Origin of the sequence: Limnohabitans sp. Jir72 (assembly GCF_003063575.1) — a bacterium.
Taxonomy (GTDB): Bacteria; Pseudomonadota; Gammaproteobacteria; order Burkholderiales; family Burkholderiaceae_C; genus Limnohabitans_A.
In genome coordinates, this window is sequence record NZ_NESC01000002.1 from 1 (window position 1) to 111873 (window position 111873).

Here is a 111873-nt window from a genome sequence, read left to right on the forward strand (position 1 = left end):
TCATCCCTTTGCAGCGCCTTGACTTGGTAGTAAAACGTGCTGCGAGGCAGCTCGGCCACCTGGAGCAAAGTGGCCAAGGGGTGATGCTGCCTTAGTTCGATCAGGGCTTTCGCTTTGTCTGCGCAGCCTGCTGCTTGGCTCGAACTAAGGCATCCAACTTTTTTAGATAAGCCACCTCCGCTCGCAAGTACTCATTTTCGCGTTGCAGCTCTTGCAACGTTTTGTCCTGCACGGGCTGCTCGCTAGAGGGCGTAGTGGGTTCGGGAGGTTTCATCGGTTTTGGGCGCCCTCGGGGCTTGGGAGCTAATGCTGTGATACCGCCCTCATGGTACTTGCGCTCCCAATCCGAGACAACTCCAGTGCCCCCGCGCAGATCAAACAAGTGAATGGTCTGGTTAAACGAAAGCTCTTCGCGCCACATGTGCTCTAGGACACGCAGCTTAAATTCAGCGCTGTAATGACTGGACTTCTTGGTTAGCCCACTATCGCCGTTTTGAAGAAAGGCGCCCACCCAATGCCGTATCTGTCCATCATTGACTCCGTACTTGGCAGAAAGCTTTGTGTAGCCACCCCCACCGGCTAAGTAATCTTGAACAACAGATTTTTTAAATTTCTCGTCGTACTTCGTCATGAAAAACACCCCAAAGGTTGGATTGGTGTCCAACTTTTGGGGTGCAGTTCAAAGTTGAGCGGCTTTTTGCATGGGGCACTGAAGGATCAGTCGGCGTACACACCAGCAGCCTTGATGACAGGGCTCCACTTGGCGATTTCTGCGGCCACAAATTTCTTGTGCTCGGCAGGCTCCATGCGCTTGTCGGTCACCACCACAGCGCCCAAGCCTTCTTGCTTCTTGATGAACTCGGGGTCTTTCAAGGCCGCCTTCAAGGCTGCATTGACCTTGGCTTGCACATCGGCAGGCGTGCCTTTGGGGGCATACAGGCCGTGCCAGATGGTGACTTCAAAACCTTTCAAGCCCGACTCTTGCAAAGTCGGCAGGTCTTTCAAGGCAGCTGTCGACAAGCGCTTGGACGTGGTCACGGCAAAAGCTTTGACCTTCTTGCCTTCGATCTGGCTGGTGGTGTTGGTGGTTTGATCACACATCAGGTCGATCTGGCCGCCGATCAAGTCGGTGATGGCGGGTGCTGTGCCTTTGTAGGGCACCGTGGTCATGTCCACTTGCACGGCGTTCTGGAACAACAAACCGCACAGGTGCGACGCAGAGCCCACACCGGCATTGCCCAGGTTGATGTTGCCCTTGTTGGCGTTGATCCAGCCAGCCAACTCTTTGTAGTTGTTGGCGGGCAATGCAGGCTTGCCGATCAGCGTCATGGGCACGTCGTTGATCATGCCCAGGTATTCGAAATCGGTTTCAACTTTGAAGGGGATGTTGCGCACCAAGGTAGGCATGGTGGCCATGGCGATGTGGTGCAACAGCAGGGTGTGGCCATCGGCAGGGGCCTTGGCAACTTTGCTGGCACCGATGGAGCCACCGGCACCGGCGGCGTTGTCCACCAAAATCACAGCGCCGCCAAGAGGCTTGCGCAAGGCCTCGGCCAAGTCACGCGCCACACGGTCTGTGGGGCCGCCGGCCGCGAAAGGCACCACGATGGTGATGGGCTTGCTGCCCGGGTAAGTCTGGGCTTGGGCACCCACTGCGGCAACCGCCAATGCGGCCAATGCAAACAATTTTTTCATGGAGTCACTCCTCATAAGTACCCCCGAGTGTAGGGCGCACGGATGCCCTCGTACATCGCGGGAATTACGTAGCGGTTTGCCCTCGCGGGGCGAGGCAACAGGTCAAACCCTTGCAGGCCTCACTGATAGCTGCGGGCGTCTTCGATCACTTTGCCGTCATTCGCCAAGCTGCCTGCCGCCACCAGCTGGACGTCACCGCGCAGCTTGGTCACATCGCGCACGGCATCGGCAAGACGGGCCTTGAGGGCTTCATCGGCGGTATTGCCCGTTTCAACACGCAAAGCCATCTGGTCGTTGGCCATCTCGCCAGTCACCACCAACCGCGCCTTGGTCACTTCGGGGAAACGCTTGACGATTTCGGCCACCTGACCGGGGTGCACGAACATGCCACGCACCTTGGTGGTCTGGTCGGCGCGGCCCATCCAGCCCTTGATGCGTTGGCCGGTGCGGCCCGTGGGGCACTGGCCCGGCAAGATGGCCGACAGGTCACCGGTGCCAAAGCGGATCAGCGGGTAATCGGGGTTCAGGCTGGTCACGACCAGCTCGCCCACTTCGCCTTCGGGCACCGGGTCGCCGGTGCCGGGGCGCACGATCTCGACGATCACACCTTCGTCCAGCACCAAGCCTTCGCGGGCCGAGGTTTCATAAGCGATCAGGCCCAAGTCGGCGGTGGCGTAGCACTGGTAAGCGGCCACGCCGCGCTCGGCCATCCAGTCGCGCAGGCTGGGTGGGAAAGCTTCGCCCGACACCAAGGCCTTGGTCACGCTGGGCAAGGCCACGCCTTGCTCGGCAGCTTTCTCGATGATGATTTTCAAAAAGCTGGGGGTGCCGATGTAGCCTGCAGGCTGCAATTCGGCCATGGCACCCACTTGCTGCTCGGTCTGGCCGGTGCCGCCGGGGAACACGGTGCAGCCCAATGCGTGCGCGCCGGTTTCCATCATCGAGCCCGCAGGCGTGAAGTGGTAGCTGAAGCTGTTGTGGATCAATTCGCCGGGGCGAAAACCTGCTGCATACATGGCACGCGCCATGCGCCAGTAATCGCCTCGGGTGCCTTCGGGTTCGTAAATCGTGCCGGGGCTGGCGAACACGCGGGTCATGCCCTTGCCAAAACCCAGGGCGCTGAAACCACCAAACACATTGCCACCTGCCGCGCGTGACGCTTTTTGGCGCTCCAGCAATTCGTATTTGCGGATCACGGGCAATTGGGCCAGTGCGGTGCGGCTGTTGACGCTGGCGGCATCCACATCCTTGAGCAACTCGGCAAAGGCGGGCGCATGGGCTTTGGCGTGGGCGACCTGGGCAGGCAAAGCGGCCATCAGGGCGGCTTCGCGGACTTGCGGGAGGCGCGTTTCCAAGGCATCAAAGTGCTGGGGCATGGGTTTCTTTCGGGGGGTACGGCAATGAGAAAGGAGAGAGGTCAGCGCCTCAAGCCAACCAGCGCTTGCGGCGCTTGTAGCTCTTGACGTCCTTGAAGCTCTTGCGCTCGCCACCGCCCACACCCAGGTAGAACTCTTTCACGTCCTCGTTGGTGCGCAGGTCTTCGGCAGCACCGTCCATCACCACGCGGCCGGACTCCATGATGTAGCCATAGTCGGCGTACTTGAGCGCCATGTTGGTGTTTTGCTCGGCGATCAGGAAGGTGACTTTTTCCTTCTCGTTCAAATCTTTGACGATGTTGAACACTTCTTCGACGATCTGCGGTGCCAGACCCATCGAGGGCTCGTCCAGCAAGACCATGTTGGGGTTGGACATCAGGGCGCGGCCAATCGCGCACATCTGCTGCTCACCGCCGGAGGTGTAGGCCGCTTGCGAGGTGCGGCGGGTTTTGAGGCGCGGGAAATAGTTGTAGACCTTTTCGAGGTTGGCCGCGATCTCGCCCTTGTCGGTGCGGGTGTAGCTGCCTGTCATCAGGTTTTCTTCGATGGTCAGGTGGGCAAAGCAGTGCCGCCCTTCCATGACCTGCACCACACCTCGGTTGACCAGATCGGCGGGCGACAGATTCTCGATGCGCTCGCCACGCAGCTCGATGGAGCCCTTGGTGACTTCTCCTCGCTCGCCCTTGAGCAAGTTGGAGATGGCCCGCAGCGTGGTGGTCTTGCCTGCGCCATTGCCGCCGAGCAATGCCACGATGCCGCGCTCGGGCACCTGCAGGGACACGCCCTTGAGCACCAAGATGACGTGGTTGTAAATGACTTCGATGCCATTGACGTTGAGGATGATGTTGGAATCGTTCATGGGTGGCCTGTTTGAATCAACCGAAAGAGCAGCGCTCAAGCTGATCTTTCGGTTGATGGCTCACGCACCAGCGCGAGCCATCAACTTCAGTCACTTAGCCAGGTCGATCAAGACTGGCAATCCGCAGGGGCGCGGCGTGTCATCTTCTTGTCGGCCAGGTACTTGTCAGCGCCTTGTTTGACCATGGGCTTCAAGATCTGCTCGTCGGCCTGAATGAAGTCCGATGTGAAGTTCCACTTGCTGCCGTCCCAGGTCTGCACGCGGGCTGCGGTCGAACCCATGTGGTCAGCGCACGATGTCGACAGGGGCTGCATGATGCCGGTGAAACCCATGGCGTCCAGACGCTTTTGGTCCAGTGCCAGGTTCTCCAGGCCCCAGCGCACTTGCTCGCCGGTCATGACTTTGCCTTTGCCAAAGCGCTCTTGCGCGCGGCGCACAGCTTCGACGCTGAGCATCGAAATGATCACACCACGGGTGTACAGCACTTGGCCGACTTCGTCCTTGGGACCTGTGCCCTGGCTTTTGCCATGCACATGCTTGAGGATTTCCTGAATGACTTTGGGCTGTGTGCCCGAAGTGTTCAGCGCCAATGCGTTGTAGCCCTTGGCACCTTCGCCAACGTCTTTGACATCAGGCTCGGCACCAGCCCACCACACGCCATACATCTTGTCGCGGGGGTAGCCCGTGGCTTGTGCTTCTTTCAAAGCGGTGGAGTTCATCACACCCCAGCCCCACAGCAACACGTAGTCAGGGCGGCTTTGGCGCACTTGCAACCAGGCCGATTTTTGTTCCACGCCGGGCGCGGTCACAGGGATCAGCTGCAGGTCAAAACCGTGCATCTTGGCGCGTTCTTGCAGCAAAGGGATTGGCTCTTTGCCAAACGGGGAGTCGTGGTACACCAGCGCAATTTTCTTGCCCTTGAGTTTGTCCAGACCACCTTCTTTTTTGCCCAGGTGTTGCACCAAGATGTCAGCACCTGTCCAGTAGCTGCCCATCAAGGGGAAGTTCCACTTGAAGGCTTGGCCGTCTTGCGCGATCGACAAGCCGTAGCCCAGGGTGACCAGCGCGACTTTGTCGGCTGGGGCTTTTTCGGTCAGCGCGAAGGTGATGCCTGTGGCTTGCGGATCGAACAGCGTCACACCAGGGCGGCCTTTCAGGCGCTCATAGCACTCCACGCCGCGGTCGGTGGCATAGCCGGTCTCGCACTCTTCAAAAGTGATCTTCACGCCATTGATGCCGCCATCGCGGGCATTGATCAGCTTGAGGTAGTCCTGCTTGCCGTTGGCCCATGGAATGCCGTTGGGGGCATAAGGACCGGTGCGGTAAGACAACAAGGGGAAAAACTGTTCCTTGGCTTGCGCCTGAACGGACGTCGCCAGCAGCGACGATGCAGCGGTTGCCACAGCGGCCACGGCCAAAATCAAATCACGCATTTTCATGCTTGTCTCCTTTGAAAATTAACACTCAACTCACACACAAAAAACCAGAAACGATCCACCACATCAATGGGGGAAAGGCCACAAACGCAGCTTCTGCTTGGCAATCGACCACAGCTTGGCCAGGCCATGCGGCTCCACGATCAGGAACCACACGATCAGGCCACCAAAGATCATCAGCTCGGCATGCGAGACGCCCGCTGTTGAAATTTCAAACCCCACCAAACCCGCCAGCCCAGGCAGGATTTGGCTCAGTGCGATTGGCAACAAGGTGATAAAGGCCGCGCCCAAAAAGCCACCCAAGATGGAGCCCAGGCCGCCGATGATCACCATGAACAAGAGACGGAATGAGATGTCCACGGAGAAAGCCGCTGGCTCCCAGGCACCCAGGTAAACAAAGGCCCACAGACCACCGGCCACGCCCACGATGAAGGAGCTCACCGCAAAGGCGCTCAGCTTGGCGTACATGGGGCGGATACCGATCACGGCAGCGGCCACGTCCATGTCACGAATGGCCATCCACTCGCGGCCTACGGCACTGCGCACCAGGTTCTTGGCCAGCAGGGCAATCACCACCAGCACACCCAGACACAACCAATATTTGCTCAAGGCGCTGTCAATGGGCAGGCCGAAGACTTGCAGTTCAGACACCGACACCGAGCCCGAAGGCGAATCGTTGGTCAGCCACTTGATGCGCAAGAACATCCAGTCGCTGAAGAACTGCGCGGCCAATGTGGCCACCGCCAGATAAAGGCCTTTAACACGCAAACTTGGCAAGCCAAACAAAATGCCAAACGCGGTGGCGCACAAGCCCCCCAGAATCAAAGCCGGAATCAAAGGCAAGCCAGGCAAGCGCACAAAGAAGTTGTAGGCGCCATAAGCCCCTACCGCCATGAAGGCACCTGAGCCCAACGAGATCTGGCCGCAATAGCCGACCAAGATGTTCACGCCCAGCGCAGCCAAAGACATGATGAGGAAGGGGATCAGGATCGCGCGGAAAAAGTAATCCGATGCCAGCATAGGCACCACCGCCACGGCAAACACCAACAGCAGCGCCATGACGATCCGGTCTTGCCGAATCGGCAAGATTTGCTGGTCTGCCCGGTAGGTGGTTTTGAATTGACCGTTTTCTCTGTAAAACATATTTTTCCCTTACACGCGGTCGATGATCTTTTCACCAAACAGACCCTGCGGACGGATCAGCAAGAAGCCCAGCGCCAGCACATAGGCAAACCAGATTTCAATACCCCCCCCCACAAAACCGCCCAAATACACCTCGGACAACTTCTCACCCACACCGATGATCAAGCCACCGATGATGGCACCCGGCACCGAAGTCAAGCCACCCAAAATAACGACCGGCAACGCACGCAAAGCCACTGTGGCCAGCGAGAACTGCACGCCCAACTTGCTCCCCCAGATCATGCCGGCCACCAAGGCCACGATGCCTGCCACACACCAGACAATCATCCAGATGCGGTTGAGCGGTATGCCAATCGATTGCGCTGCCTGGTGGTCATCCGCCACAGCACGCAAAGCACGACCGGTGGCGGTCTTCTGAAAGAAGATGCTTAGCATAGTGACCAAGGCCGCTGCAATCAATGCCGCGTAGAAGTCTTCTTTGTTCACAAGCACACCACCTTCGAAGAAGTTGTCCAAAATGAACACCGGGTCCTTGGGCATGCCAATGTCGATCTTGTAGATACTGCTTCCAAACAAGGTTTGACCCAAGCCTTCCAGGAAATACGCGATCCCCAAAGTGGCCATCAACAAGGTGGCACCTTCCTGGTTCACCAAATGGCGAAGCACCAGATATTCAACCGCCCAAGCCACCACAAACATCACCACCGCCGCCATGGCGAATGCCAGCACGTTGGCCATCCACAAGTTGTCGACGCCCGTCCACTGCGGGATCCATTCGGAGAACCGTGCCATAGACAAAGCGCCAAACAGCACCATGGCGCCCTGCGCAAAGTTGAACACGCCAGAGGCTTTGAAAATGAGCACAAAGCCCAAAGCCACCAGCGAATACAACATGCCCGCCATCAGGCCACCTAACAAAGTTTCAAGAAAAAATGCCATCTTCAATTCCTTTCGCGCATGCTGTTGGCGGTCAATGCGAAGTGCCCAAATAGGCACGGATCACATCTTCGTTGTTGCGCACTTCTTCGGGTTCGCCGTCGCCGATTTTCTTGCCGTAATCGAGCACGACCACGCGGTCCGAAATGTCCATCACCACGCCCATGTCGTGTTCAATCAGCACAATGGTCGAGCCAAATTCGTCGTTCACATCCAAGATGAAGCGGCACATGTCCTGTTTTTCTTCCAGATTCATACCGGCCATGGGTTCGTCAAGCAGCAGCACTTGCGGCTCCATGGCCAGGGCGCGGCCCAAGTCCACGCGCTTTTGCAAACCGTAAGGCAGCTGGCCCACCGGGGTCTTGCGAAAAGCCTGAATTTCCAGAAAGTCAATGATGTGTTCGACCTTCTCGCGGTGCTCTTCTTCTTCACGCTGAGCGGGCCCCACACGCAAGGCCTGCATCAAGAGGTTGCTCTTGATCTTGAGGTTGCGGCCGGTCATGATGTTGTCGATCACGCTCATGCCTTTGAACAAGGCCAGGTTCTGAAACGTACGGCCAATGCCCATCTCGGCCACTTGGCGGCTGTTCATGTGGTCAAACTTCTGACCACGGAAAGTGATCGAGCCATCCTGCGGTGTGTACACACCGTTGATGCAGTTGAGCATCGAGCTTTTGCCTGCACCGTTGGGGCCAATGATCGAGCGGATCTCGTGCTCTTTGACGTTGAAGGAAATGTCGGTCAGCGCCTTCACGCCGCCGAATCTCAGGCTGATGTTCTGGACGTCGAGGATGACATCGCCAATGACCTTGCTCATGCTGCTGCCTTCACAGGGGTGAATGTTTTTGCATCGGAAATCTTGAGCGTGGCGCTCACGCTGCCGGTGCGGCCGTCTTCAAACTTGACGACGGTTTCAATGAACTGCTCGGTTTTGCCTTCATAAAGGCCATCGACCAGCGGCTTGTACTTGTCGGCAATGAAGCCGCGACGAACCTTGTTGGTGCGGGTCAACTCGCCGTCGTCAGCATCGAGCTCCTTGTGCAACACCAAAAAGCGTGCGACTTGGCTGCCCGCCAGCAAGGCGTCTTCGGCCAGATCGGCGTTGACCTTCTCGACACAATCCTTGATCAGTTCGTACACCTCGGGTTTTTGCGCCAGATCGGTGTAACCGGCATACGGCAGGTTGCGGCGCTCGGCCCAGTTGCCCACAGCGTCGAAGTCGATGTTGACCATGACGCACGCTTTTTCGCGCTGATCGCCATAAGCCACGACTTCCTTGATGAAAGGGAAGAACTTGAGCTTGTTCTCGACATACTTGGGCGCAAACATGGCGCCGTCATTGGCACCACCTTGGAGGCGGCCGACGTCTTTCACTCGGTCGATGATCTTCAAGTGCCCATGGTTGTCGATGAAGCCCGCATCGCTGGTGTGGTACCAGCCGTCAGCGGTCAACACTTCGGCCGTGGCTTCGGGGTTCTTGTAATAGCCTTTGAGCAAGCCAGGCGACTTGACCAAAATTTCGCCGTTGTCGGCGACCTTGATTTCCACACCCTTGCACGGCACACCCACGGTGTCGGCGCGCGCTTCGTTGTCGGGCTGCAGGCACACAAACACAGCGGTCTCGGTCGAGCCGTACAACTGCTTGATGTTCACACCGATCGAGCGGTAGAAGGTGAACAAATCAGGACCGATGGCCTCTCCAGCGGTATAGGCCACGCGCACGCGGCTGAAACCCAGGTTGTTGCGCAAAGGACCGTACACCATGAAGTCGCCCAAAGCGTACTTGATGCGGTCCACCAAACCGACCGCTTGCCCATCCATCAAGGCAGGGCCGACTTTCTTGGCCACCCCCATGAAGGCATGGAACATCTTGCGCTTGAATGCGCCTGCGTCTTCCATGCGGATCATGACGCTGGTGAGCATGCCTTCAAACACGCGGGGTGGCGCGAAGTAATAGGTCGGGCCAATTTCTTTCAAATCGATGGTCACGGTGGCGGCCGACTCGGGGCAATTGACCACGTAACCACACACCAGCCACTGCGCGTAGCTGAAGATGTTCTGACCGATCCAGGCGGGCGGCATATAGGCCAACACGTCTTCGGCATTGGTCAGCTTGTCAAACTCAGCACCCGCATTGGCACGGTCGATCAAAGAGCTGTGGGTGTGCACCACACCCTTGGGGTTGCCCGTGGTGCCCGATGTGAAAAACATCGCGGCCACATCGTCGCTTGCGCCCTTTTCCACTTCGAGGTGGAAAAACTGGGGATGCTGCGCCATAAAGACCTGACCGGCGGCCATCAGTTCATCGAGCGAACCCAAACCGTCTTCCACATAGTTGCGCAGACCGCGGGGGTCGTCATAGACGATGTGCGCCAACTGCGGGCATTGCTCGCGCACTTCCAGCATCTTGTCGACTTGCTCTTGGTCTTCCACCACGCAAAAACGCACTTCGGCGTTGTTGATGGGGAACACGCATTCGGGTGCTGCCGCGTCCTGGTACAGGTTGACCGGGATTGCGCCCAGCGACTGCGCGGCCAGCATGGTGGCGGACAAGCGGGGACGGTTGGAACCCACAATGACCATGTGCTCACCACGCTGCAAGCCAGCTTGGTGCAAGCCGCAGGCGATGGCCTCGACCAGTTTGGCCAGATCCGACCAAGGGGTGGTCTGCCAAATGCCATATTCTTTTTCGCGCAAGGCCGGCGCGCTGGGGCGCTCGGCGGCGTGCTTGAGCATCAATCGGGGAAACGTTGTTTGCATCACGTAGCCTGTCTCCAATAGCGCTGCAGCCAAGGTGGCTGCAGCTGAACTTGAGGGCATGTTAGGCCTGCATTTGACGCCAAGTTGTCGTTTCAACGACAATTCAGGGAAGACCCCTATCACAACTGACCCGAGTCTGACATTCCGCATGGCCCACACACCCAGCGTTCACCAGCGTCGCCGCATGCCCACAGCTGCGGAACTCAACAGCATTCCGTGGCTGAGCTTGCTCACACACGAAGAGCGTCAGCAGATCGAGTCTGAACTGGTCGTCAGCGACCCACAACCGGGTGACTACGTGTGCCGCGTCGGACGTCCTGCCACCTACTGGTTTGGTGTGGTCTCAGGGCTGCTCAAGATGAGCAGCGACAACGAAAGCGGCCAGACCATGACCTTCACCGGTGTGCCGCCCGGCGGATGGTTTGGCGAGGGCACAGCCCTCAAGCGCGAGGTCTACCGCTACAACATCCAGCCGCTGCGCGCCAGCGTGGTGGCGGGCTTGCCGGTGGACACCTTTCACTGGCTGATCGACCACTCGCTGGGCTTTAACCGCTTCATCATGAACCAGCTCAACGAGCGCCTGGGCCAGTTCATCGCCGCCCGCGAACTGGACCGCATGAACAACCCCGAACTGCGCTTGGCCCGAAACCTGGCCACCTTGTTCAACCCTGTGCTGTTTTCGGGCGTGGGCGAGGTGCTGCGCATCACCCAGCAAGAGCTGGCTTATTTGGTGGGCCTGTCACGCCAGCGCGTGAACGAAGCGCTCAAGGTGCTCGAAGCGCGGCAACTGATCCGTGTCGAATACGGTGGTCTGCGCATCCTGGATCTGCAAGGCCTTCGCACCGCCCAATTCATGGATATCAAATGAGATCGGCGATCTGTAAATCTGCCGCGTCCACCTGCATTTTGCGCAAAGCGCGCTGGGCCTTGTGCACGCCAACGTGAACATGCACATGACAAACGAAGCTTGAATGCACCTGTATTCGGGGCTTACAAAGCGCGCTGGATGATGATTTTCTGCACGTCGCTGGTGCCTTCGTAGATCTGGCACACGCGCACATCGCGGTAGATGCGCTCGACCGGGAAGTCGCTCACATAGCCATAACCGCCCAGGGTCTGGATGGCGGCAGAGCAGACTTTTTCGGCCGCTTCGCTGGCGAACAGCTTGGCCATGGCGGCTTCTTTGAGGCAGGGGCGGCCCGCATCGCGCAGGCTGGCTGCGTGCCAGATGAGCTGGCGTGCCGCTTCGAGTTGCGTGGCGCAGTCGGCCAGGCGAAAACCCACCGCCTGGTGGTTGAAGATGGCGGTGCCAAAGCTTTCGCGTTGCTTGGCGTAGTCGATCGCCACATCGAGCGCGCTGCGGGCCATGCCCAGGCTTTGCGCGGCGATGCCGATGCGCCCGCCTTCCAAAGACGACAGGGCGATCTTGTAGCCCTCGCCTTCTTGGCCGATCAGGTTTTCGGCGGGGATGCGGCAGTTGTCGAAGTTGATCTGCGCGGTGTCGCTGCTGTGCTGGCCCAGCTTGTCTTCGAGACGCGCCACGTTGTAGCCTGCAGTGCGGGTGGGCACGATGAAGGCACTCAGGCCTTTCTTGCCCGCGCCCTTGTCGGTCACGGCGATCACGATGGCCACGTCGCCGTTTTGACCGCTGGTGATGAACTGTTTGACGCCGTTGATGACGTAGCCATCGCCCTCTTTCACAGCGGTGGTGCGCAGGGCCGAAGCGTCCGAGCCCACATGCGGCTCGGTCAGGCAAAACGCGCCGAGCATCTGGCCCTGGGCCAGCGGCGTGAGCCACTGCGCTTTTTGCGCGGCGTTGCCGTACATCATCAAAATAGCGTTCACCGGGCAGTTGGTCACGCTGATCACGGTGCTGGTGCCGCCGTCACCGGCCGCGATTTCTTCGAGCACCAGCGCCAGCGTCACATAGTCCAGGCCCGCGCCGCCCAGCTCTTCGGGCACGCAAATGCCATAAGCGCCCAGTTCGGCCAAGCCCTTGTGCACGTCTTTTGGGAAGTGGTGTTTTTTGTCCCACTCAGCGGCATGGGGCCACAGCTCGCGCTGGGCAAAGTCGCGCACGGCGTCGCGGATCATTTCCTGGTCAGAGGTCAACAGCATGTCTGTCTTTCTTTATCGGGTCACCACGGCAGGCTCTGGCCGTCGTGGTTCAAAAATGCGCCTCGGTGTTTCGGGTCGCGTTGAGTACGCACTGCCTCTAGCGTTTGGCGCAGGCTGGCTGCACTGTCTTGTACTTTCACAGGCGCTTGCGGACCGCCCATATCGGTCTGAACCCACCCCGGGTGCAAGGCTACGCAGCAAATTTCGGGAAAATCATGCTGAGCACTTCGAATGTACATGTTCAATGCCGCCTTGCTCATCCGGTAGAGCACCGCCATGCTGGTTTCGGTCAATGTCAAACTGCCGAAGTGACTGCTGATGACCGCAAAAGTACCTGAAGTCTGGGCAAGCATGGGTGCGATCTGCGGCAACACCATCATGGGCCCCATGGCATTGGTGTGCATCAACAGATCGAATTTGTCTCTGGTGGGCGGCGAGACGGCAGTATCCCGATCGCCCACCCCGGCAACATACACAGCCAAGTCCAGTTTTTCACCATCGAATTGCCATGACAGTCCGCTGTTGCTCGCCGGATCGGTCACGTCCACGCGCAAAGTTTCGCAGCCCAGCGCTTTCAAGCGGTCCAAGCCATCCCCATTGCGTGCAGTGGCGATGACGCGCCAGCCAGCCTCACGGTACTGTCGAGCCAGTTCAAGGCCAATTCCCCGTGATGCGCCAATCAACAAAACTGTTGCCATGTCATTCTCCGTAATAGCCGCGATTGGTAGCGATCAATGTCTGAGCTGTAGGTCGGTGGCTTTAGCCCCGACATGAAACCTTTGCAGGCAGATGTCGGAGCTGAAGCTCCGACCTACGAGATCCGAATTCACACCAATTCCAGCGCCACGGCTGTGCCTTCGCCGCCGCCAATGCACAAGGTGGCCAAACCTTTTTTCAGGCCACGGGCCTTGAGCGCGTGGATCAGGGTGACCATGATGCGGGCACCGGACGCGCCGATGGGGTGGCCCAAGGCGCAAGCACCGCCGTTGACGTTGACCTTGTCGTGGGGCACGTTCAGCTCTTTCATGAGGGCCATGGGCACCACGGCAAAGGCTTCGTTGACTTCCCACAGGTCGACGTCCTCGACCTTCCAGCCGGCTTTGGCCAAGGCCTTTTGGGTCGCGCCCACGGGGGCGGTGGCGAACCACTCGGGCTCTTGTGCGTGGGTGGCGTGGCTGACGATGCGGGCCAGCGGTTTGCAACCCAATTTGGCGGCCGTGCTCTCGCGCATCATGACCAAAGCTGCGGCGCCATCGTTGATGGACGAGCTGCTGGCAGCGGTGATGGTGCCGTCTTTTTTGAACGCGGGCTTGAGGCTGGTGATCTTGTCGAGCTTGACTTTGCCGGGGCCTTCGTCGATGGACACCACACGTTCGCCGCTGCGGTCTTTCACCGTCACGGGCGTGATCTCGGTGGCAAAGGCACCCGACTCGGTCGCAGCCTTGGCGCGCTGCACGCTGGTGGTGGCAAAGTGGTCTTGCTCGGCGCGGGTGAAGCTGTATTTGGCGGCGCAGTCTTCACCAAAGGTTCCCATGCTGCGACCCGCTTCATAGGCGTCTTCCAGGCCGTCGAGCATCATGTGGTCGTAAATTTTGTCGTGGCCCATGCGGTAGCCGCCACGGCCTTTGAGCATCAGGTAGGGCGCGTTGGTCATGCTTTCCATGCCACCGGCCACCAGCACGTCGTGTGTGCCTGCGACCAGCATGTCGTGCGCGAACATGGCCGCGCGCATGCCGGAGCCGCACATCTTGGACAGCGTGACCGCGCCCGCGCTCTTGGGCAAGCCGCCCTTGAACGCGGCCTGGCGTGCAGGCGCTTGGCCTTGACCGGCCATCAGGCAGTTGCCAAACAGCACTTCGGTCACCAGCTCTGGGCTGATGCCTGCGCGCTCAACGGCGGCCTTGATGGCGGCGCCACCCAGATCATGGGCGGCCAAGCTGGCGAAGTCGCTTTGAAAGCTGCCCATGGGGGTGCGGGCGGCACTGACGATGACGATGGGGTCTTGCATGGTGTTCTCCTGAAAGTGGTGGCCTTGAACTTTGCTCATTGGCCGCGAGTTTGAAAAATGGGTTGGGGGTTCGCATGGACTGGATGGCCGCGTCGCTGCGCTCCTCGCCATGACGCTGTTTCATCATCGCCAGCTTTTATGGCGGCTGGCGATCCAACATCGAAGCCAGAGCAAGCGCAGACGCCACATCATGTCCCGCGCGGGTAACGTTTGAATGCGTTGCGGAAAACATTGACCACCTCGCTGGCGTTGTTCATGCTCACCCCCAGGTCCTTGACCAGGCCGTTGTCCAAGCCGTAAATCCAGCCGTGCACCGTGACGTTCTGGCCCCTGCTCCAGGCATCTTGCATGACGTTGGACAGGGCGACGTTGCCGACTTGCTCGATCACGTTCATCTCGCACATGACCGACTCCAGCTCTTCTTGCGGCAAGTGGTTCAGGCGCTGGCGGTGGCGCAGGCGCACGTCTTGCACATGGCGCAGCCAGTTGTCGGCCAGGCCCACACGGGTGCCGCGTGTGGCCGCCAGCACACCGCCGCAGCCGTAGTGGCCCACGACCATGATGTGCTCGACCTTGAGGGCATCGACCGCGTACTGGATGACCGACAGGGCGTTCAGGTCGGAGTGCACCACCACGTTGGCCACGTTGCGGTGCACGAAGACCTCGCCCGGGTCCAGCCCGGTGATCTGGTTGGCGGGCACGCGGCTGTCGGAGCAGCCGATCCACAGGTACTTGGGGTTTTGCTGGTTGGCCAGGCGCGAGAAATACGCCGGGTTCTCCTGAACCATGCGATCGGCCCAGGCCCGGTTGTTGTCAAAAAGGTGCTGTAGTGAAGTGCTCATGCGTCAATTGTCGCAGTGCAGCAAAAACCTCAGCAAGTCTCGGCGAACAGTTCGCGGCCGATCAGCATGCGGCGGATTTCGCTTGTGCCTGCGCCGATTTCGTACAGCTTGGCATCGCGCCACAAACGGCCCAACGGGTATTCGTTGATGTAGCCGTTGCCACCAAAAATCTGCACGCCCTCGCCTGCCATCCAGGTGGCTTTTTCGGCGGTCCACAAAATGACGCTGGCACAGTCCTTGCGCACTTGGCGCACATGCTCGGCACCCAGCAGGTCCAGGTTCTTGGCCACGGTGTAAGCAAAGCTGCGGCCAGCTTGCAGCACGGTGTACATGTCGGCCACTTTGCCCTGAATCAGCTGGAACTCGCCGATGCTTTGGCCGAACTGCTTGCGGTCGTGGATGTAGGGGATCACGTTGTCCATCACGGCCTGCATGATGCCCAATGGGCCGCCGGTCAGCACAGCGCGTTCGTAATCCAAACCACTCATCAGCACCTTGGCGCCGTTGTTCAGACCCCCCAAAATGTTTTCGGCAGGCACTTCGACGTTGTTGAACACCAGCTCACCGGTGTGGCTGCCGCGCATGCCCAGCTTGTCGAGCTTTTGCGCGATGGAAAAACCCTTCATGCCTTTTTCGATCAGGAAAGCCGTCACACCGCGCGCGCCGAGTTCTGGCTCGCTCTTGGCGTAAACCACCAGGGTGTCGGCATCGGGGCCGTTGGTGATCCACATCTTGTTGCCGTTGAGCAGGTAATAACCGCCCTTGTCTTCGGCCTTGAGCTTCATGCTCAGCACGTCCGAGCCCGCGCCGGGTTCGGACATGGCCAAGGCACCGATGTGCTCGCCGCTGATCAGCTTGGGCAGGTATTTGGCGCGCTGCTCGGGCGTGCCGTTGCGCTTGATCTGGTTGACACACAAGTTGGAGTGCGCGCCATAAGACAGGCCCACGCTGGCCGAGGCGCGGGAAATTTCTTCCATGGCGATCATGTGCGCCAAGTAGCCCATGTTCGCGCCGCCGTATTCCTCGCCCACGGTGATGCCCAGCACGCCCAAGTCGCCCATCTTGCGCCACAGGTCCATCGGGAACTGGTCATTGCGATCGATCTCGGCCGCACGGGGTGCGATTTCGGCTTGCGCAAAGTCGCGCACCGCATCGCGCAGGGCGTCGATGTCTTCACCGAGTTGGAAATTCAGACCGGGCAAGTTGTTCATGGGAGTCTCCGAATGAGCGGGTTAGAAGGCGCGCTGAGCGCGTCAATAGGTTTGCGGCACGGGGGCCAGTGTTTGTTGCATCACCGCGCAGGGCGAGCTTTTGCCGTCGGCGTCGATGTGCACCACCTCGGCGGTGGTCACCACCACACGGCGACCGGCCTTGAGCACCTTGCCGGTGGCGCGGATCTCGCCACCTTGGTGGCTGCTGAGGAAATTGATCTTGTATTCGACGGTGACGACTTCCATGCCCTCGGGCACCACGGTCAGGGCCGCGTAGCCGCCTGCGATGTCGGCCAAGGCGCCGATGGCACCGCCGTGAAAGCCGCCTTGCTGCTGCGTGGTCTTGTCACTGTAGGGGATGGACAGCTCCACCATGCCTTCACTCACCGAGAGCAAACGCACGCCCAAGTGCTGCATCATGCCCTGGCGGGCCAGGCTGCGGGCAACACGTTCATGGGCTGGGGTGAGGGTGGTCACGGCGGATTTTGGCAAGTAATGAACAGCCTGCACTTTAATTGACGTTTACGTAAACGTCAATCAGGGTTTTACCCCGCTGCTGCGGCTTTGGAGGCCTTGGCCAACAGGGTTTTTGTTTCTTTTTCGTGGGTTTTCACTTCGTCCAGCGTGGCCTCCAGATCGGCCAACTGCGATTCCAATTGCTGGCGATGCTCGGCCAGCACCACCAAAAACTTTTTCAGCTGCGGCACCGTGTCGCGCGGGCTGTCGTACATGTCGATCAGGTCTTTGGCCTCGGTCAGCGACAGGCCCAGACGCTTGGCGCGCAGGGTCAGCTTCAGGCGGGTGCGGTCGCGGGCCGAATACACCCGGTTGCGCCCGCCGGGCCCCAAACGCTCAGGCTCCAGCAAGCCCATGTCTTCGTAAAAACGGATGGCGCGGGTGGTCAGGTCAAATTCCTGTGCGAGGTCGCTGATCGTGTAGGTGTTCGCCATGGGTACTCAGTCCTTGCGCAATGGGGACAGCCCCTTGCGAAGACCGCCACCTAGAATGCTTTTGATGCTTGACGTTACGTAACGTCAATTGAGCGAATGCTAACCCAAACGACTGCCCGCATGTCCAATTCCGTACAAGCCAACCTTCTGGACTACCCCCACGCCGACCAACTTCCTGAAACTGGCCGCGTCTTGGAAGTCGCCCCGGGCGTGCTGTGGCTGCGCATGGGCCTGCCTTTTGCGCTGGACCACATCAACCTGTGGCTGCTGCGCGACCGCCTGCCCCACCCCACCCAGACGGGCACCGTGCAAGAAGGCTGGACCGTGGTGGACTGCGGCATCGACAACGAAGCCACACGCGAAGCCTGGCTGAACATCGAAAAAGAACACCTGCAGGGCCTGCCCGTTGTGCGCGTGCTGGTCACCCACATGCACCCCGACCACATGGGCCTGGCGCACTGGCTGTGCGAGCGCTGGAAAGCCCCCTTGTGGATGAGCACCAGCGAATACCAGTCGGCGCTGATGGCCCAATCGGGCGTGTCCAATTTCGGGGGCGAGCCGACCGTGAAGTTCTATGCCGCGCATGGCTGGAACAAAACCGATGACCTGGCCCAGATCAAGGCCCGCGTGGGCTACTACACCAGCATGGTGCCGCAAGTGCCGCAGGCCTATGTGCGCCTGATGGCCGATGACACGGTGACGATTGGCGGTCAAGACTGGCGCTGCATCAGCGGCTTCGGCCACTCGCCCGAACACATGGCCCTGCATTGCGCCGCGCGGGACATCTTGATCAGCGGCGACATGCTGCTGCCCTCGATCTCGACCAATGTGAGCGTGTATGCGCAGGAACCTCAGGGCAATGCTTTGCAGCTGTTCCTGGACTCGTTGACCAAGATGGAGGACCTGCCAGACAGCACCTTGGTGCTGCCCTCACACGGGCGCCCCTTCAAAGGCGCCGCACGGCGCATTGCGCAGCTGCGTGCACACCACGACGAGCGCCTGAGCGAGCTGCTGCAAGCGTGCAGCGCTCAAGCCCTGTCGGCGCACGACGCGCTGCCCGTGCTGTTCAAGCGCGCCTTGAACGTGCACCAGATGACCTTCGCCATGGGCGAGTCGGTGGCGCACCTGCACATGCTGTGGTTGGGCGGGCAATTGCGCCGCGAGCTGAGTGCCGACGGCATCTACCGCTTCAGCTGCACTCAGTCCTGAGGCAGGCCCATGGGCGCTTGCTTGAGGGCTTTGCGGCGCTGCGCGTAATCGGGCATGACCTCGCCCACCGTCTCCCAAAAGCGGGGGCTGTGGTTCATCTCGCGCAAGTGCGCCAACTCGTGCACCACCACATAGTCGATCTGGCTGACCGGCAAATGGATCAAGCGCCAATTCAGTCGGATGTGCCCATCGACGCGTGCGCTGCCCCAGCGGGTGTTGGCGCTCGACAGGCTGAGCTTGCTCCAGCGCACACCCAGCAAGGGCGCGAAGTGCTGCAGGCGCTGCTCAAACAAGGTACGCGCCTGCTTCTTGAGCCAAGCCTCGGCCACCTCACGCACCTGCGTGGCCGAAGCGCCAGGCGGGACGCTGACGGGCAAGCGCTGCACGTCTGCGGTTGCGGCTTGCGGCGTGCCGCGCTCCAACACGCACAGCTGCACCGTGCCGCCTAAAAAGGGCACCTGCGCACCATGCGTCCACTCGATGGCTTGCTGAAACTGCTCGGTCTGGCGCTGTTTGAACTGCTGCAGCTTGGCGACGATCCAGGCGCCTTTTTCTTGCACAGCGGCATCCACCTCGCGCAGCGTGACCCAGCTGGGCGCGCGCACCACCAGCCCCTCAGCACCCACCAAAAAACCGATGCTGCGGCGACGTGAGCGCTCGAACAAAAAAGACACCGTCATGCCGTGCAAGACAGCATGGCGGTTGGCGGCAGGATGGGTGAAGCCCATGACCTCCAACACAGGCACGGCCTGCGGCGTGGGTGCTTGGGCCTCCTGCTCAGGCTGAGGCGCTGCAGCTGCTTTTGGATGCGTTGCGGGCGGCAAGGTGACCGGCGATGGCACCTTGGCACTGGGCATCACCGGATCTCCTCCAGTGAAGAAATCCAGCACAAACTGCAAAGGCGCGCGCATGCTTCGCCCAGCTCCGGCTCAGGACTTGGCCGGGTAGGCCTCGGGGTCGAGCCGGTGCATTTCGGCTTCGATCCAGTTTTCAACTTCGCCCATCAGCTCATCGGCATCACGGCCGACACTGGAGATGGCTTGGCCGATCGAGATGTCCACCACGCCCGGCTTCTTGATGAAGGCCTTGGTGGGCCAGCAACGCGCCGAGGTCACCGCAATCGGGATCACCGGCACACCAGCGGCGATGGCCAAGCGTGCACCGCCTGTTTTGTACTCGCCTTTTTGACCGCGTGGGATGCGCGTGCCTTCAGGGAACATGATGACCCACACGCCTTCTTGCATGAGGCGGCGGCCTTGCTGCACCACCTTGGCAAAGGCGCGTGAGCGCTGCTTGCGGTCGATGTGGATCATGTCCAGACGGCCCATGGCCCAGCCAAAAAATGGCACGCTCAGCAACTCTTTCTTGAACACATAGGCCAGCGGGTGCGGCATGATCGCGGGCATCACAAAAGTCTCCCAGGTCGACTGGTGCTTGACCAGCAGCACGGCGGGATCTTTGGCGCCTTGAGGCAAATTCTCCATGCCGTGGATACGGTTTTGGATGCCCAATATCCAAGTGCCACTGTTCACCGCCAAACGCAGCCAGGCGGCGCAGACCCAATACAAGCGCGTGCTGCTGATGAAGTAAGAAACCCCCACCACAAACAGCGCCCAAGGAATGACCGTGATGGCCATCCAGAACATGTGCAGAACAGCGCGGATGAAATTCATGGGGCAGACTCAGTTGGAAGAAGTTTCACCCAGCAGGTGATCGACAAAGGCGGCCAGATCGGCGTGCACCAGGGTGCCCGCCGGGAATGTTGCGGGCAAGGCCTGGCCCTGAACATCGGGATGGCGACCGGTCAGCACCAAGTGCGGCACGCAGCCGGCCGCGTGCGCCGCCTGCATGTCGCGCAGGCTGTCGCCCACATAGGGCAGGCCCTTGAGGTCAATGCCATAACGCTCCTGAATCTGGTGCAACAAACCCGGTGCAGGTTTGCGGCAGCTGCAGCCTTCGTCGGGCGCATGCGGGCAATAAAAAATCGCATCGATGCGCCCACCGGCTGCGGCCAGGGTCTTGAGCATGTGGGCATGCACGGCGTTCAGGGCGGCCATGTCAAACAGACCGCGACCCAAACCCGATTGGTTGGTGGCCAACACCACATGAAAGCCCGCATGGTTGAGCCGGCTGATCGCCTCGAGCGAGCCGGGCAGCGGATGCCACTCGTCGGGCGACTTGACGAACTCTTCGCTGGCCCGGTTGATGGTGCCGTCCCGGTCGAGGATGACGAGCTTCATGTGGGTGTTCATGGCGCGTTCAAGCGGCCAGACGCGAGAGGTCGGCCACGCGGTTCATGGCCACATGCAGGCTTTTAAGCAGGCCCTGACGGTTCAGGCGCAGGTCCATTTCTTCGGCGTTGACCATCACGTCGTCAAAGAAGGCGTCCACCGGGGCGCGCAGTGCGGCCAGGGTTTGCAGGCTGGCGGTGTAGTCACCGGCCTTGAACTGCGCTTGTGATTCGGGCAACAGTTTTTGCATCACGTCGAACAAGTTCTTCTCGGCCTCTTCCTTCAGCAGCGCGGGGTTGACATGGGCATCCACCTCACCGGCTTTCTTCAGGATGTTGCCGATGCGCTTGTTGGCTGCCGCCAAAGCGGGGCTTTCGGGCAAGGCGGCAAAGGCGCGCACGGCCGACAAGAACTGACTGACCTGACCCAGACGGGCCGGGCGCAGGGCCATGACGGCATCGACCTCTTGCGCGCTGAAGCCCTGCTCGCGCAGGCTGCCAGACAGGCGGTCGTAGATGAAGTCGATCAAAGCGTCTGCACCGCCCGTGATCTTGTCGCCAAACACCGGCGCAGACAGCGCCAGCAATTCGGGCAAGCCCAGAGCGACGTCTTTTTCGATCAGCATGCGGATCACGCCCAAAGCGTGGCGACGCAAGGCAAAGGGGTCTTTGTCGCCCGTGGGCACATTGCCGATGCCGAACATGCCGACCAGGGTTTCCAATTTGTCGGCCAGCGCCACCACCAAGCCCACGTTGTTGCGGGGCAACTCGTCACCGGCAAAGCGGGGCTTGTAGTGGTCTTCAATCGCCTCGGCCACCTCTGGGCTCAAGCCATCGTGGCGGGCGTAGTAGCCGCCCATGATGCCTTGCAGCTCAGGGAACTCGCCCACCATGTCGGTCAGCAAATCGGTCTTGGCCAAGCGTGCGGCCTGCTCGGCTTGCGCCGCCAGCGAGTCGCCGCCGACTTGCTGGCCAATGGCCTTAGCAATGGCACAAACCCGCGCCATGCGCTCGCCTTGTGTGCCCAGCTTGTTGTGGTAGACCACTTTGGACAGGCCTTCGACACGCGAGTCGAGCGTCTTTTTGCGGTCCTGGTCAAAGAAGAATTTGGCATCGGCCAAGCGCGGGCGCACCACGCGCTCGTTGCCGCCAATCACAAACGAAGCATCGTCGGGCGTGATGTTGCTCACGACCAAGAAGCGGTTCGTCAGCTTGCCCGATGCATCGATCAACGGGAAGTATTTCTGGTTGGCCTTCATGGTGAGGATCAGGCACTCTTGCGGTACGCCCAAGAACTCGGTCTCGAACTGGCAGGTCAGTACGTTCGGGCGCTCGACCAGCGCGGTCACTTCGTCCAGCAGCGCGTCATCCTCAATCGGTTGGCAACCACCACCCACCTGGGCAGCCGCCGCTTGCAGCTGGCGCACGATCTCGGCGCGGCGCTCGGCAAAGCTGGCGATGACGGACCCATCGCGCTTGAGCACATCGTCGTATTGGTCAGCGTGCGGCAAGACCACGGGCGAAACCTTGGCCTCAAAGCGGTGGCCTTGGGTGCTGCTGCCAGCCGTCAGACCCAGCGCTTTGACGGGCACCACGGTGCTTCCGTGCAGCGCGATCAAGCTGTGTGCGGGGCGCACAAAGTTCACGCTGCTCCAGCCGGGCAGCTCGCAATCTGTTTCGAGCTGGTACTGCATGACTTTGGGAATCGGCAGCTTGGCCAGCGCTTCTTCCAAAGCTTTTTGCAGCCCGGCTTGCAGCGATGCGCCTTTCAGCAGGCTGTCATAAAACAAGGCTTCTGCCTTGCCGTCCGGTGCCCGCTTGAGCGCCGCCACGGCAGCCACCGGGTCGCTCACGTCAGCGCCCAAGGCTTGCAGTTTTTTCAGCAAGGCGGGGGTGGCGTTGCCAGCCGCATCCAGGCCTACGGCCACGGGCATCAGCTTTTGCTGCACGGCCTTGTCGGCGGCTTGTGCGGCCACGCCCGTCACATGCGCGGCCAGGCGGCGGGGCGAGGCAAAGGCCGTCACAGCAGCGTCGGCAGCGGCCAGGCCTTGGGCCTTGAGTTGTTCGGCCAGCACGCCCGAAAACGCCGCGCCCAACTTGTTGAGCGCCTTGGGCGGCAGCTCTTCCACAAACAGTTCAACCAGCAGATTTTGTGTTGTCATGTCGTTCTTCCTCACGCGGCTTTCTTGGGCATTTGTGCAACCCATTCACGCGGGGCCATCGGGAAGTCCAGACGTTCGCGGCTTTCGTAATAACTCTGGGCCACACTGCGGGCCAGGTTGCGGATGCGGCCGATGTAGGCGGCGCGCTCGGTCACGCTGATCGCGCCGCGCGCGTCCAGCAGGTTGAAGGTGTGTGCGGCCTTGAGCACTTGCTCGTACGCAGGCAGCGCCAGCTGTGCGCCCATGAGGTGCTGGGCTTGCTTTTCGTGCGCACCAAAGGCGGTGAACAAGAACTCGGCATCGCTGTGCTCGAAGTTGTAGGTCGATTGCTCAACTTCGTTTTGCTTGTACACATCGCCGTAGGTCAAACCATCGGTCCATTGCAAGTTGTAGACGTTGTCCACGCCCTGCAAATACATGGCCAGGCGCTCCAGGCCGTAGGTGATCTCGCCGGTGATCGGCTTGCAGTCAATGCCGCCGACTTGCTGGAAGTAGGTGAACTGCGTGACTTCCATGCCGTTGAGCCAGACTTCCCAGCCCAGGCCCCAAGCGCCGAGCGTGGGGTTTTCCCAGTCGTCTTCCACAAAGCGGATGTCGTTCTTTTTCAGGTCAAAGCCCAGCGCTTCGAGGGAGCCCAAATACAGCTCCAGGATGTTGCTGGGGGCTGGCTTCAAGACCACCTGGAATTGGTAGTAGTGCTGCAGGCGGTTGGGGTTCTCGCCATAGCGGCCGTCTTTGGGGCGGCGGCTGGGCTGCACGTAGGCGGCTTTCCACGGCTCGGGGCCGATGGCGCGCAAGAACGTGGCGGTGTGGCTGGTGCCCGCGCCGACTTCCATGTCGTAGGGCTGGAGCAAGGCGCAGCCCTGGGCGTCCCAGTACTGCTGCAATTTCAAAATGATTTGCTGGAAGGTCAACATGGCCTGAGCGGAGCCAGCAGCGAGCTGGCCAAGGTTGGATGGGCGCAAGCTTTGCGCAAACCCTTGATTTTACGGTCTTTGGGGGTGAAAAAGTCCTGTTTTCAGCCTTTGATGCCCGCCGCGGCAGGTCCTGTCAGCGTGCGCGCCTGCGCCAGGCAATCAGGGCCAGCACCGCCCCACACAGCAGCCAAAGCGGCCCCAGCCCCCAAGCCGCCGCCCAACGGGCATAGGGCGTCAGGCCTGTGCGGCCTTCGTAGGTGCCGACCAGCGTGCCCCGGGTAAAGCGCGGCAGTTGCTGCGTGACGCGCCCTTGGTGGTCGATGATGGCCGTGGCCCCGGTGTTGGTGGCCCGCAGCATGGGGCGGCCCAGCTCCATGGCCCGCATGCGCGAGATGTTCAGGTGCTGGTCCACCGCGATGGTGTTGCCAAACCAGGCGATGTTGCTCACATTGACCAAGGCTGTCGGCGCTTGCGCTGCGTCCTTGAACTGCGCGGCCAGTTCTTCGCCAAACAGGTCCTCGTAGCAAATGTTGGGCGACAGGCGCTGCCCCTGCCAGGCGATGGACGGCTGGTCCAGACGGCCGCGGCTGAAGTCCCCCAGAGGGATCTGCATCTGGCGCACAAACCAAGCAAAACCGGGCGGAATGAATTCACCAAAGGGCACCAAGTGGTGCTTGTCGTAGCGGTAGTCGGCCTGGCCCTGCGGCCCCATGGCCACCACCGCGTTGGCATAGCCCTCAGACAGCGAGCCCAAAGGCACGCCGATCAAGGCCAGCGGGCGACCGGGCTGCGCAAAATGCTGCTGTAAGCCCGACCAATAGCCCTCGGGCAAATGCCGGGGCAACAAAGGGATCGCGGTTTCGGGGGCGACCACCAGCGCTTGTTGGCTGGCGCGCAGGCGTTCGTCATACCACTGCAGGGCATCGCGGATGCCGCTGCGCACATCGAACTTCTCGCTCTGCAAAATGTTCGCTTGCAACAACTCCACCTGCCCGACACCCGCCGAGGTGGTGAACGCCGGTGACCAAGCCTGAACCGCCCAAGACAGCAAGCCCACCAGGGCCAAAGGCTTGATCGCGGCCAGACGCCAGCCGCTCAGCGCGAGACGCATGGCCAAGAACGCCGCCACAAAACCCAAACCGTACACCCCCACCCAGGGGGCCCAGACCGCCAGCACGCCATCGACATGCGCATAGCCACCCGCGCCCCAAGGAAAACCGGTGAACCACTGCCCGCGCATGAGCTCGGCCAAGGTCCACAGCGCAGCAAACAACAAGCTGCCGAGGCCAGGCTGCGAACGCGGCGACACCCGGCGGCTCAAGGCCACCCAACCCACAGACGCCAGGACATAAAACAAAGACACGGCCGATGCCAGCAACAAGACGGCCAGGGCCGCCAGCGGCGCAGGCAAGCCGCCCACGTCGTGCATGGACACGTACAACCACCAAAAGCTGCCCGCCAACCAAGCCGTCGCAAAGACACCCCCAAACCAGGCCGCACGGCGCAGTACGACGGACAACGCGTCTTGGCTTTGGGCGATGCGCACCAGCCCCGCTGCGAACACAGACAAGCTCAGGACTTGCAACCAGCCTTGCGCTTGGCCACTGCCAGGCATGGCGATCGAGGCGGCTTGGGCCAGGCCCGCCAGTGCAGGCCACAGGGTGGGCCGGCCGCGCCAGGGTTTCATGCAGGCGTCACCGGCTCAAGCGCCACCGGCGAAACCTTGAACCAGCGCACCGCGCCCGCACGGGTGTGCAGCACCACAAACTGCAAGCCGGCCAGCACATGCTTTTCGCCACGGCGGGGCACATGGCCCATCTCGTGCGCGATCAAGCCGCCGATGGTGTCGAAGTCCGGGCCCTCGGTGTCTTCGCGGGCTTCCTGCAGGTTCACGCCAAAGGCTTCGCTCACCCGCTCCAGCGAGGTGTCACCGCTCACACGGAAGCTGCGGTCGGGCAGGCCAAAAATATCGCCGTCGTCATCGGCAATATCAAACTCGTCTTCGATTTCACCCACGATCTGTTCGAGCACGTCTTCGATGGTGATGAGCCCGGCCGTGCGACCGAACTCGTCGATCACGATGGCCAGATGGTTGCGGTTGTCACGGAACTGGCGCAGCAAGTCGTTCAGGCCTTTGCTCTCGGGCACAAACACCGCTGGGCGCAACAATGCACGGATGTTCAGTTCAGGGGCACGTTGGAGTTTGAGCAGGTCCTTGGCGAGCAAGATGCCAAGGATGTTTTCCTTCTCTCCTTCAAAGACCGGGAAGCGCGAGTGCGCGGTTTCGATAACCTGGTGCAACAACTGGTCGAAGGGGTCTTCGATGTTCAACAAATCCATGCGGGGGGCGGCCACCATCACATCGCCGGCCGTCATGTCGGCCATGCGGATCACACCTTCGAGCATCAGGCGGCTCTCAGCGTTGATGATGTGGTTGTCCTCGGCCTCGGCCAGGGTCTCGATCAACTCGTCCGCAGAGTCGGGGCCGGGGTGGATGAATTCGGCCAGCTTTTGCAGAAAACTGCGCTTGTCTTCGCGCTCGGCAGGGCGCGCAGGGTGAGGGTCTGACACAGTCAAGGAATGCAGGACATGCTGTTATTGCGAAGCCACTAGGATAGCGGATTCATATGACAGAACCTGAACTCAGGGTTTGTCGTGGGGGTGGCGCGCATCGCGCACGCCCTGGCGGATCTCTTGCAGCGTGCCCAGCCATTGGCGAAATTGGTGGGCCTGCATTTTGAGCTGGTAATCGATCTCGGCCATCTGGTCTTGAAACAGGCCGCTGACCTGGCTGTCCAGTGTGGCGGCGGGCACGGTGAGGTAGGCCTCGCTTTCGCTGCCATCGCGCTCTACGCGGGCACCGGCGTGGCGGGCGATTTTGAGCATGGCCACGTTCTCACTGAGCGCGTGCACAAACAGCATGCTCACACCCTCGTTGCGGGCATGCATCACCGCATGCCGAAACAGCTTGGCGCCCAGGCCCTTGCCGCGCTGGCGGGTGTCCACCGACACGCCGAACTCGGCGCAAGTCGCCCATTGCGGGTCCACCGAATAGGCCAAGTGGGCCATGGCCACCAACTCGAGCCGCCGGTTGAAGACCCCAAAGATTTCGTCGCGCACGAAATTCAGGCCCGACACGTAGCGCTCGATTTGCTCATCGGTGGCGGGATAACCGAAGCGCAAATAGCGGTCTTGCGGTGTCAAACCCTGCAAATGCTTGAGGATGCGGGGTTTGTGCCGCGCCGCCAGCGAACGGATCGGGATCCAGCGTGATCCGGGCTTTTCACCCGGCGCAGGCTGCAGATCAACGGCAGACAGCAGTCGGCGCCACAGCTGACGCCAGAATCCGGGCCGGGGGGGTGAAACAGGTGTCATGGTGTTGCCTAGGGTATTCCCTGATTTTGCGCCCAAATCGATGGCCCTGCCAAAACCGGCTATTTGTCGCGTGAGGGACCTTTTCCACTCTCACCGAGGGCTTGCCCGGTCACACCCGCAGCTGGAGCTGGCGACAATGAGTGCAAAGAGGAGCAATGCACATGGAACGTATTTGGCAAAAGAACTACCCCGCAGGCGTGGCCCATGAAGTGGACCCCGGCCAGTACAACAGCCTGACGGATTTGCTGGAGAGGGCATTTCGCGAGCACGGCGACAGTCCGTTCTCGGTTTGCATGAACCGCTGGATGAGCTACAAGGAGCTCAACCAGCTGTCCACCGCGCTGGGCGCCTGGCTGCAAAGCAAAGGCCTGCCCCCCGGCAGCCGCGTGGCGATCATGCTGCCCAACCTGCCCCAGTTTGCCGTCACGATGGCCGCTGTTTTGCGTGCGGGCTACACCTGTGTGAACGTCAACCCGCTGTACACCGCGCGTGAACTGGAGCACCAGCTCAAGGACTCGGGCGCCACTGCCATTGTGGTGCTGGAAAACTTCGCGGCCACCTTGCAGGAAGTGCTGGACAACACGGCCATCCAGCACGTGGTGGTGGCCTCCATTGGCGATCTGCTGGGCTCCTGGTATGGCCGCTGGATGACGTTTGCCGTGCGCCATCTGGCCAAACTCGTGCCCGAGTACGAGCTGTCCCTGGAAGGCGGGCGCACGGTGACCCCGTTCAAGAAAGCCATCGCGCAAGGCCGAAACATGACCCTGAAGGCCGTGCAACAGTCGCTGGACGACATCGCCTTTTTGCAGTACACCGGCGGCACCACGGGCCTGAGCAAAGGTGCCGTGCTAACCCACCGCAACGTGGTGGCCGCCATGCTGCAGGCCGAAGCCTGGTTCTCACCGGCCCTGGCCGACATCGGCGACCTGCGCAAAGTCAACAGCATTGCCGCGCTGCCGCTGTACCACATCTATGCCTTGACGCTGTGTCTGCTGGCGATTCGCCAGGGCTCCCACATCACCCTGGTGCCTAACCCGCGTGACTTCGGCAAGTTCATCGAGGTGCTCAAGCAGCGCCCCTTCCACATGCTGCCGGGCGTGAACACCTTGTTCAACGCGCTGATGCAGCACCCGATGTTCAAGACCATCAATTTCTCCTCGCTCAAGCTGACGCAAGCGGGCGGCATGGCCGCATCGGCCGGCACAGCCCACCACTGGCAAGCGGCCACGGGCAGCGCCATGATCGAAGGCTGGGGCATGAGCGAGACCTGCGCCATCGGCACCAACAACCCGGTCACGCAAAAAACCTTCAGCGGCAACATTGGCCTGCCTCTGCCCAGCATTGACATCGCCATCAAGGACGACGCGGGCAACAGCCTGCCCGTGGGCAGCTCGGGCGAGATTTGCATCCGCGGCCCCAACGTGATGGTGGGCTACTACAACCAGCCCGAAGAGAACGCCAAGACCTTCACCGCCGATGGCTTCATGCGCACGGGCGACATTGGCGTCATGGACGAAGGCGGCTACACCCGCATCGTGGACCGCAAGAAAGACATGATCATCGTCAGCGGCTTCAACGTCTTCCCCAACGAGCTGGAAAACGTGATCTCCACCTGCCCCGGCGTGGTTGAGTGCGCGGCCGTGGGCATTGCGGACGAAATGCAAGGCGAGGCCATCAAGGTGTTTGTGGTGCGCAACGACCCGCTGCTGACCGAGGAGGCCGTGGCACGTTTCTGTCACGACAACCTGACCGGTTACAAGCGCCCCAAATACATCGAGTTCCGCGACGAACTGCCCAAGACCAACGTGGGCAAGATCTTGCGCCGCGAACTGCGCAGCAACAAGTAAAGTCCGCATGCCGATACGTCCCGCACTGCCCCCTGGCGTCACCGTGCTTGAGCGCGGCTGGCTGTCGGCCAACAACATCTTGTTGTGCGACCAGGACCGTGCCACCTTGGTGGACAGCGGTTATGTCACGCACCAAGCGCAGACCCTGGCCCTGCTGGGCCATGCCCTGCAAGGCCGCACGCTGGACCTGCTGGTCAACACCCACTTGCACAGCGACCATTGCGGCGGCAACCAGGCCCTGCAAGCGCATTACCCGGCGCTGCAAACCTGGATCCCGCCAGGCCTGGCAGCTGCCGTGCAGGGCTGGCAGGAAGACGCCCTGAGCTACAAGCCCACAGGGCAAAACTGCCCGCCCTTTCACTTCAATGGCTTGCTGCAACCGGGCAGCACCCACCGCTGGGGCGACATGGACTGGCAGGTGCACGCAGCACCCGGGCATGACCCGCACTCGGTCATCTTGTTTGCCCCCGAGCACCGCCTGCTGATGTCGGCCGATGCGCTGTGGCAAAACGGTTTTGGCGTGGTGTTTCCCGAGCTGGTGGGCGTGGATGCGTTTGATGAAGTGGCCCAAACCCTGGACCTGATCGAGCGACTGGACCCGGCCACCATCATCCCGGGGCATGGCGCGGTCTTCACCGAAGTCGCGCCCGCCCTGGCCCTGGCACGCAGCAAACTCGAAGGCTTCGCGAAAAACCCCGAAAAACACGCGCGCTACGGCACCAAGGTTTTGCTCAAATTCAAACTCCTGGAATGGGGCCAGATCTCTCGGACTGACTTCGACGCCTGGGCCGAACAAGTGCCCTACCTGAACGATCTGCACGCGCGCTTTGGTCTGGGCCACGATCACAAAACTTGGCTGGACATGATGCTGGCCGAGCTGCAACGCAGCGGGGCCATGCAGGTGAAAGAAGGCGTGTTGATCGACGCTTGAGCCCCGACAAAGCCGGGCCAAAGAAAAAGCCGCTGTTTCTTGCGAAACAGCGGCTTTTTGTTTGGTGGTGGAATCTGGACGTTCAAATGAAACGCTCTCAGAAAACATAACGGCCCCTGTCACTTCGTGACGGGGTTTGTCGGGCCGTGTCGGGCTTCTGAAACCCGCCAACTCCCGCCACCCCAAGGCGCTAAAAATAACGCCACAGTGGCCGTTTTGTGCCCTTTAGGGCCCAGACAGATTGGATTCTATCTGAAATCCTTCAGGCTTGGCGAAACCCATCAGTTTTTTGGCGCTGGCACTGCCGACAAATTGGCCATGTGTGACCAGGTCATCAACTCGGCTGCTCTTGCTTGATCAGCACTGAGCCACTCTTCGAAGAGCTTTGGCCGGATGATCACCGGGGTGCGTTTTTCATCTCCGGGTTTGTGAAACTGCCGCATGATGGGATGCTGATCTGCATTGACTGTGAGCATTGAGAACGAGACCACTCGCTCACCCGTTGCCAGGTCTGTCCAACGATCCCACAAGCTGGCGATAGCAAACGGCTCTCGTGAAGCTAGTTCGATTCTGAACCGCACAGCTTTCCCAGACTCATAGGACGGCTCGAAAAAATTGTCGACCAGCACCAGTCCGAACTGACGCTGCCTCCATGCGCCACGGTAGCTAGGTTTTTCCGCTGCCGTCTCACTTCGGGCGTTGTAGGTGTGGCGGCTGATCTTGTCATCTTTAGCCCATGAAGGGATCAATCCAAACTTGGCCAAGCCGCATGCCACCCGACCTGTCTGATGACTTTTCACGATGATCGGCGCGTCGAACCCTGGGTACGACTCACCTGGGTAACCAGATGGCAAGTCAACGCCCAGCGAAGATTTCACCCACTGGGTGTTCTTTGTTGGCGTGAAGTTGGTACACACACGAGCAGTTTAGCTAACTGAATGTGAACCCTCTTGATTGAGCGAAAAGCACAAACAACTCCAGCCCTGCGTTAGGTGAAATTTGCTCGAAATACCGAACACTTGCACCGTAGTTGCTTGGGACTTCCCAAACTGGATGATCGTATAGATAGCCTGTTCCCCACTTAGAAAGCACTCGCTCCCCCTTCAGAGTAGTGCCAACGTGCCTGAACGAGTCATCTTGAAAATAGATCACAAGGTCACCAGTGAGAAACGTGCCTTTTGGCCGCTCCAGAAGAAGTTCATGGCTCAACAGAAAATTTATGAAATCGGCCCCTGCAAATGTTCGACCCAATCCGAAACCAGCGACAGATAGATACGTTGGATCTTGCACTAATCCGAATGAGTGAACTACACATGTGTAGCTCTCAATCGGATATTGACTTTCAATAATTTTGATTCCATGCCCTGTAATTAAGCTTAACTCCTGAATCAGCAAGGGGTGCTGGGTCACAGGCAATGTGTCTGTAATGCGTTGCAGATCTTGGCGAAGTGTCATACCAGTCTTGTTACCGAATGTTGCGCGTATAGCTGCACTGCCCGGAAGAGTAATTTGTGCAACCTAGGAACGCGCCGTATTTTCCATCGCGTCTAACGAGCATCCCATCCTCACACTCAGGGCATGCCTCGTACTCTTTGTTGCATCTCGGGTTGTCGCAACAAATATGCACCCCATAGCGAACGAGGAAGCCTCTTCCGCAAGCAATGCAGGGGCGGCTGGTTGCCTCGCAGATTGGGTAATTCGAACAACCGAAAAATAGGCCATGCTGGCTATTACGCTCAGCCATCGGCGCCTGACAAGCAGTGCAACGTCGATTGATGGCCCGTCCGAGATAGCTCTTGTCAACATCAGGATCTTTGATGAGCTCATTGAAGAATGTCGACTCAGCGCTGGGATCTCCGACAACATACACAGCGTGCTTGGTTCGCGTTAAAGCCACATAAAGCAATCGACGCTCTTCGGCATGCTCAAAATGCTCTCGAGCTGATAGCACCAGATCCAACAGAGGATCATCGGCGATTTCGCTCGGGAACGAGTACCGTCCGCTCTTAACTCCGACCAGAATGGCATAGTCTGCTTCAGCCCCCTTGGCCGCATGCACACTGCTAAAAGTCAAAGTCAAATCTGGCCGTTGTGCTTTCAGTTCAGCAATACCCAGTTGATCCCTATAGAAGTTATATCGAGCCAATATTAGGACGCTCGTTTTTCCGGAGCTTGCTACAGGAATATGCTGCGCAATTGACTCAAGTAGTGACCCGCTCTCCTTTTGAGGATGCCAGAGGATCACGGATTTCGAGTTGTCACGCACTTTCGCAATGACCTTCTTTTTGATCTGAGCTTCATTCTTCAGGACAAATCGTGAAGCCACAGACTCGACCATCTGATCGAAGCGGAATGTCTCAGGAAGCATTCGGACTTCATGTCTCCCGAAATGATCTTCGAAGGACGTCATGACGCTGATGTCACTTCCTGAAAACCGATAGATCGACTGCCAGTCATCGCCCACGGCGACTAATTTTGCGTGGTCGGTTGATCTGATTAGTGACTTGATGAACTGCGCTCTGCCGATTGAAATATCCTGAAACTCATCAATCAAAACGTACTTAATGTCTTTGAGCTCATGTCCGCCATCTAGCGCTTGCTCCGCAAGACGAATCATGTCGTTGAAATCGATCAGGGAGGAAGAGGCGAGGTGCTCTTGATATCGCTGATACACCTTCCCAAATATTTCAATAAATTTTCTAGCACGAGCCGCATCAGAATCATTCTGAGGGAGTCGATTGGATAGATCACCAAGACTCAGAAGTGAACCTTTGAAGAGATTCAGAAAGGTACCAAGCAAAATCCCAAGCTCAGAGATGTATCCAGAAGAATTGAGCTTATCCAGCAGTTGGTCCTTCGGCAGAGGCGAAAAGATCACACCCTGCTGCTCAAGATTCCTTCGGAGGTTGCCTGTCAGTGTGCCACTTCGTTTCTCACGACTGAATGTCTGAACAAGCTTTGTCTTGTATTGCTGATGGGTAAGAATTTTCCAATCTCGAGACTCTAGGTAATCCTTTTCATTGATGAATGGCGGAGTGTTTCCGTTGATATCAATTGCGAAATGCTCTATGTAGATTCCGTAGTCAGGCAGGTAGAAGTCGGGCTTGTATTGACGCCTTTTAATGCTGGCGACAGGGTGTTCGTAGTCTTGCTCGTAAAGGTAATTCACCCCATTTGCATAAAAGAAGTTGGCCAGCTCAAGCTCTTCAAGACTTTTGACCGTCTCCCCATTCAAAGTAATCAGCCCGACTGAGCGAACGTAGGCGATGTAATCACCCATGCTCTTGAAGTCGAATTGATCGCGATATGGCTTTGCATAACTGACGAAAAATTCAGCCAGCTCAGCGTAGTTGTCTTCGTAGATCTGTTTGATCAACCCGTCGAGATACTCTCCAAGCTTTTCTCGACTCTCCGCTAACTCTGTGAGGCTAGGTTTTTGGCCTTGCGCTTCAGCAAGTATCTTCAAACCAAGAGCATGGAATGTATTTATGTTGATGCCAGGATACGGTGAGGCGAGGGATTTCTCCAGATCTTGTTGTACGTTCTTGTTGAAAGAAATCACTAAGATTTGATGAGGGGAAGCCATCCCCTTGTGAACAAGGTAGGCAACCTTGGACTTGATGGTCGTTGTTTTACCCGAGCCAGCTGCAGCGACAACCAACTCTGCATCTTCATTAACGATGACTGCTTTTCTTTGCTCTAACGTGAGCGGATTTGAGAGCACGCTATCAAAGAAGCTCTGGTAACGCCTTAGCTCTTGCCCCTCGAATTCCAGATTGCATTTAGAACGAAAACCCGTCCGATTTGCCTTCACCTCGTTCATGTACCGAATGTGATTGGCTAGCTCCAACTTAAACATTGGCAAGTCAGATACATCCGTGCTCCAAAGATACGTGAGTCGATCCTCATGCTCTTGCAAGATATCGTCGATCTCACGATATGTCACCCATCGCTCACCTCTCGTAGCACTCAAATACCAATTGGTGCAACCTTCAATCCATTCGGCATTTGTAGCATTGCGATCATCAAAATTCTTGGCCTCGGCACTGCGCGCCTTCAATATCTGCGCAATTTTTTCTTGGGTTCCATTCGTAACCCATCCAAAGACTTCTTGAGAGCCGTTTGCCAGCTTGAAGTTGATTCTTGACCAAATGAATTGACGTTCAACCTCAAGACCGTCTAAGTCCGAATACGAAACTTGCACGCTCCCATCAGCAGACTTGAGAGTTAAAAAATATGGGCTAAATCGCAAGAACCTTTGCCCAGCATCACTGGAGAAAATCCGGTGAAAAAAAGAGGGCCGAAATTCGGTAAGTAAGGTCATTTTGTAATCATCGCCTATTTCGAGCAGACCTCAAACAGGATGGTGGCGGCGAAGCTCGCCAAGCCAAGCCCAGAAGAAGAACGGCCCCGAAGGGCCGAAGTCTGGACAAGAGCTAGCTCACTTTTTCTTATTCACAGCGGCTTTGAACCCAGCACCAGCTGTAAATTTCGGCACAGTTGCTGCCGCGATCTTGAGCTTCTCTCCAGTGCGAGGATTTTGACCAGTACGGGCTGCACGCTTGGATGCCTTGAAAGTACCAAAGCCGATCAACTGGACGTCTTCCTTCTTTGCCACAGTCTTAACAATCGTGGACAGGACGGCTTCCAGAGCGCGGCCAGCTGCAGCTTTTGATAGATCGGTATTCTTCGCGATCGCTTCGATCAATTCACTCTTATTCACTCAAATCTCCTTAATTTTGGGGAAACAGATTTTGGCAGAATCGAAATAACTTTTGAAGAGAGTCAGTAGTCGTCTTTAATCTCTGCAACATCGACGATGACCACTCCTTCAGATTCTTCACCCACTGGAACTTCGTCGAGTAAGTCCCAATCGTCTCGATCATATTCCCCCTCCTCTACACAATAGATCGCATCATCAGCCGTGTCAGCACGGACACGCAACCATTCATGTATGCGGACAACCCGAGTTCTTTGAATGACGTAGGTGTTTGCCATTTTTTCTCCAGTTACGCAACAATCTCGAATGGCCAGCCATAGTAGCTGTAGAGAAATTCGCCGTCTCCCAATCGGTCTGTAAGCTTTGCTTTTATTCGAAATCTCGTACCAACGGGGTAATCTGTCACCAACTTCTTTGAGCATTCAACATGAAGAGTTGAGTGAAATTTCTCTCCAGGAATGGGTCTGACATGAATATCGCCGTGTAACCCAGATCCAGATCTTCGATAGCTTTCGACAACAACCCAAAAATATGCCCCATCAACTTTTGCCATTGCTTCCTCCAACATAAATCTTGCTGCCGCGAGATCTATTACTTCTTCAACTCCGCAAATTTTTCAGCCATCGTTGGATTGCCTTTTGTCAGCTTCTTGATAGTCACATCTTGAGCCTTGTCGTTAGCTAGCCTCAGGTTCCGATCTGTGCTCAGCAACGCTTCTTTAGTTTTCTGCAAATGATCAATCGATTTGTCGATCTCTTCAACCGCCATTTGGAAGCGCCTTGAGGCCAAGTCGTAATTCTTGGCAAATGCATTCTTAAAAGTGTCCAGCTCGTTTTCAAAATTTGTGATGTCAATGCTTTGCGCCTTGACGAGTGCTAACTCACTCTTGTATTTGAGTGAATTCATTGCTGCATTTCTCAACAGGGTGATGATCGGAATGAAGAATTGCGGTCTTACAACGTACATCTTGGGAAAACGATGGAACACATCAACTATCCCTGTGTTGTAGAGCTCACTATCAGGCTCTAGCAGCGAAACCAGGACGGCATACTCACACCCTTTTTCATTCCTGTCCTTGTCAAGCTCTGCAAGGAAATCTTCATTTTTCTTCTTGGTGGCTGTCCCATCATTCTCATTTTTCATCTCAAACATGATCGAGACAATTTCCGTCTCTGACTCGTCTGAGTCACGAAAGATGTAGTCGCCCTTACTGCCACTTCGGGCATCGTTGTCTTTTTCAAAGTAGGCCCTTGGAAATGCAGTCGAACGAATTCGATTGAATTCGGTTTCGCAATGTTGCTCAAGGGTTTCGCCCACCATCTTCGTGGATAACTTAGCTTTCATATCTCTCAACCGCTCAATCGCATCATCACGATCTTTGATCTGCGTTTCATACTTATCTGCGAGCGATCTTTCTGAGATCGCCTTCTCAAGCTCTGCGCGGGCAAGATTGTTTTTGAGTTCGTCACGCTCTTTTTGGACACTGCTGACAGCTTCCGTGATTGCAAGCTTATTCGCAATCTCATTGGCCTCGACTTTGGCCTTTAGTGCATCTCTCTCTTTTTCAACTGAGCTGAGTGCTTCAGTCACAGCAAGCCGAAGAGCAGACTCGCTGCTCTCGAGCTTCGACTTGAGGCTCTGAATCTCAGCATCTTTGCCCGCCACATCTTTTTGGAATTCACTTGATGCCTTAGCCTGAGCAAGCTCAAGGGCGATCTTCTTTTCCTTCTCCGCCAGCTCAAGACGTTCGTTCAACTGCTTTTCGAACTCTCGATCGTGGACTTGTTTCAGAATGTCGGCATAGCCTGATTCGTCAATCTTGAAAGCCTTTGAACAGTGCGGGCAAATGATTTCGTTCATCGCTGTTTTCCTAATTTAGATGCTCAGCGCCACTCAGGGACTGCAGGCCACTCAATCTCATGCCCCAGATCCTCAAGGGCTTCGATCGTTAGGTTTTCATCTCCCATATCGACCTGAATTGACTCCCATCTCCCACCCGCCCCAGTATGGGTTGGGTCAACGAGTTCACTACCGAACATGCGTTGCCCTTCGTATAAAAGCTCATCCCCCAAATACACCTTGAAAGTCTGAGTCACGACAGGACACTCTTCATACTCAGGCGAAACACTTTCCTCCCATTCGAGTTCGTCAGTTACCTCTACTCTGATCGGCCTGCCTGAGGCTGTGAATATGTCTTTGCATGCCTGAATTTCGGCGTCATCCATGCTGTCGTGAGCCGCTACTAGTCGCTCAAATACCTCTAGGAAATTGATCTTGGTCATTCTTCACCTCTGAAATTGTTCACAGCGAACCGCCGTGTACGCTTGACGTGTAATTGGGATTTCGTTTTGCCCAGGATCGTTGATATCGAAACGTGAGAACAATATCTGACCGTTCTCAAATACACGCTTCAGATAGACCCACTCACCATCGGACGACCACTTGCAATACTCCTCGCTAGGGAAGTCGTACATATTGTCATGATCTATCGTCTGCACTTTGGAGACGTTGTTCTTTGATGACTTTCTCATCTGGCCACTCCATCTTTGGTCCGTCCATGCCCATTTGCCGAAACTCGTCTCCACATCCATGGAGGAGTTGGGTGGTCCTCTGCCCAAAGTCCTTCATGAGCTGATCGCGCAGCTTGCTCGGCTTGCGAATATTTGAGGCGATCTTCAACCATTTGCTCACTGGCGTACTGCTTGTAATGCCAAGCCATCCCTCTAACAATTTGCTCAAGACAGGCATCGGTACTGTCACTCAGAAGCACTTTGCCGACGACACGGTCATACCGATCCCGCTTGTTCCACTGGACTTCAACGCGGCGTTGAAATACGAGCTCAGAGAGTGACTGCTTCGCTCGCTGACCAAATGGTTGCGCTTTTTCAGGCGCATCAATGCCCATCAGCCGAATAACGAACAATTTCTTGGAGTCATCTAGCACCTTGATCGTATCTCCGTCACTCACAGCGACCACCTGACCCACAATTGTTTCCGCGTGCAGCAGAGATGCACATAAACAAATGATGGTGATGGCTATTTTTAAGTACCGCATCAATATCAATTCAGCAGTGAGGGTGAAGAGGTTTCGATCTTCATTGGCTGACCTCTCAATTCCATCAGACCTTGAACTAGCATGACCATAGCCAATGTGTCGAGCTCACAGTACCGAAGTAGAGCCTCTTCAATTTTGAGTCGCTCCTCAGGGGAAATTGAGCTGAATTGGGTGTAGTTGTACGCGGTCATCGCCAGGCCCCCTTGCGCGATCACCCCCTCTTCCTCGTCGTCTCCCGCCAGACGCATCAGCATCTCATTTAGATCTGGGTTCTCTTTCCCAAAAATGCCTGGCAGCGTTTTGTATGGATCACCACCTTTGGTCTTTTGAAGCCAAACATGGCCGCCCGCGTCCTTGAAATTCAGGCTATGGATACCAAGACCTGAGCCATACAGCCCAGGTCTTTCATAGAGCTGCGCTACCTCTTTGGCATCATGAAGTATGGCGGGAAGCACATATTTGAGGGAAATGCTTCCACCTGATTTGCTTGAGAAGTAGCCCTCTTGCACTAAGCGGTGCAGGTCAATCATGGATTTCGGACCAACATACTCTCCAGATTGCCTTGCCTCTTCGGAGGTAGATTTTGTGACCAGATCAATGAATGCCAGCAAGTCTTCTGCATCTGGAGCGTCAGTCCTTGAAGACTTCATGATCTCACCCCGAAGGCTTCGCAAAACCGTGTTTTCATGGTTGTGATATCGAAACACTGTCCCATTTAACTGCCCGTTGGGCATTAGTGCCTTTCTGAGTTGGCGGACAAAATCAATGCTTGGAAATTGGCCCGATGCTGTAGATATCCATTGGCTCGCGTGACGGATTCGAACCGTCCCACTTTCCATACGTTCCATCACATGGTGACTGAACTGGAAAGCCAAGGTCTGATACGGGTGCATTCCTTTGAAGAAAGGCAACGCAGGTGCTGACGTTTCAAAGTCAATCATGTGCAATGGCCAATTCCACGCATCCATCTCAGCCAGTCGAGACTCACTCAAGACAGATTTTGGCCCGGCACCTGATGCAGCATTCACCTGAGCCATTCGCCTTTCCAGCGAAGTCATACCAATTCCACCGGATGAATTTTTGGGTCGAATGTCATCTTCTTGAATATCAGACAAGAAGCCACGACCACACTTGAGGACGGTATCAGCCATGCTTTTGCTACCTGACCCTCCGCCCCAGATGTCTATTGATAAGGGGTTCGATCGGTCATCCGCCTTCTGGGCTCCATGAATAATCCCTTGGCTCAATGCCATTTGCCAACATTCATGAACACCACTTCGCAGCGGGTCTCCTTCTGAAGCCCTGTACTGGCAAGCCTTGCAATTTTTGGACAGGCCGTGAAAAACACGTTGGCGTTCGATTTGAATTTTTCCCGCCCACTGCATAAATGTGAGCATTGATTCCCCGGCAAATTGGGGAACATGAGCAGAGTTATCAATTGGTCTCTGTCTCAAATCGCTCACCACATTTGCAACATTGACCTCTCGCAGAAACTTAAGGCTTCTGAGACTAGAAGGTATGACACCATCGGGAGTTTTGACTCTTGCACGGGCTCTACCGCTCTCTGGATCTTTCTCGGTGATGATGGGGAACATTTGGTGTAGCCCAGTAACATCGCATGCGACAGAGGAGTCCACCAGAAGCAGCTTGGGAATTACCTTGTAGCCCGGAAATGCCAAGCGGACGACCTCAGCTTGAAAGGCTACGTCGTACAGGTAGGGCAACCATTTAGACTCGTATTTCCCTGACGAATTTCTAAATTCAGCACCAACAGTTTCATCTGATACGCTCTTGGATTTAACTTCAATGATCTCAATAGACTTGGACTTTTCATCTCGAATCAAGATGTCAACTCTGATGAAAAACGGATGAACAAGCAAGGCTGCTTCTGCGACAACTGATCGTGATTCGGCTTCTAGCTTCTCTCGCGTTATGCGGATCGCCTCGTCGTAATCCAGCGTTTCGACAGTGATCCCTTTTCCGATGGGGTCAGGGTGGTACTTGTACTTGGCAAGTTCACCGATCTGGTGCCCCCCGTCTGCCAAGGATTGAAGGAAGTCGTTGTCGCTGTTTTTGTCGAAGTACAGCCCTCGCTGGTCTGCATAGTAAAGCTTAGTCGGACACTCAAGCGCTAGCTTGAATTTGGACTTCGTCAAGTAACGAGGGCGCGCAGATTGACTCAAGTGATGCACCTCAATCCTTCGTATGTGACGTTCAATCCGTTGCCTCTATATATTGCTGGCATCTCATCCGAATCGATGTTGTCCATGCTGAACATTTCCGTCATATCTGCAATCCCAACAGCAGCATAATTCCCTTTGGTAGATACTTTGCGAAGTTGGGCCTTAATTTCTTCAATATTCTCAGGCAAACCTTCATCCTCATCTGGGAATCGATAGGTACGAACGATTACCCACTCTGGACCGTCATCCCCGACGAACCAAATCGATGGCAAGACTTCTGGATTTCCATTCCATGACATGAGCTTGCGCCCAGACTTCTTCAGTTCATCTCGGACCACTTGGACCGCAAAATCTTGCAACTCCCAGTCAGTCATCTCGATCTTTTCGTCTGATACAAACGAAATCGGATCCATTGTTTTTCTGCTTTGCGCATCGATTAGTCCCCAGCCTGGAGCAGTCGGCTGCCAATGACCCGCTTGTTTCTTCATTGGCATCAAACATGCGTGGCCATTGCAGCCGTTTGCAATCGCCATAAGCCCATCTGGACTGCCTGGCACCTCGAGGATGCCGTCTTCATCTTCGATCTGAATGAAGAACAATTGATTTCCCAGCCTAAAGGAAAGATGCTCTAGGAAGGGCGGGGCAAGAGTTGCCTTAAGCCAGCTCATGAGATCGCCCCCCGCCATTCGCTGAATGTGCGATCCTGCTGCGTTCCAACAGTGTGAGAATTCTTCGGAGAATTCGGCCATTTGAATGTTGTGCATTGGCTATTCCTCTTCAGAAGCGATCTTCTTCGTCTTTATTGAATACTGCCCCCAACCCGGTTGTTGTGCTGCCCATTCTGGTACTGCCGTCCGAGCTGAAACTGCCCATCTGAGTGAAGACGGCGCCATCACTGCCCACTGTCATGTTGCCCATTCGGTTGTAAACCGTCCCTTCGGATGAAATTGACGTCGTGTCAGACACCTTCTGAATGGACTCGCCCGAGTCGGAATACGCCCACTTTCCTAGGATTTGCCAAAAAGACATATCAGCTCCTTGCTTCAGATGATGATCATCATTAGAACCAAGCGCAGGCTCACCGCATGAGCTCACCAACCTCTAATCTACAACCACTCCCTGAGTCAAAACTCGGTATTTGATGCAGTTGCCAAAGGAGTCTTTACGCCTCAACCTGGGGCGTTTTTTTTGCTCAACCCAAGCAACTCACTTATGATCCCGACGTCAATTCAACTCATAAACGTAAGTAATGACTAACATTGCTGTCCAGCTCAAGGCAGAAATCAGTCGGATCGCCAAGAAGGAAGTCCGCTCGGAGACCAAACAACTTAAGAAGGCATCTGTGAGCTATCGATCGGAGATTGCAGCATTAAAGCGGCGGCTGAGCGAGCTTGAGAAGGCTCTTAGCAAGGCCAAGAGGGTGAGCGCAAAACCCACGAATTCCGTTGATGCAGAACCCAAAGAAAACCTCCGCTTTCGCACATCTGGATTTGCGACGTTGAGGAAAAAACTGGGGCTGTCAGCTGAGCAAATGGGAAAGCTCATCGGAGTCTCAGCTCAGTCGGTTTACCACTGGGAGGCAGGTAAGTCCAAACCCCGTGCGAGTCAGATGCCTTCGATTGCGCAAGCCCGCAAGCTTGGGAAGCGAGGGGCTGCAGCACGCCTTGCTGAACTAGGGTCCGAATGATCGAGGCTTGCTGTTTGTGTGACCAGGATTTTCAAACTATGCACGGGTCACTTGTCTAAAGTTGCACGACCTTCTCGGACCATGAGTTTCAGCTCTTTGTGAGAAGGGAGACTTTGACGAAGCAGCCGCTCGGCATCGAATCCCAACTCATTGAGAATGAATGCCTTGACGAGTATGCCTTCCCAAAACATTCCTGAAGACGGTCCAAACTCACCTCGAGTAACGCTTACGCTGCCATCAAGGAATGCCAAGCTAGTTGTCTGCCTGCTTGTCAGCATGTTGCCATTTAATGATTCGCTCTGACGACTGGCGGCCCTTTGTGCAATTGCCCAGACCGAAGACTGAAATTGCTTGCGAATCCTGCCTCCAACCGTGACATCCCGGAGTCTAACGACTGAATCATTGCCATCAGTCGTGGATTTGGAAGAGAGTGCGCTAGGCTTATCGGACATTTCAGAGTCAAACTTAGCCAGTCCTGCAACACAGCAAGCCTTAATTTCTTTTGCAATCCTGTCAAACTCCAATTTTGCCCCCCAGCCATCAGGGTTCAGGTATAGATCTCGATTTACTTCCACCATCACTGCCATGACCCTGGGATCACGCTGATACCTGCTGGCCGGGACTAATGCTCCGGCAAAGGGCTCATTCACCGTTACTCTCCATCCGTTGCGACCGAAGACTTCTACGAAAATCTGCTCGAGGACCTTTGGGGTATGAAACGGATCTGACCCAATACAGATATCAGGCCGAGCAATAGCAGGACTCGCATTCTCATATGGCAGCGCAGTACCGGGGAAGCTGTGCCCATCAATCACCAAGCAGCGCCCATAGCGGTCGAGCGTATCGGAAACTACTGCCTCGAGACGCTGATGGTGAGGGTGATACCAGGTCTGCATGAGCATTTCCCGCTCGTTTGGGGATAGTCTCCGCCTGAGAGGTCTAAGGTGTGATGTGACCTCATAAATGGCTCCCATCCCCCGGGCTGCCATCGGCTCTTGCTCATCCTCTGCGAAACGCTCCACATCGACCACAAGACGACTGACTGGTGCGCGGACAACCATCGCATCACCGATTGGCTCGGCAAAAATCGTATGTGTGAAGTGATCGGTCATGCACTGGAGTTCTTGCTTAAGTTCAGCATCCGACAACAAGAATTGCGACCGCACATCGGCAGGAATAACGCATGAATCATGCGGGATGTGCAAGATCACCCAAGGGGGATACTTCAAAAAGCTCATTGCTGTTAATCCCTGCCTTCTATTACCTCGGTGACAGCAGCCCGAACTTTGGGGTGCAGGTTATCGAGATAGTTAGGATCCATTTCTGCATCTTCTCGAACGTCCTCCCGCCAGTCACCGGCAATCAATTCACCTAGCGCTTCAAAAACACCGTCAGGCAGATCCTCTGGTGGCGAACCTCCATCCTGCCATTCCAGCCAGTTGTATTCGGGACCCAGTCCATAGGTAAAAACCTCGCGCTTCACCAAAGTAGAAACAGCCACAACGATTGATTCAGCCCGCGTAATCACAGATTTTTCATAGCGGCCATCGAACCGCAAGGGTACAGCCCAAGTTAACCAGTCGATGCGAACGATCTCATCAGGTGCAAACGAGCAAGGTGGTTCAAGAAACTCCGGATAAAGAGATCTGACCGAATCACCCGACACCCAACGTACATCGAGAATCGCGTGATCGAGGAGAGCCTCTTCAGTCTGGTCGTAGCCACATTGCGCCGCTGCATCGCTAGCGGCTTCAAGAATTTGCTCGGAAACTGGGGCAGGCCGATAAACCAGTTCATCCATGACTGCCATCAGGACTCCTTGTTGAAACCGGGGATCTCAACCAGGTGTGAAAGAGCAGACATGTAGGCCCCGCAATCGGGGCATACAAGCTCCGTAATCTCATCATCTACCTCACCTATATCTACTTGTCCACCATCTCCAGACCAGGCGCACTGACGGCATTTGAAATTCAGTCTCTTCCAGGTAAACAAGTTGAGGTAGGGCCATCTAGGGTTTCCGTATTGATCGTATAGACGCTCGAGCTCGGCATCTGGAATCTTTTGGAGGGCTTCAATAGATTTTTTGGAATTCACCTCAATCACCCCATCAATTTTTTCAAATCAGGTTCATATTCCACCACCTGTTTCAGGATACTCTTGTCAAGTTTCACCTTACGTCCAGGAGACATGGAACCTTGTGCTTCCAGGGCCACAGTTGCATATCCGTCCTTGTCAGGAGGGTACATATACGCAGCACCGCAATTAGTCACGACCTTGTAAACATCGTGGTAGATCTTGATCCATATTCCGCGCCGTGTAACACCAACAATCTTCAAAATGCGCAATACTGGTATCGAGGGCCACGTTCCCATCACCCATCCATCTAGACACTTGACGCAATGAGATGCCCCTACGTCTAGTGCGATTTCTTTCAGGCGCTTGGCATACGAGCCAAGAGACTTTTGCGATTCGTCCACATCGACAGCGTCAGGGCTATCGCCATTACGTTCGCTTGACTCTTCGCTCTCTTCGTCGCGTTCGATTACCCACTGGACCAACTGACGCGTGCTCATATCTTCCTTACTCTCGGAGAGCTCTTCCATTCCAGAAAAGTCTGTGCTCTGAGTAATGAGCTGCCAGCGACCGTTGCCTCGGTAGCGGAGATAGTGGTCCCACGATTCGTTGCGGCCTGGGGCGTCTGTAATTTCGCCGTGGAAAAAATGATGGCGTCTTGGCGTGACATTGCGACCAGCAAGAGAAACTTGAGCATCAACTTTTGTCAACGCCTTTTCTGTTGCTTCAACATCCCTCAAAAACGGAGCCCTATATATCCTCCCGTTACTTGAAGCCAGGTTGTCCGCCCAATCCCATTCAATAGCAACCGATGCATCGTCAACCGATAGGAAGTAGCCCGTAGTGTCAAACTCAGGAGCCCAGTAGAAGTACACCCCACCAAGTCCACGGATATCTATGTGATAGCTGCCATACGAGCCATGGGCCGTGTACCGCTTGTAGAGACGACCGACGTTGTGCAGAAGATCGATCAAAAACGTGTCGACATCAACATCGGGCAACTGGGGTTCCTCACCCTTTGCCAATGACTTCAAGATCGTAGGTGCGTCGTCTTTGAATGTTCCAACGATTTCGTCGCGAACGTAAGCATCGTCGATTAAGTACCGCCGGATCTCTTCAAAGATGAGGTGCTTCTTCATGCGATCACCCCTTACGATTTTTGAATCGCACCGGGATGACTGCATTTGCGGCTGCCTTGTTTGCAGCATCGACATCACATGTCAACTCTGCTGCGTAGTAAGTGCTTCCCGGATGCTCTCCTTCGACGATGGTCACGCCAAGCGTATCGAGCGCATCGCTACCCAAGTTCTGGAAAAACTCGAGCGCAGCACCTTGGGCGGTTCCGTCTCTGGGCAGATGGTCATCCTCCCAGTTCCAGTTGGGCGGGCTAGAGAACCATTCCTCGACCTCTGGAACAATGCGATCCTCGAACTCATTTGTGGTGAGCGATAGAAGCCAATCCTCGACACCATCCTCTGGCTCCTCAGGCATTGCCTTGAGCCTGGCCTTCAAGGCAGCCGTCCTCTTTTTAAACGCGCCCGAAGTCTCTCTGATCTCATCCAGCGCAGCCTGAATCTCATCTCGAACTTCGGTGTAAATGGAGTGAACAGCCCAGGCTAGTGGCTCGCACTCATCCATCGCATCTGCGAGATGCGCAGGGGACTCAGCCCACGATTCATACACAGACTCATAAAACTCTGAACGAATCTTCGGCTCCCAATAGTCCGCCATGGTCAGAGTTCCCGAGCTATCCACCTCAAACTCTGCAATTCGCTCCTCCTCACTTTTTTTCGACATTCGTTGCTCCTCTTTTGAATCGTAGGTGCTGCGGACTTTCTGGATTGGTGTGGCAGCTGTCATGGTTTCCCTAGATTAAGCGGAAAGAAGCTCATCCAATGAATCAGAGCTCTGCAGGAATTCCCCGATGACACTTTGTATCTCAACCAAACGAGTGCGTTCGATGCACGTGCGCGACTTGATCCGCTTCTCTTCAGGGTTCTTGGCATTCAGCAATTGCGTCTTAATGACAAGCTCGACCAGCCAGGGTTGAGCCTCAATTGTCTTAATGTTGAGAGTCTCGATGTACGAATCAGACGCTGACAGGACGCACTCGCCGACAGTGCTCATTGGCCGAATTGTTTCTTGGACGTTGGACATTAATTTCTCCTATTTAGCCGCTTTGACGAGGTGTCGGGGGCGGCAATCTGGATCAAATCCCCCCGGACTGCATGTTTGATGAGGCAGCCCAACTCATATCTTTATCTCAGCAGGATCAACTGAGGCGTCCCATCAGAACCACTCCAGACGATCGCGTTTTGCTCAAGACGAGCGCCCAAGGTTTTCGCAGCCTCCAGCGTCAGGCCAAACACCAAATAACTTGGCTCACCCGGCCATTGGTTCGAAGGGTGTTGGCCAATGCCAGCCACAAACTCTAGGCTGCGTGATGCAAGCTCTTTTGCCAGTGCTATTTGTCTTTCTCCATTGGCTTCATCAGTCAGCTCTTGGCTGAAAGGATTGCAAGCCGTTAGGAAGGCGCTGCACTCAACCCGATGCCTCTTATGCGCTACAAGCAAGTCACTACTGACTTTGCCAACCTGAAGCGTGAAAGGGATTCCCTCCAGTACACGGAACTCGGTCTCCGTGTAGGCCTGGATGAGGTCGGGATGAATATCAGACGCAGAAAACAAAAAACCCTCCGTTCTAGGAGGGTCGACGCTGTTGCCCGGTTGGTTGCTTCCTAAGAAGCCACATCCGCTTTCGCGATCCACCTTGCCCGGGTAGGCAGGTTGGCGTGGGCGTCGACCCATCTCTAAATGTTGCCACTATTGTAGCAACGTATTTTTACCTTGAAAAGCCCCCAAGGCCACTCATTGTGTGGCCACCAGTTTTGAGCCGGTATACAAATCCTCACCCGACGTTCAGCCCCACATCAACAGCAAGCGCCGACTCGAAAAGCTGCCGCATCTCCTCATTCACCACGCAAATCCGAACAAGCTCAATGTCATGTTCACCCTTCGCGAACTCTTGCAAACATTTGGCCGTTATCCGTGCAGCTAAGACCGCCGGGAACTTGAACATGCCTGTTCCGATGGCTGGCATTGCCAAGGTTTTGATCTTGTTTTCTCTTGCCACATTCAACATGGAAAAAATGGCAAACGCCATGTACCGCTCCGGCTCAGTGTTGTTGATGTAGTGAGCAGAGCGAACATGAATGACCCATTTATTGGGCAAATCAAACCCTGGGGTGATTAGCGCGGCCCCAAGTTCCAAGGGTGCAAATGGCTGGCAGTAATCTTCTAGCTTGTCACCGGCTGCCATGTGGATTGCGCCAGCAACTCCAGAGCCCAATCGAAGATTTGCATTCGCCGAATTCACGATGGCCTCTACGTCCGGCTGCTTGACGATATTGCCAATGACAACTTCAATTTTCATTGGGTTACTCCAGGAAATATTGTTGGCGCAGATCTCTCTGCAAGACTTTGGTGAACTGATCCCATTCCAAATCATCTTCTCTGCCGCATACAGATCGCCCTCTATTCGCCTCAAAAATTCGTGTGACTTTGACCGTCTTGGCAGAAGTTTGATAGCTGACGTGGTAACTCAGCGTCTGGGATTTGAAGCTGACGTCTGTCGGAACACGCGTGATGCGAGACTCATCTGGAAGATTCATTTCGATCATCTCTTTGTGCGATGAGGATCCACAAATATGAGGAAACTTACTATTGGTTTGGGCTTTAACACTTGCCAAAGTTTGGAACCGTCCTTGTGCCAGACCAATCGGTAATGTCAACGCAACAACGCCGGGAAGGTTTGCTACGGGGTCTAATGAGTACTCTGAATTCACGACCCATGCTGCATCCAAGTCCAGCGGGTCGGCGTGCTGAATTCGACCAGTCCCTGATTCATTGAATCTGGCCAGCATGTTTCCAACCACTTCCTCCTGCGGTTTGTTCTGATTTCTGTATATCTTGGCTCGAGACAGGAGCTGGAAGTAGCCAAACTGTTCAACTCGAGAGGTTCCTGTGACTCGCCCATCTGGATGTAGGGTCATCTTTGTCGACGTGATGGTCTTATCTTTCTCCACATCATCAAGTGGCGTTGTGAGCACTTGGCCTGTTGCGGTGATCAGCCCAGGTTTGCCAACATCTCCTTCTGGCAGCAGCCCCATTGGCGTGAACCGCGAGGTTGAATCCAAGAACAAGTCGAGCGACGGAACATACGTGATGACATGATCGAATACCGCAGTACTCGGGACCTCCGGAAGTTTGTAGGATTTGTCTGAATTGATCAGAACCTGCGAGCTTTCAATGCCAACGGCTCGCAGAAGCGCTTCAAGCAAAGTCGCATGGTCTTTGCAGTCACCGTACCGTGCACGAAGAATACTTCGCGCCGAATGTGGAACATAGCCACCGGATCCCGCAAATACTCCGAGGTAGCGAATATTTCTCGAAACCCATTCATAGAGACGTTTAACCTTCTCTCGCTCAGTACCTGCATCTCCAACTACTTTACGTGCATGAGCTACTAATTCAGGGGTAGTCGACGCCTTGGGGCGAGCGCGATCATGGTACGCTTTTGCCACATCAGCGTAGTTCTTGAAGCTACTGGCAGAAAATTGAGGTGCGTAATCAATGTAGCTCACCATGTTCGGCTCTGCTGGGTCTGCACTCGATTGGTCATACCGAAATACATAGCGTGTCACACCGCTTTTAGTATTTACAGGATCATCGACTCGACCTCCAATCATTCCACGGCCATTGACTTTGATATCCAGCGAAGACGCGTGTGAAAACCTAACTTCGGCTTGTCCGTACTTCCTATGCGGGGAAAAATACTCTGACCATGTGAAGTTTTTGGGGAAATCTGGGGTGTGCTCAAACGATTCAACAAGGTAGTAGGTTTTGCTCCCGACTCTGACGTTGGGAAAGATCATGACCTTCACCTTGGACTCGCTGTAGACGCCATTTGAGGTGTCGTCCTGATCGTCTTGCGTGCGGATGCGATCTGGCGTGACGACGTCTTTTGTTCCGTCAGGATGAATTGTGTAAGCCTTGATCACTCGTACACGCTCGTGTGCACTGTTGTAGGTGATCTTCTGCTCTCCAAGTAACGCGATTCCTTGCTCTGTCTCGACTTTATTGACTACTTCCATCCGCTGGCGCACGGTCCAGTCTTTGTTGACATGAATTTCTACCAGAGACTTTTCAGTCGAAATTGGAGCCACGTATTCGGCCATAGAGCTTGCAACGAATGTGCAAGACACAAAGAACGTTAAAAACTTCAGCATTTCAATCCCATTGAGTCAGAAACTCGCCCACGATCTTTCGGCTGCGAACTATGGCGTAGCCGTGAACAATGTTTCGTGGGGATTCATATTGGGGGCCTTTGTAACCCTCACCGTTATTTGACTGGTAGCCGGAGGTCTTGAAGCTCCACATCACGTCCCCAGGCATCATCTTTCTACGCAGCTCTTTCCATCCACGATTCAGATGTCCGAAAGGCAAATCTGGAGCCCTTCTCTTGGGATCAACTACTTTTGCTGCCGCTTCGACTTCGTGTGGGTTGACGATCTCAATCAAGTCCTTCTTCTCACTCGTGAACTTTGGCTCATCGTCTTTGACGTATGTCGAAGCAGGCTTCCCCCTCAATTCGTTGACGAGTACTGCAAATGCAACTGGCCACGCCACAAATACCAAGGAGCCTGTGGTGATGCTCTTGAAAAATTCACGACGCTTCTCCTGAGGTGACTTGTCTTCTTCAAGTGCGGCTAATGCACTTTTCACAAAATCGCTGCGCTTGTCCTTATAGAAGAGCTTTACAAGCACTCGGCCAAAAAGAACTAGAACAACGCCGATGGCGAAGTAACAGCCCAACCAAAACCACAAGTCATAGTTCATTTCTTGGCTCCGCGAATATCAATGATGAGCCTGGCGATGATCAAAAAAATCATTTGCTCACCGCCGCCCAAAGGTCGTCATCGCATTGATTCGATACCCCTGAGGTGCATCTGGCTCTGCATGGCCGTTGTTCACGATCCGATCTGAGACCAAGATGCCCTTATCAATTTTTAAGAACAAGTCCATCTCGTATCGACTTGCGTAGCCACCATGTACATATTCAAGTAGTCCACCCATGGGGCAGCGCAGCTCACCTGTGTACCAATGTGCAAACACGCCATCCGGGTATTCCGGGAAGATATCCCCAAGCTCGATTTCAGTTGTTCCAGATGCTGTTTCCTTAAAACCTTTGAGCTTCACCAGATACAAGCGCCCATCCTCAATAGTCCAGGTACCTACATAACCTCGCCAGAGGGCAGTCGAAGGAGCTTGAAGCTTCAATTCTTTGCCAATTGTCTGTAAGTAGTAATGCAGCGGGTCATCACACAAGGACAGTTCCTCTCCCTTGTAGATCAATTTTTCTGAAATTTGTGCTGTCATTTCTGCCTCTGCCGATTGGGTTGATGTGTCCAGTGTTCCAGAAGCGGGGCTCAATACGTGAGCCTGTCAAAGGGCGATTTGAGCCATCCACTGTATAAAAACCCTCCCCCACAGGCTCACGCGATTAGCCTCGGGCTCACCACACTTTGAGCCTGACCTATTTCCTAAGTGAGCCTGTATGACCAAGTACACCACCCGAGAATCTTGGCTGCTTGCAGCCGTTGACTTACTTCGTCCAATATTTTTGGACAAGAACCATGTCATTCCGCCTGACGTAATGGTTTCTTGTGGTTTTGCTAGTACGGGCACACGCAGCCACCATGTTGGCCAATGCTGGTCAAAGCGAAGTAGTACCAACGACCAGAATCAAATATTCATCTCCCCCGCCTTGCATGAGCCTGTTGAAGTCCTCGACACGCTTGTGCATGAGCTAGTACATGCAGTTGACGATTGCCAACACAAGCACGGGAAGGAATTCAAGAAGATTGCCTTGAGCCTCGGAATGAAAGGACCAATGCGCAGTGCGGATGCAGGGCCTGAACTCAAAGAGAGACTCACGCAACTGGCTCAAAAGCTGGGGGCCTATCCCCATGGGAAGCTGCAAGTAACGCATCACAAGGCTGTTTCCCGTGCCAGGGCTCGGGCTAAATGTCCCGAATGTGGCTTCCAGGTCCCCATGTACCGGAAGTTCTTGGCCTACGGCCCACCACTTTGCCCCAAAGACAAGATTGAGATGACGCCAGTAGGTGACTGGGAGGAATCATGATCCTAGCCCTTGGTTACGTCTTGGCCATGCTATTGACCCAATTTGGGGCGATTTCCTCTGAGGTCGGCCACTCGCATTTAAGCCTCAAAGCCAAGCAATCGGAAGTCATCAGAACAGCCCCCGAGACCAACTTCATACTTTATGACTACGGAATTTGGCTTGAACCTAAAAAATTGAGTCGTCGCGAACGTTTAGCGCTTGCACTTACCAACCTGGCTGATCCTGGCCAATAATTGTCAAAATTGGACGCATATGAGTGAAATTGACCGGCTCTACAGCTACAGAACCCTCCTGACAGGGCGACGGGCCGTTCCACGCCATGAAATCCTATCGAAACTTGAAATCTCATTGGCTACGTTCAAGCGGGACTTGGCCAAGCTCCGTGACAGACTCAATATCCCAATCGTTTTCGATCGGGATCTGGGGGGCTACAAACTGGAGGTAGCCGACTCCCGCGAAGAACTACCTGGCCTTTGGTTTAGTCAGGAGGAAATCCTCGCTCTACTGACGATTCAAAACATGATCGGACAGCTCGAGCCGGGAATCTTGGGGCCGAAACTAAAGCCACTACAAAAGCGACTGGACGAGATGCTGACCAGTCAAGGATTGAGCTCACAAACATTGGCCCAACGAGTGAGATTGGTTCATGCTGGCAAACGACGACTTCAACTCAAATGCTTCGAAATTGTGGCGAAAGCCACGATCGAACGGCTCCAACTAAAGATCACACATTTCAATCGCCAAAGTGGTGAAACGCTACAACGCGTCATCTCCCCACAGCAACTCATTCATTATCGAGATAACTGGTACGTAGACGCCTGGTGTCATCTTCGTAAAGGACTCAGAAGTTTTGCAGTGGATGCAATTGCTGAGTGCGAACTACTTGAAGACGAGGCAAAGGAATTCGATCCTGAGATGGTTCGCGAGAACATGCAAGAGGGATACGGGATTTTTGGTGGTAAGGTGAAAGATTGGGCAAAACTGAAATTCTCTCCGGAGAGATCAAGGTGGGTTCAGTTCGAAGAATGGCATCCAGATCAACGCAAGGCAATCAACAGTGATGGTTCCGTTGTGATGGAAATTCCATACTCCGACGAGAGAGAAATACTTGGGGACATTTTGAGATATGGCTCAGATGTAGAGGTTCTCTCTCCCCCGCATCTCCGAACCAGCGTGTTAATGGCTGTCGAAAAAATGAAGACTCGATATGAGTCATACAAATAAGAAAACGGACTCGCGATGATTGAACAATTGATCCCGTACCTCCAAAGCTGGGGACACCATGCTCTTACATTGGCGCTGGTATCCATACTTGTCTACTTCGCCTACACATTCGCACGAGATTTTTATAAACCCGGCAAAAAAGTCGCTGCAGATTTGGCACTGGCACTAGCCAAACTTCGTGAAATCAAATCTCAAGGCGATTACACAGATCTTGATGGCATTCGTGAGAATGCAATGGTCAGTGCAACGCTGAAGTCCTGCTGGGATGAATTTAGCGACACCTTGCATGGTCAAAAAAAGGCCGATTCCCAAGGTGTCATGCAGGTCAATCGCTATCGAGCAACAGCTCTAGCCAATAGCTTCTTCACCGAACAGATCGTTATATCAACTCCACTTAAAGCAGAGTTCTTTAAACATCTGCCGGGCATTCTCACTGGCATCGGCATCATCGGAACATTCCTAGGATTGATTCTTGGACTGTTCACATTTGATGTCTCAAAGGATGCCGATCAGGTGCGAAATAGCCTACGCAATCTTCTTTCAAGTGTCGGCAATGCATTCATCGTGTCGCTGACAGCTATCGGAATGGCCATGTGGATCACGTGGCTTGAAAAAAGAGCAATCAACGGACTCTACACAGAATTAGATGAGCTTTGCGGGTTGATAGACAGCCTCTTTGAGGCTGGCGCAGGCGAAGAATATCTTCAGCGCCTTGTGGATGCTTCTGAAACATCTGCCACCCAAGCGATGCAGATGAAAGAGTCGATAGTTACCGATTTGAAGCAGGTTCTAACTGAGCTTACAAATCAGCAGATTGCGACGATGACTGCAACTAGTCAACAACTGTCGCAATCAATCGGCGACAGCATCACTCAAGGGTTGGTGGATCCTTTAACAAGAATTTCTGAGGCAGTTCAGACGGTTGGGAATAGTCAGGGTGAAGGTGTTACCAAGCTTCTGACCGATGTCATGAGCCGTTTCGTGACGGAAATGGACGGAATGTTTGGCTCCCAGATGCGGGGAATGAATGAAATGCTGGTGCAGACAGCCAGCACTATTCAAGATGCTTCACAGCGCTTTGAACAACTTGCCAACCAAATTCAGCAAGCAGGTAGTGGAGCAGCAGATGCAATGTCCAAGAGAGTGGAAGAGGCGTTGCTCAACATGCAAAATGCTCAAGCGAGTTCTAACGAGCAAATGCGAATGTTTGTGGAGCAACTCAAGCAAAACATTACTCAAGGCCAATCAGAGTCCTCTGAGCTCACCAAAAATCTTGTGAAGGAATTGAGCGAGTCCACGACAGCGTTGGTTCGCAGCCTCCAAGATCAATCCAACAGTGCCCAAAGCGCTCACGATGACAGACAAAAAGAGCGCGATGAGCAGATGAATCGCCTGCTTGAGCACTTGAAAGAAAACATTTCGAACACACAAGCAGAGTCCGCAAACGCAACAACACAACTGCTTGGTAAGTTGGGTGAATCAACTGAGAAATTGGTCAAGCAACTAGAAGATCAGACCGAGAAGGCTCGACAAGAACAAGTTCAACGGAGTGCTCAACAAGACGCAAGCACCGCCGAATTGCTCGACAACCTTAAGAAGCACTTCCAAAGCGCGCAAAGCGAGACAGCGTCCTCAACTTCCGCGCTGCTTACTCAACTGGGTGAGGCCACTCAAAATCTGGTCAAGAGCCTACAAGATCAAGGCAACCAGGCTCAACTTGATCACACACAGCGCATGGCCGACCTGGTGGAAAAGATCACTACCGTCCTTGGCCAAAATCACGCGCAAGTATCACGACTCACAGAGGTCGTTACCGAGTCCAGCAACGCCATGCGTGACTCCATCGGTCGCCTGCAAACGAGCACCAATTCGAACATCGAGAAGATGGGCACAGGAGCCGAGATGCTTCATGGTGCATCGGTCAGACTCACCGAGAACTTGTCGGCCGTCAAGGCATCCACCGAAGGTTTGGGCGCAAACGCAAAACAATTGGTTGACGCCTCGAGCAACTTGTCTAACGCCCTATCTGCAATGCAGCACGCTCTTGGCGATCAAAAGTCTGTACGCGATGCCATTGGAATGATGGTGGCGGACTTGAAAAATACGGTCGAGAACGCGAAGAAAGACGCAAAGCTCACTACCGAACTGGTCGCCAACCTTGAACGTGCCAGTGGACAACTTCAAAAAGCCCAGACAGATGCAGGCAAGTATCTGAGTGGAATCTCTGAAGTCTTGGCAAAAGTTCATTCGGAATTTGCCACTCAGCTCAAAGCGACTTTGAACGAAGGCAATAAAGCCTTCCAGTCTGAGCTGGCGCAAGCTACAAGTCACCTGAAGGGCGCAATTCAAGATCTGGGCGATGTCCTGGATTCTTTGCCCTCAAGCTCAAAGTAAGCGCTAGAGCATGTTCGGAATTACCAAGAATGCTAACGCGCAAAAGAAGCGCGAAGACGGAGAGAAACCTTTTTGGATTTCTTTCTCCGATCTAATGTCTTCGCTCATGGTCTTGTTTTTGATTTCTATGACCGTTGCTTTACTTGCTGTGACGAATGAACCAGACATTGCAGCAAAAGAGGAAGCGGAACGATCGCAAGCAATCAAGGACTTCATGGTCGAGATTGAGCAGATTTTGACTGCGCAAGAATTCAGCGGAGTACGAGTGGATGGGACCACCATTGACTTCGGCGTCCGTGGAACCTTCGAGAAAGAGGGGCAAAACACCCTCTCGCAGCAACAAAGTCAAATGCTCAGAAGCTTTACCCCCAAATTACTGGAGAAGCTGCGCACAACTGATGCTGGGAAAATTTGGTTTAAACGCGCAGTTGTTGAGGGCTACGCCAGTAAAACAGGCACGTACCTCTTTAACTTGAACCTGAGCCTTGAGCGCAGCCAGCGCGTTTTATGTGAGCTCCTGCGCGAGCCATCAAACCCAACCGAGAAACCTTTCACTTCCGAAGACAGAAAACTCATTGCAACGAAGTTCTTTGTTGGTGGAGCATCTTTTAACTCCCTTAGATCCGGAGGAGGCGCTCAAAGCCGAAGAATTGAGTTCAAACTGGAATTCAGAACGCGACAGGAAAAACTTGCCGAAGAAAGCACACCTGCCCCCAAGTTAGACGATGCAGAATTGACCAATGCATTGAATCCGAAAGAGAAATGTCCGATTTTCGATCGCTCAATGAGCTCGAACATCTCTTAAAAGAGCAGTTCGATCCTCGATTGATTCTCCATGGGGTGACCTTTGGGGACCCTCGAGTCATGTCCAAAGTTCTCAAAGAGATCAAGCGTGACCTGGGCGGTAGCGAGGGTCGCCCTTCAGAAGACGTTCTCATCAAGGCCATTCGGAAATTTGAGACTCAAGGTGACACAGACACATTCACTGAACTGAAATATGTCTGCTATGGCGCAGAGACCCCAGTTGGCCCCAAAAAATACAGACTCATTGAAGACAAAGAAACCTTCGAGCTCTTACTGAAAGCTGTAGAGAAACGAAATAGCAAGCAACTTCGCCGTTGCTTTCAAGGACTGCTGTCAAGCTACTTTCGATTTGATCCTAAAGAGCCTACCAATCAACAAGGATCTGAAAATTGGGCTCAACTTAAAGGCTTTTTGAAGAAGAAGCTTTCCCCGATTTATCAGTCCTCAAAGGAACGAGGCGTAATCCCTGATTGGCTATCCACTCTGTATGAGCACAAGAATCTCCTGGAAGAGAATCCATGCAAGCGATATGCCGACTCATTGACAAGGGGCAGCACACAGGAGCTCAAAGAGGTCTGCGAAGGGCTGGGAATTGAATCTTCTTCATGGGTTTGGAATGAAGCCTTCCTAGCCTATGTACAGACTGTTTGTGCCATGCGTGACGAGCCTTTCGTTGGCCACCTCAATGGTGTGCTCGAGCTTGTTAATGGGAAGGGACAAATCCATCTCCCTGAGGCGATGGCAATTGAAGCCACAGCTCATTGCGTGATCCGTTACTCAAAATCTGCCAGCACCATAGAGCATCCGTATCTACGAGATACCTGCGTCCGAAGAATTGGCAATCCAATGCTGGAGCAGACCAAATGGGATGCATTTGTCGATCATGAGCCTGCCCGGCAAATGGTCACCAGTTGGCTCAAGCAACAACTGATCAAAGACTTCTTTGAGCTATTGGCACAAGATGGAGCTGCGGATATTCGCAGGCTGAACTATTGGCTGAAATGGGAAAAGCACATCACAGAGATGTGGTTCTACTTGGGAGAGATGGCCTTTAGGGACCAAAGGACTGCATTTAAAGACGTCCGAGAGCGGATGGGTGGATCTATTCGCCAACTTGAAGAACCGAGCAGGCCTGAGAACAACGCATTTGTCATGCGCATTGGCGAGTATTTGGTCATCGAGTTTTCTACCAAGAACAATGCAATGTTCATCTATCAGGCAGATCAAGCGTCACCTGATATGAAGTACACCTATCGCACGACCCCTCGACTTAAAAATCTGAAGGGGTCACTTGGAAAGCACTCTCACATGGGTAGTTGGGAGAGCTCGTTTGATCATGTCCTCAGACGCAGGCTTAGCCAATCGGTACCTGCGGCGACCAGCCAAACCCCTATCTACCGCTCCACCTCATCGCAGCCAACACCGCCCCCAACCCCAGCGTCTGGGGTATTGCCGCTCAACATGAGCGAGCTCAGAACTGTGGTTGATGTTTCCAAGGCAAGAATTGAAGACTACAGAGCCAAGCAAGGCAATCTTTGGGTGACATTGACGGACAGGTCACAAGACCCAGGCCTAGCAACTTACTTGGAGCGTCGTGGCTTCAAGTACGTGGCTGGTAGAGGCTACTGGATCAAATAAACAATGAGCCTCTTTGATAAGCTTTTCAGCTCAAAATCCCTCAAGGGAGCGACTCCTGTTGAGTCGAATGCAGTTCGGCTGCATTTCGGCCATGAGGGGATTAAGTACGAATTCACCGCAAATCCTGTGGCGATTTCAAACGGCTTTGAATCCGCTAATGAGACGGTTACCGATCAAGCTCGACGACTTTCCCAGTTGGCAACAGAAGGGCTTGCCAGCCAACGTGAAAATGAATTCTCGATCTGCTGGGACTCTGTGTATCAACTGCTTGCTGATGAAGACTTTGCAAGTTATGTCGCCCCTCTGGGGATACCGGGCTATACGTCTGCTGTCCCGAAGTTGAAAAATTCAGGGGCACTCCTCGACCCCTCTTTTTCAATTCTTCTGGAGGAATGGGTGGACTCGGATGGTCTTCCACTCACATCGCAACCGAAATTGGAAGGCAAAGTGCTTCGCTCTCGTGATGGGGCGTATCTTCTCAAACCTCTAGTCGCAGAACTCTTAGATGAGTTGCAAGCGTTTCATGCCGTCCCAGCTGAGAAACGCGATCAAAAATTCAAAGAAATCCAGTACGGGAAAATCAGACGACTCGCTTTTGACACTTGCGCTCCGGTTTCTGACTACGTCTCCAAGACGATCGTTCTTACCCCAGAGAAACTGAAACTGGAGATCGAAAAGCGTGGTGAAGCAAATGATCGTGTGATTGAAATTTGCCCTACGTTTGAAGATGCGCCGCCTGACTGGATCTCCATTTTTGACAGATTCCCTCTAAGCGACACCTACGAGGTCCCAGACGGCTTGTCTGTCACACGAATTGTGCTCACGCCAGAGGTAAAGACTGTCTTAGATGAAGTCAAGAAAATGCCCGCCCGAAGGGTTTCTGGTGCTCGTGCTGAGGCTTTCGTGCGCAACCCATTTTCTTTGCTTGGAGAAGAAGCTGGAAAAGTATTGAGCCCTGAGGACGTTGAGTCACAGCTAACAAAGGCGGGGATCAGCTTTGCGCAGTTCACCCCGCATGCTGAGTTCGGCGAGTTCGGTGAAATTACACGCGTAGGCATCCTCATCAATGATCTTTCCAGACCTGATGCATCCGCTGCTATTTATTGGTTTGACTCTCCAAGTGAGTTGAATCGCTTCATCCACAAGGCCACCACAAGTCATCAATCAAATGCCCATTCGTTTGCCTGGATGAGGTACGACTTGGAGGTCATTGGGGACACGCTGGACCACATAGATCAGTTGAGCACATGGCTTGATGCATGGAGCTCTCCAGAACTGTGGACTGCATCGGAAGTCCTTGATCTTAGTCATTACTCCGATCGAATCGAGTCTATTGGCTTCGAGAAGCCATTCATCGTTCCCGTCATCTCAAAGAAGAATAATGAAAACGGCTGGTTCGATGAGAACATCACAACTGGACTGGCTTCTGTTGATGAAAAAACGGGACAGGTCACGATAGTTTCCTTCCCATTCAAAAACATTCTTCCACTGCATCAAGCCGTTGAAGAAGCAATCCGAAGCAACAAAACACACGTACAGGTTGTTGGATTCAAGGATCCCGTCCCGCTTTACGACGCACAGATGGCGTTGAAAGATCTCAAGGCAGCTCGCGAGGACTTGAAGGAAAAGAAGTTCAAACCTCCATCCAAGAACATTAAGAAGCCAAGCTCTCCCAAGAAACGCTTGGTCATCAAGCGCAACCTTGAGGACATTGATTACACAGAGAACAGAGCTGACGCCCTGACCATGGCTGAAGGTACGAAACCAGTGCTCCCTTCCGCTTTGCTGCCTACGGTTGAACTCAAGGAACACCAGCATTCCGGGGTAGCTTGGCTTCAACATCTGTGGAAGCTATCCCCTCAGCAGTGTCGGGGGACTGTTCTTGCTGATGATATGGGCCTCGGCAAGACCTTGCAGTTGCTTACGTTCATTGTTTCAGCGTTTGAGGCAGACCCAGATTTACCCCCCGCGCTTGTTGTTGCTCCTGTCGCGCTACTTGAAAACTGGCAAAACGAGCTAGAACGCTTCTTCCAGCCGGGCACACTTCCAACTCTTCTGTTGTACGGGTCCACCTTGAAGCAACTGCGTGTTGCCAAAAATGAGATCGATGCAACGTTAAAGGCTGAGGGCGTTACACGGCTCCTGAAAAAAGGGTGGATTGGCAACAACAAGCTGGTGCTGACCACATATGAGACGATGCGCGACCTTGAGTTCGCTCTTGCCAGTCAACCCTGGTCGGTCATGGTCTGTGATGAGGCGCAGAAGATCAAAACGCCTGCAGCTTTAGTTACCCGCTCCGCCAAAAAACAGAAGGTCCGATTCCGCATCGCTTGCACCGGGACGCCTGTTGAGAACACATTGGCTGATCTCTGGTGTCTATTTGACTTTGTTCAGCCAGGGATGCTCGGCGCACTCAATTTCTTCTCTCGAACATACAGGCAGCCCATCGAAGCGAAGACACATGAGCAACAACTTAAGGTGGAAGAGCTTCGCGAGTTGATTCGTCCGCAGATACTTCATCGGAAGAAAACTGACGTTGCCAAGGATCTCCCCGCACCAAACGAAGATCAAGCCTGCAAACTCTTGGCAATGTCAGAGTATCAGCATCGACTCTATGAGCGCGCATTGGCAAATCTTCACGAGCAGCGACAGGTCAATCCGTCTGCCCAGCTCCAGGCTTTACAAGCGATTCGGAAAATATGCTCCGATCCGCATGGACACGCCGAATCCAACACAAGTAGTGTGTCAATCGATCGCTTACTTAGTGAATCTCCCAAGATGGGTTGGCTAATCAGTCTGCTCAAGGAGCTTGGTGCCGATCAGAGCGGCAATCACAAAGCAATCATCTTTTGTGAATTCCGTGAGCTCCAGCTAATGCTTCAACGAGTGATCGCGGCCATATTCGGTTTTGCTCCGTCAATCGTGAACGGCGACACTTCTGCCGATCCACGAGCAAATGAAAATCGCCAGCAATTGATCGATGCGTTCCAAAGAAAATCAGGATTCAATGTCATCATCCTCTCTCCCTTGGCTGTGGGTTTTGGAGTGAACATTCAGGCGGCAAATCACGTCATTCATTTCACTAGGACCTGGAATCCAGCCAAAGAAGATCAGGCGACGGCCAGAGCCTATCGGATTGGACAAACTCGAACCGTCCAGGTCTACTACCCCGGAGTGGTCAGTCCAAAATTCCCTAGCTTCGATGTCCGACTTGATGCGCTTCTGAGCAAAAAGCGTGAGCTTGCGTCTGACATGCTGAACGGTTGCAGTGACTTAAAGATTGATGACTTCTCTGAGTTGCTGTAGTTACTCATACCCCAATTGCACCTTTTGATCGCTCCAGATCACAGGAATTTCGGATTCACGGCCTCTGATCTGGTGCAGATTCAATGTGACTGGCTGCGATCCATCAAGAATCGACTCAACGATCTCGGGTGCCAGTCGTGTCATGCGTAGCACTTCGGCCACCCATCCTGGCTCCAGCTTCAGCTTCTTCGCTAGCGCATTTCCGCTTTCGTATTCGCCCTCATCAATGAGCCTTTTCCAATAGAAAGCCTTCCCAAGTGTTTTCAGCATTGAGTAGTCGATTGAGGTCTTTGACCCCTCTCGTTTTACCCCCACTGGCGGTACCAGAACCTTGCTTGTGTGCCGTCTCTTTATCGTCAACGGAATGAAGGTGACCACTCTTCCCGCGTTAATGTATTCACGCCTTTGACCGGCCCCTTTGATTTCTGTTCGGCTGGTGTAGTTTTTGTTCTTCATGCCGCCTCCATCACCGAGCTGACCATGTTTTTCTCACATTTATGCTCAAGATCTTCTTGCACAAATGGATGGTCTTCGTATTGCTTCTTAAATGCAGAGATGACATCTTCATTCCATGTCACCTCTAGCCCATGACCCACGACCTGCACTCGATGCAGCAGCTTGCGTACGATTAGATTTCGTTCGGCCGGGAAAAGCCTTTCCCAAACCACATGCAAGTCACGCATGGCCAGAATAAACGAAGCCTCATCCAAAACCAACCCATCGTTCATCCCTCGAACTGCATTGAATGCCCCAATGACTATTCGTGGATCACTTAGCACTTCAAAGATCATTTCAAGAACTCGGTTCTCGATATCGGCTGCTGGCATATGACCTATCGGCTCGACTCCGGCAACTTGCGTCACACCAGCGCGTTGCCGCTTTTCAAGGTATGGGACGTAATAACGGTACATACGACCCGACCGCTTCCGACTATGTGTAGGCAGCATTCTCTGACCGTCAGGGGCATACAGGATCCCAGCTAGTAAGGCTTGGTTTTCGGTATACCTTTCGTAGCTGCCTCGTTTTCTTTTTGCGACGATTGCTGCCACCTCGTCCCAAAGTTCTGCAGCAATGATGGGTTGGTGTTGACCGGGGAATCCAACCCCCTTGTGAACAATTTCACCGATGTACACGCGATTGCGAAGCAAGGTGAAAAGGTATTGCTGATCAATGATTCGGCCTTCTCGGTAATTCCCGCTCTTTGTTACCCAGTCCTTGGTGGTTCGACCTTCAATTTGTAACTGCCGAACGATCGTCGCTGCAGATCCGTGTTGCGCGTACTGTCTGAATATCTCACGCACAAGCTCCGCCTCATTCGTATTCACAATGAGTTTTCGTTCGAGCACGTCATAGCCAAGAGGTGGAACACCTCCCATCCACATCCCCTTGGCCTTGCTGGCTGCAATCTTGTCCCGGATGCGTTCGCCTGTGACTTCACGTTCAAATTGCGCAAACGAGAGCAGGATGTTGAGCGTCAATCGCCCCATTGATGTGGTGGTGTTGAATTGTTGGGTGACGCTTACAAATGTCACTCCAGACTTTTCAAACAAGGCAACTATCTGTGCGAAATCAGCCAAGGACCTCGACAAGCGGTCAATTTTGTAGACGACCACGACATCGATTTTTCCTTGCTCAACATCCTCTAGAAGCCTCTTGAGTGCAGGACGATTTGTGTTGCCACCTGAGAACCCTCCATCGTTGTACTCATCATCAAGACCAATCCATCCCTCATGCTTCTGGCTCTTGATAAATGCAATCGCTGCGTCACGCTGAGCCTCAAGGCTGTTGTATTCCTGATCAAGTCCTTCCTCTGTTGACTTCCTTGTGTAGATGGCACAGCGCATTTTTTTCACTATGGGTTGACTTGTATTGCTCATGCGTGTGCCCTCCCTTTTGCTGCTTTCTGTTTCTTCAACCCAAAAAAAGCTGGGCCAGACCAATTGGTCCCTGTGATTGCACGAGCAATCGACGACAGACTTTTGAATGGCTTGTTCAAGTAGAGGTAGCAACCATCCTCTAGTACCTCAACTCTGTGTTCATGACCTTCATGGACTCGAAGCAATGTTGTGCCAGGCAGTAGGTCATGCTCAGACCTGCGTTTGTGGTTGGGGATGTCTCCCGTTTCACCAATCTTCTCTAATCGCTTTTTGATGGATGCCGACAGCGCTCCATACGCAACCTCCTGGATGCGATAGGCCAGTCGCCCCTCAAGATACGACCGGTGATGATTCCCGGGTCGGAAATCAAAGTGGGTATCCCACACTACCCATAGTTCCTTCATAGTGAGCAGGGCGAGATTTTTTATCTCTGCTCGAATATTTTTTTCGTCACTCATAACCGACCGATTCATACGCAAACTCCTTCTATCTGAGACGGGTCTGTATGAACGCTCTGTTCGGCCAATACTCCTAGTTGAAGATCGACTGTTCCGGGGATCTGTGAGGTTTCAGCGACACCATCACCTGATTTCATGCCTCTTAGGACAGCCTGCGCGAGTAACGCCTCAATTACCAAGTGTCCCGGCTTTGCCTTTGCCGTGATTTCGCCATTTGCACATCGGCTTTGTTTTCCATTTGCCATCTAACCACTCCAGTTAAAAACTGGCTCTATTGCAAAGGCGAAGGCTTCAATTTCTAAGCGTGGAATTGGCTCAGAACTGCTTGTGTTTGGGCTGCTTTGGGGACTCTGACCCCATATGGCGGTCGATGGCGATGCCGCCAATTTGTTAATACCTAAGAAATTAATTTCGATTGATTTCGATCGGGTGATGGGTGGGCTTGCGTGGTGAACGATCGTTCACTACAATCATTACCGTGAAAAAGTTAAACAACGATCCCCACTACCTTGCGACCTTGCAGCGCTACTACGCAGAGCATCGAGTTCTGCCCTCGTATGCACGCATGTTGCCGCTGCTTGGGTTCGCGTCAAAGGCCGCCGTCAAGAAGGTTCTTGAACGTCTTGAAGACGTCGGCATGCTTGAACGAACCCCAGATGGTGACTGGGCTCCAAGTGAACGATTCTTCGAGCGTGCGTTTGCAACCCAACCTGTTCCGGCTGGGTCGCCGATTGCTGCCGAGGCAGATGTTCATGAGCACATCACGATCGACAGGTTCTTGATTCGCGATCCAGAAAACACAGTTCTGATCCGCGTCAAGGGCGATTCAATGGTTGAAGCAGGAATTCATGAGGGCGACCTTGCTGTGGTGAAAAAGACCACACAGGTGAGCATTGGTGAAATTGTCGTGGCGATTGTTGATGACGAATACACACTCAAGACCTTGGCCCGAGACAAAGGCGGCTACCACCTACTTCCAGCGAATAAGAGCTATGCACCTATTCGCCCCGAGGGGAAGCTCGAAATTTACGGTGTCATGGTCGGACTAGTCCGAAGATACCAATGAGGGCCATCTCATTTGCAAAGAAGAAGAACAACACCTTCACAAAGAAACACTACCTACCTTAGCGAATGCTTCTCGTCTGACATCCAAGTCTCACGGCGGCTTCTGCTTTCTGGAGACAAAAATGATCGACGCTGAAAACCTTACCCGGCTCTTGGGCCACCTCCCTCCAAAGACGTTCCACGAACTTGTGGTGGAGTCATTTCGAACGCCTTTGACCGCGCTTGATGAGAAACAAAACAAGACCGAGCAGCGCGCAGCCATGTCAGAGCAGCTGCTGGCGCTGCCGATCGGTAAGCGCAAAGGCATGGAGGATGAGGCAGAAAAAATCATGCTTCTCTCGGATGGCCCTGGTCAAGATGTCATCGAAGGATTCCGCGAACTGATCCCAGGACTCAACAACAGAACTGCTTTTGCCGCGCTGAAGACTCAGCACGAACGGGCCTACTGGCTTTACTCCAACAATCGAAAACTTTTCACAGAAGCGCTTGATGCTAGGCAGGCCGACATCTTTCGTCAGAGCTCAATCTGCTACTCAGGCTTCACGGCTCCACCACAGCTAAATTTCCATGTCGACGAAGTATCCGTGGCGAAGTTTCGTTCGCAAATGGCAGAGAAATTGACTTGCAATGTGGATGATGTCGCCGTTCAAATCTTCAAACGAATGAGGCCCGATGCAGAGCAAGGCGAAGATGTTGACCTGTACCAGGTCAGCATTCACTACAACCGCCCTCCTGAAGTCGTCGAAAAGGTTGAGAACAGTACGCTCAAGAATCAAGAAATCATCCGAGCCGTTTCCAGCTATGCCACGTATGAGCCTGTGAACGGGCATCTAGAGGTTTTATCCCGAGACAACGTTGGACGAGAAGGCTTAGCGCGCCTGGTCGCGGATGTGCTGTTGGAGTCACCAATTACAGGTGAGCGCATACCGCTCAAATCGTATGACTACCAATGTCTGGCCGGAGACTTCTCATTTGACCTGTCGACCGAGCCAACGGTTGCCTCGGCAAAAGTCATCGAACTCGGGTATTCGAATGGCGAAAACCGATCGGTGGTCATGAAAATTTGGGCCAAAGACGTTGATGACATTCACACTGTTGCCAAAAAATTGATTGGACCGACATTCACATTCTCAAGCCATCGTCTCAATTACGCTCGAATTTCAGTCCGCACGCACAAGGCCGCAGGAGAGCGAGCAAGAAACATCAGCATCGTGATGCGCGACGAGAACAAGTGCAACATCAAAACGAAGAGGGATAAAGACCGTGCACTGTGCGACCGCCTTCTTGCCCGTTGGGGATTGGTAAAAGAAATCGGCAATGAACAAGCTGACGACACCATCACTGATTGAATTGACCGAAGTCTTTGAAAGGTCCAGCTCGTCGTTGACGGATCTTGAAGGGCTTCGAGTTCAAGGTGTGCCTGGTTGGGATTTGTCAAAGTACACGCACATCACTCCTGCCGTGACCAAACACTGGCTGAACAAGGTGGGATACGCGGGAACTATGCCCGCTTACCGTGGAGAAGAAAAGGTTCCGGTCGAGATTACGGAAGTCGATGGCACAGGCCCGTCAAATTTCCAATACCGATGTCCAGAAACATTTCGCATGCGCCGTGTTTCAGCCAATGCAATTGCCGTCTACACCGTAAAGCCAGAGGTTTATCTTGATTACGTTGCGGAACTATTCGGAATTCACAATGCTGCTCGCTCGGGGATCAAGCAAGCCTCCATTTCAGGTTGCTTTTGGAAACTAGGCGGTGCTCGCATAGGGCCATCTCAAGTCCCGATCTGGTTCGTTCGAGATCTTGGAGTGAAACTTGATCAAGTTCTAACGCACCTGAATGATTCTTCTGTGTCTCCTGGTGGCTTAATCGTTTCATCTGGACTAGACCTGCCAAAACACATTCAGTTGCCAAAGAGTTTCCGGGTTGTGAACTTACAAAAGGCACTCGTCGAATTCACAAGATTCTCACAACTTGATCTCACCTACCTTGAGCGACTCATGAGTCAACCTGTAGGAGAGCGGGCCATCAAAACAAACAAGGTGTATTTCAACGACAGTACATCCACGCTTTCAATCGGCTCGATAAAAGAATCATGGAAGATTGGTGGCGTTAAGCAAGCTAAGGCTGTTCACTGCATGTACCAGGCTGCCTGCTCAGACGTATGGGAGTTAACACACGCAGAGGTACTTGATGCTGCGTACAAAGGTGCTCCAGAGAGCGAACGCAAGGGGAAAACGATCCAGCATTTGTTCAAAGGGAATGCCAAATGGGAGATCTATTTGCGCATCACACGCAGAGGACATATTGCATTCAATTTAGCCTCTGACTGACCACTGCAAAGCTTTCAGAAAACCGCCTTCGTGGCGGTTTTTTTTTGACTTTGGCGACCTGAAGACACTTGAAACAGCCAAAAAGCTCAGCCCCCATATTCGCCCCCATATTTTGGGGGTGGCCGCCCCCATAAGCCCAAGAGGACAGTCCAACTCACGAACTCGCAATTACCTGAAAGGAGCGAAAAGTGAGCGTAAAACACCTCAATCAACGCCAATTGGCAGAACGTTGGGACATCAGCTTGAGGACCTTGGAGCGCTGGCGCTGTGAGGGTATTGGTCCCCTTTATCTCAAGCTTCAAGGCCGAGTTTTGTATCGAGTCGAAGACGTCGACAAGTACGAAACCCGATGCCTGCATGCCAGCACTTCGGCACGCGCAGCAGTTGGAGGTGTGGCATGACTGCACCTCTTACACACGCCGAAATCAGCGGCACGCCAATCTCCACCTTGGCAAATCTTTCAGCCCAAAAGCTGTTGGTACTCAAGGCATCACTGTCTCGTGACTATGTCACCGCCAAGTCTGCACTTGAACACCTGGATCGGGCGCTGAATCAAAAGTACAGCGAACGCGCCAAAAGCCTTCGCATGCAAGAAGGCAAAGACACAGGGGTTGTCCATTTCACCGATGGCGATGTCCGTGTGAGCTTTGACCTTCCTAAACGCGTCGATTGGGATCAGGAGATTTTGTCAACCCTGTACACGACGTTCGTGTCGACGGGACAAGACCCTGCCAAGTACATCGACTGCGCATATCGCGTGAGCGAAACCAAATTCAAAGAGTGGGACACGGAAATCCGCCAGCTCTTTGAGCCCGCTCGAACCGTCAAAGGTGGCAAGCCATCTCTATCCCTTGAACAAATCACGGAGTAAAGCCATGTTCAAAAACCTTCTCCCCTCCTTGCGCAAGAAGTCCTTCGTTATGGAGGATTTGCCTGAAACCATCTCTGTTCCTGGCTACGGCAATAAGCCAGAAGTCCCAGCGCTGAGCATTGAAATCGCGACAGTGGATGACATTGCATTCGCCATTCGCGAACTGGATCAAAAGTCCACTGCCATCTATACGCAGATCAGCTCCTTGCGTCGCTTGCATGATCTTGCGCGCCGTCGCGGTGCCGTTGGTACGGACAAAGTCGCCGACATCTTTGAAGGCGAGGTCTGACATGAAGTTGCAGTTCATCACAGCTGAGCAGCGCATGGCAGAAAAACGCGGCTCCAAAGGCGTCATCTTGGGTCCATCTGGCGTAGGGAAAACCTCGCTGCTGCACACCACAGATCCAGAGAAAACCTTATTCATTGACTTGGAGGCAGGTGATCTGTCTGTCATGGGATGGAGTGGCGCAAGCGTCCGCCCCAGAACTTGGCAAGAGTGCCGCGACCTCGCTTGTTTTATTGGAGGCCCAAATCCCGCTTTGCGAGATGACCAGCCCTATAGCCAGGCTCATTACGACAGCGTATGTGCAGCGCTTGGTGATCCAGCAGTCCTGGACAAGTACTCGCTGATCTTTGTCGACAGCATCACGGTAGCCGGACGTCTGTGCCTCCAGTGGGCCAAGGGTCAACCGCAGTCCTACTCGGAGAAAACAGGCAAAGCAGACACACGAGCTGCGTATGGGCTCCACGGAAGCGAGCTGATTGGATGGCTCACACAGCTGCAGCACGTGCGCAACAAAGACATCTGGATGGTTGGGATCTTGGATGAAAAGCTTGATGACTTCAATCGCAAGGTGTTCTCACCGCAAATTGAAGGCTCCAAGGCTTCCCTTGAGCTGCCCGGAATCGTTGACCAAGTTGTCTCAATGGTTGTCCTCAAAAACGAAGAAGGCAATCCGTACCGCGCATTTGTGTGCCAGCACATCAACCCATGGGGCTACCCATCAAAAGACCGCTCTGGGCGACTTGACGTCATCGAAGAGCCAAACCTCGGGCGCTTGATCTCAAAGATCACCAGCCCCCGTCAACAACAAATCGATAAAGGGAATTCCAAATGAACAGCTACTCACCTAATGCCGCTTGGTCGGATTTCAACGACGCAGAAGATCAACGTGAATTCGCACTGATTCCACACAAATCAATCGTCAAAGTTATCGCCAGCATTCGTCCCGGTGGTTATGACGATGCCAACCACGGTTGGGTTGGTGGATATGCAACGCGCTCGGACAAGACTGGTGCCATCTACCTCAACGTCAAATACACAATCATCGAAGGTCAGTACGCCAAGCGAGTGATTTTTGGACTGATTGGATTGCACAGTTCAAAGGGACCCGAATGGGCAAACATTGGTCGTAGCTTCCTACGGGCAATGCTCAATTCCGCTCGCGGCATACACCCGGCAGACAACTCACAGCAGGCACAAAACGCACGGCGTATTCGTGGATTCGGCGATCTGGATGGCTTGACATTCGCCGCCAAGGTGGAGATCGAAAAGGACCAAAACAACGAAGAGCGCAACGTGATCAAGGCGGTGATCCAACCCGATCACAAAGAGTACGCAAGTGTGATGGGTGGCACTCCAACCGCTCAAGCGCCTGTCCCTCAATCTTCTCCGACTCAAGCTGTTCAGCCTAGCTCGAATGGCTTTTCGATGCCCGCCTGGGCCAAGTAAGGGGGCATCATGATTCTTCGCCCCCGTCAGAGAGACTTTGTCTCTCGGTGTGTCAGTGCCCTCAAGGCACACGGGAACACGCTTGGCGTCGCCCCCACGGGGGCGGGAAAAACAATCTGCCTCTCAGGAACAGCAGGTGAGCTGCTGTCTATGCCTGATGCAAAGGCATGCGTCATAGCTCATCGTGACGTTCTGACCAGCCAGAACCGTGACAAGTTCTCCAAAGTGAATCCGCGAATCAAGACCTCGGTCTTTGACTCACGGGAGAAGTCTTGGGATGGCCAGGTCACGTTTGGCATGGTTCAGACGTTGGCTCGAAATGTCTCTCACATCCCACGACTTGATTTGCTGGTATTTGATGAGGCGCATCACTGTGCGGCACCGACATACCGCGCGGTCATTGATCAGGTGCGGGATAAAAACCCGAACGCATTGATCTTTGGCGTTACGGCTACTCCGAACCGGGGTGATGGCAAAGGCCTTCGAGAAGTTTTCACAAACGTGGCTGATCAGATCAGACTTGGGGAACTAATTCGTTCAGGTCATCTGGTCACTCCCCGTACCTTTGTGATCGATGTCGGCACGCAATCTGCGCTAGACGGAGTCAGGAAACTTGCTTCGGACTACGACATGGAGCAAGTCGCCTCCATCATGAACACGTCCCCAGTGAACGAGTCTGTCGTAAAGCACTGGAAAGAGAAAGCAGCAGGAAGAAAAACCATCGCATTCGCTGCAACCGTTGAACATGCGCGTGCAGTTTGCACTGCCTTTTTGAAAGGCGGGGTGAATGCAGACGTGATTTACGGCGAAATGAGCGCAACAGAACGCTCTGTCGTACTTGATCGTTTCGAGCATGGTCAAACCGAAGTACTGGTGAATGTGGCGATCCTGACTGAAGGGTACGACTTCACCCCAACAGCCTGTGTCGTGTTGCTGAGACCAAGCTCATACAAGTCAACTCTGATCCAAATGATTGGGCGTGGACTTCGTGTTGTTGATCCGAATGAGCATCCTGGCCTCGTCAAATCCGACTGCATCGTTCTTGACTTTGGCACTGCGTCTCTCAAACACGGAAGTCTTGAGCAAGAAATAGATCTAAATGGATATGACGCCCAGGGAGATGCGCCACAGAAGACTTGCCCTGAGTGTGATGCCGAGATTCCACTTGGTTGTCACGAGTGTCCGATCTGCGGGCATGAATTCTCGAGTACCGAAAAAGACAACGGATCGGGACTCAGTGACTTCGTGATGACTGAGATTGATCTTCTCAAGAGATCGAATTTCTCGTGGTGCGATCTCTTCGGCGATGACTGCGCCTTGCTTGCGACAGGCTTTATTGCTTGGGCAGGAGTCTTCTTCCTAAGCGGGCGCTGGTACGCAGTGGGCGGGGTTGAAAAAGGCGGCTCACGCTTGCTGGGTGTTGGTGAGCGAAGTATTTGTCTGGCTCAGGCAAATGACTGGCTCAACAACAACGAAAGCGATGACGCCGCCCACAAGACCAAACGCTGGCTCAACGAACCGCCAACAACCGGGCAACTCAAGTACCTCCCAGTGGAGTTCCGAGCTGATTACGGTTTGACTCGATATCAAGCCTCTGCCTTGCTGACTTTCATGTTCAACAAGTCTGCCATTCGTCGTCTAGTCAATGCAGCCAATGACTCTCAAATGAACCCACAACTGGAGGCTGCGTGAAATGTCATATCTGCTCCAGACAAGCAAAAGGTTACGGCTACTTCAATCCGAGGCTCAAACGATCCGACCCGATGCGGTACAGCCATCGTTGGGTGTTTTGCAGTCGTCGGTGCCAAGAGGCCTTTTCAAAAGCCATGAAAAAACTCACCGACTGCACGGAGGCCGTTGTGATTGATCCATCTGAAATGGAAACCGAGTCCATGCACTCAGCGCTCCTCCCATTGGGGGAATTCGTGAGTTCCATTGGGATGGAGCGACCTTTCTCTCAATACAGCAAAGCTGAAGTTCTTCGCCTGATTGAGGTTGTCATCGATGCCTATCAAGCCTCGATGCTCGCCAAACACGAGGAACAAGCTGAACGCGAACGCATTTATTTCGAGCGTCTTGCCGAGCGCCAATCTCGTCAATGACACCTACAAGTCACAGGAACAAGAACAAATGATTGACCTAAACCACCAACCAAAATTTCATGAACGAGTTAGCGCACTACTTGATGCGTCAATTCAGCGTGAGCGAGGCAAACAGCCCAAGCGCTCCTATCTCGGCGCATCTCGTCTTGGGGTTTCCTGCGAGAGAGCACTTCAATTCGAGTTCACCAACACGCCGAAGGATGAGGATGGAGATTTTCCTGGCCGGATCTTGCGCGTCTTTGATGTTGGGCACGCCCTTGAGGACCTTGTCATTAATTGGCTGAGAGCAGCTGGATTTGATCTGTACACCCAAAAACAAGACGGGCATCAATTTGGTTTTTCTGTCGCTGGCGGAAAGATCAAAGGTCACGTCGACGGGATTCTTGCCGGAGCCCCCACAGAGCTTGATCTGACATTCCCCATGCTTTGGGAGTGCAAGACGATGAACGACAAGAACTGGAAGGAAACCGCCAAAAAAGGTGTCGAGGCATCTAAACCAATTTATGCAGCGCAAATGGCCATCTATCAAGCCTACATGGAGCCAAGCGTGCCCGGAATTTCCTCCAATCCGGCCTTGTTCACTGCCGTTAACAAAGACACCCAAGAGGTTTGGTGTGAGCTTGTTCCCTTCAATGCCGCCTTGGCTCAGCGTATGTCAGACCGGGCTGTAAAAGTGCTTCAGGCAACCACTGTGGGCGAACTACTTCCACGCATCGCAAGCCAACAAACCTTTTATGAGTGCAGGTCTTGCTCGTGGAGCAACCGCTGCTGGAGCGGTCCACAGGAAATTTCGATGGGAGTGCCTCAATGACAGGCAGTGCAAATAAAGCATCCACTCCCAAGAAGGCTTGCACTCTCGCTCGCGCCAAGCCACTGATCTCTGCCTCACTGGTCGAAAGACTGCTGATGCGTCACGTTGAATTTGTTTCGCCCGAGACGCGATTGATCGTTGCCGTGATTAAGCAAGGCTTCATTGATCTGAACGCGCCGTCTGAACATTTGCGGCGAGAAGCATGCAAGTTTTTCAAAGATGACCGACTAAGCCTCTGGTCTGAGCGCGTCGGTATTTCTGCGGATTTCGTGCGTGAAATTGCCATCAAAGGAGGTTTTTTGCCCGTCGACTTCAGAGGGTTGGGAGGTGCACATGCTTGATTTCAATGACGATGAAGCTCGCGCATCCTCAATTCCTCATGACTCAGATCGGGACACCATTCGCCATGAGCTAGTTACACGCATCGAGTCTGTTCTGTTCTCGATCATGCCTGCTGGCAAAGTAGTCCATGGGAAGTTCGTGGTTGGGGATATCTTGGGGAGTCCTGGTCGAAGTCTGGAGGTCGAACTTGATGGCGATCGTGCAGGTCTTTGGATCGATAGAGCTACTGGCCACGGCGGTGATGTCTTTGATCTGATTGCGGCGCACACGGGCCTATCTTCACAAGTTGACTTTGCTGAAGTACTCAATGCGTCTCGAGAGCTCCTTGGTCGACCATTGATTCAACGACCTGCCCGAAAGAAGTCCAACGTATTGATTGATGACCTTGGACCTGCAACGGCAAAGTGGGATTACTTTTCTGCAGACGGCACACTCATCGCTTGCGTCTACCGATATGACCCTGAGCCTGGTCGGAAGGAATTCAGGCCTTGGGACGCAAAGCGCAGAAAGCTAGCGCCTCCTGATCCTCGCCCATTATTCAATCAGCCAGGGATTGCAAATGCAGACACCGTTGTCCTGGTTGAAGGAGAAAAGTGCGCTCAAACACTGATCGACTTGGGCGTGTGCGCCACTACGGCCATGCATGGTGCAAACGCGCCTGTGAACAAAACGGACTGGACTCCTTTGACCGGAAAGCGCGTATTAATCTGGCCGGATCGGGACAAACCAGGCTGGGAATATGCAATGCATGCCTCCGAGGCTGTGATGGCTGCGGGTGCAGCGACTTGTGCCGTACTTATCCCACCGACGCAACCCACTCCTGAGCATCCTCAGGGAGAGCCTGATGGATGGGATGCTGCAGACGCGCTCGCTGACGGTTTTGACATTCATGAGTTTCTTTCGCATGGAGAGCGGTTGCAGCTCCAAGCTGCGGTCGCTGACGTCGAACCAGTCGTTGAGGAAATCACTGACCAGTCGGTTTGGGCCACTGAAGATGCTTTGGCACTGACTTTCTCGACCCGCTACGGTCAGGATTGGCGCTACGTCGCGACCTGGGGCAAGTGGGTCTTCTGGACTGGCAAACGCTGGCAAGTTGAGGAAACACTGGCTGCAAACCATCTGATGCGACAGATTTGCCGAGAGGCAGCTCTGAAAGCCGACTCCCATAGACTGTCGGCCCGATTGGCAAGTAGCGGAACTGTTGCGGGACTGGAGCGACTCGCTCGCTCGGATCGCCGACACGCCTCGACTGCAGAAGAGTGGGATGCAGATATTTGGCTGCTCAACACCCCTGAGGGTGTCGTGAATCTGAAGTCTGGACACAAACGCCCTCATGACCGCTTAGATCGAATGACCAAGATCACGACGGCCAGCCCATCTGGAGATTGTCCGGTTTGGAAGCAATTCCTCAACGAGGTGACTGGTGGTAACAAAGAGTTGCAGGCTTACCTCCAAAGAATGGCCGGGTACGCCCTTACTGGATCAACCCAAGAGCATGCAATTTTCTTCCTGTATGGGACTGGGGCAAATGGAAAGTCAGTCTTTACCAACACCCTGGCCACGATCATGGGGGACTACGCTGCCAACGCACCCATGGACACGTTCATGGAGAGTCGCACAGATCGTCATCCAACAGACATGGCTGGCCTTAGGGGAGCTAGGTATGTGTCTGCAGGTGAAACGGAGCAAGGTCGGCGATGGGCCGAGTCAAAAATCAAAAGCCTCACTGGGGGCGACAAGATTTCGGCTCGATTCATGCGTAAGGACTTCTTCGAATTCTTCCCGCAATTCAAGCTCTTTTGCGCAGGCAATCACAAACCAGCAATTCGCAACATCGATGAGGCGATGAAACGTAGGCTGCATTTGATTCCTTTCACGGTAACGATCCCTCCCGAAAGGCGTGACAAGAACTTGCAGCAAAAGCTCCTGGCCGAGCGCGATGGAATCATGGCATGGGCACTTCAGGGATGTCTGGACTGGCAACGACTTGGAAAGCTTGAGCCACCCAAGGATGTTCTGGATGCCACAGACGAGTACTTCGAAGAAGAAGACTCGATCGGCGAATTCCTGGATGAGGAATGCACCCTCTCTGCAACTTCACGCGAAACGATTTCGGCGATTTACATCCGATGGCGGGAGCGAGCTGAAAGACGCGGGGAGTACTACGGGACAAGTCGCTGGCTTTCTCAACAGCTTATCAACAGAGGCTTTTCGCGGACCCGCCTGAGCGGAGGAACAAAAGCACTCATGGGTTTGTCGCTCAAGCCCAAAGAGATGGGCTACATGCCCTATCGAGATGACTGACAAGGTCTGTGACCGAAAGTGACCCTTCCTTCTAAATCTCTCTATACGTGCGCGTGCGCACACGTGAGCAGTTATTGGAAATCAGGTCACTTTTGGTCACTCATAAAAGAAATGGAGATGAAAGTGTCAATTAATCATGTATTCGCGCTCGATCTGGGCACACAAACAGGTTGGGCTTTGATTGGAGCTAATGGCTCAATCACAAGCGGAACCCAGTCGTTCAAGCCTCAACGCTTTGAGGGAGGTGGCATGCGCTTCCTGCGGTTCAAGCGCTGGCTCACTGAAATGAAGCAATGCACCCCCTTGATCGAGTTGGTTGTTTTCGAGGAAGTCCGTAGACATGCAGGGGTGGATGCTGCGCATGCATACGGTGGCTTCATGGGCCAACTAACCGCCTGGTGTGAGCATCACCAAATTCCGTATCAAGGCATTCCAGTTGGAACGATCAAGAAGCACGCTACTGGTCGTGGCAATGCGAGCAAAGAGGAAATGATCGATGCAATTCGATCCAAGGGGCATCACCCGACTGACGACAACGAGGCTGATGCCATTGCACTGGCATATCTGGCACGTGAGTTGAACGGATCTACGAAGGAGATCGCACAATGAAAATCCCGAACCGCCCCTATCAATGCCCATTGGGCAAGGCTCAGCCAATACCAGTCAACCTTGATGCGATAAAGAAAACTGGATGGCAGGAGCAACATATCTTGGTTGTTTCAGATCAGGATGAGCGTCTTGATTTCATTGAGCGGGAGTTGATTCGCCGAATCGGCAATCGGCTGTACGGAACAGGGAGGATCTGAGATGGGGATTCCTCAAAAAACCTGGACCATTGATGACGTGGATAGTGAGCTTCGTCAGGCTGCACTCACAGCCCATCGACTGCCTCCAGTCAGGGTTGCTGGATACGTGGGCCGCTGGCCTGTAATCATCAGGACAGATGCAGAACCTGCAACCGCAGATGATCGAAAAGAATTTCGTATTCCACCATCTCCAAAAGATGTAGACCAGATGCTTGAAGCAATGAGGTGGATGCACTGGTTGGAAGTCGAGCAGCGCCACCTTCTTTGGATGAGGGCAGAGAGGCATCGTTGGTCTGAAATTGCGAAGCGCTTTGCTTGCTGTTCAAGAACTGCGCAGAGGCGGTGTGATGCAGCAATGCATTTGATTTCTCTCTACCTGAACAAGGAGAAAAAGTGAAATAGACGGGCCTCGAATATGAATGTCGGGGCCTGTCGGTTCATAGCAATGCAGCCCCTTCCGAAGGGTGTCGCATTTGGTCCGGAAATCATCTACATTCTGGATACGGTCAGCAAGACCACGCGCTTTTGATTCCCGAAACGACTCGGGAACTCCTCTCCAAACTTCCCCCCAATTTCCTATGAAACCCGAGATCCAAATGGTCCCGGTGGATTCGCTCATCCCGTATGCGCGAAACGCCCGCACCCACAGCGAAGAACAAATCGCCCAGATAGCTGCCAGCATTCGTGAATTCGGTTGGACCAATCCGATCCTGACCGATGGCGACAAAGGCGTGATCGCTGGCCACGGTCGTTTGGCTGCAGCTCGAAAGCTTGAGCTCACAGAAGTGCCTGTCATTGAGTTGGGACATCTGAGCCCCGAACAGAAGAAGGCCTACATCCTGGCCGACAACCGTATTGCGCTGAACTCGGGTTGGGATGAGGAACTGCTCAAGCTCGAATTGCAAGAGCTCCAAGGCGCGGACTTTGATCTTGACTTGCTCGGTTTTGGTGATGATGAGATTGAGCGATTGCTCAATGGCGATGAGGCAGGCGGTGGTTTGACTGAGGATGATGCAATCCCAGAAGCACCAGCAGATCCAGTATCCAGACCTGGGGACTTGTGGATTCTCGGCAACCACCGCCTACTATGTGGCGACTCAACTGTCCTGTCAGATGTGGAACGCCTCATGGATGGCCAGCTGGCTGACATGGCATTCACCGATCCGCCCTATAACGTGGACTACGGTAACAGTGCCAAAGACAAGATGCGAGGCAAAGACCGCCGTATCCTGAACGATGCTCTTGGCGACGGCTTCTACCAGTTTCTATACGATGCTTGTCTGAACCTTTTGGTCGTAACAAAGGGGGCTTGCTACGTCGCCATGAGCTCTTCGGAGTTGCACACGCTGCAAAAGGCGTGGCTTGATGCAGGTGGTAAATGGTCGACCTTCATCATTTGGTCCAAGAACACGTTCACCCTGGGTCGGGCCGACTACCAGCGCCAGTACGAACCGATCCTGTACGGCTGGAAGCAGGGCGCAGACCACTTCTGGTGTGGTGACCGCGATCAGTCTGACATCTGGAACTACAACAAGCCCAGGGTCAACGACCTGCACCCGACCATGAAACCGGTCGAGCTGGTCGAGCGGGCCATCAAGAATTCGTCCAAGAGCCGGGACATCGTGCTGGACCTCTTCGGTGGCTCGGGCACCACGCTGATCGCTTGTGAGAAAAATAATCGTCAGGCACGTCTGATTGAACTCGATCCCAAATTTGTGGATGTGATCGTCAAGCGCTGGGAGGAGTACACCGGCCAGAAGGCTGTGCGTGAGGGCGATGGCGTGAAGTTTGCCGAGCTGACGACTAGTGCTGGTGATGCACCGGTCCAAAAGGTCCCTGCGGCGCAGGTGGCCTGATCTCAGTTGCCTGGGAAATTTGGGTACAGGTCGCCGCTGGTGATGTCGGCGTTGTAGGTGACCTTGTCAAACTCGCCGCGCTCATCGGCCAGGTACACGCCGCCCACTGACTGAATGGCCACTCCGTATTTGCGGGTCAGGGCGGTCAGTTCGGTGATGAATTGGTCGTAGTTGTTTTCGGTCTGGGTGGTGGTGGCTGCCATTTTGGTCTCCTTGATGCGATGGCTCTATGAACGCTCTACTTCGATCAGAAGTAAAGCGATTCATTCAATCTTTTCGATCAGTTGCCTCTTCGCGACTGATCAGCCCAGACGCGCGAGGTAGCGAACGCTGTCTCCTCCGGACGGATCGATGAACAAGTAGGGTCGACCGGGTGCGCGCACCATCACGCACAACTTGCCATCCCAGTAATCGCCTCCCTTGCCTTTGAGCCAATCGCGAGACTTTCCAAGGTTCAATTTGAAGCCATCGAATTCTTCGGGGTCCATCTCCCGGATCTCGGTCACGTAGACCGCCTCGACGCCGCAAGCGGCAATGTCCGATATGTCCGTAGGCTTGCGGCCAAAGGGCAGCGGGATGCTGAGCTTTTGCACCTGCATTTCGCGGCCATCGAAGTTGATGGTTGTGGGTTTGGATTCAATGGTGATGCTGATGGGGTTCATGAGGTGCTCAAACGGTTGTGGTGGTGATGCGGTACTTACGTTCCTGACCATTGGTCTTGTCTGACACGATGTTCAAGCCCAGCTTCTTCTTCAATGCTCCGGCCATGGCACCACGGACTGTGTGCTGCTGCCAGCCGGTGGCCTGAACCATCTCGGAAAGGCTGGCCCCGTCGGGTCGCTTGAGCACCTCGATCAGGGTGGCCTGTTTGGTGCCCTCGCGTTGCTTGGGGTGTTTCTCTGGCGCGCTTCCGATCGCTTCAAGACCTGCCGGTGTGATCGCCAACTGCATGCTGCCTTCGGGGGCTTTTTCGTATCTCACAACCAGTCCTGCATTGCCCAGTGCGGTGAGCACCTTGATGAGTGCGCCGCCCTTGAGGTTGGCTGGAAAGTCGGTCAACAGTTTTTGAGGATGCTTGGCCGCTGCTTCGAGCAGGCTGCGCTGGGTGTCCGTCAGTTTCATTTTTTGCCTTTCGATGTTGTTGATGTGTTTTGTGCTGCTGCGATCCCTGCGGCATAGGCGGCTTCAAGTGCGCTCTTGACCGCCCAGACCGAGACGTCATGAAAGTCCAGCCGATCGCGGTGCTGGGTTTCCAGCGTTTCTATGAACAAGTGATCAAGCGCAATCTTCTCGATGACTTTTTGCTTGTCGGGTTGCTTCATGGCTTGTTTCCTCACGCGTTGTAAATCTGATTGGCCTTGTCAAAGCCAACCCACTGGCCTTGCTTGTCCAGCCCTCGGTTAGCGAGTTCCTTGCGAGCCAGGTCGTTGAGGTCAAGCTCGCCGTTTGCGACGGCGACCAAGACCTTGTTCAAGGCGATCTGGATAAATCCAAGCTCGTCGACGGTGAAGGTGGTTGCTTCGGTAATCACTGAAATCTCCTGTGTGCGTTGCGATGTAGAGCATTGACGCTCTGATTTGGAGTGAAGCCAAGTCATTAAGCGAGGCTGTCTCAAATACCTTGAAAGAAGCTGGAATTGCCAAGAAGCGCACCAACACCTTGCAGATATCCGGGATGTATGGCTGTCTTGGATAAACCCGGGTTCTGCGATTCACACCGCTCAGTTACTCACCGTGAATACGGTCGGGCAAGACGTAGTTTTGATACCGAGCTGGGCTTTTACCAATCGAAGAGTTGGCGGCTCCTGCGCGCGGGTTTCCTTCGGATGCACCCCTTGTGTGAGGGTTGCGCCAAATTAGGAAACGAAACACCAGCGGTCGTGGCTGATCACATTCAGCCAATCAAGGATGGCGGGGGACGCTTCGACCCAAGCAATCTGCAGGCGCTGTGCGTCTCCTGTCACAACCGAAAGACAGCGCAAGAGACTGCCCGACGCCACCCTAGGGGGTAGGGGGTCTAAATCTCTAGGGATAGCGGCCAAAGATGCGCGCGCCAGCTCAAATTTTTGCGCGTGCAAATTGAACTAGGGGGGGGCTCCCCCGGAGATGGATATTTATGGCCGGTCGAAAACCGCTACCCACCAAAGTTAAGCAAATCAAAGGCACGCTTCAAAAGTGCCGCACGAATTTGCGCGAACCAAAGCCAATTGGCGACTTGGTTGAACCACCTGATTACATGCCCGATGGGGCAAAGGCAGCTTGGAGATATGCGCTTGAGTGCGCACCGCCCAATTTGCTCAAGAAGTTGGACATGTCGGTGCTTGAGGTCTGGGCATGTGCTGCAGACCTTTATCGAAAGGCTCAAGCGGGCATTGCAAAAACTGGGTTGCTTGTTAAAGCCCCAAACACAGGTGTGCCGATGCAGTCGCCATATTTAGCGATTGCCAATAAGCAGGCACAGATCATGACTAAAGCCGCTACTGAGATGGGGTTCACGCCTGCATCTCGATCCAGAGTCACATTGCCGATGGAGGCAGCAGATGACGATTTGGATCCGTGGGCTGATATCGCGGGATAACTTCAATGGCACAAGACAGTTATGCGGACATTGCCAAGATGTACGCAGAGAGAGTCGTGGCCGGAGAGATTCTTGCGTGCAAATGGGTTAAGGCAGCTTGCAAGCGACAACTCAATGATTTGAAGAGGTTCAAGGGAAAGTCCAGTCCTTACCAATTCAATCCAAAGCTCACAAGCAAAAGCGGTAAGAGCTACTACCCGGCAGACAACCTGTGTGCGTTCATTGAACGATTACCGCACGTCAAAGGCCCTCTTGCAGGTGAGCCCATCACTTTGGAGCCATGGCAAGTATTCATCCTCGCGACGGTGTTTGGTTGGGTGAAGGCTGATGGGACGAGAAGGTTTCGTCGCTCGTATATCGAGGTTCCACGAGGAAACGCCAAATCAACTTTGTCTTCTGCTGTTGGGCTGTACATGCTTGCAGCTGATGGCGAAGGTGGTGCGGAGGTTTACTCACTGGCCACAACACGTGATCAGGCTCGTATCGTTTTCGGGGACGCACAAACCATGGCGCGTCGCAGTCCGGGATTTCGTAATCGGTTCTCGGTGAATGTCGGTGCGCACAACATGAACGTGATGGCCTCGGGGTCGAAGTTTGAAGCTCTGTCGGCTGAGGGCTCCACGCTAGATGGTCTGAACATTCACTTCGGTTGTGTGGACGAGTTGCATGCGCATAAAACCCGCACGGTTTATGACGTTGTTGAAACTGGTACCGGTAAACGGGACAACTCCCTGCTTTGGGTCATTACTACGGCTGGTAGTAACCGTGCAGGCATCTGTTACGAGGTCCGCTCGTTTGTGACAAAGCTGCTTGATGAGGTGTTCGAGGATGACACCCAATTCGGAATCATCTACGGACTAGATGACGGTGATGACTGGACGACTGAAGAGTCGCTCATCAAGGCTAATCCCAACTGGGGCATTTCGGTGCGCTCGGAGGTGCTTGGGCCTTTGCAAGCCAAGGCGATGCAGTTGCCAAGTGCGGTGAACAATTTCAAGACCAAACACCTCAATGAATGGGTGAACGCCGACACGGCCTGGATGGACATGCGCTCCTGGGATGCCTGTACCGAGCACGGGATATTCATTGAGCAATTCGAAGGCCAGCCCTGCTGGATTGGCCTGGACCTGGCCAGTAAGACTGACATTGCTGCCTTGGTGGCGGTGTTCCGGCATCCTGAGATTTCGGACGCCTACGTGACCTTTGGCAAGTACTACCTGCCCGAGGACACGGTCAACGGCGCAGGCAACAGCCAGTACGGCGGCTGGATGCATTCGGGGCGGCTCATCGTCACCCCGGGCAACGTAATCGACTTTGGCTGGATCGAGTCGGATTTGCTGGACATGGCAACCCGTTACGAGATTCAAGCGGTGGCCTTCGACCCGTTCCAGGCCACGCAGCTCTCGACCCGGATGCTAGCCGAGGGCCTGCCCATGATCGAGGTGCGCCCCACGGTGCTGAATTTCAGCGAACCGATGAAGACGCTTGAAGCCTTGGTCCTGCAAAAGAAGCTCATCCATGACGGCGACCCGGTATTGACCTGGATGGCCAGCAACGTGGTGGCGCATCTGGACGTCAAAGACAACATCTATCCACGCAAGGAGCGAGCAGAAAACAAGATAGACGGCATCGTTGCACTGATCATGGCCCTCTCAAGGGCGATCAAACCGGGGGACTCGGTGGTGCTCGGATCCGACTATGAGTTGATGGTGCTCTGAGGCAATGGGACTTTTCACATTCATCGATCGATTCAGAGCCTCGAGCAGTGACCGATCCCCTTGGGGAGACTTCTTCTTTGAACCGGTGTCGGTGCGCAGCGCCTCAGGCATGCGCGTCTCGCCTGACGGGGCGTTGCGGCTCGCGGCGGTGTATGCCTGTGTGCGCATCCTGTCGGAGACCATGGCATCTCTTCCGGTGGTGGTTTACCGCCAGCGCAAGGACGGAGGCAAGGATCGGGTGATCGATCACTGGCTCTACGGCCTTCTGGCCCGCAAGCCCAACCGGTTCCAGAACCCATTCGAGTGGCGCGAGATGCTGCAGGGGCACCTGGCTTTGCGAGGCAATGCTTTCTGCCAGATCATCTCCAACCCCAAGGGAGAAATCACCGAGCTCATGCCGATTCACCCAGATCGGGTGCGCATGGAGGTGATGGACAGCGGGGACTTCCGATACCGGGTTCGCATGCAAAACGGGGATGAAACCGTATTCCCACGTGGGCAGATCTGGCACCTGCGCGGCCTGTCCTCGGACGGTCTGATGGGCATGAGCCCCATCGAGTTGGCCCGTGAGAGTCTGGGCATAGCACTGGCCGCTCAGGACTACGGGGCGCGGTTCTTCACGAACGACGCCAAACCCACGGGCGGCTGGATCGAGTTTCCGGGCACGTTCAAGGACCCTGAGGCCAAGCGGGTGTTCAGGGATTCCTACCAGGCGGCGCAGTCCGGCTCCAACCGGGGCAAAGTCCTGGTGCTGGAAAACGGAATGAAGTTCCATGAGGTGGGGGTCACAAACAAGGACGCCCAGTTCCTGGAGCTGCGCAAGTTCCAGATCACGGATATCGCCCGGCTGTTCCGGGTGCCTCCACACATGATCGCGGACTTGGATCGAGCGACATTCTCGAACATCGAGCAGCAGAGCCTGGAATTCGTCATGCACACCATGACGCCTTGGGCCGAGCGCTGGGAGGCCTCGATCGAGTCGGACCTCATGCTCGATGGTGACCAACTGGAAGTCGAGTTCGACTTTGCCAACCTGATGCGCGGGGATGCGGCCAGCCGCTCAGCCTACTACCAAAGCGGTATCCAAAACGGCTGGCTCACCCGCAACGAGGCACGGATTGCAGAAAACCTCAACCCGCTGCAAGGCTTAGACCAACCCCTTCGCCCGCTGAACATGGTGGAAGAAGAGGACGCCGATGAGGTCGAGCAGGAAAACGAACCCAACGACTCAGAGCCCAACGAGAACGATGCACCCTCTGGTGATCAGGAGATGAGCATGCGCTTTCGCAAGCTGGTGCAGTCAAACGCAAGCCGATTGGGCAGGCGAATTGCACGCAAAGGCGTCCTTGATACCAATGAGATCCATCTGATCTCCCAGGCCTTTGGGCTCAATGAGAGCCATGTGCGTACCTGGGCGCAACAACAAACACAGCCCTTTGAGGAAAACGCACTGGCTACTTCCCTGATTCAACTTGGAATGAACACATGAACAAACAACTTCTGCTCTCCGAATTCCTGACCACGCCATGGGCGCTGATGCCCGAGCGTTTGCAGGCCATGTCCGGCATCCTGACGCGCTGGTCTGCGGGCGAGCCGCCCAACGACGAGACCCTGTTTCAAGTCAACACCGATCGTCTGATCCGTGACACCCGAAAACAAATGGCAGCCGCCAGCACGGGCACGGGCATCGCGGTGCTACCCCTGTACGGGGTGGTGACGCAGCGCGGCAACATGGTCGATGACATTTCCGGGCCGGGCAGCACCAGCACCCAGCAGTTCACTTCGGTCCTGCGCCAGATGTTGACCGATGACACTGTGGGCCAGATCCTGATCGACATCGACAGCCCTGGTGGCAGTGTCTATGGAGTCAGTGAGCTGGCCAGCGAAATCGTCAAGGCCCGCGCCCAAAAGCCGGTCATTGCCGTGGCCAACAGCCTGGCGGCGTCTGCTGCTTATTGGATTGGCTGTTCGGCCAGCGAGTTCTACGTCACCCCGGGTGGCGAGGTGGGCTCAATCGGTGTGTGGCAAGCCCACTTCGATTATTCGAAGGCTCTGGAAGAAGAAGGGGTCAAGCCCACCCTGATTTCAGCGGGCAAATTCAAGGTCGAAGGCAACCCGTATGTTCCGCTCGACGAGCAGGCACAGGCCTTCATGCAATCCCGTGTGGACGACTACTACAACGCATTCGTTGAAGCAGTTGCCGTTGGAAGAGGAGTCTCGATCAGCGATGTCAGAGATGGAATGGGCGAAGGTCGCGTGCTTGGCGCTGATGCAGCTTTAGCAATGAATATGGTCGATGGAATTTCAACCTTCGATGAAGTCCTTGCCAAGATGCATTCCAGCATCAAGACCTCTGTGCCACGCGGTCAATCGCGATTGAAACAAGCGCGAGACGCACTCGCCTTGATCTGATTCATTTCATTTTTATTGCATTCCTCCGTTGAGGGGTGCGCCCACCTGCGACCCGTTGGTTGCAAACCCTGTCGCCGCCTTGAGTCATTTCGACCTGGCGGTTTTTTCATTTCTGGAGAACAAATCCATGAGTAAGCAACTCCGCGAGCTTCAGTCTCGCAAAGCAACCCTGGTCAAGGACGCTCGCTCCCTGACCGACATCGCTGCCGCTGAGCAGCGTGACATGAATGAGGTAGAAATCAGTGCATTTGAAGCCCTGAAATCAAAGATCGAGGCAACTTCTGCTGCTATCGATCGAGAGGCAGCCTTGATCTCAGAAGAAGCGCAGATGAACTACACGGCTCAACTGCCCCATGCTTCTGTGATCACAGTTGTGGATAACGCAGCCGCAGACCTCAAGCATGGCTTCAAGAGCGTTGGCGAATTCCTTAAAACTGTTCGCCATGCACAAAATCCTGGTGCCTCGATTGATGAGCGTCTGCTCATCGGCATGAACCGAGGTGCCGTGGCTCCAAGCTCCTTCGGCAACGAAGGTTCTGCCCAAGATGGCGGCTTCTTGGTTCCTCCTCAGTTTGCACAAGAGATTTTCCAGCTGTCGCTGGGCGAGGACTCCCTCTTGCCTATGACCGACAACGTGGAAATCACAGGCAACACGATGGCGTTTCCCAAGGATGAGACCACGCCTTGGGGTACCAACGGCATCCGGGCCTATTGGCAAGGTGAGGCAGCTTCGGCGATTGGCACCAAACCAGTGCTTGGCCTGTCGACCCTGCGCCTTAAAAAGTTGATGGCGCTCGTGCCTGTGACGGATGAGTTGTTGGACGACACCAATGCGTTGTCCACCTATCTACCCGACAAGATTGCGACTTCCATCCGCTGGAAGACCAATGAGTCGATCCTGTTTGGCTCCGGCACTGGTTTGCCTGTTGGCTGTATGACCAACGCAACGACCGTGACTGTGGCCAAGGAGTCGGGTCAAGCAACGCAGACGCTTTTGGCACAAAACCTGGCCAAGATGATCTCGCGCCTGCCACCCGGCTCATTTGGCAAGGCCGTCTGGATCGTGAACAACGATGTGCTGCCTGCACTGTTCACCCTCACCTTGGGCAACTACCCGATCTACCTGCCTACTGGCATGAATCCGGGAGGCATTCAGGTCTCGCCCTACGGCACCTTGCTCGGTCGTCCTGTATTTGTCTCTCAGCACGCCAACACTTTCTCCGCTGCGGGCGATGTGTTGCTGGCTGATCTGTCTTACTACCAGACGATCACCAAGGCAGGTGGCATGCAAACAGCAACTTCCATGCACCTGTATTTCGATGCGGATCTCACTGCATTTCGCACGACATTCCGCATGGATGGCCAATCCAAGATCGCTGCGCCGATCTCCCCCGCTAAGGGCAGCACGACCATGTCGCCCTTTGTCCAACTTGGCGCACGTTGATCGTCGCCTGAACAATAAGGAGAACTCTGATGTTTCCCAATGCAAAAGGCAGCGAACTGTTTTCGGTTCTGGCCACCCTCGACCCCGTCAGTCAAGCTGCGGGCACTGCAACGACAGGTTGGGTCTCTGCAGGCAACCATCACAACCTGCTAGCGCTGATTCAAAGCGGTGTCCTTGGCACTGGTGCTACGCTCGACGCGAAGATTCAGCAGGCAACGGATGCTTCCGGCACCGGAGGTAAGGATGTAACTGGAAAGGCCATCACTCAACTGACTCAGGCCGGTAGTGGCTCTGCAAAGCAGGCCATCATCAATCTGCGTCCTGAGGATTTAGATGTCACAAACGGTTATGCCTACGTTCGCCTCTCGGTGACTGTGGGCGTTGCCGCCAGCCTGACTTCTGCGCAGCTGCTCGGCTTCAATCCCCGGTTCGCAGCGGGCGATGCAAGCAATCAGGCAGCGGTCGCGCAAGTCGTCTGATTCTGAGGGGAGACCAATCGCATGCCTATGCAATTGATCACCCCTCCCGCAGGCGAGCCCGTCTCTCTTCAAGAGGCCAAGACTCATCTGCGGGTGGATTTCGATGATGACGATGGGTTGATCCAAGCATTGATCGCTGCAGCAAGACAAGCAGCAGAGACCATCACCAACAGGCAGTTGATGTCTGCACGATGGAAACTGGTTATGGATAGCTTTCCCGGACCAAGCCTCATGGGCGTGCCCGCTGGACAGCCTTTCTCATTGCCTGGGCATGCCATCCTCATCCAAAAGTCACCCGTCTTGAACGTGGTGTCCATTAACTACCTCGACATGGCAGGCGTACTCCAGTCCATGCCTGCGAGTAATTACACGGTCGACACAGCTTGTGAACCAGCGAGGATCACACCTGTGTTCGGTCAGATCTGGCCGATTGCTCTTCCTCAAATTGGAGCGGTATCCGTCACCTTCGACGCTGGATACGGGACGGCGGCATCGGTTCCCGAGGGGATTAAGAGCTGGATCAAGCTCAGAGTTGGCAGCCTGTATGCGCATCGAGAGGAAGTGGCTGCACTCTCTCGTGGACGTATTGAGCCGTTGCCTTTTGTAGATGGGTTGCTTGACCCTTTCAAGGTTTCCTTCATATGAACCCAATCAGCGCAGGCATGCTCACACGGCGCATCAAAATCCAGCGCCCCAGCACCATCAAAGATAGTGTCGGGGCACCATGCAGATCCTGGCTTGATGTTGCTACTGTGTGGGCGGACATCCAGCCGCTGTCTGGAAAAGAAGCCGTAATTGCCAACCGGATCTCAGCGGAGTTATCGCATCAGATCATCGTCCGGTACCAGAGCCTTTTTGACAACCCTCAACAGGTGGCACAGATGCGAGTGCTTTACAAGGCACGGATCTTCAACATTCATTCGGCACTCAATGAGGATGAAAAGCGCACGCAGATCATCCTGCTGGCGTCGGAAGGGCTTGACGATGGCTAAGCATGAAACGGTCAAAGTCGAAGGGCTAGCCGAGTTGGCCAAGGCACTCCGTGAGCTACCCGATCGAGTTGCCAAGAACGGGTTACGAGTGTCCGTCTACGCGGGAGCAAAAGTCATTCGAGACGAGGCAAGATTGCGTGCTCCCAGGGCGGCTCAGTCGCTGGGACCCAATCAGCCTCCACCGGGAACGCTCAAGCGCTCAGTGATCATGAAACACATCCCTGAGCTTTCAACCCTGACCCGACAGACATTCTTTGTGACCGTGCGTCATGGAAAAAAGTACCTCAAGCAAGGCAAGAAAGGCACCCTTTCGCAGGATGCCTGGTACTGGAGATTTCTGGAATTCGGCACGCGAAAGATGCGGGCACAGCCTTTCCTTCGACCAGCCCTTGAGGCCAAGCGACGCGAAGCTGTCCAAGCAATGAAAGACCGCCTGTCAGATCGCATCGAGCTTGAGACTAAAGCGCTCAACAGAAAGTGACTATGCAGGACTTCTACAACGCCATCAAGGATTTGGCGGCTGGCGAGGTCTATGCGCTTGTCGCCGCTCAAGACGCACAGTACCCAGCCATCGTCTATACGCCCATCGTGCAAGAACACATCTTCGGCATTGATGGTCCTCACGGCTTGCAGCGCGTGCGCGTGCAGGTCGACACCTATGCCAGAACGTATCAAGAGGCCTTGTTGCTTCAAGACCAAGTCTTGGATGCGCTCTTGGCAGACAAGAGCACCGTCGCCGATGTGCGCATGGGGCTCTCCGATTTTGAAGAACAGGCCCGGCTGTACCGGGTAAGCGTTGACTACACCTACCACCGGTAGAGAGTCCGCATCACAAACAGGAGCTAACGCATGAGCAGCACTGCGATTACCGCACAAGGCATCACGATCGCCAGATTTGGCACCACCACCTTTGAGACGATTCCTAACGTGGTTTCATTTCAAGGGCCAGGAGGTCAAGCCGCCGTCATTGATGTGACAAATCTGGGATCAACCTCAAAAGAAAAGCGAGTGGGTCTGCGCGATGAAGGCCAACTCTCCCTGACCATGCACTACAACCCCGACGACCTTATTCACCAGGGTCTGCGTCTGGATCGTGCAAACCGAACTCGTCGGCAGTTCAAGCTGACATTCACCGACACCAATCCCGCTACATGGTCCTTCTATGGCTATGTCACGCACTTCAGCGTGCAGGGTGGCGTTGATGCCGTGGTGCAAGCGTCCGTGACCATCGAAATCGATGGCGAAATTACCGAAGCCTAAGGAATCAAACTATGTTGACCCGTGAACAAATTCTTCAATGCGATGACTTGCCTCGCGAAACAGTGCAAGTCCCCGAGTGGGGTGGCGAGGTGCTAGTTCGAACCATGACGGGCACTGACCGAGATACCTTTGAGGCGAGCTTGATTGGCAAGGAAGGGCGACTTGAAAACGTGCGAGCTCGACTCGTCTCTCTAGCGCTTTGTGATGTAGAGGGTCATCGCCTTTTTTCAGACGCTGACGTTGCAGTGCTTGGTGGCAAAAGCGCCAAAGCACTGGACCGGGTGTTTGCTGTAGCCCAGCGACTCAATGGCATTGGCTCTGACCAGGTAGAAGCAGCAAAAAACGCCTGATCGCCCAACCTTCGCGGCGCTTTGTGTTTCGTCTTGCCCTTGCATTGGGCATGACGGTTCGCGAATTGCTGCAACGGATGGGCTCAGATGAGCTTTCCGAGTGGATGGCCTTTTACCAACTGGAGCCATTCGGGGATTACAGAGCGGATTACAGATCTGGCGTAGTCGCCTCCACATTTGCCAACGCCCACAGGGCAAAGGATGCGAGCCCATTCAGGCCCGAGGACTTCATGCCCTTCCTCGAGAAAAAGCGCACCGTAGACGAAACCCCTCTCAATGTGGCCAGGTTCAAGGCCATGTTCTCGCACAAGGTAGTTAAAAAGCATGGCTGATATCGGCTCTCTGGTGGTCAAACTCGCTGCAGAGACGGCTGAATTCCGTGAAGATTTGGGTAAAAGCGCCCACCTTCTAGAAAAGCATGCCGAATCCATGCGGGGTTCGCTTGAGAAAGTCGCCGAGGTCGCCAAGACCACCTTCGCGATCGCGATTGGAGTGGAGTCTGTGGGGGCACTCAAGGAGTTGGTGGCTCACACACTGGAAACGGTGGCCGCTCTGCAAGACCTGGCTGAGCAGACTGGGGCGAGCGCCACGGCCCTGTCCGGCTTTGCGCCCGTGGCCACCATTTCAGGCGTGGCCATGGACCAAATTGGGGTGGGCCTAACCAAGCTCTCCAAGGGCCTAGCAGGAGTGGACGATGAAACCAAGGGCGCTGCACAGGCTCTGCAGTTTCTGGGGCTAAAGGCCAAGGACTCAGGCGGGAATTTGCGTGACCCAGCTGAGGTGATGAATGACATTGCCCTCAAGCTCTCCCAGTTTGAGGATGGCGCAGGCAAGACGGCCATTGCACTGGAGTTGTTTGGCAAGTCTGGGGCGAGTCTTCTTCCTTTCCTCAAGGATCTTGCAGCCAATCAAGACCTGAACATTCGACTCACCGACGCAGAGATCGAGTCTGCTGAGAAAGCCTCTAAGGCACTGGGTCGTATGCGGGCCGAACACAATTTCGTCGCTCAGACGATCGTGACGGCAGCCCTGCCCGCCCTTGAAGAGTTGGTTGGGGAACTGAAAGCCGTAGTGCTTGGCACGCACAACACTGCTGATGCCATGGTGAAGCTGCGTGATGACGGCACGCTCAAGACCTGGGCTCAAGATGCGGCCTATGGCATGGCTGTCGTGATCGATGCGCTGCGTGCCGTGATTCAGATGACCAAAGCGGTCACTGGCAGTTTTGAGGCGGTGTGGGCCGACATCGAATTGCTCGGCACCTTTTTAGCCGGTGGCAAGGGCTTGAACCCGTTCTCCGAGGAGAACCAGGCCACCCTCAAGACCGCACTGGAAAAACGCAATGCGATCGTCGAGAAGGCCAACCAGACTTACGTTGACTTGTGGAAGATGCCCTTGCTCGCTGATGCGGTCAAGGAACGTTTCGATGCGATCAACAAAGGTGAAGCAGAGGCTGCGTCTGAAGCCAAGAAACCAAAGCTCAATTACAACTCGGCCACTGGTGCGCTCACGGCTGCGGCAATGGCCAAGATCGAGAGCGACATCAAACAGCTACAGGGCTTGACCGATGTTGAAACGGGGATTCTCAAAGATCGTCAGAAGATCATCGATCTCTATGAGAGTCAAGGCTTCATTACCTACAGGGAAGCCAGCGAAGCACGCCTGAATGCTCAACAGGACTTCGCTGATCGCCTCGCTGAAATCTATGCACAGGAGGAGTCGATCCTGAAACGAGGCTTGGCCACTGTGGCCAAGACCACCCAGGACAAGCTCAAACTCCAGGACAAGCTCTCTGAGATCACCCTGCGCCGGGAAAGGCTCGAACGTGAGGCCCAGCAGTCCAACCTTGAGCGCGAGATCAAGCTGCCAGGCGAAACGCTCAAAGACTTGCAGGAGCAGGTGGCCAGGAGCCAGGGACAACTGCGCTCGACCGAGGAGCAGATCAAGGTTTTGCGCGAGACAGGCTCGATCAGCGAGCTCGATGCATTGCGACGACTGTCGGCTGCGCGAAAGTCCAGTGCGGATGAGCTGGCCGACTTCGCGGCCAAGGCACGGGAACTGGTGGAAGCCACCCCGGGCAATGACAAGTTGGCTGAATCCTTCCGACGCATTGAAGAAGCCGCCCGGCAAGCTTCCGATGGAGCGAAGCTTCTGGGCCAACGAGCGCTGGAGTTGTCAGACCCAGGCGCTGGATTTGCCAAAGCACTCCGCACGCTCGGGGAGGAAACCGAGCAAGTGGGCAAGCAGATGGAAGCGGTGACCACCAAAGCCTTCAATGGCATGACCGATGCGCTCACCAATTTTGTGATGACGGGCAAGCTCGACTTCAAGTCGTTGGCTACATCCATCATTTCAGACTTGATTCGCATCCAGATTCAACGAGCAATCACTTTGCCGATGGCGAAAGCCTTAGGCAGCATGTTCGGATTCGCGGATGGAGGCGTCATGACCTCGGCAGGTCCATTGCCTCTGCGTGCATATGCAAGCGGTGGGATCGCATCCACGCCTCAGCTTGCAGTTTTTGGTGAGGGCTCCAAGCCCGAGGCCTATGTGCCGCTGCCGGATGGACGCTCGATTCCCGTAACGATGAACCAATCCTCATCCGGGGGCGGGAGCGTTTTCAACATCTCAGTCAATGTGGCCGAGGGTGGAGTGACCAGCAGTGCTGGGCAGGGCAAGGACCTGGGACGGGCTATTTCCAGCGCGGTACGCCAGGAGTTGCTCAACCAGAAGCGGGCTGGTGGTCTGTTGGACCCGCGTCGGCAGTGATGTATTGAAAGACTCTCATGGCGACATTCACATGGATCGCCTCGATCGGGGCATCCCTCACCGTCAAACCCAATGTCCGCAAGGTCTCGTTTGGCGATGGTTACGAGCAGCGCCTGGCCTATGGCATCAACACCCAGCCCGAGGTCTGGTCGCTGGAGTTCCGGGGCAAGTCCACTCTAGAGGCTGCAGCGATCGACAACTTTCTCCGCTCCCGGGGCGCTGTGCAGTCCTTTGACTGGACCACCCCGAGCGGCATTGTGGGCAAGTTCCTCTGTGAGGAGTGGAGCCGCAGCATCGAAGAACCCAATCTGGAAAACATCCACGCCACCTTCCGGCAGGTGTTTGATCTGTCATGACCAGCCAAGCGATCACCTCAGAAATTCAGAAGCTGGCCCCGAGCGCGGTCATCGAGCTCTTTGTGCTGGACCTGTCTCTCTTCAACGAGGGGGTGGTTCGGTTTCACGCGGGTACCAATGAGCTGCGCCGTCAGGTGGTCTGGCAGGGCAACACCTACGAGCCGTTTCCCATTCAAGCCGAAGGCTTCGAGTTCAACGGCAACGGTCAGGTGCCGCGCCCCAAACTGAAGGTGGCCAACGTCACAGGAAGCATCACCGCGCTCATCCTGTCCTACCAGGACCTGGTGGGGGCCAAAGTCACCAGAAAGCGCACGCTCCTGAAGTATTTGGATGCTGTGAACTTTATCTCTGGGGCCAATCCGACAGCGGACGCCACTGCTGAATTCGCCGACGATGTGTATTTCATTGACCGCAAGTCGCGTGAAACCCGCGATGTGGTCGAGTTCGAGCTGGCCGCAGCGTTTGATCTGGAAGGGGTGTCATTGCCCCGGCGGCAGATCGTGCAAAACGTCTGCCCCTGGCAGTACCGGGGTGCCGAGTGCGGTTACACCGGCACCGCGTACTTCAACGCCAATGATGAAACCGTGAGCTCACGAGCGCAGGATGCTTGTGGCAAACGTCTGGTGTCCTGTCAGAAGCGCTTCGGGGCGAACGCCGAGTTGCCCTTTGGCGGGTTTCCTGCAGCGGGGTTGATCCGGTGATGCTTGAGACCAACCAGTTGCTGGCGCTGGCGCATGCTGCTCGGGAGTTTCCCCGCGAAGCCTGTGGCCTGCTCGTCATTCACAAGGGCCGGGAGACCTATGTCCCTTGCCGCAACATTGGCGTGGGTACCGACCAGTTCGTGATCCACCCCGAAGACTATGTGCGCGCCGACCAACTTGGAGAGATCGTGGGGGTGTTTCATTCCCACCCCAACTTGAGCCCCGAGCCCAGCCAGGCCGACCGGGTGGCCTGCGAAGCCACGGCGCTGCCCTGGTTCATCGTGAGTTTCCCCTCCGGGCAATGGACCGAACTGCAGCCGCAAGGCTATGCCGCACCGCTGGTGGGGCGCGAATGGGCGCATGGCGTGCTCGACTGCTACTCGCTGATCCGGGACTGGTACGCCCAGGAGCGCGGCATTGACCTGCCAGATTTCGCACGCTTTGACGAGTGGTGGAAGCGCGGCGGGAACCTGTACCTAGACAACTTCGCTGGCGCAGGCTTCCATGTGGTGGAGGCCTACGACATGAATCCGGGAGACGTCCTGCTGATGCAGGTCGCATCGCCAGTACCGAATCACGCCGCTATTTACCTGGGCGACGGACTCATCTTGCACCACCTGCAGGGCAGGCTTTCCAGTCGCGATGTCTATGGCGGCTACTGGCAAAAGATCACCACCCACACCCTAAGACATCAACTTCTGAATGGTCACGATCCTTCTTCTCGGTGAACTGGGCAAGCGCTTCGGGCGACGCCACAGGATGGCGGTGGCCTCAGCGGCTGAGGCTGTGCGAGCCTTGTGCGCCAACTTCTTCAGTTTCGAGCGTGAGCTGGTGGCCTCGGGTGAGCGCGGGGTGGGCTACCGGGTACTGGCCGGGCGTGATGCTTTGAGCCTGGACCGGTTGCACGAGCCCAGTGGCCAGCAGCGCATCACCATCGCGCCGGTCGTCTCGGGCGCCGGTGGTAATGGCCTGGGTCAGATCCTCTTGGGCGCTGCCTTGATCGCGGTGTCCTGGTGGAACCCGATGGGCTGGGCCGCAGCAGGCTCGTTCCTGTCTCAGGCCACGCTGTATTCGGTGGGCACATCCATGATTTTGGGAGGTGTGGCCCAGATGATTGCTCCAACGGCCAAGGCACAGGATCCATCTGAGCGACCTGAGAACCAGCCTAGTTATGTTTTCAACGGGGCGGTCAACACCACGGCGCAGGGCCATCCCGTACCCGTGGGTTACGGCCGCCTCATCGTCGGATCGGCCGTAATCAGCGCGGGCATTGATGTGGATGATATTGCGGTATGAGCACCCCTGAGTCTGGATTGATCATTGGCGCAGGCGGTGGCGGCAAGGGGGGAGGTGGCAGCGCCCGTGTGGCACAGGAAGCGCCGGACAGCCTGCGCTCCAAGGCCTATGCCCGGGTGGTGGACCTGGTCTGCGAGGGTGAGATCGAAGGGTTGGCTGCTGGCCTGCACTCGGTGTACCTCGACGACACCCCGATCCAGAACCCGGACGGCAGCTACAACTTCACGGGGGTCACGCTCGAAACCCGTCCCGGTACCCAGCAACAAAGCTACGTCCCAGGCTTCTCTTCGGTAGAAAACGAGGTGGCCGTCGGTGTGGAGTGCAAGGCCAACCAGCCGGTGGTGCGATCCATCAACGACCCTGATGTAGATGCCGTGCGCATCAAGGTCAGCATCCCAACCCTGACGCTGCAAGACACCACCAACGGAGACCTCAACGGCACCTCGGTCAGCTACGCGATCGACGTGCAGGCGCGCGGAGCGGGGTATGTCCAGGTTCTGGCTGACAAGGTGTCCGGCAAGACCACCTCACGCTACCAGCGCAGTTACTACATCCCTTTGACTGGCACCGGTCCCTGGGACGTGCGCCTGCGTCGCATCACTGCCGATTCGACTCAGACCAGCCTGCAGAACAAGACGTTTCTGGAGTCCTACACCGAGGTCATCGAGAGCAAGCTGCGCTACCCCAACAGCGCCCTGATGGCACTGCGGGTGGATGCCTCTCAGTTCACCTCAATTCCTCGGCGTAGCTATGACCTCAAACTCCTGCGTGTTCGGATCCCCTCGAACTACTTTCCCGAGACTCGCACGTATACCGGGGTTTGGGACGGGACCTTCAAGGTGGCTTGGACGGACAACCCCGCCTGGTGTTTCTACGACCTGGTGACAAATACTCGCTACGGGCTGGGCAGTTTCATTCCCGAGTCGCAAGTGGACAAGTGGGCGCTGTACCGGGTGGCCCGCTACTGTGACGAGCTGGTTCCCAATGGGCTGGGCGGCTATGAGCCGCGCTTCACCTGTAACCTGTACCTGCAAAGCCGCGAGCAGGCCTACAAGGTGGTGCAGGACATGGCCTCGATCTTTCGGGGCATGGCTTATTGGTCTGGCGGAGCAATCACTGTCACGCAGGATGCGCCCCAGGATCCTGTCTACCAATTCACGGCTGCAAATGTCCTGGGTGGCGAGTTCGCCTCCCAAGGATCGTCCGCCAAGGCTAGGCACACCGTGGCTCTGGTCAGCTGGGTGGACCCTGATGATTTCTACCGCCAGAAGGTGGAATACGTCGAAGACATGGCAGGCATTGCACGTTATGGCGTGGTGCAGGCCGATGTGGTGGCCATGGGCTGCACGTCACGGGGCCAGGCCAACCGGGTCGGCAAGTGGCTGCTGTATTCGGAGCAGTCCGAATCGGAAATCATCACTTTCCGCACGGGGCTGGAAGGCGCTGTTGTTCGTCCCGGCGATGTCATCAAGGTGGCCGACAGCAGCCGGGGTGGCCTACGCTTGGGTGGGCGCATCGCTGCGGCAACCACGGTAAGCGTCACGCTGGACCAGGACCTTCCCGCCGGTTCGTGGCGCATCTCAGTGCTGCTGTCCACGGGCGCGGTGGAGGAACGCCAAGTCGGATCCCTGTCTGGCCGAACGGTTGGTGTGACCAGCGCATTCTCTTTGGAACCTCAGGTGGGTGCCATCTGGGTGCTGGCCTCCACCCAAGTGGAGACGCAACTGTTCAGGGTGGTGCAGGTCGCGGAGAGCGAGCCAGGCATCCATGAGGTCACGGCACTGGCCCATAACCCGAGCAAGTACGACGCCATCGAGCGTGGGCTGGCACTGCAGCCGCGCGACATCACGGTGCTTTCAACTACGCCGGTGGCCCCTACGGGTCTCACGGTCACTGAGAGTCTTTACCGGGTTAAGAATCAGGCGATGGTGCTCATTCAGGTGGGCTGGGAGCAAGTCTTCGGGGCCCTGGAGTACCAGGTGAGCTACCGGGTCAATGGTGGCAACACCATAACCTTGCCCCGCGTCTCCAGCACCTATCTGGAGATTCGTAACGCAGAGGCCGGGGACTATGTGTTCACCGTGCGGGCCGTAGGGGTGTCCGGCAAGCTTGGGGCATCGGCCACGCTGAGTCAAACCATCTTGGGCAAGTTGCAGCCGCCCGACGATGTGCAGGACTTTGTGGTGCTGCGTCGCACGACCGATCTGCTACTTCGTTGGAGCGCCAATACCGATGCCGATCTGGCAGGGTACGAGGTTCGCGTGGGCACGGGCTGGGATGCTGGCGCCTTGGTTGGGCAAACCGCTGGCACCCAGCTCGTGCATGACCAGAGTGAATCTGGTCAGTACAACTACTTCATCCGGGCGTTCGACACCTCGGGCAAGTACAGCCAGCACGTCACCACCTTTCGTCTGACCCTACTGGCACCTGCTGCGGTACGTCAGTTCGATGTGGTGCAGTCGGCCAACCGGCTGGAGTTTCGCTGGCTTCCCAATGCGGAGCCGGAGGTGGTGGCTTATGAGCTGCGCGAAGGCACGGCTTGGGACACTTCGATCTTCATTGCCGAGGTCAAGTCCAGCAGCTTCACGCTGCCCTCGGGCTTTGACGGTGAGCGCAGTTTCTGGATCAAGGCAATCGCATCGCCCGGCATCTACTCTAACGATGCCACCTTCGTCTCAACTGTTGTAGCTCAGCCTCAGAATGCCAACCTACTGGTCACCATCGATGCGCAGGCCACCCGGTTTCCCGGGGTGAAACACTTCGCATCGGTGGAATCGGTCAACAGCTTGGACGTGCTGCGCATGGACAGTGGCGTGGCGCAGTCTGAGTATCTGTTCGAGGTGAATCTGCCCACCAGCTACCGGGCGCAGAACACGCTGCTGGCCAGCATCGGGGCCACTTTGGACGACCGGGAAACCTGGTCTACGGCGAACTATGTCTGGAGCAGCAATGCGGGCAAACGGCAGTGGACTTATGACGGTGCACTCAAAAGCATCGAGGCCCGCTTTCAGATGGCCCGCGAAGACACGTTGCAGGCGGGTGAGCTATACGGCTGGCGTCTCAATGGGGTGCTGGCAGGCTACGGGAGTCCCGCCAGTGGTGAGGCCATCGGTGTGAGCTATGGCGACGGTCGCTACGGCAGTGGGGTACTCATCAAGGACACAACCCGGATCTCCTGGGGTGTGAGCATTCCGGGGGTGTTCCATGTGAGCTTCTGGTTCATCCCGAACCAGATCACCACTTCGGTGATCTGGACAGCTACTGGTGCCGCAGTGAGCTTGCTTGTCGGGTTCGATGCGGCGACTGGCAGCTTCTTTTTGGAAGACCACCTGTTCAACCGGATCGTGGTGCCATACCCCGTGAATGTGAGCGATCGAGTCTGTATTGGCGTGTGCCAGACCGCTGCCGAGCGCAGGCTGTTTGTCGGAAAGATGGGCGCAGAAGTTCAAAGCGCAAGCAGTCCTTTGCTCCCCACAGCCGGTTACACGGCGCTCAAGCTGTACTGAACCAAAACTTAGTTCTCATTCCCACTATTCCGGGCGTTGTATCGAAAGGTGCAGCGCCCGTTTTGTTTAAAGAAACGGAAAACTCCATGATTGAAGAAGGCATGAGCATCAAGGGCTCAATCACGTTGCTGCTGGCCAAGCCCACGGGCGAGGTCGAGGTGGTGCACAAGGACAACATCATCGTCAACGGCGGCTTTGACTTCGTCGCAGATGCCATTGGCAACTCGGCCAGTCGTCCTGGGGTGATGGGCTGGATCGCAATGGGTACCGGCACCACTGCTGCCGCTGCCACGCAGACTGCGCTGGTCACCGAGATCAAGCGCAATGCGGCCTCCTATGCCCACACGGCGGGCACCAAGGTGTTCACCTTCACCGCCAGCTACCCGGCCGGTGACGCTACTGGGGCGCTCACGGAAGCAGGTGTCTTCAATGCCGCTTCGGCGGGCATCATGTTCGACCGAGTGGTCTTCCCTGTGGTGAACAAGGGTGTGGACGACAGCCTCACGGCCGTCTTCACCTTCACCATGAGCTGATCGGGCACTTGAGATGGCCGAGACCGTCAACGTCTCCAGCTCCCCAGGGGCCAACTACAGCTGGACCTCTGGTACGTTCACCTGGGGCAGCGCAACGGCAGGCAAGAACTGGTCAACGGCTTACCCGGCCGTCTACGTGCTGAGCGTGGCTACGGACCTGAGCTTTGCAGAGCTCGCCAAGAAGCTGGGTATCAAGCGAAGTTCCGAGACCCTGGCCTTGGCAGAAAAGCCCAGCCGGGCGCTCACTCTCAGCAAGTTCGAGACCCTGAGCTTCGTGGAGACCTACACCGACCTGATCGCCTTTGTGCTGCGCTTCGTGGAGTCGCTGACCTTCTCGGAGAAATACGCACGCACAGGCACCAAGGCCGTGTTCGAGGTGTTTCAAGTGGCCGAAGGTCTGGCCAGGCAACTGGCCTTGCGCAAGTACGAAACGCTGGCGCTGGCTGAGACATACACGGACCTGATTGCCTACATCCTGCGGGTATCGGAGAGCCTGAGCTTTGTAGAAAAGCCTTCCAAGGCCGTGACCAAGCCTCAAAGGGAGAGCTTTGGGATGAGTGATGCGCTGGCCCGCTCACATGTCAAGCGAGTAGCGGAAGCCTTCTTGTTTGCCGAGGGCTTGGGCAGAACAGTTGCATACCGACTGTCCATCAGTGAGGGCTTTGCGATTGCAGAGGCACTGCGCCGGGCCCAGACCTTGAAGCTCAGTGAAGCCCTGAACCTTGCCGAACAGTATCGTCGCCGGGCCAATGGAGTGATCAGCGACATGATCGTTGCCAGCACCGAAATCACCGATCAGGACTTCATGGACATCCTGGAGTCCGGACATCCCCCGGGGTACACCAACTTTAGGGATTTCATTCAGGGCGACTACACCTACCAGCGGGCGCTTTTCAGGGCGATTCTGACTTCCAGCAATGCCGACCGTGGCTACATCGATGGCCTGAGGGTGACGGTGGACGTTCCCGATGTCTTTGACCGGGGCACGGCGCAGGTTGTCACAGCCGCCAATGGCGTGACCGTGGTCTTCACCAGGCAGTTTCGTGTGGCACCGGAAGTCACGTTGACCTTCAAAGGCGGCACCACCATCGCCATTCCCCGAATCCTCGGTTCAGTCTCTACCACTGGCTTCACCGCCATTCTTGAAAACACCTCTGGAACCCGCGTAACGGGAGCCATTTCTTGGGTTGCCCAAGGGTATTGATAGGGTACTAAATGCAAAACTACACCGAAATTCCTTCCACTACGACGCTCTCGGACTCGCTGTCGCAGATCCTGAACAATGACAAGACGGCGTTGTCACTCTCCAGTGGAACGGCATTCCCAACTGTGAATCTGCAGCTGGGTATGCCGTGTTTCAGGACCGATGAGCAAAAGCTCTACATGCTCACCGTGGTCAGTCCCGTCACGTGGAAGATGGTCATTGACCTGTCGGCCACGGTGGGAAAGGTGGCCAATGCAGATCTGCTGGATGGCATCGACTCCACTGGATTTGCACTGAGTGGTCACAACCACGATGCCGCATATGCGGCGCTGGGGCACAACCACAACACGGCATACCTGGGCATCACGGCGAAAGCCGCCGACGCTGACAAGCTCGATGGTTATGACTCCACAGCCTTTGTGCGTTCAGTCAATGGCAACGCGCCGGATGCCACTGGCAATGCCACCGTACCGATCGATTTGTCGAGTCGATTGGCCAAAGCCGGTGACACGATGACAGGTCATCTGTACATGGGTACTGGTGCAGTGATTTATTCGTCACAGTCTGGTGCGGCGGACAACGCTCGCAACACCGGCTATCGCATGAACGATGGTCAGGACATCGGCGAGATGGGACGCAGCAACCAGTACTACGACGATCTGGCGGGCAACTGCAACGGCATCTTGCCAACCGGCAACTGCGCAAGCAATACGTACTGGAAGCCCTCCAATACCAACTGGTGGACCTGGGGTCTGGGGTTTAACTACTGTGCCAACTCGGCCCAATACGACGGCGCTGGAGGGACGACCTACGCCTACAACGCTGTGCCCAGCACGGGCTACAACTACGACGCCTACTACCTGGCCCAAGACGAAATTGGCGGGGGCGAGTATCACCGCTGGTACCGAGCCTGCAATTGCAACTGCAACTGTGGCAGCTACACCAACTGCAACTGCGGCAACACGGCCTTCAACTGCCGAACAAATTGCAATTGCAACTGTGCCTGCTGTGGTTGCTGCTGAAGGAGATGCACATGAAAGTCTTTCTTGTGCGCGCTGGCAAGCTCTCGACCACACTGGACTACGCCATCCATCTCCTGATCGACAAGACCACCGAGCAGGTGCGCATGCGTTTTGGTTTGCGTCACAGGCCTGATTCGGGACTGACCCCAGACTTTGAAGTCAATGGCAACTCCTACCAGGTGGTGGCAGAGCAGTTTTTCACATATCGCGAACTGCGCAACAACCGAGGCTGGTCCGATCGCCAGTCCTTCATGACGGGTTACCGCTGGGCAGAAAAACGCCTCATCGACCCCTTACCGCTATACATCTACACACTGTCCACGCGGTTCACCGCGCCTGAGGCTGCCGGGCATGTCTGGAACGGCAACTTTCTGACCGGCTTCAATGTGCCCTTTGCTGACAGCCCGTTTGACGAGTGCTTTGTCACAGTGAACCTGCATCCGACGCTCGGTGGCTGCTTGGTCGAAGGGGTCGATCCTTTGGATGTGGAGCAGACCGATTACCAGTCCTCGGCTCAGGTACGTGAAATGCAGTTCCCGGACCTGCGGGTCACAGCCCCAACCTCTGTGAAAGCAGGCGATCCGGCCGTGTTTACGGTCCACATGCTCGATGGCATTGGTGACGTGAGCACCCGCGATGCGGAAGTGTTCCTCGAAAGCGTCAATGGCTACCTGCCCATCAGTCGTCGCCAGACACAGGGTGGCACCACAACCGCAACGGTCCTGACCACGGGACTTGCAGCAGGCGACACAGTGCGCCTCAAGGCTGGCTTCAAGTTCTACCCCGGCTGCGCCGACGCGCAGGTGACGCTTTCATGATCCGCGAACTGTTTTCTGCAAGGATCTTCCAGGGATACCTGCACCTCGGTGATGTACAGCGCGATCAAATGATCGAAGTTGCCATGGGATTTCATGAAAGGCTCAATCGGGATGGACAACCCTGGGCGCGAAAGAGCCGAGAGTCGCTCATCGGAAACACCACTTGGCCTGATGCCTTGGACCCACTCATGGTTCAGGTTCATGCGGCCATCGAGCAAACTTTTAGCTGCGTTCCTGTCTGGCAAACAGCCCGTGAGGTGATCACCCAGCCTGGGCAATTCATCCCGCTGCATGCTGAAGACACGGACCTGTCGGCCATTTACTGGGTAGATGGCGATGCCAAACCTGATCCGGCGCGCCAGGACTATTCCGGGGCCTTTGTGTTGATCAACCCCAGCGGAGCCTACGGCAGCCGCAGGTTGCCATGGGAAGGCTGGCGCTCGGAAATCATCCATCCCAAGCCCGGGATGCTGCTGGTGTTCCCAAGCTATCTGGCCCACCACTCTTACCCCTACAACGGCACGCGAGCGAGCGTGGAAATCCATTTCGAGTTCCGTGTTGAAGCCATCTCGGGAGAACACCATGCGCATAGTTGACGACCTGATTGCACCGGAGCTGACCTCCGAGTGTCGGCAGTGGTTGCTGAGCCAGACCCTGGTGTTCGGCTGGAAGGCCCATGCTGAAGCCCCAGGTGTGTTCTGGCATCGCAACTTCGTGCTGCCGGGCACCCACAAGCACCACTACGACCCGGGGGCCTGGCGTCCGGAGCTGACGTTCGATGCGTTTGTGGCCCGAGGTGGTCCCATGGCGATGGCAGCGCAGCAAGTCAAGAAGCGCTTTTTCCCTGACAGCTCGATCACACGGCTATGGGTCAATGTTCAGGCCTTCGGCGACGAGGCATCGTTGCACAGGGACTTCCCGGCCGAATTCCTGCAAACGGCCAGATCCGTGATCTGGTATCCCGTGGCCGAGTGGGATCCGGGCTGGGGCGGGGACCTGGTCGTGCTCGATGCACAGGGCGAGATCGAGTCAGCCGTGCTGGTCAAACCAAATCGGATGGTGGAGCTCAATGGCTGCATGGCGCATGCCGCGCGTCCCATGTCCCGTTACTGCAACGCTCTGCGCATCGCGGTGGCTTTTGGTTCGGAAGTGGGTGCCGGGTCGAATTCGGGAGGTGTAACTTGATCGACTATCTCTGGCCCACTCCGGTTCTGAAAGACACCGCGCCCTGGACGCCTGACGAGATGGAAGCTCTTAGGCGCTTCACCGTCGAGCGGTTTCATAACCACAAGGCTAACCCGCCCGAGCACGGGTTGCCGGATGTGGATGTGCGTCTGCGCGTGCAGCTGAACCTGTTTCATGCCGAGCATGAATCGCATGCGCCCCCGGTCTGGCATCGGTTTCGGCGCTGGGTGGAAGACACCTACCGCGACTACCTGCTGGGAGCGCATGGGGTTCGCAATGCCAAGGATCTCAGGATCGAGGCGCGCTGCATCTCTGTGCACTACCAGCCTGGCATGCGCGCACAGCCTCATTACCACCACACCTGTGACCATGTGCTGTGCCTGTACCTGGATTGTGGTCAGGAGCGAAGTCCGCCCAACGCACGCGACTGGACCGTTGGTGACGGTGAACTCATCTTGCAAGACCCCCGCCCGATGGCGGGGTTTCCTTTTTGGGAAAAGGTTCACTACGTCGAGACCGTACCAGGCCTGGTTGTCCTGCACCCATCGCGCCTTTGGCACGAAACCAATCCCTTCAACGCCAAGGGGGAGCGAACTCTTCTGGTGGTCACCCTGCGGGTGGCCTCACACAACTATGTTGACCTTTACACCGAGCTCAAAGGAGAGACCCCGTGAATCTGAATCTACAAACCCGGCCTGGCTATGACGTCGATGTGGTCCAGCTCGATGACAGCAATCTGCGAATGACAGTGCTCGTGACCAATCCTGATGGAAAAGTCTCCGGTCGCCATGTTTTTAACCTCAAGACGATGGCTGGCGCAGATCCTGCGCAGGTCTGTCGTGAGGCCTATCCAATCGCATTCGAGGAGCTCCTGCCATGAAATTCACACTCACTCTCAATGGCAAGAATGGTTTTGAACGACAGGCTATCTATGACCCCGAAGATTCCAGTCTGATCTGGGCCGACAGCGGTGAGTCTTTGCCTCTGCCACAGGCGTTTCCCAAACAAGACATGCAGTGGCAGCCTTTCTGGCATGTACATCACCCGAACAACCCGGCAGGCAAATCGAGAGCCATACGGCACCTGAAACTGCAGTTGGGCCTCAAGTGCAATTACGCCTGCCAGTACTGCTCGCAAGCGCACCAGCCCCATGACATTGACGGCCACCCTGAGGACGTCTTGCCGTTCATGCAGCAGCTTGAGGGTTGGTTTGCTGGTGGCGAGGACGGACAAGGCGATGGCGTCAAGATCGAGTTCTGGGGTGGCGAGCCCTTTGTCTACTGGAAACTGCTCAAGCCGCTGGGTGAAGCCGTGAAGGCGCGGTACCCCAATGCCCAGTTGTCCATCGTCACTAATGGTTCGCTCTTCGATGATGAGAAGCTTGCCTGGGTGGAGAAGCTGGACATTGGAATTGGCCTGTCACATGACGGGCCTGCACAGTCCTACCGTGGACCAGATCCGCTAGACGATCCCGAAATGCTGACTCAGATCAAGCGCTGGGTGTCCCGGCGCATGCCACTGGACCGAATGAGCTTCAATACCGTACTGCACCGTCACAACCAGTCCCTCAAGGCAGTGCGCCAGTTCTTCGCTGAAAAGCTCGATCTGCCTGTGCGGGCTATTGTGCTGGCCACCGAGGAAGTGATGCTGCCATATGACCAGGGCGGCATGTCTTTGGCACTGAAGGGTACAGACCACGACCGCTACCTCCATCAGGTGTTCTGGGAACTGGTCACCGGCTCAGGCATGGCTGTGGGCACGATGCGCGACAAGGTCGATGAATTCATGCGCGCGCAGGCCCAGTGCAGGCCACTGGCTGCACTGGGACAGAAGTGCGGCATGGACCGGGATGACTCGATTGCCGTGGACATGAAAGGCAACGTCACGACCTGCCAGAACATGAGCGCATCGACCCATCACAAGATCGGGCATGTCGATCAGTTCGATGCCATTGCGCTTGATACGGCCTACCACTTCAGTACCCGCAGTCAATGCCCGCGTTGCCCGGTGGTTCAACTCTGCAAGGGGGCCTGCCTGTTCCTTGAGGGAGAGTACTGGGATGCTGCTTGTGACAACGCGTTCTCACATAACTTGGCTGTCATGGCAGCCGCGCTTTATTACCAGACACAAGGTTTGATCCTCACGCGCATCGAGTCTGATGCGATTCGGTATGACTCTGTCTCATGGGTCGATGTGGTCAAGCTCGCGTTTGTCGATTCTGGCGGGGATATGGGGGCTGTTGTGCCCCTAAAGCAAGAGCGCAGACCGTTTCCCGTTGCAGTTGTCGCCGCCTGAGCGCTGCCTTTTTTACTTTTATCTTGTTCATAGCCGCCATGGTTCGCCCTGGCGGCTTTTCTTTTGGAGAAACGAATGCCAGAACCTACAAGCAGTGGGGTCGCCGGAGCAGCGGTGGCCTACAAAGCATTTGGTGGAACCGCTGCAGCGGCTGCCAGTGGAGCCACCCTGGCTGCAGTGGTGGTCATGTTGATGACGCCACCTCGCAACAAACGGGAGTGGGCCGTTGGGCTAATCAGCACCGTGGTGTCCAGCATCGGTGGTGGTGCGATGACCGTCGAGCACTTTGGACTGCACCACTGGGCGTTCTCAACCATGGGGCTGTGTGCTTTGGGTGGGTTGATCTTTGCGTGTGGACTGCCTGGGTGGGCAATGGTCCGCTGGACATTTTCTTTCATCGACAAGCGCCGAGACGACTCTATTGATGAGGTAGCCAGAGACTTGAAGGAGCTCATGTGAATCCCAGTGAATTCATCATGCGGCTCACCACGGCTGCCGTTGCATCAGCTAAGACAAGTGGCGTTCCCGCCAGTATCACCATTGCACAGGCGGCACTTGAGTCTGGTTGGGGTGAGTCTGCCTTGACCAAGACTGGCAACAACCTCTTCGGAATCAAGGCGGACAGCCTCTGGCGCGGTCAGACCCTGACCTTGAACACCAAGGAATTCATCAAGGGTCAGTGGGTGGTGGTGCCTGCTTTGTGGCGCAAGTATCCGAGCTGGCAAGCCAGTGTGGATGATCACGCGGCGTTTCTTAAGCGTAACCCGCGCTACAAGATTTGCTTCGCATGCACCACGGCCCAGGCATTTGCCAAGGCGCTGGCACAGGCAGGCTATGCCACCGATCCGGCTTATTCGGACAAGGTCATTGGTCTGATCAAGCAGCACAACCTGCTGGCCTTGGACGGAGGTGCTCCGTGAACTGGTTCAACCGATTCTTGTTGGCCAACTGGTCACACATCCTGGATGCACTCCTGCTGCTCACAGCATTGCTGTGCGGAATGCAAATGGGAGAGTCTCGTGTTCAGAAAGCCTGGGACGCTGAAAAGCAAACGATCGCCCAGGCGCAGGCCAAGCAAGAGCAGCACGTCGCCGACGTTCGGCAGTCTCAACTTCAAATCTCGCAGGAGATCTCACGTGAATTCGCGAAAAGTTCAAAGCTGCTGGCTGATCGCCAGCCTGACAATCATGTTAGCGGGGTGTGCAACGGCCCCTCAGCCGGTGGCAGGGATCTGTCCGCCGTTTCCGAAGCTTCCGTCGGAACTGCTCCAGCCCGCGCCGACCCTCTACCTTCTCCCCAGGGAGATGCAGTAGCGGTGAGCTGTGAACAGCTGAGCAAGGATGCAGCACAGACCACACTTATGCTCACTGCGCTCCAGCGTTGGTATGAGCTTCAGTCGCAGGCCTTCAAATGATGCAAGCCCCCAGTAGCCACACTCGGCTGCTGGGGGCTTTTTTTGATTTCAGAGCTTCGCGCACCTTCACAGCGAGTTCCATCACCTTGGGGTCATTGCCAGATTTCGTGATCACCATTTCCAAGACAGACTCAATTGCCGTCTTCATGGTTGGGCTGTATCGCACATCCTTCAGCTTGGCCACTCGTGCGCACTCGTCTTTTGCCAGCTTAATCAGGCCGTTGATCGTTGTTGTCATATTGTTCCTTTCGGCGTTGATTTCGTTTTTTCAGAAGACCACATTTCCGGCTTGGTCGTCAACTTCTGATCTGCTCCGGCTAGCCACACCTACGGTGTGAATTCCCGACTTTTTTGAGCGGGAATTGATCTCGTCCCGGACATCTCAAATTCTTCCGCTGGCCAGGCTCACGCCTTGAGCCCAGCCCTACCTACATTGACCTCTAGTCAGTCTGCCCCTCTGGTTTGGGTGATGGTTCTCGGTAAAAGTGGCCTGATTTATTGCGACAGTTGATTACGACACTTTCAACTGTTACAATAATTCAAAACGCCCCTCTGAACATGAACACCAAGACCTTTACCGCTGACGAGTTGAGTCAGTTGACGGACATCCCGAAGAGGACGATCCGCTACTACATCCAACTCGGATTGGTGGACAGACCGATCGGCGAAACCAAGGCCGCTCATTACGTTGATACCCATCTGGACCAGCTCCTGCGGGTAAAGAAACTGACTGAAGCCAAGGTTCCGCTGGAGCGGATTCGGCAGGTGATGGATGGTGAAGCTGAAGCTCCCCCAACCAGCACTAGGAAGCCAGGCTCGATGGAGGTGAAGACGCACCTCCATGTGATGCCTGGGATTGAGATACAGATTTCTGCTGAGGAGGCAGGTATGAGTCCAGAACAAATTCGGATGCTGCTCAAGGAAGTTATGGCAGCAACACAGCGAGTAATGAAAAAAGACAACGGCGAGAGCTGATTGGTGGGCCTACGTGATATGGGCAGTCAGGTGATGCCTTGTAGATGCGAAACCTGACTGTCGGTGGTGCTTGTGGCCCTTAATGATTGAGCAAGTACCACCCCTTTCCAACCGCGAAACGAGGGACGCGGAATCTACATCTCCCCTCAACTAACAACACCAAGCTGGAGCGTCCTATGAAAACAAAGACAGGTCTCGAAAACGAATACGGCCAAAACGTTTCCCTCAAATCTGTTCATCTCGAGGGCAAACTTGAAGGCCTCCTGCTCACCATGCTCGTGAAGCAGCGGTACCTGAATGATTCAGATGAGACGATCGAAGCCAGCTACACCTTTCCGGCGGGATGGGGTGCAAACCTGATGGGCTTCGGTGTGGAGCTCAATGGCAAACGGATGCAGGCAGTAGCTCTTGCCAAGAAGAAGGCGGAAAAGAAGTACGAAGAGGCGATCGAAAGCGGTGACACCCCTGTCATGCTGGAGAAGTCTCCTCTTGGCCTGTACACAGCTGACCTGGGGAATCTCAAGCCGGGCGAAGAAGCAGTGATCAACATCGAGTATGCCCAGCTACTCAGGTTTGAAAAAGGGCGGGTGCGCATTACTGTCCCCACCGTGATCGGAGAGCGGTATGGTGACGAGGTGTCTGATGGACATATTGCTCCGCACCAGACGGTGGACACGGACTTACTGGTCGAGTACCCATTCACGGCCACTCTCGACATCCTTGGTCAAATGGCACAAGGCAATATTGCCTGCCCGAGTCATCAAGTTGATGTGGAGCAAATTGAGGGAGGAACTCGCCTGCGACTTGCAAAGGGTGGCTTGCTTGATCGCGACTTCATTGTCACCGTAGAAGAGCTCAAGGGTGAGTCGTTCGTTTCGGCAAGTGAAGATGATGGGGCGTATGCAGTTGTTGCGAGCTTCTGCCCGAAGCTGCAAGAAAAAGAGCCGACGCCTCTGGGGCTCAAGATCCTTGTCGACTGCTCTGGTTCGATGCAGGGTGACAGCATTGAACAAGCGCAAGAAGCGATGCATGAGCTGATCCTCAGGCTCACTGAGCAAGACATGGTTTCCTACAGCAAGTTCGGCTCGAAGGTGATTCACACATCTAATCAACTCGAAAAATGCACACCGCGCTACATCAAGAACGTGCTGGCTAAAGCTGTTCACGACACAGCGGCAGACTTGGGCGGTACGGAGCTGAATCAGGCCCTGACATCGACGTTCAAAATCAGCTTCACTAAGGCCTACACAGAAGGCTGTGATCTTCTCCTGATTACCGATGGCGACGTTTGGGAAATCGAAGAAATCGTCAAGCAAGCCAAGATCAGCAACCATCGAATCTTTGCCATTGGGGTAGGTAGTGCGCCAGCCGAAAGCTTGCTGAAGGATCTGGCCGAGCAAACAGGTGGCGCATGCGAGTTGGTTACCCCCTCTGAGAGCATCTCGGAAGCGGTGCTGCGGATGACTCAGAGAATCCGATCTGCTCGGACGAGCTCGATTGCCATTCACTGGGAAGGCGAAGTCCTCTGGCAATCCAAGCTCCCCAAGCAGGTTTTTTCAGATGAGACGATTCATGTTCATGCGCGACTCAAGAAAAAGCCAACGGCAACTCCGACGTTGCGCTGGACGGTTGAAAACGTCTTGAATGAAGAGTCCGCACCTTCAATCGACTGGAATTCAACAGGTGCATTGCCTCGCATGGTTGCGGGGGCTGAAATTACCAGCATCACAGATGAGAAGGCTGCCGAAGAACTTGCTCTGAAATATCAACTCGCCAGCAAGTACACCAACCTGCTTCTTGTCCATGTTCGCGAGGAAGAAGAGAAGGCGGAAGGGCTGCCGAAGCTGCAAAAGATCAAGCAAATGAGCGCCGCAGGCTGGGGAGGTTTGGGTACTGTTGAGCAGCCACGCGTGCTGTACTCAATCTCTGCTTCACGAATTCTCCGAACCGGAACAGATTCGGTTGCGTTTTCTGCCTCTTCAGCTCCTGCTGTCTGGCGTTCCAGTCGAACCGCTGCGGCTTCACGAATTAGCGATTCGTCAATTCACGACATAGATGATTTTGAGATTCCTGCCTTCCTTCGAAAGCAAGATGACTCTTCAACATCCCCGATTGTTTTTGATGAGGACAGCTTCACCCCTGAGGAAATGCTTGAGAAGTTCAATGAGCTTTCACTCACAACCACCAAATTCAGCGATATCACTTGGGAGCTCATGGAGCGAGTATCCAAAGGGTACGTCTGGAAGGTGTTGTGTGAGATGGCATCGTCCGAAGACGAGATGGATGTCTATTGGGCGTTTCTCTTGCGCTGGCTCTCTAACGAGGTGGCTGGAATCGTTTCGCTGACAAGGCATTCACAGCGACTGCTTAACGCTCAGATTGCCAATATTGAAGCCTCGTTGGTTCAAGATGTTGAAGAACAACTTGCGCAAGCGTTCCCGACCATCTCCAAGTCCTCATGGGGTCAAACTCCTGCGACTGAGAGGCGCTCATTGCTGTCCCGCTTCAAGAAGTTGATGACCGGGGGTTGATATGCAAACGGAGTGCAGCACCCTTTGCCCTAGCTTCCAGTCTGTAACGGAGGAGATCAAATGGCACCAGGCCGATGCGAATCTAGGCTTCACCGGTGCGCAGCATCGTCTTGGGAAGCTCTATCTTGAATCTGCGAGCGGCTCAGATGACTTGTATCAAGCCTACAAGTGGCTATTCATCTCAGTAGCCCTGGGCAACGAAGCGGCTCGTGATGATCTCATCGAGGTCAACAGACGGCTTGATTACGAGCAAATTGGCGAAGCCTACCAATTGGCCGAAGATTGGTTCGAAGAAAAATTTGACGATGATTTAGACCGAGATGAATGCAACTGGTCGCCAGAGTTGATGAAGTGGCGCTTTGCCCTTCCATTGCTCCATTGAAAGGAATAGCTGTGTCCTCACAACCAACTGAGATCATGTGCGACAAGGAAGCCATGAAGGCTCGGATGTCAGAAATCATTGGAAAGTTAACCCCTGATCAATGCGAGCACTTCGCCTATGCGTTGGAACAGGTGGCGAGTTGTTATCTCAGCCCCTCAAGTCATGGGGCACTACTGATTGCGAATGAAAAGGATGAATCGCAGTCCCTAGTTGCGATCAATGCAAGCGAGATGCAGATCTCTGAGATGGTTGGCTTCATGGCTGAAGCCATGCAGGGGCGGAATTCCTCTCCTAGCGGGATGTACGTCAATTGAACAGTAATATCCTCACAAAATTTACTCAGATAGCAACCGAAATTTTTGAAGAGGATTCAGAAAATGAGCCGTCAATACCCAGAGCCTAAAGACATTGAGTATCTGACCGATTGGGCCGAGCGCAAGATCGTTCGAATGGCAAAAGAAGATCGAGCGTCTAATTTTGTAAATGTTGCTGACTTGGCGCGCTCAATTACTTTTTATTTGAGCTCCATGGAATTGGCGTGGGACTCCTCGCATAATTGGTTGCGTCGCAGAATTTCAGACACCTACTACGCGCTGAGTGATATGCGTCGATACGAAGTGGATTCGCAAAAATTTATCAGCTCAGAAGTCTTTTTGATAGATACGCTCAAATATATTTCTAGTTACTTCGAAGAAAACGGATGCATTGATCCAAGCTTCAGCTCTGAAATGCAAGTCTCTTCAGCTGGCGCTCAGAAAGTCTGGCGTCCACCTGCACGATGGCTAGAGGAACACTCGGAAGAGTGGGATGAGCTTGAGTAGTCCTCGATCTTGGGTATCGCCTAGCAATGTTAGGGGACTGCTACGACGGCCAACGGAATCGATGGATCGGCTTGTAGTAAGTCCGCTTGAGCCAATCTAAATCACTCTCCCATCGAGCGACTGCCTCCATGTGACGTCTAAAGCGCTTGGTCATCAAATGCAGGTGCCAAGCAATACGTCGAAGACGCTTGCGCGAATTTGCTTCTCCCCAGTCCTCCATGTATTCATCCGAAATGCACCAAGGCAAACTCTCTTCGGCGTATGTTTCTTCCAGCAAGTCATGTCGTCGTGATGGAGTTAGGGCAACTTGCTGCGCCACGGAGTACCCCATCTTGTACAACGGCGACGAGGCATCTTCACCGTCGAAACCTTCTCCTATAGTGGCGGGGGGGCCGTCTTCAAAAGCGTTTTCAGGCCATGGAAATTCTTGATTAAACAGGTACTCAAATACTGGGTGTCCGTCTACAAACTTAAGCAAGGATTCAGGATCTGCGATCTCAAGTGGATCCGCCTGCATTGCCAGCAACATCACAAATAACTCTTGTGGGTAGACCCGCAACGATTCACCATATCGTTCTTCGATCTGAGCGTCAATTACAGACTCTGACCAGTTCTCTCGTCCAACAATCACGACCTCAATGTCAGCATCACAGCCGTTTTGCCAAACATCGAACCCGACCTCCTGCAGCAACTCCGTGAAGTTATCGATTGGCCAAGGCCCATCACCAATCAGAAGGACTTGCTTCGGCACTACACGCTCATAGGGATCCTCGAAGTGGCTGACTAGCCATTGGACTGTTTCAAATGATCGGATGATGACTTCACCGTCTGGCGTCGAAGCCAGCATGTTGAGAGCATCTTTCAGATCACGGCTGATTTTTTTTGCATTCACCTCAGCTGAAGATTGGCTCTGTAAGGCTTGATCTTTCTCAGCCGTCAGATTGCGAATGCGCGTCTTTCCCGCTTCATAGAGCCTGGTCACCTTCGTGTGTTCTTCTTCTAGGGATCGCAGCGCTTTTTCGATTCCTCTGAAGTGCCCCACACGCGCCTGTAGATCACTCAATTCGTTTGACAATTTTTCTAAACGAGATCGCTCGACGGCAAGTTTCTTTTCGGATCTTTCAGAGTCGATGATCCGCAGTCGAATTTCTGCCTCAGATTCTGCTAACTCACGCTGTGCGGCGGACAACTTTTCTGTTGCTTCATCAAGTGCCTCAAGACGAACTAAATCGGCCTCAAAGGCGGCTCGATCTTCCTCAAGTTGCAGTCGAGCCTTTTGAAGTAAGGCCATTGACTCATCGGCTTCGCGGATGATCACATCTGCCTGAATAGCTTTTTCTCTCCAACGCAGGATCAGATCTTTGTGGGGTAACTCTGCAAGCTCGCGCTTCAGCCGCAAGTTATCTTCTGCCAATAAGCCATTGGAATTCTCTGCGGCTTGCAAGCGCGTAAGGACATCTCTGTGTTGTTCCTGCAATTGACTCAACACAGCATTTGGATTGGCCTTAACAAAGTTGAGCTCTGCGGCTAGTTGAGTGTTTGCTGTTCGAAGTCCCTCAATTTCCAGAATTAGGGCTTCATATGAATTTGTAGAGAGTTGGGGACTCTGTGTCTTAGAAGAAACTGTTGGCTGAAGTTGCTGATGCGTAGCTTGACCAGTCGAGTTTGTCTGAAGTCCTCCGGACCTAGCCAACTTGGCCAACTGCTCTTGTAGACTTTCTTTCATGCCAGGACTCCATCAGCTTATTTCTTGATGGCTAATCAGCTCAATGGAGCAACTGCAGTCATTATTGATCATGCAATGCTACAAGCTGCTGATTGGCTCCTCCTTGCTGCAAAGCCAACTCTTTGCTATTGGAGACAAGATACGGAAGAGAGTTATCAAAAGCGAAAGGAAATGCAATAGGTGACGAGTTAAGCATTTCAATAGGCAAGGGTCTACCTGCTTGTCTTACTAATGCCTCAATCAACCATAGAATCAAT

General features: G+C 55.0%; 122 protein-coding genes and 1 riboswitch (1 of these 123 only partly in view). Of the genes, 66 read left to right on the forward strand and 56 right to left on the reverse strand.

All coding sequences use genetic code 11. The features are described 5' to 3' along the window. Positions 1 to 100: 100 nt before the first annotated feature. The 9 genes from B9Z52_RS02850 to B9Z52_RS02890 form a co-directional block, all read right to left on the reverse strand. The gene (locus B9Z52_RS02850; protein WP_108411841.1) at positions 101 to 631 is read right to left on the reverse strand and encodes a helix-turn-helix domain-containing protein; all 531 of its coding nucleotides are present in this window, start codon (positions 629 to 631) and stop codon (positions 101 to 103) included. An 86-nt stretch (positions 632 to 717) separates the two neighbouring features. After that, positions 718 to 1695, reverse strand: coding sequence for a tripartite tricarboxylate transporter substrate-binding protein (locus B9Z52_RS02855; RefSeq protein WP_108412368.1), 978 nt, complete (start codon positions 1693 to 1695; stop codon positions 718 to 720). Positions 1696 to 1814: 119 nt separating this feature from the next. Further along, entirely contained in the window at positions 1815 to 3071 is a 1257-nt protein-coding gene (locus tag B9Z52_RS02860) for a phenylacetate--CoA ligase family protein (protein ID WP_108412369.1), read from the reverse strand. Between the two features lie 49 nt (positions 3072 to 3120). Beyond that, positions 3121 to 3930 carry an ABC transporter ATP-binding protein gene (locus tag B9Z52_RS02865; protein WP_108285282.1) on the reverse strand — a complete coding sequence of 270 codons (810 nt, stop codon included), beginning with the start codon at positions 3928 to 3930 and terminating at the stop codon, positions 3121 to 3123. 107 nt (positions 3931 to 4037) lie between these two features. Beyond that, complete coding sequence (locus B9Z52_RS02870) at positions 4038 to 5369, reverse strand: ABC transporter substrate-binding protein (RefSeq protein WP_108412370.1); 1332 nt, start codon at positions 5367 to 5369, stop codon at positions 4038 to 4040. Positions 5370 to 5432: 63 nt separating this feature from the next. Beyond that, positions 5433 to 6509 carry a branched-chain amino acid ABC transporter permease gene (locus B9Z52_RS02875; protein ID WP_108412371.1) on the reverse strand — a complete coding sequence of 359 codons (1077 nt, stop codon included), beginning with the start codon at positions 6507 to 6509 and terminating at the stop codon, positions 5433 to 5435. A gap of 9 nt (positions 6510 to 6518) precedes the next feature. Next, positions 6519 to 7448 carry a branched-chain amino acid ABC transporter permease gene (locus B9Z52_RS02880; RefSeq protein WP_108412372.1) on the reverse strand — a complete coding sequence of 310 codons (930 nt, stop codon included), beginning with the start codon at positions 7446 to 7448 and terminating at the stop codon, positions 6519 to 6521. A 31-nt stretch (positions 7449 to 7479) separates the two neighbouring features. After that, a complete protein-coding gene (locus B9Z52_RS02885) occupies positions 7480 to 8262 on the reverse strand; it encodes an ABC transporter ATP-binding protein (RefSeq protein ID WP_108412373.1) in 783 nt (260 codons plus the stop codon). Next, positions 8259 to 10205 carry a long-chain fatty acid--CoA ligase gene (locus B9Z52_RS02890; protein WP_108412374.1) on the reverse strand — a complete coding sequence of 649 codons (1947 nt, stop codon included), beginning with the start codon at positions 10203 to 10205 and terminating at the stop codon, positions 8259 to 8261. The genes B9Z52_RS02885 and B9Z52_RS02890 overlap by 4 nt, the downstream gene beginning before the upstream one ends. 148 nt (positions 10206 to 10353) lie before the next feature. Here B9Z52_RS02890 and B9Z52_RS02895 point away from each other — a divergent pair, with 148 nt between their 5' ends. Next, complete coding sequence (locus B9Z52_RS02895) at positions 10354 to 11073, forward strand: Crp/Fnr family transcriptional regulator (RefSeq protein WP_199222024.1); 720 nt, start codon at positions 10354 to 10356, stop codon at positions 11071 to 11073. Between the two features lie 122 nt (positions 11074 to 11195). On the opposite strand, the gene B9Z52_RS02900 is transcribed toward B9Z52_RS02895, so the two are convergent. The 7 genes from B9Z52_RS02900 to B9Z52_RS02930 all read right to left on the reverse strand — a co-directional run bounded on the left by B9Z52_RS02900 (position 11196) and on the right by B9Z52_RS02930 (position 17334). Further along, positions 11196 to 12323, reverse strand: coding sequence for an acyl-CoA dehydrogenase family protein (locus B9Z52_RS02900; protein ID WP_108412375.1), 1128 nt, complete (start codon positions 12321 to 12323; stop codon positions 11196 to 11198). A 20-nt stretch (positions 12324 to 12343) separates the two neighbouring features. Further along, positions 12344 to 13021 carry an SDR family oxidoreductase gene (locus B9Z52_RS02905; protein WP_108412376.1) on the reverse strand — a complete coding sequence of 226 codons (678 nt, stop codon included), beginning with the start codon at positions 13019 to 13021 and terminating at the stop codon, positions 12344 to 12346. Positions 13022 to 13149: 128 nt separating this feature from the next. Next, complete coding sequence (locus B9Z52_RS02910; protein WP_108412683.1) at positions 13150 to 14331, reverse strand: acetyl-CoA C-acyltransferase; 1182 nt, start codon at positions 14329 to 14331, stop codon at positions 13150 to 13152. Between the two features lie 188 nt (positions 14332 to 14519). Then, positions 14520 to 15173 (reverse strand): carbonate dehydratase, encoded by a 654-nt coding sequence (can, locus tag B9Z52_RS02915; protein WP_108412377.1) that lies wholly within the window; start codon positions 15171 to 15173, stop codon positions 14520 to 14522. Positions 15174 to 15202: 29 nt separating this feature from the next. Further along, positions 15203 to 16384, reverse strand: a complete 1182-nt coding sequence (locus B9Z52_RS02920; RefSeq protein ID WP_108412378.1) for an isovaleryl-CoA dehydrogenase — start codon at positions 16382 to 16384, stop codon at positions 15203 to 15205. Positions 16385 to 16426: 42 nt separating this feature from the next. Next, positions 16427 to 16801, reverse strand: coding sequence for a PaaI family thioesterase (locus B9Z52_RS02925; protein WP_108412684.1), 375 nt, complete (start codon positions 16799 to 16801; stop codon positions 16427 to 16429). A gap of 128 nt (positions 16802 to 16929) precedes the next feature. After that, on the reverse strand, positions 16930 to 17334 hold the full coding sequence (locus tag B9Z52_RS02930) for a MerR family DNA-binding transcriptional regulator (protein ID WP_108412379.1): 405 nt from the start codon (positions 17332 to 17334) through the stop codon (positions 16930 to 16932). Positions 17335 to 17454: 120 nt separating this feature from the next. On the opposite strand from B9Z52_RS02930, the gene B9Z52_RS02935 reads away from it, so the two are divergent. Further along, the gene (locus B9Z52_RS02935) at positions 17455 to 18543 is read left to right on the forward strand and encodes an MBL fold metallo-hydrolase (protein WP_233251794.1); all 1089 of its coding nucleotides are present in this window, start codon (positions 17455 to 17457) and stop codon (positions 18541 to 18543) included. Here the strand turns inward: B9Z52_RS02935 and B9Z52_RS02940 are convergent. The 8 genes from B9Z52_RS02940 to B9Z52_RS02975 all read right to left on the reverse strand — a co-directional run bounded on the left by B9Z52_RS02940 (position 18534) and on the right by B9Z52_RS02975 (position 27227). After that, a complete protein-coding gene (locus B9Z52_RS02940; protein ID WP_108412381.1) occupies positions 18534 to 19454 on the reverse strand; it encodes a M48 family metallopeptidase in 921 nt (306 codons plus the stop codon). The two genes, B9Z52_RS02935 and B9Z52_RS02940, sit on opposite strands and share 10 nt — an antisense overlap. A gap of 18 nt (positions 19455 to 19472) precedes the next feature. Continuing rightward, positions 19473 to 20216 carry a 1-acyl-sn-glycerol-3-phosphate acyltransferase gene (locus tag B9Z52_RS02945; RefSeq protein ID WP_108412382.1) on the reverse strand — a complete coding sequence of 248 codons (744 nt, stop codon included), beginning with the start codon at positions 20214 to 20216 and terminating at the stop codon, positions 19473 to 19475. A gap of 9 nt (positions 20217 to 20225) precedes the next feature. Further along, positions 20226 to 20795 (reverse strand): D-glycero-beta-D-manno-heptose 1,7-bisphosphate 7-phosphatase, encoded by a 570-nt coding sequence (gene gmhB, locus B9Z52_RS02950; protein WP_108412383.1) that lies wholly within the window; start codon positions 20793 to 20795, stop codon positions 20226 to 20228. Between the two features lie 7 nt (positions 20796 to 20802). Next, entirely contained in the window at positions 20803 to 22935 is a 2133-nt protein-coding gene (glyS, locus tag B9Z52_RS02955; RefSeq protein WP_108412685.1) for a glycine--tRNA ligase subunit beta, read from the reverse strand. 11 nt (positions 22936 to 22946) lie between these two features. Then, entirely contained in the window at positions 22947 to 23852 is a 906-nt protein-coding gene (gene glyQ / locus B9Z52_RS02960; RefSeq protein WP_089952531.1) for a glycine--tRNA ligase subunit alpha, read from the reverse strand. 133 nt (positions 23853 to 23985) lie between these two features. After that, complete coding sequence (gene lnt, locus B9Z52_RS02965) at positions 23986 to 25539, reverse strand: apolipoprotein N-acyltransferase (RefSeq protein WP_108412384.1); 1554 nt, start codon at positions 25537 to 25539, stop codon at positions 23986 to 23988. Beyond that, positions 25536 to 26423 carry an HlyC/CorC family transporter gene (locus B9Z52_RS02970; RefSeq protein WP_108412385.1) on the reverse strand — a complete coding sequence of 296 codons (888 nt, stop codon included), beginning with the start codon at positions 26421 to 26423 and terminating at the stop codon, positions 25536 to 25538. The genes lnt and B9Z52_RS02970 overlap by 4 nt, the downstream gene beginning before the upstream one ends. Before the next feature lie 72 nt (positions 26424 to 26495). Further along, positions 26496 to 27227, reverse strand: coding sequence for a GNAT family N-acetyltransferase (locus B9Z52_RS02975; protein ID WP_108412386.1), 732 nt, complete (start codon positions 27225 to 27227; stop codon positions 26496 to 26498). 161 nt (positions 27228 to 27388) lie between these two features. Between B9Z52_RS02975 and B9Z52_RS02980 the strand changes: the two genes are divergently transcribed. After that, positions 27389 to 29074 (forward strand): AMP-binding protein, encoded by a 1686-nt coding sequence (locus B9Z52_RS02980; protein ID WP_108412686.1) that lies wholly within the window; start codon positions 27389 to 27391, stop codon positions 29072 to 29074. Between the two features lie 7 nt (positions 29075 to 29081). After that, entirely contained in the window at positions 29082 to 30005 is a 924-nt protein-coding gene (locus tag B9Z52_RS02985; protein ID WP_108412387.1) for an MBL fold metallo-hydrolase, read from the forward strand. A 281-nt stretch (positions 30006 to 30286) separates the two neighbouring features. On the opposite strand, the gene B9Z52_RS02990 is transcribed toward B9Z52_RS02985, so the two are convergent. The 11 genes from B9Z52_RS02990 to B9Z52_RS03050 all read right to left on the reverse strand — a co-directional run bounded on the left by B9Z52_RS02990 (position 30287) and on the right by B9Z52_RS03050 (position 40992). Then, entirely contained in the window at positions 30287 to 30922 is a 636-nt protein-coding gene (locus B9Z52_RS02990; RefSeq protein ID WP_108412388.1) for an SOS response-associated peptidase, read from the reverse strand. Positions 30923 to 30935: 13 nt separating this feature from the next. Beyond that, positions 30936 to 31460 (reverse strand): hypothetical protein, encoded by a 525-nt coding sequence (locus B9Z52_RS02995; RefSeq protein ID WP_108412389.1) that lies wholly within the window; start codon positions 31458 to 31460, stop codon positions 30936 to 30938. A 10-nt stretch (positions 31461 to 31470) separates the two neighbouring features. Beyond that, positions 31471 to 34329 (reverse strand): UvrD-helicase domain-containing protein, encoded by a 2859-nt coding sequence (locus tag B9Z52_RS03000; RefSeq protein ID WP_108412390.1) that lies wholly within the window; start codon positions 34327 to 34329, stop codon positions 31471 to 31473. A 117-nt stretch (positions 34330 to 34446) separates the two neighbouring features. Then, positions 34447 to 34728 carry an HU family DNA-binding protein gene (locus B9Z52_RS03005; protein WP_108412391.1) on the reverse strand — a complete coding sequence of 94 codons (282 nt, stop codon included), beginning with the start codon at positions 34726 to 34728 and terminating at the stop codon, positions 34447 to 34449. A 62-nt stretch (positions 34729 to 34790) separates the two neighbouring features. Next, on the reverse strand, positions 34791 to 35003 hold the full coding sequence (locus B9Z52_RS03010; protein WP_108412392.1) for a hypothetical protein: 213 nt from the start codon (positions 35001 to 35003) through the stop codon (positions 34791 to 34793). Positions 35004 to 35316: 313 nt separating this feature from the next. After that, positions 35317 to 36585, reverse strand: a complete 1269-nt coding sequence (locus B9Z52_RS03020; protein ID WP_108412393.1) for a DUF2130 domain-containing protein — start codon at positions 36583 to 36585, stop codon at positions 35317 to 35319. Between the two features lie 23 nt (positions 36586 to 36608). Beyond that, positions 36609 to 37007 carry a hypothetical protein gene (locus tag B9Z52_RS03025; protein ID WP_108412394.1) on the reverse strand — a complete coding sequence of 133 codons (399 nt, stop codon included), beginning with the start codon at positions 37005 to 37007 and terminating at the stop codon, positions 36609 to 36611. A gap of 245 nt (positions 37008 to 37252) precedes the next feature. Beyond that, on the reverse strand, positions 37253 to 37780 hold the full coding sequence (locus tag B9Z52_RS03035) for a thermonuclease family protein (protein WP_108412688.1): 528 nt from the start codon (positions 37778 to 37780) through the stop codon (positions 37253 to 37255). Positions 37781 to 37785: 5 nt separating this feature from the next. Beyond that, positions 37786 to 39963, reverse strand: coding sequence for a DUF2779 domain-containing protein (locus tag B9Z52_RS03040; protein WP_233251796.1), 2178 nt, complete (start codon positions 39961 to 39963; stop codon positions 37786 to 37788). After that, positions 39960 to 40727 (reverse strand): hypothetical protein, encoded by a 768-nt coding sequence (locus tag B9Z52_RS17955; RefSeq protein ID WP_199222025.1) that lies wholly within the window; start codon positions 40725 to 40727, stop codon positions 39960 to 39962. Before B9Z52_RS17955 ends, B9Z52_RS03040 begins: the two co-directional genes overlap by 4 nt. A 13-nt stretch (positions 40728 to 40740) precedes the next feature. Beyond that, positions 40741 to 40992 (reverse strand): hypothetical protein, encoded by a 252-nt coding sequence (locus B9Z52_RS03050; RefSeq protein ID WP_146182769.1) that lies wholly within the window; start codon positions 40990 to 40992, stop codon positions 40741 to 40743. A gap of 220 nt (positions 40993 to 41212) precedes the next feature. Between B9Z52_RS03050 and B9Z52_RS03055 the strand changes: the two genes are divergently transcribed. After that, positions 41213 to 41650, forward strand: coding sequence for a DNA-binding transcriptional regulator (locus B9Z52_RS03055; RefSeq protein ID WP_108412398.1), 438 nt, complete (start codon positions 41213 to 41215; stop codon positions 41648 to 41650). Positions 41651 to 41697: 47 nt separating this feature from the next. Here B9Z52_RS03055 and B9Z52_RS03060 read toward each other — a convergent pair whose 3' ends face one another. From B9Z52_RS03060 to B9Z52_RS03110, 10 genes are all read right to left on the reverse strand, one after another. Next, positions 41698 to 42888 (reverse strand): N-formylglutamate amidohydrolase, encoded by a 1191-nt coding sequence (locus tag B9Z52_RS03060; RefSeq protein WP_108412399.1) that lies wholly within the window; start codon positions 42886 to 42888, stop codon positions 41698 to 41700. Positions 42889 to 42893: 5 nt separating this feature from the next. After that, positions 42894 to 43460, reverse strand: coding sequence for a hypothetical protein (locus B9Z52_RS03065; RefSeq protein WP_108412400.1), 567 nt, complete (start codon positions 43458 to 43460; stop codon positions 42894 to 42896). Positions 43461 to 43749: 289 nt separating this feature from the next. Beyond that, positions 43750 to 44862 carry a hypothetical protein gene (locus B9Z52_RS03075; RefSeq protein WP_108412402.1) on the reverse strand — a complete coding sequence of 371 codons (1113 nt, stop codon included), beginning with the start codon at positions 44860 to 44862 and terminating at the stop codon, positions 43750 to 43752. A gap of 4 nt (positions 44863 to 44866) precedes the next feature. Beyond that, on the reverse strand, positions 44867 to 45583 hold the full coding sequence (locus tag B9Z52_RS03080; protein WP_108412403.1) for a hypothetical protein: 717 nt from the start codon (positions 45581 to 45583) through the stop codon (positions 44867 to 44869). A gap of 12 nt (positions 45584 to 45595) precedes the next feature. Beyond that, on the reverse strand, positions 45596 to 45880 hold the full coding sequence (locus tag B9Z52_RS03085; protein ID WP_146182770.1) for a hypothetical protein: 285 nt from the start codon (positions 45878 to 45880) through the stop codon (positions 45596 to 45598). Positions 45881 to 45981: 101 nt separating this feature from the next. Then, complete coding sequence (locus B9Z52_RS03090) at positions 45982 to 46410, reverse strand: DUF3293 domain-containing protein (RefSeq protein ID WP_158270498.1); 429 nt, start codon at positions 46408 to 46410, stop codon at positions 45982 to 45984. A gap of 29 nt (positions 46411 to 46439) precedes the next feature. After that, positions 46440 to 46545, reverse strand: a riboswitch (SAM-I-IV-variant riboswitch). A gap of 85 nt (positions 46546 to 46630) precedes the next feature. Then, positions 46631 to 47155 carry a macro domain-containing protein gene (locus tag B9Z52_RS03095; protein WP_158270499.1) on the reverse strand — a complete coding sequence of 175 codons (525 nt, stop codon included), beginning with the start codon at positions 47153 to 47155 and terminating at the stop codon, positions 46631 to 46633. A 4-nt stretch (positions 47156 to 47159) separates the two neighbouring features. Continuing rightward, positions 47160 to 48959 carry a DUF3857 and transglutaminase domain-containing protein gene (locus tag B9Z52_RS03100; protein ID WP_158270500.1) on the reverse strand — a complete coding sequence of 600 codons (1800 nt, stop codon included), beginning with the start codon at positions 48957 to 48959 and terminating at the stop codon, positions 47160 to 47162. A 52-nt stretch (positions 48960 to 49011) separates the two neighbouring features. Continuing rightward, positions 49012 to 49620, reverse strand: a complete 609-nt coding sequence (locus tag B9Z52_RS03105; RefSeq protein ID WP_108412408.1) for a hypothetical protein — start codon at positions 49618 to 49620, stop codon at positions 49012 to 49014. 57 nt (positions 49621 to 49677) lie between these two features. Further along, positions 49678 to 50160 carry a hypothetical protein gene (locus tag B9Z52_RS03110; protein WP_146182771.1) on the reverse strand — a complete coding sequence of 161 codons (483 nt, stop codon included), beginning with the start codon at positions 50158 to 50160 and terminating at the stop codon, positions 49678 to 49680. A 178-nt stretch (positions 50161 to 50338) separates the two neighbouring features. Here B9Z52_RS03110 and B9Z52_RS03115 point away from each other — a divergent pair, with 178 nt between their 5' ends. From B9Z52_RS03115 to B9Z52_RS03145, 7 genes are read left to right on the forward strand one after another with little or no spacing between them, the layout of a single operon-like run. Beyond that, positions 50339 to 50926 carry a SprT-like domain-containing protein gene (locus tag B9Z52_RS03115; RefSeq protein ID WP_108412410.1) on the forward strand — a complete coding sequence of 196 codons (588 nt, stop codon included), beginning with the start codon at positions 50339 to 50341 and terminating at the stop codon, positions 50924 to 50926. Further along, positions 50923 to 51159 carry a hypothetical protein gene (locus B9Z52_RS03120; RefSeq protein WP_108412411.1) on the forward strand — a complete coding sequence of 79 codons (237 nt, stop codon included), beginning with the start codon at positions 50923 to 50925 and terminating at the stop codon, positions 51157 to 51159. The genes B9Z52_RS03115 and B9Z52_RS03120 overlap by 4 nt, the downstream gene beginning before the upstream one ends. Before the next feature lie 19 nt (positions 51160 to 51178). Beyond that, complete coding sequence (locus tag B9Z52_RS03125; protein WP_108412412.1) at positions 51179 to 52150, forward strand: YafY family protein; 972 nt, start codon at positions 51179 to 51181, stop codon at positions 52148 to 52150. A 15-nt stretch (positions 52151 to 52165) separates the two neighbouring features. Next, positions 52166 to 54544 carry an anti-phage ZorAB system protein ZorA gene (gene zorA, locus B9Z52_RS03130; RefSeq protein WP_108412413.1) on the forward strand — a complete coding sequence of 793 codons (2379 nt, stop codon included), beginning with the start codon at positions 52166 to 52168 and terminating at the stop codon, positions 54542 to 54544. A gap of 10 nt (positions 54545 to 54554) precedes the next feature. Then, entirely contained in the window at positions 54555 to 55349 is a 795-nt protein-coding gene (locus tag B9Z52_RS03135) for a flagellar motor protein MotB (RefSeq protein WP_108412414.1), read from the forward strand. 59 nt (positions 55350 to 55408) lie between these two features. Further along, on the forward strand, positions 55409 to 56986 hold the full coding sequence (locus B9Z52_RS03140; RefSeq protein ID WP_233251797.1) for an EH signature domain-containing protein: 1578 nt from the start codon (positions 55409 to 55411) through the stop codon (positions 56984 to 56986). A gap of 3 nt (positions 56987 to 56989) precedes the next feature. Further along, entirely contained in the window at positions 56990 to 60292 is a 3303-nt protein-coding gene (locus B9Z52_RS03145) for a DEAD/DEAH box helicase (RefSeq protein ID WP_108412416.1), read from the forward strand. Here B9Z52_RS03145 and B9Z52_RS03150 read toward each other — a convergent pair whose 3' ends face one another. From B9Z52_RS03150 to B9Z52_RS03160, 3 genes are read right to left on the reverse strand one after another with little or no spacing between them, the layout of a single operon-like run. Further along, positions 60293 to 60748, reverse strand: a complete 456-nt coding sequence (locus B9Z52_RS03150) for a hypothetical protein (RefSeq protein WP_108412417.1) — start codon at positions 60746 to 60748, stop codon at positions 60293 to 60295. Continuing rightward, the gene (locus tag B9Z52_RS03155) at positions 60745 to 62169 is read right to left on the reverse strand and encodes a recombinase family protein (RefSeq protein ID WP_108412418.1); all 1425 of its coding nucleotides are present in this window, start codon (positions 62167 to 62169) and stop codon (positions 60745 to 60747) included. Before B9Z52_RS03155 ends, B9Z52_RS03150 begins: the two co-directional genes overlap by 4 nt. Next, on the reverse strand, positions 62166 to 62627 hold the full coding sequence (locus tag B9Z52_RS03160; RefSeq protein WP_108412419.1) for a DUF2924 domain-containing protein: 462 nt from the start codon (positions 62625 to 62627) through the stop codon (positions 62166 to 62168). Before B9Z52_RS03160 ends, B9Z52_RS03155 begins: the two co-directional genes overlap by 4 nt. A 478-nt stretch (positions 62628 to 63105) precedes the next feature. Between B9Z52_RS03160 and lexA the strand changes: the two genes are divergently transcribed. The 17 genes from lexA to B9Z52_RS03245 all read left to right on the forward strand — a co-directional run bounded on the left by lexA (position 63106) and on the right by B9Z52_RS03245 (position 76850). Then, complete coding sequence (gene lexA, locus B9Z52_RS03165; RefSeq protein WP_108412689.1) at positions 63106 to 63693, forward strand: transcriptional repressor LexA; 588 nt, start codon at positions 63106 to 63108, stop codon at positions 63691 to 63693. Positions 63694 to 63814: 121 nt separating this feature from the next. After that, positions 63815 to 65041: a hypothetical protein gene (locus tag B9Z52_RS03170; RefSeq protein ID WP_108412420.1), complete on the forward strand. Its 1227-nt coding sequence runs from the start codon at positions 63815 to 63817 to the stop codon at positions 65039 to 65041. Further along, entirely contained in the window at positions 65010 to 66026 is a 1017-nt protein-coding gene (locus B9Z52_RS03175) for a hypothetical protein (protein ID WP_146182772.1), read from the forward strand. Before B9Z52_RS03170 ends, B9Z52_RS03175 begins: the two co-directional genes overlap by 32 nt. 188 nt (positions 66027 to 66214) lie before the next feature. Beyond that, positions 66215 to 66427, forward strand: a complete 213-nt coding sequence (locus B9Z52_RS18250) for a helix-turn-helix domain-containing protein (RefSeq protein ID WP_108412422.1) — start codon at positions 66215 to 66217, stop codon at positions 66425 to 66427. Continuing rightward, complete coding sequence (locus B9Z52_RS03185) at positions 66424 to 66897, forward strand: hypothetical protein (RefSeq protein WP_108412423.1); 474 nt, start codon at positions 66424 to 66426, stop codon at positions 66895 to 66897. Before B9Z52_RS18250 ends, B9Z52_RS03185 begins: the two co-directional genes overlap by 4 nt. A 4-nt stretch (positions 66898 to 66901) precedes the next feature. After that, complete coding sequence (locus B9Z52_RS03190; RefSeq protein WP_146182773.1) at positions 66902 to 67186, forward strand: hypothetical protein; 285 nt, start codon at positions 66902 to 66904, stop codon at positions 67184 to 67186. 1 nt (position 67187) lies between these two features. After that, a complete protein-coding gene (locus B9Z52_RS03195) occupies positions 67188 to 68015 on the forward strand; it encodes an ATP-binding protein (RefSeq protein WP_108412425.1) in 828 nt (275 codons plus the stop codon). Next, positions 68012 to 68629, forward strand: a complete 618-nt coding sequence (locus tag B9Z52_RS03200; protein ID WP_108412426.1) for a hypothetical protein — start codon at positions 68012 to 68014, stop codon at positions 68627 to 68629. Before B9Z52_RS03195 ends, B9Z52_RS03200 begins: the two co-directional genes overlap by 4 nt. A 9-nt stretch (positions 68630 to 68638) precedes the next feature. Beyond that, on the forward strand, positions 68639 to 70321 hold the full coding sequence (locus B9Z52_RS03205) for a DEAD/DEAH box helicase (RefSeq protein WP_108412427.1): 1683 nt from the start codon (positions 68639 to 68641) through the stop codon (positions 70319 to 70321). A 134-nt stretch (positions 70322 to 70455) separates the two neighbouring features. Then, entirely contained in the window at positions 70456 to 70731 is a 276-nt protein-coding gene (locus tag B9Z52_RS03210; protein ID WP_233251798.1) for a DUF6511 domain-containing protein, read from the forward strand. A gap of 28 nt (positions 70732 to 70759) precedes the next feature. Next, on the forward strand, positions 70760 to 71542 hold the full coding sequence (locus tag B9Z52_RS03215) for a hypothetical protein (protein WP_108412690.1): 783 nt from the start codon (positions 70760 to 70762) through the stop codon (positions 71540 to 71542). Beyond that, a complete protein-coding gene (locus tag B9Z52_RS03220) occupies positions 71539 to 71883 on the forward strand; it encodes a hypothetical protein (protein WP_108412429.1) in 345 nt (114 codons plus the stop codon). Before B9Z52_RS03215 ends, B9Z52_RS03220 begins: the two co-directional genes overlap by 4 nt. Next, the gene (locus B9Z52_RS03225; RefSeq protein ID WP_108412430.1) at positions 71876 to 74188 is read left to right on the forward strand and encodes a phage/plasmid primase, P4 family; all 2313 of its coding nucleotides are present in this window, start codon (positions 71876 to 71878) and stop codon (positions 74186 to 74188) included. Before B9Z52_RS03220 ends, B9Z52_RS03225 begins: the two co-directional genes overlap by 8 nt. A 117-nt stretch (positions 74189 to 74305) precedes the next feature. Continuing rightward, a complete protein-coding gene (locus B9Z52_RS03230; protein WP_108412691.1) occupies positions 74306 to 74797 on the forward strand; it encodes a crossover junction endodeoxyribonuclease RuvC in 492 nt (163 codons plus the stop codon). Next, the gene (locus B9Z52_RS03235; protein ID WP_108412431.1) at positions 74794 to 74994 is read left to right on the forward strand and encodes a hypothetical protein; all 201 of its coding nucleotides are present in this window, start codon (positions 74794 to 74796) and stop codon (positions 74992 to 74994) included. Before B9Z52_RS03230 ends, B9Z52_RS03235 begins: the two co-directional genes overlap by 4 nt. 1 nt (position 74995) lies before the next feature. Continuing rightward, on the forward strand, positions 74996 to 75391 hold the full coding sequence (locus B9Z52_RS03240) for a DUF6362 family protein (RefSeq protein ID WP_108412432.1): 396 nt from the start codon (positions 74996 to 74998) through the stop codon (positions 75389 to 75391). 181 nt (positions 75392 to 75572) lie between these two features. Further along, positions 75573 to 76850 carry a site-specific DNA-methyltransferase gene (locus B9Z52_RS03245; RefSeq protein WP_108412433.1) on the forward strand — a complete coding sequence of 426 codons (1278 nt, stop codon included), beginning with the start codon at positions 75573 to 75575 and terminating at the stop codon, positions 76848 to 76850. A gap of 2 nt (positions 76851 to 76852) precedes the next feature. Here the strand turns inward: B9Z52_RS03245 and B9Z52_RS03250 are convergent, their stop codons facing one another. The 5 genes from B9Z52_RS03250 to B9Z52_RS03270 form a co-directional block, all read right to left on the reverse strand. Further along, the gene (locus B9Z52_RS03250; RefSeq protein ID WP_108412434.1) at positions 76853 to 77053 is read right to left on the reverse strand and encodes a hypothetical protein; all 201 of its coding nucleotides are present in this window, start codon (positions 77051 to 77053) and stop codon (positions 76853 to 76855) included. A gap of 99 nt (positions 77054 to 77152) precedes the next feature. Next, a complete protein-coding gene (locus B9Z52_RS03255; protein WP_108412435.1) occupies positions 77153 to 77512 on the reverse strand; it encodes a hypothetical protein in 360 nt (119 codons plus the stop codon). Positions 77513 to 77519: 7 nt separating this feature from the next. Further along, positions 77520 to 77972: a DUF3489 domain-containing protein gene (locus B9Z52_RS03260; RefSeq protein ID WP_108412436.1), complete on the reverse strand. Its 453-nt coding sequence runs from the start codon at positions 77970 to 77972 to the stop codon at positions 77520 to 77522. After that, positions 77969 to 78172 (reverse strand): hypothetical protein, encoded by a 204-nt coding sequence (locus tag B9Z52_RS03265; protein ID WP_108412437.1) that lies wholly within the window; start codon positions 78170 to 78172, stop codon positions 77969 to 77971. The genes B9Z52_RS03260 and B9Z52_RS03265 overlap by 4 nt, the downstream gene beginning before the upstream one ends. A gap of 11 nt (positions 78173 to 78183) precedes the next feature. Continuing rightward, the gene (locus B9Z52_RS03270) at positions 78184 to 78381 is read right to left on the reverse strand and encodes a hypothetical protein (RefSeq protein ID WP_146182774.1); all 198 of its coding nucleotides are present in this window, start codon (positions 78379 to 78381) and stop codon (positions 78184 to 78186) included. 294 nt (positions 78382 to 78675) lie between these two features. On the opposite strand from B9Z52_RS03270, the gene B9Z52_RS18255 reads away from it, so the two are divergent. From B9Z52_RS18255 to B9Z52_RS03425, 32 genes are all read left to right on the forward strand, one after another. Beyond that, positions 78676 to 78861 (forward strand): HNH endonuclease signature motif containing protein, encoded by a 186-nt coding sequence (locus B9Z52_RS18255; RefSeq protein WP_369907847.1) that lies wholly within the window; start codon positions 78676 to 78678, stop codon positions 78859 to 78861. Between the two features lie 104 nt (positions 78862 to 78965). After that, positions 78966 to 79427 carry a phage terminase small subunit P27 family gene (locus tag B9Z52_RS03280; protein ID WP_108412440.1) on the forward strand — a complete coding sequence of 154 codons (462 nt, stop codon included), beginning with the start codon at positions 78966 to 78968 and terminating at the stop codon, positions 79425 to 79427. Between the two features lie 5 nt (positions 79428 to 79432). Further along, positions 79433 to 81145 carry a terminase large subunit gene (locus B9Z52_RS03285; RefSeq protein ID WP_108412441.1) on the forward strand — a complete coding sequence of 571 codons (1713 nt, stop codon included), beginning with the start codon at positions 79433 to 79435 and terminating at the stop codon, positions 81143 to 81145. Between the two features lie 109 nt (positions 81146 to 81254). Then, positions 81255 to 82634 (forward strand): phage portal protein, encoded by a 1380-nt coding sequence (locus B9Z52_RS03290; protein ID WP_158270501.1) that lies wholly within the window; start codon positions 81255 to 81257, stop codon positions 82632 to 82634. Next, positions 82631 to 83557 carry a S49 family peptidase gene (locus tag B9Z52_RS03295; RefSeq protein ID WP_108412443.1) on the forward strand — a complete coding sequence of 309 codons (927 nt, stop codon included), beginning with the start codon at positions 82631 to 82633 and terminating at the stop codon, positions 83555 to 83557. Before B9Z52_RS03290 ends, B9Z52_RS03295 begins: the two co-directional genes overlap by 4 nt. Before the next feature lie 127 nt (positions 83558 to 83684). Next, a complete protein-coding gene (locus B9Z52_RS03300) occupies positions 83685 to 85001 on the forward strand; it encodes a phage major capsid protein (RefSeq protein WP_108412692.1) in 1317 nt (438 codons plus the stop codon). Positions 85002 to 85030: 29 nt separating this feature from the next. Beyond that, positions 85031 to 85480, forward strand: coding sequence for a hypothetical protein (locus B9Z52_RS03305; protein ID WP_108412444.1), 450 nt, complete (start codon positions 85031 to 85033; stop codon positions 85478 to 85480). A gap of 27 nt (positions 85481 to 85507) precedes the next feature. After that, a complete protein-coding gene (locus B9Z52_RS03310; protein WP_233251799.1) occupies positions 85508 to 86125 on the forward strand; it encodes a head-tail connector protein in 618 nt (205 codons plus the stop codon). Further along, entirely contained in the window at positions 86122 to 86472 is a 351-nt protein-coding gene (locus tag B9Z52_RS03315) for a phage head closure protein (protein WP_108412446.1), read from the forward strand. The genes B9Z52_RS03310 and B9Z52_RS03315 overlap by 4 nt, the downstream gene beginning before the upstream one ends. After that, positions 86465 to 86953, forward strand: coding sequence for an HK97-gp10 family putative phage morphogenesis protein (locus B9Z52_RS03320; RefSeq protein WP_158270502.1), 489 nt, complete (start codon positions 86465 to 86467; stop codon positions 86951 to 86953). The genes B9Z52_RS03315 and B9Z52_RS03320 overlap by 8 nt, the downstream gene beginning before the upstream one ends. A gap of 2 nt (positions 86954 to 86955) precedes the next feature. Then, positions 86956 to 87291, forward strand: coding sequence for a DUF3168 domain-containing protein (locus B9Z52_RS03325; RefSeq protein WP_108412448.1), 336 nt, complete (start codon positions 86956 to 86958; stop codon positions 87289 to 87291). A gap of 30 nt (positions 87292 to 87321) precedes the next feature. Further along, complete coding sequence (locus B9Z52_RS03330; RefSeq protein ID WP_108412449.1) at positions 87322 to 87732, forward strand: phage tail tube protein; 411 nt, start codon at positions 87322 to 87324, stop codon at positions 87730 to 87732. Positions 87733 to 87743: 11 nt separating this feature from the next. Further along, on the forward strand, positions 87744 to 88082 hold the full coding sequence (locus tag B9Z52_RS03335) for a hypothetical protein (protein ID WP_108412450.1): 339 nt from the start codon (positions 87744 to 87746) through the stop codon (positions 88080 to 88082). 50 nt (positions 88083 to 88132) lie between these two features. Continuing rightward, entirely contained in the window at positions 88133 to 88414 is a 282-nt protein-coding gene (locus B9Z52_RS03340; RefSeq protein ID WP_108412451.1) for a DUF4035 domain-containing protein, read from the forward strand. After that, a complete protein-coding gene (locus B9Z52_RS03345; protein WP_108412452.1) occupies positions 88407 to 90851 on the forward strand; it encodes a phage tail tape measure C-terminal domain-containing protein in 2445 nt (814 codons plus the stop codon). The genes B9Z52_RS03340 and B9Z52_RS03345 overlap by 8 nt, the downstream gene beginning before the upstream one ends. Positions 90852 to 90868: 17 nt before the next feature. Continuing rightward, entirely contained in the window at positions 90869 to 91207 is a 339-nt protein-coding gene (locus tag B9Z52_RS03350) for a phage tail protein (protein ID WP_108412453.1), read from the forward strand. Then, a complete protein-coding gene (locus B9Z52_RS03355) occupies positions 91204 to 91908 on the forward strand; it encodes a phage minor tail protein L (RefSeq protein WP_108412454.1) in 705 nt (234 codons plus the stop codon). Before B9Z52_RS03350 ends, B9Z52_RS03355 begins: the two co-directional genes overlap by 4 nt. Then, positions 91908 to 92636 (forward strand): C40 family peptidase, encoded by a 729-nt coding sequence (locus B9Z52_RS03360; protein WP_108412455.1) that lies wholly within the window; start codon positions 91908 to 91910, stop codon positions 92634 to 92636. Before B9Z52_RS03355 ends, B9Z52_RS03360 begins: the two co-directional genes overlap by 1 nt. After that, positions 92611 to 93204 (forward strand): tail assembly protein, encoded by a 594-nt coding sequence (locus B9Z52_RS03365; RefSeq protein ID WP_108412456.1) that lies wholly within the window; start codon positions 92611 to 92613, stop codon positions 93202 to 93204. Before B9Z52_RS03360 ends, B9Z52_RS03365 begins: the two co-directional genes overlap by 26 nt. Then, entirely contained in the window at positions 93201 to 96710 is a 3510-nt protein-coding gene (locus tag B9Z52_RS03370) for a phage tail protein (RefSeq protein ID WP_108412457.1), read from the forward strand. The genes B9Z52_RS03365 and B9Z52_RS03370 overlap by 4 nt, the downstream gene beginning before the upstream one ends. A gap of 86 nt (positions 96711 to 96796) precedes the next feature. After that, a complete protein-coding gene (locus B9Z52_RS03375) occupies positions 96797 to 97243 on the forward strand; it encodes a hypothetical protein (protein ID WP_108412458.1) in 447 nt (148 codons plus the stop codon). Positions 97244 to 97256: 13 nt separating this feature from the next. Beyond that, positions 97257 to 98447, forward strand: coding sequence for an H-type lectin domain-containing protein (locus tag B9Z52_RS03380; RefSeq protein ID WP_108412459.1), 1191 nt, complete (start codon positions 97257 to 97259; stop codon positions 98445 to 98447). 11 nt (positions 98448 to 98458) lie between these two features. Beyond that, the gene (locus tag B9Z52_RS03385; RefSeq protein WP_146182775.1) at positions 98459 to 99469 is read left to right on the forward strand and encodes a hypothetical protein; all 1011 of its coding nucleotides are present in this window, start codon (positions 98459 to 98461) and stop codon (positions 99467 to 99469) included. 11 nt (positions 99470 to 99480) lie between these two features. Then, positions 99481 to 100287 (forward strand): hypothetical protein, encoded by an 807-nt coding sequence (locus B9Z52_RS03390; protein ID WP_146182776.1) that lies wholly within the window; start codon positions 99481 to 99483, stop codon positions 100285 to 100287. Further along, entirely contained in the window at positions 100284 to 100883 is a 600-nt protein-coding gene (locus tag B9Z52_RS03395) for a putative 2OG-Fe(II) oxygenase (protein WP_108412462.1), read from the forward strand. The genes B9Z52_RS03390 and B9Z52_RS03395 overlap by 4 nt, the downstream gene beginning before the upstream one ends. Beyond that, entirely contained in the window at positions 100870 to 101472 is a 603-nt protein-coding gene (locus B9Z52_RS17820; RefSeq protein ID WP_158270503.1) for a hypothetical protein, read from the forward strand. Before B9Z52_RS03395 ends, B9Z52_RS17820 begins: the two co-directional genes overlap by 14 nt. Then, positions 101469 to 102146, forward strand: coding sequence for a putative 2OG-Fe(II) oxygenase (locus B9Z52_RS03400; protein ID WP_158270504.1), 678 nt, complete (start codon positions 101469 to 101471; stop codon positions 102144 to 102146). The genes B9Z52_RS17820 and B9Z52_RS03400 overlap by 4 nt, the downstream gene beginning before the upstream one ends. Continuing rightward, a complete protein-coding gene (locus B9Z52_RS03405) occupies positions 102143 to 102352 on the forward strand; it encodes a hypothetical protein (protein WP_108412464.1) in 210 nt (69 codons plus the stop codon). Before B9Z52_RS03400 ends, B9Z52_RS03405 begins: the two co-directional genes overlap by 4 nt. Further along, complete coding sequence (locus B9Z52_RS03410) at positions 102349 to 103767, forward strand: SPASM domain-containing protein (protein WP_108412465.1); 1419 nt, start codon at positions 102349 to 102351, stop codon at positions 103765 to 103767. Before B9Z52_RS03405 ends, B9Z52_RS03410 begins: the two co-directional genes overlap by 4 nt. A gap of 75 nt (positions 103768 to 103842) precedes the next feature. Further along, positions 103843 to 104226, forward strand: a complete 384-nt coding sequence (locus B9Z52_RS03415) for a hypothetical protein (RefSeq protein WP_108412466.1) — start codon at positions 103843 to 103845, stop codon at positions 104224 to 104226. Then, on the forward strand, positions 104223 to 104687 hold the full coding sequence (locus tag B9Z52_RS03420) for a glycoside hydrolase family 73 protein (RefSeq protein WP_108412467.1): 465 nt from the start codon (positions 104223 to 104225) through the stop codon (positions 104685 to 104687). The genes B9Z52_RS03415 and B9Z52_RS03420 overlap by 4 nt, the downstream gene beginning before the upstream one ends. Beyond that, positions 104684 to 105181 (forward strand): hypothetical protein, encoded by a 498-nt coding sequence (locus tag B9Z52_RS03425; RefSeq protein ID WP_108412468.1) that lies wholly within the window; start codon positions 104684 to 104686, stop codon positions 105179 to 105181. Before B9Z52_RS03420 ends, B9Z52_RS03425 begins: the two co-directional genes overlap by 4 nt. On the opposite strand, the gene B9Z52_RS03430 is transcribed toward B9Z52_RS03425, so the two are convergent. Further along, positions 105174 to 105419 carry a hypothetical protein gene (locus B9Z52_RS03430; RefSeq protein WP_108412469.1) on the reverse strand — a complete coding sequence of 82 codons (246 nt, stop codon included), beginning with the start codon at positions 105417 to 105419 and terminating at the stop codon, positions 105174 to 105176. The two genes, B9Z52_RS03425 and B9Z52_RS03430, sit on opposite strands and share 8 nt — an antisense overlap. A gap of 320 nt (positions 105420 to 105739) precedes the next feature. Here B9Z52_RS03430 and B9Z52_RS03435 point away from each other — a divergent pair, with 320 nt between their 5' ends. The 5 genes from B9Z52_RS03435 (at position 105740) to B9Z52_RS03455 (ending at position 109890) form a co-directional block, all read left to right on the forward strand. Further along, on the forward strand, positions 105740 to 106156 hold the full coding sequence (locus B9Z52_RS03435) for a helix-turn-helix domain-containing protein (protein ID WP_108412470.1): 417 nt from the start codon (positions 105740 to 105742) through the stop codon (positions 106154 to 106156). A 176-nt stretch (positions 106157 to 106332) separates the two neighbouring features. Beyond that, on the forward strand, positions 106333 to 108687 hold the full coding sequence (locus B9Z52_RS03440) for a VIT domain-containing protein (RefSeq protein WP_108412471.1): 2355 nt from the start codon (positions 106333 to 106335) through the stop codon (positions 108685 to 108687). 1 nt (position 108688) lies between these two features. Next, entirely contained in the window at positions 108689 to 109069 is a 381-nt protein-coding gene (locus tag B9Z52_RS03445; protein WP_108412472.1) for a sel1 repeat family protein, read from the forward strand. 35 nt (positions 109070 to 109104) lie between these two features. Further along, a complete protein-coding gene (locus B9Z52_RS03450) occupies positions 109105 to 109383 on the forward strand; it encodes a hypothetical protein (RefSeq protein ID WP_158270505.1) in 279 nt (92 codons plus the stop codon). A gap of 63 nt (positions 109384 to 109446) precedes the next feature. Further along, positions 109447 to 109890: a hypothetical protein gene (locus B9Z52_RS03455; protein WP_108412474.1), complete on the forward strand. Its 444-nt coding sequence runs from the start codon at positions 109447 to 109449 to the stop codon at positions 109888 to 109890. Between the two features lie 40 nt (positions 109891 to 109930). On the opposite strand, the gene B9Z52_RS03460 is transcribed toward B9Z52_RS03455, so the two are convergent. Then, positions 109931 to 111616 carry a hypothetical protein gene (locus B9Z52_RS03460; protein WP_146182778.1) on the reverse strand — a complete coding sequence of 562 codons (1686 nt, stop codon included), beginning with the start codon at positions 111614 to 111616 and terminating at the stop codon, positions 109931 to 109933. 61 nt (positions 111617 to 111677) lie between these two features. Continuing rightward, positions 111678 to 111873 carry the final stretch of a hypothetical protein gene (locus B9Z52_RS17565; RefSeq protein WP_146182779.1) on the reverse strand. The gene runs 527 nt beyond the window's last position, so the window shows 196 of its 723 coding nt (coding positions 528–723); the start codon falls outside the window, past its right edge — the gene reads right to left on this strand; the stop codon is at positions 111678 to 111680.

Excerpts from the sequence above, each read along its gene's own strand:
- B9Z52_RS03380 (WP_108412459.1), top strand. The coding sequence starts at position 97,257 with ATGGCCGAGACCGTCAACGTCTCCAGCTCCCCAGGGGCCAACTACAGC.
- B9Z52_RS02920 (WP_108412378.1), bottom strand. The coding sequence starts at position 16,384 with ATGAACAACTTGCCCGGTCTGAATTTCCAACTCGGTGAAGACATCGAC.
- B9Z52_RS03220 (WP_108412429.1), top strand. The coding sequence starts at position 71,539 with ATGACAGGCAGTGCAAATAAAGCATCCACTCCCAAGAAGGCTTGCACT.
- B9Z52_RS03260 (WP_108412436.1), bottom strand. The coding sequence starts at position 77,972 with ATGAAACTGACGGACACCCAGCGCAGCCTGCTCGAAGCAGCGGCCAAG.
- B9Z52_RS03360 (WP_108412455.1), top strand. The coding sequence starts at position 91,908 with ATGCTTGAGACCAACCAGTTGCTGGCGCTGGCGCATGCTGCTCGGGAG.
- B9Z52_RS03340 (WP_108412451.1), top strand. The coding sequence starts at position 88,133 with ATGACGGTTCGCGAATTGCTGCAACGGATGGGCTCAGATGAGCTTTCC.
- glyQ (WP_089952531.1), bottom strand. The coding sequence starts at position 23,852 with ATGTTGACCTTCCAGCAAATCATTTTGAAATTGCAGCAGTACTGGGAC.
- B9Z52_RS17955 (WP_199222025.1), bottom strand. The coding sequence starts at position 40,727 with ATGCACAACATTCAAATGGCCGAATTCTCCGAAGAATTCTCACACTGT.
- B9Z52_RS03035 (WP_108412688.1), bottom strand. The coding sequence starts at position 37,780 with ATGCGGTACTTAAAAATAGCCATCACCATCATTTGTTTATGTGCATCT.
- B9Z52_RS03330 (WP_108412449.1), top strand. The coding sequence starts at position 87,322 with ATGAGCAGCACTGCGATTACCGCACAAGGCATCACGATCGCCAGATTT.
- B9Z52_RS03085 (WP_146182770.1), bottom strand. The coding sequence starts at position 45,880 with ATGTCCAACGTCCAAGAAACAATTCGGCCAATGAGCACTGTCGGCGAG.
- B9Z52_RS03300 (WP_108412692.1), top strand. The coding sequence starts at position 83,685 with ATGAGTAAGCAACTCCGCGAGCTTCAGTCTCGCAAAGCAACCCTGGTC.
- B9Z52_RS03160 (WP_108412419.1), bottom strand. The coding sequence starts at position 62,627 with ATGAGTGACGAAAAAAATATTCGAGCAGAGATAAAAAATCTCGCCCTG.
- B9Z52_RS02905 (WP_108412376.1), bottom strand. The coding sequence starts at position 13,021 with ATGGCAACAGTTTTGTTGATTGGCGCATCACGGGGAATTGGCCTTGAA.
- B9Z52_RS03370 (WP_108412457.1), top strand. The coding sequence starts at position 93,201 with ATGAGCACCCCTGAGTCTGGATTGATCATTGGCGCAGGCGGTGGCGGC.
- B9Z52_RS03230 (WP_108412691.1), top strand. The coding sequence starts at position 74,306 with ATGAAAGTGTCAATTAATCATGTATTCGCGCTCGATCTGGGCACACAA.
- B9Z52_RS03440 (WP_108412471.1), top strand. The coding sequence starts at position 106,333 with ATGAAAACAAAGACAGGTCTCGAAAACGAATACGGCCAAAACGTTTCC.
- B9Z52_RS03195 (WP_108412425.1), top strand. The coding sequence starts at position 67,188 with ATGAAGTTGCAGTTCATCACAGCTGAGCAGCGCATGGCAGAAAAACGC.
- can (WP_108412377.1), bottom strand. The coding sequence starts at position 15,173 with ATGAGCACTTCACTACAGCACCTTTTTGACAACAACCGGGCCTGGGCC.
- B9Z52_RS03350 (WP_108412453.1), top strand. The coding sequence starts at position 90,869 with ATGGCGACATTCACATGGATCGCCTCGATCGGGGCATCCCTCACCGTC.
- B9Z52_RS03295 (WP_108412443.1), top strand. The coding sequence starts at position 82,631 with ATGAACAAACAACTTCTGCTCTCCGAATTCCTGACCACGCCATGGGCG.
- B9Z52_RS03150 (WP_108412417.1), bottom strand. The coding sequence starts at position 60,748 with ATGAAGAACAAAAACTACACCAGCCGAACAGAAATCAAAGGGGCCGGT.
- B9Z52_RS02985 (WP_108412387.1), top strand. The coding sequence starts at position 29,082 with ATGCCGATACGTCCCGCACTGCCCCCTGGCGTCACCGTGCTTGAGCGC.
- B9Z52_RS02900 (WP_108412375.1), bottom strand. The coding sequence starts at position 12,323 with ATGCTGTTGACCTCTGACCAGGAAATGATCCGCGACGCCGTGCGCGAC.
- B9Z52_RS03335 (WP_108412450.1), top strand. The coding sequence starts at position 87,744 with ATGTTGACCCGTGAACAAATTCTTCAATGCGATGACTTGCCTCGCGAA.
- B9Z52_RS03255 (WP_108412435.1), bottom strand. The coding sequence starts at position 77,512 with ATGAACCCCATCAGCATCACCATTGAATCCAAACCCACAACCATCAAC.
- B9Z52_RS03285 (WP_108412441.1), top strand. The coding sequence starts at position 79,433 with ATGGCACAAGACAGTTATGCGGACATTGCCAAGATGTACGCAGAGAGA.
- B9Z52_RS03245 (WP_108412433.1), top strand. The coding sequence starts at position 75,573 with ATGAAACCCGAGATCCAAATGGTCCCGGTGGATTCGCTCATCCCGTAT.
- B9Z52_RS03185 (WP_108412423.1), top strand. The coding sequence starts at position 66,424 with ATGACTGCACCTCTTACACACGCCGAAATCAGCGGCACGCCAATCTCC.
- B9Z52_RS03445 (WP_108412472.1), top strand. The coding sequence starts at position 108,689 with ATGCAAACGGAGTGCAGCACCCTTTGCCCTAGCTTCCAGTCTGTAACG.
- B9Z52_RS03025 (WP_108412394.1), bottom strand. The coding sequence starts at position 37,007 with ATGACCAAGATCAATTTCCTAGAGGTATTTGAGCGACTAGTAGCGGCT.
- B9Z52_RS02895 (WP_199222024.1), top strand. The coding sequence starts at position 10,354 with ATGGCCCACACACCCAGCGTTCACCAGCGTCGCCGCATGCCCACAGCT.
- B9Z52_RS02910 (WP_108412683.1), bottom strand. The coding sequence starts at position 14,331 with ATGCAAGACCCCATCGTCATCGTCAGTGCCGCCCGCACCCCCATGGGC.
- B9Z52_RS02945 (WP_108412382.1), bottom strand. The coding sequence starts at position 20,216 with ATGAATTTCATCCGCGCTGTTCTGCACATGTTCTGGATGGCCATCACG.
- B9Z52_RS03280 (WP_108412440.1), top strand. The coding sequence starts at position 78,966 with ATGGCCGGTCGAAAACCGCTACCCACCAAAGTTAAGCAAATCAAAGGC.
- B9Z52_RS03385 (WP_146182775.1), top strand. The coding sequence starts at position 98,459 with ATGCAAAACTACACCGAAATTCCTTCCACTACGACGCTCTCGGACTCG.
- B9Z52_RS03215 (WP_108412690.1), top strand. The coding sequence starts at position 70,760 with ATGATTGACCTAAACCACCAACCAAAATTTCATGAACGAGTTAGCGCA.
- B9Z52_RS03120 (WP_108412411.1), top strand. The coding sequence starts at position 50,923 with ATGATCCTAGCCCTTGGTTACGTCTTGGCCATGCTATTGACCCAATTT.
- B9Z52_RS03080 (WP_108412403.1), bottom strand. The coding sequence starts at position 45,583 with ATGACAGCTGCCACACCAATCCAGAAAGTCCGCAGCACCTACGATTCA.
- B9Z52_RS18255 (WP_369907847.1), top strand. The coding sequence starts at position 78,676 with ATGCACCCCTTGTGTGAGGGTTGCGCCAAATTAGGAAACGAAACACCA.
- B9Z52_RS03355 (WP_108412454.1), top strand. The coding sequence starts at position 91,204 with ATGACCAGCCAAGCGATCACCTCAGAAATTCAGAAGCTGGCCCCGAGC.
- B9Z52_RS03175 (WP_146182772.1), top strand. The coding sequence starts at position 65,010 with ATGAACAAGCTGACGACACCATCACTGATTGAATTGACCGAAGTCTTT.
- B9Z52_RS03205 (WP_108412427.1), top strand. The coding sequence starts at position 68,639 with ATGATTCTTCGCCCCCGTCAGAGAGACTTTGTCTCTCGGTGTGTCAGT.
- B9Z52_RS03325 (WP_108412448.1), top strand. The coding sequence starts at position 86,956 with ATGCAGGACTTCTACAACGCCATCAAGGATTTGGCGGCTGGCGAGGTC.
- B9Z52_RS03010 (WP_108412392.1), bottom strand. The coding sequence starts at position 35,003 with ATGGCAAACACCTACGTCATTCAAAGAACTCGGGTTGTCCGCATACAT.
- B9Z52_RS02935 (WP_233251794.1), top strand. The coding sequence starts at position 17,455 with ATGTCCAATTCCGTACAAGCCAACCTTCTGGACTACCCCCACGCCGAC.
- B9Z52_RS03290 (WP_158270501.1), top strand. The coding sequence starts at position 81,255 with ATGCGCGTCTCGCCTGACGGGGCGTTGCGGCTCGCGGCGGTGTATGCC.
- B9Z52_RS03105 (WP_108412408.1), bottom strand. The coding sequence starts at position 49,620 with ATGAACTATGACTTGTGGTTTTGGTTGGGCTGTTACTTCGCCATCGGC.
- B9Z52_RS03375 (WP_108412458.1), top strand. The coding sequence starts at position 96,797 with ATGATTGAAGAAGGCATGAGCATCAAGGGCTCAATCACGTTGCTGCTG.
- B9Z52_RS02980 (WP_108412686.1), top strand. The coding sequence starts at position 27,389 with ATGGAACGTATTTGGCAAAAGAACTACCCCGCAGGCGTGGCCCATGAA.
- B9Z52_RS03240 (WP_108412432.1), top strand. The coding sequence starts at position 74,996 with ATGGGGATTCCTCAAAAAACCTGGACCATTGATGACGTGGATAGTGAG.
- B9Z52_RS03320 (WP_158270502.1), top strand. The coding sequence starts at position 86,465 with ATGGCTAAGCATGAAACGGTCAAAGTCGAAGGGCTAGCCGAGTTGGCC.
- glyS (WP_108412685.1), bottom strand. The coding sequence starts at position 22,935 with ATGACAACACAAAATCTGCTGGTTGAACTGTTTGTGGAAGAGCTGCCG.
- B9Z52_RS03415 (WP_108412466.1), top strand. The coding sequence starts at position 103,843 with ATGCCAGAACCTACAAGCAGTGGGGTCGCCGGAGCAGCGGTGGCCTAC.
- B9Z52_RS03060 (WP_108412399.1), bottom strand. The coding sequence starts at position 42,888 with ATGAGCTTTTTGAAGTATCCCCCTTGGGTGATCTTGCACATCCCGCAT.
- B9Z52_RS17820 (WP_158270503.1), top strand. The coding sequence starts at position 100,870 with ATGCGCATAGTTGACGACCTGATTGCACCGGAGCTGACCTCCGAGTGT.
- B9Z52_RS03430 (WP_108412469.1), bottom strand. The coding sequence starts at position 105,419 with ATGACAACAACGATCAACGGCCTGATTAAGCTGGCAAAAGACGAGTGC.
- B9Z52_RS03000 (WP_108412390.1), bottom strand. The coding sequence starts at position 34,329 with ATGACCTTACTTACCGAATTTCGGCCCTCTTTTTTTCACCGGATTTTC.
- B9Z52_RS03460 (WP_146182778.1), bottom strand. The coding sequence starts at position 111,616 with ATGAAAGAAAGTCTACAAGAGCAGTTGGCCAAGTTGGCTAGGTCCGGA.
- B9Z52_RS03225 (WP_108412430.1), top strand. The coding sequence starts at position 71,876 with ATGCTTGATTTCAATGACGATGAAGCTCGCGCATCCTCAATTCCTCAT.
- B9Z52_RS02975 (WP_108412386.1), bottom strand. The coding sequence starts at position 27,227 with ATGACACCTGTTTCACCCCCCCGGCCCGGATTCTGGCGTCAGCTGTGG.
- B9Z52_RS03125 (WP_108412412.1), top strand. The coding sequence starts at position 51,179 with ATGAGTGAAATTGACCGGCTCTACAGCTACAGAACCCTCCTGACAGGG.
- B9Z52_RS03315 (WP_108412446.1), top strand. The coding sequence starts at position 86,122 with ATGAACCCAATCAGCGCAGGCATGCTCACACGGCGCATCAAAATCCAG.
- B9Z52_RS02865 (WP_108285282.1), bottom strand. The coding sequence starts at position 3,930 with ATGAACGATTCCAACATCATCCTCAACGTCAATGGCATCGAAGTCATT.
- B9Z52_RS02940 (WP_108412381.1), bottom strand. The coding sequence starts at position 19,454 with ATGCGCGCGCCTTTGCAGTTTGTGCTGGATTTCTTCACTGGAGGAGAT.
- B9Z52_RS03145 (WP_108412416.1), top strand. The coding sequence starts at position 56,990 with ATGAGCCTCTTTGATAAGCTTTTCAGCTCAAAATCCCTCAAGGGAGCG.
- zorA (WP_108412413.1), top strand. The coding sequence starts at position 52,166 with ATGATTGAACAATTGATCCCGTACCTCCAAAGCTGGGGACACCATGCT.
- B9Z52_RS02875 (WP_108412371.1), bottom strand. The coding sequence starts at position 6,509 with ATGTTTTACAGAGAAAACGGTCAATTCAAAACCACCTACCGGGCAGAC.
- B9Z52_RS03065 (WP_108412400.1), bottom strand. The coding sequence starts at position 43,460 with ATGGCAGTCATGGATGAACTGGTTTATCGGCCTGCCCCAGTTTCCGAG.
- B9Z52_RS03395 (WP_108412462.1), top strand. The coding sequence starts at position 100,284 with ATGATCCGCGAACTGTTTTCTGCAAGGATCTTCCAGGGATACCTGCAC.
- B9Z52_RS03250 (WP_108412434.1), bottom strand. The coding sequence starts at position 77,053 with ATGGCAGCCACCACCACCCAGACCGAAAACAACTACGACCAATTCATC.
- B9Z52_RS03170 (WP_108412420.1), top strand. The coding sequence starts at position 63,815 with ATGATCGACGCTGAAAACCTTACCCGGCTCTTGGGCCACCTCCCTCCA.
- B9Z52_RS03155 (WP_108412418.1), bottom strand. The coding sequence starts at position 62,169 with ATGAGCAATACAAGTCAACCCATAGTGAAAAAAATGCGCTGTGCCATC.
- B9Z52_RS02885 (WP_108412373.1), bottom strand. The coding sequence starts at position 8,262 with ATGAGCAAGGTCATTGGCGATGTCATCCTCGACGTCCAGAACATCAGC.
- B9Z52_RS03390 (WP_146182776.1), top strand. The coding sequence starts at position 99,481 with ATGAAAGTCTTTCTTGTGCGCGCTGGCAAGCTCTCGACCACACTGGAC.
- B9Z52_RS03305 (WP_108412444.1), top strand. The coding sequence starts at position 85,031 with ATGTTTCCCAATGCAAAAGGCAGCGAACTGTTTTCGGTTCTGGCCACC.
- B9Z52_RS03455 (WP_108412474.1), top strand. The coding sequence starts at position 109,447 with ATGAGCCGTCAATACCCAGAGCCTAAAGACATTGAGTATCTGACCGAT.
- B9Z52_RS02860 (WP_108412369.1), bottom strand. The coding sequence starts at position 3,071 with ATGCCCCAGCACTTTGATGCCTTGGAAACGCGCCTCCCGCAAGTCCGC.
- B9Z52_RS03200 (WP_108412426.1), top strand. The coding sequence starts at position 68,012 with ATGAACAGCTACTCACCTAATGCCGCTTGGTCGGATTTCAACGACGCA.
- B9Z52_RS03410 (WP_108412465.1), top strand. The coding sequence starts at position 102,349 with ATGAAATTCACACTCACTCTCAATGGCAAGAATGGTTTTGAACGACAG.
- B9Z52_RS03345 (WP_108412452.1), top strand. The coding sequence starts at position 88,407 with ATGGCTGATATCGGCTCTCTGGTGGTCAAACTCGCTGCAGAGACGGCT.
- B9Z52_RS03140 (WP_233251797.1), top strand. The coding sequence starts at position 55,409 with ATGTCCAAAGTTCTCAAAGAGATCAAGCGTGACCTGGGCGGTAGCGAG.
- B9Z52_RS03210 (WP_233251798.1), top strand. The coding sequence starts at position 70,456 with ATGAAAAAACTCACCGACTGCACGGAGGCCGTTGTGATTGATCCATCT.
- B9Z52_RS02870 (WP_108412370.1), bottom strand. The coding sequence starts at position 5,369 with ATGAAAATGCGTGATTTGATTTTGGCCGTGGCCGCTGTGGCAACCGCT.
- gmhB (WP_108412383.1), bottom strand. The coding sequence starts at position 20,795 with ATGAACACCCACATGAAGCTCGTCATCCTCGACCGGGACGGCACCATC.
- B9Z52_RS03020 (WP_108412393.1), bottom strand. The coding sequence starts at position 36,585 with ATGAACGAAATCATTTGCCCGCACTGTTCAAAGGCTTTCAAGATTGAC.
- B9Z52_RS03310 (WP_233251799.1), top strand. The coding sequence starts at position 85,508 with ATGCAATTGATCACCCCTCCCGCAGGCGAGCCCGTCTCTCTTCAAGAG.
- B9Z52_RS03055 (WP_108412398.1), top strand. The coding sequence starts at position 41,213 with ATGACTAACATTGCTGTCCAGCTCAAGGCAGAAATCAGTCGGATCGCC.
- B9Z52_RS03235 (WP_108412431.1), top strand. The coding sequence starts at position 74,794 with ATGAAAATCCCGAACCGCCCCTATCAATGCCCATTGGGCAAGGCTCAG.
- B9Z52_RS02930 (WP_108412379.1), bottom strand. The coding sequence starts at position 17,334 with ATGGCGAACACCTACACGATCAGCGACCTCGCACAGGAATTTGACCTG.
- B9Z52_RS03075 (WP_108412402.1), bottom strand. The coding sequence starts at position 44,862 with ATGAAGAAGCACCTCATCTTTGAAGAGATCCGGCGGTACTTAATCGAC.
- B9Z52_RS03110 (WP_146182771.1), bottom strand. The coding sequence starts at position 50,160 with ATGACAGCACAAATTTCAGAAAAATTGATCTACAAGGGAGAGGAACTG.
- B9Z52_RS02880 (WP_108412372.1), bottom strand. The coding sequence starts at position 7,448 with ATGGCATTTTTTCTTGAAACTTTGTTAGGTGGCCTGATGGCGGGCATG.
- B9Z52_RS02925 (WP_108412684.1), bottom strand. The coding sequence starts at position 16,801 with ATGCAGCACTTGGGCGTGCGTTTGCTCTCGGTGAGTGAAGGCATGGTG.
- B9Z52_RS03365 (WP_108412456.1), top strand. The coding sequence starts at position 92,611 with ATGGTCACGATCCTTCTTCTCGGTGAACTGGGCAAGCGCTTCGGGCGA.
- B9Z52_RS02890 (WP_108412374.1), bottom strand. The coding sequence starts at position 10,205 with ATGCAAACAACGTTTCCCCGATTGATGCTCAAGCACGCCGCCGAGCGC.
- B9Z52_RS03115 (WP_108412410.1), top strand. The coding sequence starts at position 50,339 with ATGACCAAGTACACCACCCGAGAATCTTGGCTGCTTGCAGCCGTTGAC.
- B9Z52_RS03450 (WP_158270505.1), top strand. The coding sequence starts at position 109,105 with ATGTGCGACAAGGAAGCCATGAAGGCTCGGATGTCAGAAATCATTGGA.
- B9Z52_RS02995 (WP_108412389.1), bottom strand. The coding sequence starts at position 31,460 with ATGACACTTCGCCAAGATCTGCAACGCATTACAGACACATTGCCTGTG.
- lnt (WP_108412384.1), bottom strand. The coding sequence starts at position 25,539 with ATGAAACCCTGGCGCGGCCGGCCCACCCTGTGGCCTGCACTGGCGGGC.
- B9Z52_RS03265 (WP_108412437.1), bottom strand. The coding sequence starts at position 78,172 with ATGAAGCAACCCGACAAGCAAAAAGTCATCGAGAAGATTGCGCTTGAT.
- B9Z52_RS03190 (WP_146182773.1), top strand. The coding sequence starts at position 66,902 with ATGTTCAAAAACCTTCTCCCCTCCTTGCGCAAGAAGTCCTTCGTTATG.
- B9Z52_RS03135 (WP_108412414.1), top strand. The coding sequence starts at position 54,555 with ATGTTCGGAATTACCAAGAATGCTAACGCGCAAAAGAAGCGCGAAGAC.
- B9Z52_RS02855 (WP_108412368.1), bottom strand. The coding sequence starts at position 1,695 with ATGAAAAAATTGTTTGCATTGGCCGCATTGGCGGTTGCCGCAGTGGGT.
- B9Z52_RS02850 (WP_108411841.1), bottom strand. The coding sequence starts at position 631 with ATGACGAAGTACGACGAGAAATTTAAAAAATCTGTTGTTCAAGATTAC.
- B9Z52_RS03050 (WP_146182769.1), bottom strand. The coding sequence starts at position 40,992 with ATGTCTTTTTGGCAAATCCTAGGAAAGTGGGCGTATTCCGACTCGGGC.
- B9Z52_RS03435 (WP_108412470.1), top strand. The coding sequence starts at position 105,740 with ATGAACACCAAGACCTTTACCGCTGACGAGTTGAGTCAGTTGACGGAC.
- B9Z52_RS03095 (WP_158270499.1), bottom strand. The coding sequence starts at position 47,155 with ATGAAAATTGAAGTTGTCATTGGCAATATCGTCAAGCAGCCGGACGTA.
- B9Z52_RS03100 (WP_158270500.1), bottom strand. The coding sequence starts at position 48,959 with ATGGCCGAATACGTGGCTCCAATTTCGACTGAAAAGTCTCTGGTAGAA.